Source organism: Rhodococcus daqingensis, from assembly GCF_042665615.1.
Classification (GTDB): Bacteria; Actinomycetota; Actinomycetes; order Mycobacteriales; family Mycobacteriaceae; genus Rhodococcus_G; species Rhodococcus_G daqingensis.
Window position 1 is genome coordinate 57,672 of the sequence record NZ_JBHTCS010000021.1, and the last position, 101,260, is coordinate 158,931.

Annotated in this window: 75 protein-coding genes, 1 rRNA gene and 2 pseudogenes (1 of these 78 running past the window's edge); 40 read left to right on the forward strand and 38 right to left on the reverse strand. The window is 69.7% G+C overall.

Going from position 1 to position 101,260, the window contains the following annotated elements; all coding sequences use genetic code 11:
* Positions 1–2,379: the 3' portion of a DEAD/DEAH box helicase gene (locus ACFQS9_RS17440; RefSeq protein ID WP_378406929.1), read on the forward strand. It extends 855 nt beyond the left edge of the window; only the last 2,379 of its 3,234 coding nucleotides appear in the window; the start codon falls outside the window, past its left edge; it ends in the stop codon at positions 2,377–2,379.
* On the opposite strand, the gene ACFQS9_RS17445 is transcribed toward ACFQS9_RS17440, so the two are convergent.
* A complete protein-coding gene (locus ACFQS9_RS17445) occupies positions 2,376–2,993 on the reverse strand; it encodes a TetR/AcrR family transcriptional regulator (RefSeq protein ID WP_378406931.1) in 618 nt (205 codons plus the stop codon). The genes ACFQS9_RS17440 and ACFQS9_RS17445 overlap by 4 nt on opposite strands.
* 62 nt (positions 2,994–3,055) lie before the next feature.
* Here ACFQS9_RS17445 and ACFQS9_RS17450 point away from each other — a divergent pair, with 62 nt between their 5' ends.
* Both ACFQS9_RS17450 and ACFQS9_RS17455 read left to right on the forward strand, forming a co-directional pair.
* Complete coding sequence (locus tag ACFQS9_RS17450) at positions 3,056–3,991, forward strand: SDR family oxidoreductase (protein ID WP_378406933.1); 936 nt, start codon at positions 3,056–3,058, stop codon at positions 3,989–3,991.
* A 65-nt stretch (positions 3,992–4,056) separates the two neighbouring features.
* Complete coding sequence (locus ACFQS9_RS17455) at positions 4,057–4,338, forward strand: GNAT family N-acetyltransferase (protein WP_378406935.1); 282 nt, start codon at positions 4,057–4,059, stop codon at positions 4,336–4,338.
* Positions 4,339–4,348: 10 nt separating this feature from the next.
* Here the strand turns inward: ACFQS9_RS17455 and ACFQS9_RS17460 are convergent, their stop codons facing one another.
* The 6 genes from ACFQS9_RS17460 to ACFQS9_RS17485 form a co-directional block, all read right to left on the reverse strand.
* A complete protein-coding gene (locus ACFQS9_RS17460; RefSeq protein ID WP_378406937.1) occupies positions 4,349–4,885 on the reverse strand; it encodes an LpqN/LpqT family lipoprotein in 537 nt (178 codons plus the stop codon).
* On the reverse strand, positions 4,875–5,735 hold the full coding sequence (locus ACFQS9_RS17465) for a hypothetical protein (RefSeq protein ID WP_378406939.1): 861 nt from the start codon (positions 5,733–5,735) through the stop codon (positions 4,875–4,877). The genes ACFQS9_RS17460 and ACFQS9_RS17465 overlap by 11 nt, the downstream gene beginning before the upstream one ends.
* A 165-nt stretch (positions 5,736–5,900) precedes the next feature.
* Positions 5,901–6,914, reverse strand: coding sequence for a hypothetical protein (locus tag ACFQS9_RS17470; RefSeq protein WP_378406941.1), 1,014 nt, complete (start codon positions 6,912–6,914; stop codon positions 5,901–5,903).
* Entirely contained in the window at positions 6,911–7,204 is a 294-nt protein-coding gene (locus ACFQS9_RS17475) for a hypothetical protein (protein ID WP_378406943.1), read from the reverse strand. Before ACFQS9_RS17475 ends, ACFQS9_RS17470 begins: the two co-directional genes overlap by 4 nt.
* Before the next feature lie 226 nt (positions 7,205–7,430).
* Positions 7,431–7,856, reverse strand: a complete 426-nt coding sequence (locus ACFQS9_RS17480; RefSeq protein WP_378406945.1) for a hypothetical protein — start codon at positions 7,854–7,856, stop codon at positions 7,431–7,433.
* A complete protein-coding gene (locus tag ACFQS9_RS17485; protein WP_378406947.1) occupies positions 7,849–8,838 on the reverse strand; it encodes a hypothetical protein in 990 nt (329 codons plus the stop codon). The genes ACFQS9_RS17480 and ACFQS9_RS17485 overlap by 8 nt, the downstream gene beginning before the upstream one ends.
* 280 nt (positions 8,839–9,118) lie before the next feature.
* On the opposite strand from ACFQS9_RS17485, the gene ACFQS9_RS17490 reads away from it, so the two are divergent.
* The 19 genes and pseudogenes from ACFQS9_RS17490 to ACFQS9_RS17575 all read left to right on the forward strand — a co-directional run bounded on the left by ACFQS9_RS17490 (position 9,119) and on the right by ACFQS9_RS17575 (position 40,382).
* Positions 9,119–10,306: a DUF6361 family protein gene (locus tag ACFQS9_RS17490; protein WP_378406949.1), complete on the forward strand. Its 1,188-nt coding sequence runs from the start codon at positions 9,119–9,121 to the stop codon at positions 10,304–10,306.
* Positions 10,306–11,265, forward strand: coding sequence for a hypothetical protein (locus tag ACFQS9_RS17495; protein WP_378406951.1), 960 nt, complete (start codon positions 10,306–10,308; stop codon positions 11,263–11,265). Before ACFQS9_RS17490 ends, ACFQS9_RS17495 begins: the two co-directional genes overlap by 1 nt.
* Before the next feature lie 212 nt (positions 11,266–11,477).
* Complete coding sequence (locus tag ACFQS9_RS17500) at positions 11,478–12,104, forward strand: hypothetical protein (protein WP_378406953.1); 627 nt, start codon at positions 11,478–11,480, stop codon at positions 12,102–12,104.
* Positions 12,101–15,271 carry a DEAD/DEAH box helicase gene (locus ACFQS9_RS17505; protein ID WP_378406955.1) on the forward strand — a complete coding sequence of 1,057 codons (3,171 nt, stop codon included), beginning with the start codon at positions 12,101–12,103 and terminating at the stop codon, positions 15,269–15,271. The genes ACFQS9_RS17500 and ACFQS9_RS17505 overlap by 4 nt, the downstream gene beginning before the upstream one ends.
* 213 nt (positions 15,272–15,484) lie before the next feature.
* Entirely contained in the window at positions 15,485–20,656 is a 5,172-nt protein-coding gene (locus ACFQS9_RS17510) for a DEAD/DEAH box helicase (RefSeq protein ID WP_378406957.1), read from the forward strand.
* Positions 20,653–23,523, forward strand: coding sequence for a helicase-related protein (locus ACFQS9_RS17515; protein WP_378406959.1), 2,871 nt, complete (start codon positions 20,653–20,655; stop codon positions 23,521–23,523). Before ACFQS9_RS17510 ends, ACFQS9_RS17515 begins: the two co-directional genes overlap by 4 nt.
* Positions 23,520–26,744, forward strand: a complete 3,225-nt coding sequence (locus tag ACFQS9_RS17520) for an Eco57I restriction-modification methylase domain-containing protein (RefSeq protein ID WP_378406961.1) — start codon at positions 23,520–23,522, stop codon at positions 26,742–26,744. The genes ACFQS9_RS17515 and ACFQS9_RS17520 overlap by 4 nt, the downstream gene beginning before the upstream one ends.
* Positions 26,725–27,567 carry a hypothetical protein gene (locus ACFQS9_RS17525; protein ID WP_378406963.1) on the forward strand — a complete coding sequence of 281 codons (843 nt, stop codon included), beginning with the start codon at positions 26,725–26,727 and terminating at the stop codon, positions 27,565–27,567. The genes ACFQS9_RS17520 and ACFQS9_RS17525 overlap by 20 nt, the downstream gene beginning before the upstream one ends.
* Positions 27,564–28,451, forward strand: coding sequence for a hypothetical protein (locus ACFQS9_RS17530; RefSeq protein ID WP_378406965.1), 888 nt, complete (start codon positions 27,564–27,566; stop codon positions 28,449–28,451). The genes ACFQS9_RS17525 and ACFQS9_RS17530 overlap by 4 nt, the downstream gene beginning before the upstream one ends.
* Positions 28,448–30,904, forward strand: coding sequence for an ATP-binding protein (locus tag ACFQS9_RS17535; RefSeq protein ID WP_378406967.1), 2,457 nt, complete (start codon positions 28,448–28,450; stop codon positions 30,902–30,904). The genes ACFQS9_RS17530 and ACFQS9_RS17535 overlap by 4 nt, the downstream gene beginning before the upstream one ends.
* Positions 30,905–30,907: 3 nt before the next feature.
* Entirely contained in the window at positions 30,908–31,294 is a 387-nt protein-coding gene (locus tag ACFQS9_RS17540) for a hypothetical protein (RefSeq protein WP_378406969.1), read from the forward strand.
* Positions 31,295–31,629: 335 nt separating this feature from the next.
* Positions 31,630–31,836, forward strand: coding sequence for a MerR family transcriptional regulator (locus tag ACFQS9_RS17545; RefSeq protein ID WP_378407073.1), 207 nt, complete (start codon positions 31,630–31,632; stop codon positions 31,834–31,836).
* Between the two features lie 83 nt (positions 31,837–31,919).
* Positions 31,920–32,915 (forward strand): DUF3039 domain-containing protein, encoded by a 996-nt coding sequence (locus tag ACFQS9_RS17550; protein WP_378406971.1) that lies wholly within the window; start codon positions 31,920–31,922, stop codon positions 32,913–32,915.
* Positions 32,916–33,711: 796 nt separating this feature from the next.
* Positions 33,712–34,104 carry a hypothetical protein gene (locus ACFQS9_RS17555; protein ID WP_378406973.1) on the forward strand — a complete coding sequence of 131 codons (393 nt, stop codon included), beginning with the start codon at positions 33,712–33,714 and terminating at the stop codon, positions 34,102–34,104.
* 88 nt (positions 34,105–34,192) lie between these two features.
* Positions 34,193–36,436: an McrB family protein gene (locus tag ACFQS9_RS17560; protein WP_378406975.1), complete on the forward strand. Its 2,244-nt coding sequence runs from the start codon at positions 34,193–34,195 to the stop codon at positions 36,434–36,436.
* On the forward strand, positions 36,433–37,725 hold the full coding sequence (locus ACFQS9_RS17565) for an McrC family protein (RefSeq protein WP_378406977.1): 1,293 nt from the start codon (positions 36,433–36,435) through the stop codon (positions 37,723–37,725). Before ACFQS9_RS17560 ends, ACFQS9_RS17565 begins: the two co-directional genes overlap by 4 nt.
* Before the next feature lie 142 nt (positions 37,726–37,867).
* Positions 37,868–38,218 (forward strand): annotated as a pseudogene (locus ACFQS9_RS26475) (ScoMcrA-related endonuclease).
* Positions 38,219–38,311: 93 nt separating this feature from the next.
* On the forward strand, positions 38,312–38,899 hold the full coding sequence (locus ACFQS9_RS17570) for a T3SS (YopN, CesT) and YbjN peptide-binding chaperone 1 (protein WP_378406979.1): 588 nt from the start codon (positions 38,312–38,314) through the stop codon (positions 38,897–38,899).
* A gap of 145 nt (positions 38,900–39,044) precedes the next feature.
* Positions 39,045–40,382 (forward strand): T3SS (YopN, CesT) and YbjN peptide-binding chaperone 1, encoded by a 1,338-nt coding sequence (locus tag ACFQS9_RS17575; protein ID WP_378406981.1) that lies wholly within the window; start codon positions 39,045–39,047, stop codon positions 40,380–40,382.
* A 16-nt stretch (positions 40,383–40,398) separates the two neighbouring features.
* Here the strand turns inward: ACFQS9_RS17575 and recD are convergent, their stop codons facing one another.
* Genes recD through recC form a run of 3 tightly spaced genes read right to left on the reverse strand, consistent with a single transcriptional unit; the run spans position 40,399 to position 48,784 of the window.
* Positions 40,399–42,249, reverse strand: coding sequence for an exodeoxyribonuclease V subunit alpha (gene recD / locus ACFQS9_RS17580; protein WP_378406983.1), 1,851 nt, complete (start codon positions 42,247–42,249; stop codon positions 40,399–40,401).
* Positions 42,246–45,524 (reverse strand): UvrD-helicase domain-containing protein, encoded by a 3,279-nt coding sequence (locus ACFQS9_RS17585; RefSeq protein WP_378406985.1) that lies wholly within the window; start codon positions 45,522–45,524, stop codon positions 42,246–42,248. The genes recD and ACFQS9_RS17585 overlap by 4 nt, the downstream gene beginning before the upstream one ends.
* On the reverse strand, positions 45,521–48,784 hold the full coding sequence (recC, locus tag ACFQS9_RS17590; RefSeq protein ID WP_378406987.1) for an exodeoxyribonuclease V subunit gamma: 3,264 nt from the start codon (positions 48,782–48,784) through the stop codon (positions 45,521–45,523). The genes ACFQS9_RS17585 and recC overlap by 4 nt, the downstream gene beginning before the upstream one ends.
* Positions 48,785–49,020: 236 nt before the next feature.
* Between recC and ACFQS9_RS17595 the strand changes: the two genes are divergently transcribed.
* The 4 genes from ACFQS9_RS17595 (at position 49,021) to ACFQS9_RS17610 (ending at position 58,597) form a co-directional block, all read left to right on the forward strand.
* Positions 49,021–52,299 (forward strand): protein kinase domain-containing protein, encoded by a 3,279-nt coding sequence (locus tag ACFQS9_RS17595; RefSeq protein ID WP_378406989.1) that lies wholly within the window; start codon positions 49,021–49,023, stop codon positions 52,297–52,299.
* A gap of 192 nt (positions 52,300–52,491) precedes the next feature.
* Positions 52,492–55,761, forward strand: a complete 3,270-nt coding sequence (locus ACFQS9_RS17600; protein WP_378406991.1) for a protein kinase domain-containing protein — start codon at positions 52,492–52,494, stop codon at positions 55,759–55,761.
* 138 nt (positions 55,762–55,899) lie between these two features.
* Positions 55,900–56,898: an MBL fold metallo-hydrolase gene (locus ACFQS9_RS17605; RefSeq protein WP_378406993.1), complete on the forward strand. Its 999-nt coding sequence runs from the start codon at positions 55,900–55,902 to the stop codon at positions 56,896–56,898.
* A gap of 160 nt (positions 56,899–57,058) precedes the next feature.
* Positions 57,059–58,597, forward strand: a complete 1,539-nt coding sequence (locus ACFQS9_RS17610) for an acyl-CoA synthetase (protein WP_378406995.1) — start codon at positions 57,059–57,061, stop codon at positions 58,595–58,597.
* A 16-nt stretch (positions 58,598–58,613) separates the two neighbouring features.
* Here ACFQS9_RS17610 and ACFQS9_RS17615 read toward each other — a convergent pair whose 3' ends face one another.
* The 8 genes from ACFQS9_RS17615 to ACFQS9_RS17650 form a co-directional block, all read right to left on the reverse strand.
* Positions 58,614–60,260, reverse strand: a complete 1,647-nt coding sequence (locus tag ACFQS9_RS17615) for a plasmid pRiA4b ORF-3 family protein (protein ID WP_378406997.1) — start codon at positions 60,258–60,260, stop codon at positions 58,614–58,616.
* Positions 60,238–60,498 carry a hypothetical protein gene (locus ACFQS9_RS17620; protein WP_378406999.1) on the reverse strand — a complete coding sequence of 87 codons (261 nt, stop codon included), beginning with the start codon at positions 60,496–60,498 and terminating at the stop codon, positions 60,238–60,240. The genes ACFQS9_RS17615 and ACFQS9_RS17620 overlap by 23 nt, the downstream gene beginning before the upstream one ends.
* Before the next feature lie 41 nt (positions 60,499–60,539).
* Positions 60,540–60,803, reverse strand: coding sequence for a hypothetical protein (locus ACFQS9_RS17625; protein WP_378407001.1), 264 nt, complete (start codon positions 60,801–60,803; stop codon positions 60,540–60,542).
* A 66-nt stretch (positions 60,804–60,869) separates the two neighbouring features.
* A complete protein-coding gene (locus ACFQS9_RS17630; protein ID WP_378407003.1) occupies positions 60,870–61,112 on the reverse strand; it encodes a hypothetical protein in 243 nt (80 codons plus the stop codon).
* A 2-nt stretch (positions 61,113–61,114) separates the two neighbouring features.
* On the reverse strand, positions 61,115–66,061 hold the full coding sequence (locus ACFQS9_RS17635; RefSeq protein ID WP_378407005.1) for a putative T7SS-secreted protein: 4,947 nt from the start codon (positions 66,059–66,061) through the stop codon (positions 61,115–61,117).
* A complete protein-coding gene (locus tag ACFQS9_RS17640) occupies positions 66,045–66,683 on the reverse strand; it encodes a hypothetical protein (RefSeq protein ID WP_378407007.1) in 639 nt (212 codons plus the stop codon). The genes ACFQS9_RS17635 and ACFQS9_RS17640 overlap by 17 nt, the downstream gene beginning before the upstream one ends.
* A complete protein-coding gene (locus ACFQS9_RS17645) occupies positions 66,680–67,051 on the reverse strand; it encodes an SseB family protein (RefSeq protein ID WP_378407009.1) in 372 nt (123 codons plus the stop codon). Before ACFQS9_RS17645 ends, ACFQS9_RS17640 begins: the two co-directional genes overlap by 4 nt.
* 129 nt (positions 67,052–67,180) lie before the next feature.
* A complete protein-coding gene (locus ACFQS9_RS17650) occupies positions 67,181–68,377 on the reverse strand; it encodes a PucR family transcriptional regulator (protein ID WP_378407011.1) in 1,197 nt (398 codons plus the stop codon).
* 177 nt (positions 68,378–68,554) lie between these two features.
* Here ACFQS9_RS17650 and ACFQS9_RS17655 point away from each other — a divergent pair, with 177 nt between their 5' ends.
* On the forward strand, positions 68,555–70,273 hold the full coding sequence (locus ACFQS9_RS17655; RefSeq protein WP_378407013.1) for an aldehyde dehydrogenase family protein: 1,719 nt from the start codon (positions 68,555–68,557) through the stop codon (positions 70,271–70,273).
* Positions 70,274–70,347: 74 nt separating this feature from the next.
* Positions 70,348–71,943, forward strand: coding sequence for a GMC family oxidoreductase (locus ACFQS9_RS17660; RefSeq protein WP_378407015.1), 1,596 nt, complete (start codon positions 70,348–70,350; stop codon positions 71,941–71,943).
* A 25-nt stretch (positions 71,944–71,968) separates the two neighbouring features.
* On the opposite strand, the gene ACFQS9_RS17665 is transcribed toward ACFQS9_RS17660, so the two are convergent.
* A complete protein-coding gene (locus ACFQS9_RS17665; protein ID WP_378407075.1) occupies positions 71,969–73,117 on the reverse strand; it encodes an acyl-CoA dehydrogenase family protein in 1,149 nt (382 codons plus the stop codon).
* 78 nt (positions 73,118–73,195) lie between these two features.
* On the opposite strand from ACFQS9_RS17665, the gene ACFQS9_RS17670 reads away from it, so the two are divergent.
* The 5 genes from ACFQS9_RS17670 (at position 73,196) to ACFQS9_RS17690 (ending at position 76,452) form a co-directional block, all read left to right on the forward strand.
* A complete protein-coding gene (locus ACFQS9_RS17670) occupies positions 73,196–73,624 on the forward strand; it encodes an SAV_915 family protein (RefSeq protein WP_378407017.1) in 429 nt (142 codons plus the stop codon).
* Between the two features lie 8 nt (positions 73,625–73,632).
* Positions 73,633–73,926 (forward strand): hypothetical protein, encoded by a 294-nt coding sequence (locus tag ACFQS9_RS17675; RefSeq protein ID WP_378407019.1) that lies wholly within the window; start codon positions 73,633–73,635, stop codon positions 73,924–73,926.
* A 188-nt stretch (positions 73,927–74,114) separates the two neighbouring features.
* Positions 74,115–75,062 carry a hypothetical protein gene (locus tag ACFQS9_RS17680; protein WP_378407021.1) on the forward strand — a complete coding sequence of 316 codons (948 nt, stop codon included), beginning with the start codon at positions 74,115–74,117 and terminating at the stop codon, positions 75,060–75,062.
* A 209-nt stretch (positions 75,063–75,271) separates the two neighbouring features.
* Complete coding sequence (locus tag ACFQS9_RS17685) at positions 75,272–75,715, forward strand: hypothetical protein (protein ID WP_378407023.1); 444 nt, start codon at positions 75,272–75,274, stop codon at positions 75,713–75,715.
* A gap of 155 nt (positions 75,716–75,870) precedes the next feature.
* A complete protein-coding gene (locus ACFQS9_RS17690; protein WP_378407025.1) occupies positions 75,871–76,452 on the forward strand; it encodes a TetR/AcrR family transcriptional regulator in 582 nt (193 codons plus the stop codon).
* A gap of 9 nt (positions 76,453–76,461) precedes the next feature.
* Here the strand turns inward: ACFQS9_RS17690 and ACFQS9_RS17695 are convergent, their stop codons facing one another.
* Entirely contained in the window at positions 76,462–78,504 is a 2,043-nt protein-coding gene (locus ACFQS9_RS17695; protein ID WP_378407077.1) for a CocE/NonD family hydrolase, read from the reverse strand.
* A 305-nt stretch (positions 78,505–78,809) separates the two neighbouring features.
* Between ACFQS9_RS17695 and ACFQS9_RS17700 the strand changes: the two genes are divergently transcribed.
* The gene (locus ACFQS9_RS17700) at positions 78,810–79,940 is read left to right on the forward strand and encodes an epoxide hydrolase family protein (protein ID WP_378407027.1); all 1,131 of its coding nucleotides are present in this window, start codon (positions 78,810–78,812) and stop codon (positions 79,938–79,940) included.
* An 8-nt stretch (positions 79,941–79,948) separates the two neighbouring features.
* Here the strand turns inward: ACFQS9_RS17700 and ACFQS9_RS17705 are convergent, their stop codons facing one another.
* The 9 genes and pseudogenes from ACFQS9_RS17705 to ACFQS9_RS17745 form a co-directional block, all read right to left on the reverse strand.
* Positions 79,949–80,392, reverse strand: a complete 444-nt coding sequence (locus ACFQS9_RS17705) for a MaoC/PaaZ C-terminal domain-containing protein (protein ID WP_378407028.1) — start codon at positions 80,390–80,392, stop codon at positions 79,949–79,951.
* Positions 80,393–80,468: 76 nt separating this feature from the next.
* A pseudogene (locus ACFQS9_RS17710) lies at positions 80,469–81,367 on the reverse strand (ABC transporter substrate-binding protein).
* 78 nt (positions 81,368–81,445) lie between these two features.
* Entirely contained in the window at positions 81,446–82,153 is a 708-nt protein-coding gene (locus ACFQS9_RS17715; RefSeq protein ID WP_378407030.1) for a class II aldolase/adducin family protein, read from the reverse strand.
* 26 nt (positions 82,154–82,179) lie between these two features.
* Positions 82,180–83,364, reverse strand: a complete 1,185-nt coding sequence (locus tag ACFQS9_RS17720; protein WP_378407032.1) for an LLM class flavin-dependent oxidoreductase — start codon at positions 83,362–83,364, stop codon at positions 82,180–82,182.
* Positions 83,361–84,461, reverse strand: coding sequence for an LLM class flavin-dependent oxidoreductase (locus ACFQS9_RS17725; protein ID WP_378407034.1), 1,101 nt, complete (start codon positions 84,459–84,461; stop codon positions 83,361–83,363). Before ACFQS9_RS17725 ends, ACFQS9_RS17720 begins: the two co-directional genes overlap by 4 nt.
* A complete protein-coding gene (locus tag ACFQS9_RS17730; protein WP_378407036.1) occupies positions 84,458–85,504 on the reverse strand; it encodes an ABC transporter substrate-binding protein in 1,047 nt (348 codons plus the stop codon). The genes ACFQS9_RS17725 and ACFQS9_RS17730 overlap by 4 nt, the downstream gene beginning before the upstream one ends.
* A 9-nt stretch (positions 85,505–85,513) precedes the next feature.
* The gene (locus tag ACFQS9_RS17735) at positions 85,514–86,314 is read right to left on the reverse strand and encodes an ABC transporter ATP-binding protein (RefSeq protein ID WP_378407038.1); all 801 of its coding nucleotides are present in this window, start codon (positions 86,312–86,314) and stop codon (positions 85,514–85,516) included.
* Positions 86,311–87,174, reverse strand: a complete 864-nt coding sequence (locus ACFQS9_RS17740; protein WP_378407040.1) for an ABC transporter permease — start codon at positions 87,172–87,174, stop codon at positions 86,311–86,313. Before ACFQS9_RS17740 ends, ACFQS9_RS17735 begins: the two co-directional genes overlap by 4 nt.
* Position 87,175: 1 nt before the next feature.
* Positions 87,176–88,246, reverse strand: a complete 1,071-nt coding sequence (locus tag ACFQS9_RS17745; protein WP_378407042.1) for an NrtA/SsuA/CpmA family ABC transporter substrate-binding protein — start codon at positions 88,244–88,246, stop codon at positions 87,176–87,178.
* 205 nt (positions 88,247–88,451) lie between these two features.
* On the opposite strand from ACFQS9_RS17745, the gene ACFQS9_RS17750 reads away from it, so the two are divergent.
* Entirely contained in the window at positions 88,452–89,219 is a 768-nt protein-coding gene (locus tag ACFQS9_RS17750; protein WP_378407044.1) for an IclR family transcriptional regulator, read from the forward strand.
* A gap of 12 nt (positions 89,220–89,231) precedes the next feature.
* Here ACFQS9_RS17750 and ACFQS9_RS17755 read toward each other — a convergent pair whose 3' ends face one another.
* Positions 89,232–90,335 carry a serine hydrolase domain-containing protein gene (locus ACFQS9_RS17755; protein ID WP_378407046.1) on the reverse strand — a complete coding sequence of 368 codons (1,104 nt, stop codon included), beginning with the start codon at positions 90,333–90,335 and terminating at the stop codon, positions 89,232–89,234.
* Positions 90,336–90,399: 64 nt separating this feature from the next.
* Between ACFQS9_RS17755 and ACFQS9_RS17760 the strand changes: the two genes are divergently transcribed.
* The 4 genes from ACFQS9_RS17760 to ACFQS9_RS17775 all read left to right on the forward strand — a co-directional run bounded on the left by ACFQS9_RS17760 (position 90,400) and on the right by ACFQS9_RS17775 (position 92,610).
* Complete coding sequence (locus ACFQS9_RS17760; protein ID WP_378407048.1) at positions 90,400–90,561, forward strand: hypothetical protein; 162 nt, start codon at positions 90,400–90,402, stop codon at positions 90,559–90,561.
* Positions 90,562–90,590: 29 nt separating this feature from the next.
* Positions 90,591–90,887, forward strand: a complete 297-nt coding sequence (locus ACFQS9_RS17765; RefSeq protein WP_378407050.1) for a DUF2470 domain-containing protein — start codon at positions 90,591–90,593, stop codon at positions 90,885–90,887.
* A 75-nt stretch (positions 90,888–90,962) separates the two neighbouring features.
* On the forward strand, positions 90,963–92,222 hold the full coding sequence (locus ACFQS9_RS17770; RefSeq protein ID WP_378407052.1) for an MFS transporter: 1,260 nt from the start codon (positions 90,963–90,965) through the stop codon (positions 92,220–92,222).
* A 49-nt stretch (positions 92,223–92,271) separates the two neighbouring features.
* The gene (locus ACFQS9_RS17775; protein ID WP_378407054.1) at positions 92,272–92,610 is read left to right on the forward strand and encodes a YciI family protein; all 339 of its coding nucleotides are present in this window, start codon (positions 92,272–92,274) and stop codon (positions 92,608–92,610) included.
* Positions 92,611–92,671: 61 nt separating this feature from the next.
* On the opposite strand, the gene ACFQS9_RS17780 is transcribed toward ACFQS9_RS17775, so the two are convergent.
* The 4 genes from ACFQS9_RS17780 to ACFQS9_RS17795 all read right to left on the reverse strand — a co-directional run bounded on the left by ACFQS9_RS17780 (position 92,672) and on the right by ACFQS9_RS17795 (position 96,486).
* Positions 92,672–93,106, reverse strand: a complete 435-nt coding sequence (locus tag ACFQS9_RS17780; RefSeq protein ID WP_378407056.1) for a hypothetical protein — start codon at positions 93,104–93,106, stop codon at positions 92,672–92,674.
* A 30-nt stretch (positions 93,107–93,136) separates the two neighbouring features.
* Entirely contained in the window at positions 93,137–94,702 is a 1,566-nt protein-coding gene (locus tag ACFQS9_RS17785; RefSeq protein WP_378407058.1) for a carboxylesterase/lipase family protein, read from the reverse strand.
* Between the two features lie 124 nt (positions 94,703–94,826).
* Entirely contained in the window at positions 94,827–95,603 is a 777-nt protein-coding gene (locus ACFQS9_RS17790; protein WP_378407060.1) for a hypothetical protein, read from the reverse strand.
* A 130-nt stretch (positions 95,604–95,733) separates the two neighbouring features.
* Positions 95,734–96,486 carry a VOC family protein gene (locus tag ACFQS9_RS17795; protein WP_378407062.1) on the reverse strand — a complete coding sequence of 251 codons (753 nt, stop codon included), beginning with the start codon at positions 96,484–96,486 and terminating at the stop codon, positions 95,734–95,736.
* 165 nt (positions 96,487–96,651) lie between these two features.
* On the opposite strand from ACFQS9_RS17795, the gene ACFQS9_RS17800 reads away from it, so the two are divergent.
* Positions 96,652–97,797: an alpha/beta hydrolase family protein gene (locus ACFQS9_RS17800; protein WP_378407064.1), complete on the forward strand. Its 1,146-nt coding sequence runs from the start codon at positions 96,652–96,654 to the stop codon at positions 97,795–97,797.
* 10 nt (positions 97,798–97,807) lie between these two features.
* On the opposite strand, the gene ACFQS9_RS17805 is transcribed toward ACFQS9_RS17800, so the two are convergent.
* The 4 genes from ACFQS9_RS17805 to rrf form a co-directional block, all read right to left on the reverse strand.
* Entirely contained in the window at positions 97,808–99,586 is a 1,779-nt protein-coding gene (locus tag ACFQS9_RS17805) for an AMP-dependent synthetase/ligase (protein ID WP_378407066.1), read from the reverse strand.
* Positions 99,579–100,043, reverse strand: coding sequence for a MarR family winged helix-turn-helix transcriptional regulator (locus ACFQS9_RS17810; protein ID WP_378407068.1), 465 nt, complete (start codon positions 100,041–100,043; stop codon positions 99,579–99,581). The genes ACFQS9_RS17805 and ACFQS9_RS17810 overlap by 8 nt, the downstream gene beginning before the upstream one ends.
* A gap of 71 nt (positions 100,044–100,114) precedes the next feature.
* Positions 100,115–100,930, reverse strand: a complete 816-nt coding sequence (locus tag ACFQS9_RS17815) for a GNAT family N-acetyltransferase (protein ID WP_378407069.1) — start codon at positions 100,928–100,930, stop codon at positions 100,115–100,117.
* A 96-nt stretch (positions 100,931–101,026) separates the two neighbouring features.
* Positions 101,027–101,143, reverse strand: a 5S ribosomal RNA gene (gene rrf, locus ACFQS9_RS17820).
* Between the last annotated feature and the right edge of the window lie 117 nt (positions 101,144–101,260).

Genomic DNA, 101,260 nt, shown 5'->3' on the forward strand with positions numbered 1-101,260 from the left:
GCGCACGGGGTGATCTACCTGCGACCCGACGACCCGCGCGCCCCCTCGCCCGCGCAGTGGCCGTTCCGGATCGCCCGGCTGTCCGGCACGGCGCCGCGCGCGATGCAGGAACTCGCGATCGCCGGCGCCTCGATCACCGTGCCCGCCGCCGACGCGGACCGGTTCGCGACCTCCTACTACCCGCGGCTGAGCCGGGCCGCGAGCGTCCGCTCCCCTAACGGCTCGTTCACCGCCCCGACGATCGAGGGTCCGACGCTGCTGCTGGACGTCGCGTACCAGGCGCGGCACCGGGCCCAGCTGCACTGGCGGTTCGGCTACGCCATCGGCGCCACCGACCACGAGGTGGAGCTGGCTCCGGGCCACGACGAGTCCTTCCGCGACGCGGCCGCGGAGCGGGCCCTGCTCGCCGGGCTGGACCTGCCGCTCGAGACGCACCGGCTGCTCGGCCCCGGCGGCGGGCTGCTGCCGCGGGTGAGCCTCGAGGGGCTCGACACCGCGCGGCTGACCACCGAGCTGCTGCCGCTGCTGCGCGGGCGCGATGACGTCGAGGTGCGGGTCGAGGGCACCGCCGCCGACTACCGCGACGCCGGCGACACCCTGAGCATCGGCGTCGGCACCGACGCCACCGACAGCGGCGACTGGTTCGACCTGTCGATCACGGTCCGCGTCGAGGACGCCCCCGTGCCGTTCCGGGACCTGTTCGCCGCGCTGACCGCGGGCCAGTCCCACCTGCTGCTGTCCGACGGCGCCTACCTCTCGCTGGACAAGCCGGAGCTGCAGCGGCTCAAGGACCTGATTGCCGAGGCCCGCGACCTGCACGAGCAGGACCCGAACGGGTTGCGGCTGAGCCGGTTCCAGGTGTCGCTGTGGGAGGAGTTCGCGGCGCTCGGGGTGGTCGAGCGGCAGGCCGCCCGGTGGCGCGAGCAGGTGCAGGGGCTGCTGGACGTGGCGGCGTCGTCCACCGTCGAGGCACCGGCCTCGCTGCGGGCGACGCTGCGGCCGTACCAGCTCGACGGGTTCCGCTGGCTGAACTTCCTGTGGAGCAACGGCCTCGGCGGCATCCTCGCCGACGACATGGGCCTCGGCAAGACAGTGCAGTCGCTGGCGCTGATCTGCCAGGCCCGGGAGGCGAATCCGTCCGATCCGCCGGTGCTGATCGTGGCGCCGACGTCGGTGGTCTCGAACTGGGCGTCGGAGGCGGCCCGCTTCGCCCCGCACCTGCGGGTGGTCGCGGTGACCGAGACGGCGGCGAAACGCGGTGCGCCGCTGGCCGAGTCGATCGCGGGGGCCGACGTGGTGGTCACCTCCTACACCCTGGCCCGGCTCGACGACGAGGAATACGCCGCGCTCCGCTGGTCGATGCTGCTGCTCGACGAGGCGCAGTTCGTCAAGAACCACCGGTCCAAGGCGTACCTGTGCATGCGCCGGATCGAGGCGCCGACGAAGATCGCGATCACCGGCACCCCGATGGAGAACAACCTGATGGAGCTGTGGTCGCTGCTGTCGATCACCGCGCCGGGGCTGTTCCCGAACCCGACCCGGTTCGCCGAGTACTACCGCACCCCGATCGAGAACGGCGGCGACGTCGAGCTGCTCGGCCGGCTGCGGCGGCGGATCAAGCCGCTGATCCTGCGCCGCACCAAGGAACAGGTGGCCTCCGACCTGCCCGCCAAGCAGGAGCAGGTGCTCGAGGTGGAGCTGTCGCCGCGGCACCGCAAGCTCTACGACACCCACCTGCAGCGCGAGCGCCAGAAGATCCTCGGGCTGGTCGAGGACGTGGACGCCAACCGGTTCACCATCCTGCAGTCGCTGACCCTGCTGCGCCGGCTGAGCCTGGACGCGTCGCTCATCGACGACCAGCACGCCTCGATCACGTCGGCGAAGATCGACGCGCTGCTCGAGCAGCTGGAGGATGTGATCGAGGGCGGGCACCGGGCGCTGGTGTTCAGCCAGTTCACCGGCTTCCTGGACCGGGTGCGCACGCGCCTGGAGGCCGAGGGCGTCGGCTACGCCTACCTCGACGGCAGCACCCGGGACCGCGCGAAGGTGTTGGGCGAGTTCAAGAACGGCGACGCGCCGGTGTTCCTGATCAGCCTCAAGGCGGGCGGGTTCGGGCTGAATCTGACCGAGGCCGACTACTGCTTCCTGCTCGACCCGTGGTGGAACCCGGCCAGCGAGGCGCAGGCCGTCGACCGCACCCACCGGATCGGGCAGACCCGGAACGTGATGGTGTACCGGCTGATCGCCAGGGACACCATCGAGGAGAAGGTGATGGCGCTGCAGGCCCGCAAGTCGGAGCTGTTCGCCAGCGTGGTGGACGAGGGCGGGGCGTTCAACGCGACGCTGTCCGCCGAGGACATCCGGGAGCTGTTCGGCTAGCGCCGGTTCGCGATGCCCGCGGCGGCCGCGAGCGCCTCGACCACCCAATCGTCGTAGTCCGTTGCGCTCCAGCCCCGTTCGTCGATGAGCAGGGCGTGGGTCTCGGGGCTCTGCAGTGCCAGCCCAACGTCGACGCAGCGGTCCACGTCGAGGCCGTCGACCTTGCCGGCGAGCGCGGTCATCAGGTGCCGCAGCACGGTCTCGTGGTGCTCGCAGGTGGTCTGCCACAGCTGCGCCACCTCCGGGTCCGCGCCCGCCGCCGCGCGGACCGCCAACAGCACCGGGGCCACCCGGTCCAGGATCAGCCTGGCCGCGTACACCTGGATGCGCAGCTGCGTCAGCGGGTCCGGCTCGGCAACGGCCTCGGCCACCCACGGCCGGTCCAGCGTGGCGATCGGCTCGTCGTCGCCCGCGATCGAGACGTCGAGCAGCGCGGCGAGCACGGTGCGCTTGTTCCCGAACACGAAGTAGACGGTCTGCACCGCGACGCCCGCCTCGGTCGCGATCGCCTTGATGGTGGTCGACGCGTAGCCGGCGGTGGTGAACAGGGTGCGCGCCGCGGTCAGGATCTTTCGCCGCGCCGGTGTCTTGTCGTCCGCGATTGGTGTTGCCACGAACTGAAGTGTAGATCTAGAGTTACGCACTAGAGCTTCACTCTAGCGATCTGGGAGACGACATGACCTCGGTACTGGTTCTCGGCGGATACGGCGCGGTCGGCGCGCACGTGGTCGAACGGCTGCGTGCAGACGGAGTCGACGCGCTCGCCGCGGGCCGCGATCCCGCGCGGGCCGACCGGGTGGTCGACCTGACCGATCCCCGCTCACTGGAGTCGGGGATCGACGGGGTGTCCGCGGTGGTGAACTGCTCCGGGTCCGAGGAGCCCGCGGTCGCGGCGGCGGTCGCCGGGCGCGGGATCCCGTTCGTCGACATCACCGCGACGTCCGAGTATGCGCGGGCGCTGGAGCGGGTGCAGGGCCCGGTGCTGCTCGGCGTGGGCATCGCGCCCGGCCTGAGCAGCCTGCTCGCCGCCGAGGCCGCGCGCACGGAAGGACCGGTGGACGTGCTGATCGGGCTCGGCGCCGGCGAGGCGCACGGCCCCGCGGCGACCGCCTGGACCTACGGGCTGCTGGGCAAGCGCTTCGATGACCCGGACGGCTCGCGGGTGCGGAACTACACCCGGCCCACGCGGTTCGACCTCCCGGCCGAGGCCGGTTACCCGCCGTTCCCGGCGCTGCGCACGGACTTCGCCGACCAGCACCGGCTGACCCAGGACCTCGGCGTCCCGGTCCGCAGCTACCTGCGACTGGACTCCCGCCTCGCGACCGTCGGCCTGGCCGCGCTGACCTGGACCCCGCGGATCGCGTCACTTATCCCGGCGGGCGGCATGCCCGGCGGCGACGGCTGGGTGATCGCCGCCCGCGGCGGCGACGGCCGGTCGTGGTGGGCGACGGGGCGCGCGCAGTCGCGGGCGACGGCGGCGGTCGCGGCGCGGGCGGTGCAGCGGGTTTTGGAGACCCCGATCACGTCGCCGACGTGGCTGCACGAGACGGCCACTCTGGACGACCTTCGCCCCGCCCTGGCGGACTCCGGAATAGCGCTCGGGACCGGATAGTTGACCCTGCTAGTACCCCGCATGGGTAACGTGCGAGGCATCCTCCGACGAAAGGACCCGTCACCGTGGCGCACCGCATCGAGCACAAGCCGGCCGAGAACCGCTTCGAGATCCACGTCGACGACGCACTCGCCGGGTACGCGGACTACACCGTGATCGGCGGCGTCCGGGACTTCGACCACACGGTCACCGATCCCGCGTTCCGCGGGCAGGGGCTGGCAGGCAAGCTGGTCGCGGCAGCGCTGGACGCGTCGCGGGCGGACGGGATCTCGATCGCGACGTCGTGCTCGTATGTGGAGAAGTTCGTGGAGCAGAATCCGGAGTACAAGGACCTGCTGGCGGCGTAGCGCGGCAGGTCTAACGCTGGGTTATCTCAAGCCCCAGGTTGAGGACGGCGACGTCGGTAGCGAGGTCGCCGTCCCGACTCGCCAGCGACGTGACGGTCAGTTGGGTGAGGTATTGCCCCTGCTTCCCGTCGGACACGACGTAGCGGGTCGTAGCATCCAGATTCCAGGGCTCGACCGCGTAAATGCCTCGGATAAACGCCGAGGGGCGACCGTGGAATTCGGCGGTCGACAGTTCCACGTCTTGCCATCCAGGCAGTCGCCGTGAATCGGCGAACGCCCGTGCCAGCACATCCCCCGGCTCGGCCGCGGCCGTGAGTCGTCCGTGCGTCAGCACCGCGTTCGGAGTGAATCCCTCCGTCGCGGCGCCCAGACATACCAGCACCTGAACTGCCCCAGAAACCTCCCCAACGGGTAGTTCGGACCACCCCGGCAGCACCGGGACCGAAACCGTCGACTCACCGTCATCCGATGGAACGCAGCCGATGCCATGCGCGGCGAGGTACTCCGCGATCGTCTGATCACCCGAATCATTGGCGTCAGAAACCACTTCGCAGGGCCCTTCTCGAACCCGACGACTTGGCGGAACGCGCCTCCCGGAACCGCACGCGCAGCGCCGGCGGGCGCAACAGCTCACGGGCATCGGGGCGCATGAGAATGTCGCGGCGGTCGGGGTTGTCCTTGAGGAACTGGAGCAGCGCAAGCAGGGTGTTGGGTTCGGCAACGAGGAGGTGGGCCAGGACCGTGACTTGATCGTCCGTGTCGAAGGCGAGCTGCTCGGCTTTGGTGCGCGTCGTGGTCGACCGGATCCTGATGATGGGATTGCGGACCTCGATGAGGCCGCCGACTATCTGCTCGTCCGGAATGAACTCGACGATGTCGTCCCACGGCAAGAAGACGTCGAACGTCTTGACGATGGGGCCGCGGTATCGCCGCGTGGTTCGCCGGATACCCGCTCGCGAGACGATCAAGACCGTTGATGCTCGGAACGCCACGAAGAACACGAACGCAGCCACCGAGATTCCGCCGCAAACCAAAAGGAACCGAGCCTCACCGACATCGTCGGGGTTGAGGAAGCTGGCGGTCGATTCGAGCCCGAACGACCATCCGATCGCGGTCACGAGCGTGAACGCCGCGACCAATCCGAGAACTATGAGCAGGGCAACCAGATACCGCCGCATCGGGATCCGGATACCGCACCCATCGCCTGTACCTACCCCGGTGACTCTGCGCGACAATCCGAAGTACCGAAATCCAGCCAAGCCCAACAGACCTATGGTGCCGACGCATGCCAGTACGAAGAAGCCCACCGCCAGCACGACAGTCTCTGTCTCGTGATCGCGCAATCCTTCCAACACGAGGAGTACGGCCAATACCGCGACCGGCGCAACGAAGCCCACCCCAACCAAGGGCGCAATTCGCAACGCATGCGGCCAAACACCGTGGATTCCCAACTCCGGTAACGTCGGGTCAACACCACTCGTACCCGCGGGGCGTTTAGCCATCCTTGCCTTTACCTCTCGACTTGTGGGGCCCCGCGCTCATGGCCGGCCACCCAAGACTTGTCAATCCCAGATCTTCTGAATCATCTTGGATACGCCGTATCCGGCGCCCGCACTGACGCCGGCCCCGACGACTAATCCAACAACCGTCCCCACTCCGGGTACCGCGGATCCCACCGCTGATCCCGCCAGTGCCGACGTGACCACCGGACCTACCGCCGACCCCGCCCACGCTCCAAGTGACAACCCAAACCCCGCACCGACACCTTCGGACACAACCGCCTTCGTCGGATCCATGCCACCGTCGATGTCGTTGACGACAGCTGGCACCGTGCCGACGACGGCCCAGAACGGCCCAAGACCTCGACCGATCGAGCGCGCCAGGTCGTCACCCGAGGTGGTGGCCGCGCCGACGAGTCCCGCCCCTGTTCCGTCTGCCACCAGACCGATCGAGGATGCGGCAACCGTTGCCGGCACGTCGGGCTTCCAGGTGAAGACGTCCTTCTTTTCCTCCACGACCTTGCCAGGCACCGCGGCGTCTCCGGCCCGCTGGAGTACGACCGTCGCGTCCTGAATCCGGCTCGATGCATCGGACGCGGCGGATTCCGCCTGCCGCAGCGCCCCGACCACCGCGATAGTCAGTTCCGCTGCCTCCTTCTTGATCCGAAGAGCCGCGATGTCGGCCATACCCGATGGGGCGAGCGCGAGCATCGCCAACAGTCCACTCGGATCGACCTCCCCGGTGTCGGCGACCCGGTATCCGCGGCTGTGCGCGCCTGCGACCACCGTGACCAGGTGGTCACGCGCCGACTCCACGATTCCCGCACCCACCCGGTACTCCTCCGCGACCGCGTCGAGGGCTCCGGACACGCCCCGCCCGAGTCGCTGTTCCTGCACGACGCGCCCGGCCGCTGCGGTGGCAGCGGTGCCGTGCCATGTTTCGGCGAGAGCGTCCTGTTCGGAGGTGAGACAGTCCACCTGAGCGTCAACCTTCGCTGCGACGGATTCGATGCCGTTGGCCGTAGCCCGAAGCGCATGGACGTTCCAGGACTTGACCTGCGAGACGGTCGGGCTCATGAGGGAACGTCCATCACGTGCAGCTTTGCGGTGAAGTCGGTCTCGGTGACGTCATAATTGTTCGCGGTGCCGTGCGCGATCTCAGAGATCGTCATAAGCCTCGAGCACACATTCCGAAGCGCCGCGGCTGTCACTTCGAATCCGTCCACACAGACGTCCGAGAACTGGGTACCTGGGAGCGCCTGCTGTGAATCCACGAACGGCGAGCTCACGTCGAGTCCCGCGATCGAATCGGATACTCCGGACACGGCATCCCCGAACTTGCGCAGCATCTCGGGATCAACCTTCAATGACATACGATTCCCCCAAATCGACTCCCCGGGTCGAATGCTAGCAGCGAGGCAATCGACTGCCGGCTGCCCAGCCATGTCGGAGCCACATCGCGATAGGCGTGATTGAACACGTCGGGCCGGCGGGCCAGGCCTCGGCTGAGTCACCCCGTCCGACACAAGACCTTCAACCAATCAGCCCACACTTACACCTCGCGAGTGACCGACCTCCGCGCGGGCCTCAGGCTCAGAGCTCCCAGACGTGGTTCGGGTCGTCGAGTGCGGCCCGAATCTGGCCAAGGTCCCCGATGTTCGCGAGCGGTGAGGTGCGTGCCATCTCGACGATGCCGGTGAGGACGCTGTTGACAATCTGCGAATCCCCCCGGTCGAGCGCGGTGTCCAGGCGACCAAACAGCTCGTCGAAGTTCGAGCGCCGCTCGGCGAACGACTGCTCGAAATACTGCTTGAGAACCGATTCCGCCGCTTTGATCTTCGCGACCTCGGTCGCCTCGTACGTCGCCAGCCTTGCCTGCTTCGTGTTCTCCACGGCGTGGACCTTCACGCAGTCCTGGACCGCGTCGACGATCTGTGACAGGGCCGCAAACCCGTCGAACGGCGTCACCACTCGAGGTGGCAGCACCTCGCCGACGTGCACCTTGTCCGGCTCAGCCATGTCCGTTTGCCTCCACCATCGGTCGGTACCTGATCGTCACCTTCGCGCTGCGCTCCGTCAACTCGCCCTCGTCGTCCACGAGCAGTACCGCGGCAACATCGGCGACCGCCTTGACGAGTTGGAGTCCTCGCTGCAACCGAGAGGTGTGAACGGCCGGATCGAACGGTTCCGATTCGAGTTCGTCGAGGGCTTCGACCGCCTTCGTCGTGAGTTGCTCAAGGAGGGCACTGATCTCGTCCGCCCGTGATGCCACCGCGCCGAGCCTGGTCTCCGTCTCGTCCAACTCTGCGATCGCGACAGCGATCTTGGCATCCGCTTCCTTGGCCTGGGTAAGGGCCTTCTTCCCCTGCCCTTTGACCACGGCTCCCCCGACGAGTAGTGCGGGTCCGATCGTGACAAAGTTCAGGGCGGCTGCACCAGCAGCCATCCCACCTCCACCCGCGGCCAGTGAACCGCCTCCGAGCCACGCCATCGTCGCATTGGTTGCCGCGGCACCCGACAGACCGGAGATCGCCGTTCCGGTACTGGCGACGCCGACTGTGCCGGCCGCGGCCGCGACGGCGGCGGAGGTTCCGGAGGCGACTACTGCCGACCCGGCCGCTCCTCCCAGCCAAGAGGCGAGGTCGACGGAGAGCTTCTGCGCGTCGGACACCCGAGTCTGGTCGAAGTCGACGCCGTCTGCGAGTAGCCGCTGGGATTCGCGTACCTGCTTCTCGTGGCGCTTCAGAAAGTCGATCATCCGGACGACCACGTCGGTGATCGCCCGCTTCTGCTGGCCACCGAGGTCTGCGATCCGATCATTAGTAGCGGAAACACAGGTCTCGATCTCCGCGTAACGGCGGTCGTAGCGACTGCGCGCCTCCGCGATCTGGCCCGCAGCCTTTTTCAGGTCGTAAGCACCCTTCCCGCCGAGCGCCACACCGCTGCCCCCAGTCAATGCTCCGACCGCGATGAGCGCGACAGGTATCAATGGCAAAACCATGGTCTCCCCTTCGTCTCCGTGATTGTGCCATCCGAGGGTGACATTATTCTCAGATCGGGCACGTCGACACGACTGTCTCCGAACCCGGGGCGCCGGAGCGCATACTCGGTGGGAGTTCCTGCACGACAACGGTGTCCGTCATCTGAATGACAGCCTGGCCGCGTGACCAACCCCCGGCTACGCGGCATTGATTTCCACCTGAAACGATCACCGTTGCCGGTCCGCACGACCGGGCCGAGTACCCCTCGCTATCCCCCGGAGACAAGGACCGCACAACTCGATGGTGTCCCACCTGGCCTGGCTGGACCACGACGAAACCCAACGCCGGCGCGTGATGCAGGCGATCGACCAGTTCCGGGACGAGGGCACCGTCGACGAGCTGGGGCTCGGCTCGATCCGCGACACCTTCTCGGCGCTGCTGCTGCCCGGCCTATCGACCCTGCACACCCGCGCCCGGTACCTGCTGTTCATCCCGTGGCTCGCGCAGGCGTCGGCCGCGGAGGCAAAGGATCCGCGTGGGCTCGCTTCCCTACTACGGGAGAAGGAGTTCCGACTCATCGAGTCCCTGGATCGTGGTGGCGAGACGCAGGGCCTGATCGGCCGGACCTCCAAACGCAGGCTCCAGCGCCTGCCGAGCGGCATGTTCTGGTCGGCCACCGCGCATTACGGGCTGCGCACCGACGGCCGGTCGATCGCGGCGACGCTGCGGCAGGCGTACGACGCGGCGAGGTTCGACCGCCGGACCGAGGCATCCGACGATCCCGGCGCCCGCCCCGACGCCGCTCCCACCGGGTTCGACCCGCGGCTTCCGCAGCCGCCCGAGGACCTGCTCACCGAAACCACCTTCGAGCTCTCTCCCTCCGAGGCTGAGTACCTGCGCGAACGCATGTGCACCACGCAGGCACGGTCGATGTTCCCGTGGCTGTTCCAGCACGGCGTCGACGCCGACGCCCCGTTCCTGTGGCAGCACCACGCCGCCGACGCGCTGAAGGGCCCGCTCGCCGGCACCATCGACCACGGCCGCCGCTTCTCGATCGCGATGGCCGGGGCGACGGTGCTCTACAACCTGACGCTGGCGCGCGCGAAGGACGACGACGAGCTCGTCGTCGGCTACACCGAGGCGTGGCAGGACTGGGTAACCGAGGTCCACACGACACGCGTACTCGACGGTTGGGACACCGCCGAGTTCTGGGAGCTGATGCACCGCACGGGCAAGATAACCCCGCCAACTGTCGGGTTCGTCGACGCCTGGATCGACGCGGCCGGCCACGAGACCGCGGCCCCGAGCGGGGGCGCGCAGAAGCTGGTGCGCGACCGGGAGGTTCAGCTCAAGGGCGCCCGCGCCCGCCTGGGCGGCAACATCGCGGGCGTCAACGCGTGGCGCGGCCAGTCGGGTGGGCAACTGACCTACAACTGGCCGGTCGCCGTCCGCATCCTGGGCGACGTGATCGCCGGACTGGAGAACTGATGCTCAGCCCCGACACCCGCGTCCTGCTCACCGACGCGTTGCAGCCACCCGCCGGGTACCGCGTGGACCGCGTTGTCACCACCACGTATTCGCTGGACCTGACGGCGCTGCTACTCGCGCCGCTGTCGTTCGCGGCGCGCTCCGGTGCAGATAATGTCGACGACGCGGACCCGATTGCGCTGCTCGAGTCGATCCGCCGCTACATCGGGTCGATGACGGTGTTCGCGCAGGCCGGCGGTCTGAAGCTGCCGGCCAGGTACCGCACCGTGCTGTCGTTCGCCGAGAACGCGGTCGTCGAGGTGCGGGCGCCGCAGCCGGGGCGATTGTTCCACCCGAAGATCTGGCTGCTGCGGTTCGTCAGCGAGGAGGACGGCGGCCACCTGCACCGCTTCCTGTGCTCGAGCCGGAATCTGACGTTCGATGCGTCCTGGGACACCCTGCTCGTCCTGGACGAGGAGCCCGAAGCCGAGGAGGTCGTCGACCCCACTCCGATCGCCAAGTTCGTCGCCACGCTGCCGGATCTCGCGACCACCCCGATGCCGGTCGCGCGGGCCGCCGCGGTCCGGGACCTGGCCCGCACCGTCCGCGGTGCGCGCTTCACGTGCCCGGCCCCGTTCACGTCGATGACGCTGCACCCGCTCGGCCTCACCGCCGGCGCGGCGCTGCCGATCCCGGATGCCGCGGATCGGGCGCTGGTGATCTCCCCGTTCTTCGACCCAGCGACCTCGCGGCGCTTCGCGGCGATCGCGCCGGGCGCCCGGATCGTCTCCCGTGCCGAGACATTCGATCGCACCGGGTCGGACGCCTTCGCCCGCGCGGAAACGTTCACCCTCCAATCGGTCGCGGACCGGCCCGGCGACGACGAGTCCGCCCCGGAGCCGGGCTCGGAGGTCGGCGGCGTCCCGTCCGGCTGCACGCCAAGACGTTCGCCTTCGACATCGGCAAGGAAACGCTGCTGATCACCGGGTCCGCGAACGCGACCAGCGCCGCGCTCGGCGGCAACGTCGAGTTCTCCGCCGCCCTCCGCGGGCCTGCCGCGAGTTGCGGCGTCGACGCGGTCTGGGAGAACGCTAAGGGCACAACGGGTCTCGCGCGGATCGTCGAGCCGTACACCATCACCACCGCCGACCCGGATGCCGACGCCGACGCCCTCGCGCGGGTGGAGAAGGACATGGCCGACTTCCGGGCCCTGCTCGCCGCCGCCGAACCGCAGCTGCACTTCACCCTCGACGGCGACACCGCGCTGTGCACGCTCCGAGTCCCCGACGATGTCGTCGGCGCGTTCGACGGGGAGGTCGCGGTCAGCCCCGTCTCCCTCAGCGGCGAGTACCGTCCCCTCGCCGTGGAGGTGAGCTGGCCGGGGGTCGCGGCCGCGAACGTGACCGCGTTCGTCGCCGTCCGCACCCGCCGCGACGGCGTCGAGCTGTTCGGCGTCGTGAAGGCGGCGCTGGTCGGCGACGTCGCCGGCCGGGACCGGCTGATCCTGCGCAGCCACATCGGCACCGCCCAGGATCTGACCCGCTGCCTGCTGTTCCTGCTCGGCGGCGAGCTCCATGCCCTCACCAGGGTGGAACGCGGACCGAACGGGGAACGCGCACCTGACCGCGGGTCGGTCGATGGCACCGTGCTGTTCGAGCCGTTGGTGCGCGCCGTGGTCGGTGATCGCGCCGCGCTGGACCGGGTCGACGCGCTGCTCCGCGATCTCGACGCCCCGTCCGATCTCATCGACGACGACCTGCGCGCCCTGCTGGACGCGGTACGACTCGCCCACGCCGCGGTGGCGGGAGGAGACAAGTGACCACCAAGCCCGACCTGGCCCGGACCCTCGCACCGCTCAAGGGATTCCAGCGCGACACCGTCGCGCACGTGACCAACCGGCTGTGGAAGGACCCGGACCCCACCACCCGGTTCCTGGTCGCGGACGAGGTCGGGCTCGGCAAGACCCTGGTCGGGCGCGGCGTGATCGCCGAGACGATCGAGCACCTCTGGGACCGGGAGGACCGCATCGACATCGTCTACATCTGCTCGAACTCTCAGATCGCTCGCCAGAACCTGAAGAAGCTGAAGCTCGATCACGTTGACGACTTCAAACATTCTGATCGGCTGACCTTGCTGATGGAGAACATCTCCGCGCTTCACGACCGCAAGGTCAACTACATCTCCTTCACGCCGGGCACGTCGTTCACGGTCGGCGAGACCGCCGGCAAGTCCGCCGAGCGAGTGCTGCTCTATCACCTGCTGCGGCGCGGCTGGGGCCGGCAGGAGATGACGTCGAAGGGCTGGCTGAAGTTCTTCCGCGGCAGCTCCGGTGCGGAGCGGTTCGAGGGCAAGATCAAGGCGTTCGACACGCACGCCATCACCGACGAGATCGCCGACGCGTTCATCGCGGACCTGAAGGCCGCGGACCCGATCGAGCCGGAGTTCGCCTGCCTCGAGGACGAGGTGTGGGACGTCGCCCACTCCCGGTTCGCCTACCTCAAGGGCGACGCGGACCGGCACCTGAGCCGCTACCGAAACCGGCTGATTGGCCGGATGCGGAACCTGGTAGCGCACGCCGCCATTCGCGCGCTCGAGCCGGACCTGATCATCCTCGACGAGTTCCACCGCTTCAAGACGCTCCTCGACGACGACAACGAGGAGGCAGAGCTTGCGAAGGCGCTGTTCAACCAGCCGACCGCGCGAGTTCTGCTGCTGTCGGCGACCCCGTTCAGTATGTACACGCTCCCCGACGAGCCGGAGGGCGCGGACCACTACGACGACTTCCTCGCCACCGTCCGCTTCCTGCTCGGCGGCCGCAACCTGCCCACGGAGGACGTCGACGCGCGGGTCGCCGCGTTGGGCCGCGACCTGGAGACGATGCGCCGCGCCGCTCTGCCCGGCGCCGACTCCCGCGAGGAGGGGCTCGGGGCCCGGGACCGGGTGCAGCACACGCTGACCCGGGTGATGTCGCGGGTCGAGCGGCTGGCGTCGACGCCGGACCGGGACGGCATGCTCACCGAGAAGCCGATGCCGGTGCCCGTCACCGCCGGCGACCTGCAGGCGTATGCGGGCGGGCAGCGGATCGCGGACGCAATCGGCCGCGACCGCGGCGGCCGGGACATCTTCGAGCTGTGGCGGTCGAGCCCGTACCTGTTCAACATCATGGAGACCTACCAGGTCAAGCAGGCCCTGAAGAAGGCGATCGACTCCCCGGATCCGGCCGTCCGAAAGCCGGTGCACGACGCAATCCGCACCGCCGACGGCCTCATCGACTGGTCGACCGTCGAGCAGTATCGCCCGCTTGGTGCGGGGAACGCGAAGATGCGGGCACTGGTCGCCGACACCGTCGATCGCGGCGCTTGGAAGCTCGCGTGGCTGCCACCGTCGCTGCCCTACTACCAGCCGGCCGGAGTATTCGCGGACGAGGCGCTGAGCACGTTCACGAAGCGGCTGGTGTTCTCCGCGTGGACGGTGGCGCCGAAAGCCATTGCCAGCGTGGTCAGTTATGAGGCCGAGCGGCGGGGGGTTAAGGAGTCGGGCCGCGCCGACAGGTACTCGGAACGGGCAACCCTCACCCAGCCGATCCGCCGTCCCCGGCACGACGGCACCAACCAGAACATGGCCCCCGAGGCCCTGTTCCAGCCGTCGATCGTGCTGGCGGAACTGTGCGACCCACTGACGCTAGCGCAGCGGGTCGGCGGTTCCCCGACCGCCGCCGAGCTGCGCGCCGTGGCGGAGGTCGCGGTGCGGGAGCGGTTCGAGGCGCTGTGCGCAGAGCGCGGAATCGCCCGGTCGTCGCGGTCGAAAGCGGACCCTTCCTGGTACTGGGCGGCGCCGCTGCTGTTGGACCGGCACGCGCACTCCGCTCGTCCGTTCCCGGTGGAGATCCCGGAGTACTTCGCTTCGGCGGAGGATCCGGACGAGCTGGACGTCGAGGCACTGGGAGGGTTTCCCGAGGATCTCGTCGAAACGGTCACCGAGCTCGGTCTCGCCGGTCCTGGAACGTGTGTCCTGCGGGCGCTCCGTCGTGCGACCGGCTCGGTTCGGCCGTTCTCAGACGACGAACTCTGGGACACCGCATTCGACGCGGCCAAGGACCTGCGGTCGATGTTCAACCAGGCCGAAATCGCCGCGGCTGTCCGGGTGTCGACGCCCGGCGACGCCTACTGGCGCTCCGTCCTCGACTACTGCCAGGCCGGAAACCTGCAGTCGATGCTCGACGAGTATTTCTCCCTCGGCGGCGTGGAACGCGACCACGACGGCAACGACCTGACGCCGCTGACCGAGAAGTTGGGCCGGGCACTGTCGGTGGGATTGGGCCGCGCGGAGATCGACGTCTTCGACACCGTCGGCGACGACGTGACCATCGACGGCTCGAACTCGATCCGGCACCACTTTGCGATGCGAATGGGTCACAAGGGGGCGACGGACGAGCGGCAGCAGGAGCGGGCCGGGGATGTACTGGCGGCCTACAACTCACCGTTCTGGCCGTTCGTGCTGGCGTCGACGTCGGTGGGTCAGGAGGGCCTGGACTTCCACACGTACAGTCACGCGATCGTGCACTGGAACCTGCCGGGGAATCCAGTGGACATGGAGCAGCGGGAGGGCCGCGTGCACCGCTTCCGTGGGCACGCGATCCGCCGCAACATCGCCGCCGAACATGGTGCTGCCGTTCTGGCCTCGGGCTGCGACGACCCGTGGTCGGCGATGTTCGCCGCCGCCGAGGCCGCCAAGTCCCCCAACGACACCGACCTGGTGCCGGACTGGGTGTACGCCCGGCCGGGCGGCGCGACGATCGAGCGGTACGTGCCGGCGATGCCGCTCAGCCGCGAGTCGGTACGGTACCAGCGCCTGCTGCGCACCGTCGGGGCCTACCGGCTGACGCTTGGGCAGCCCCGGCAGGAGGATCTAGTGCGGTATCTCAGTACCGGGGCGGCAGACGGGGAGGTGCTGCGGATCGACCTGGCACCGCCGGCACGAGGATGAACCTGTCTGGTGCTGGAATCATGGGAGGAGCCACGTCCAGCGCACCATTCGACCTCACGGCGCATGCCGTTCGAGGCCGAGAGTGAAGCCGAACAGGAGTCGTGAGCACATCGATGCCCTTGGTTTCCGCGACTCCACCTTGCACCTGCGACTGACCGTCAGCCCCTCCGACTACAGTTTGGTCGACGATTCCCTGCCGCTGAGGAGACCAGAGTGGACGCCTTCGAGATTCATCGACGGCTGATCAATGACTACCGGCAGTTCACCGAGGGTTTCGTCGACATCCGCGACGAACGGGTTGCCGCGGTGGTGTCGGACCAGAGCGCGAAGGGGTCGCAGTGGCCGGCGCCGTGGGTGGCGTTGAATCCGTCGTTCGCGTCGGGTGGGCGTATCGACGAACTCGTCTCGGCAGACCTACTGCATCCCGAGTGCGCAAGGATCTTTCGCTTCAAGGCCGATGACGCGGACGCCGGTCGCGAGTCCATCACGCTGCACAGGCACCAGCGTGACGCGGTGGAGATCGCACGATCGGGCGCGTCGTATGTGCTGACCACCGGCACCGGGTCGGGTAAGTCACTGGCGTACATCGTCCCGATCGTCGACCATGTGTTGCGGACCGGCACCGGGCGCGGGGTGCAGGCGATCGTGGTGTATCCGATGAACGCGCTGGCCAACAGCCAGGTGGAGGAGCTGAAGAAGTTCCTCGAACACGGCTATGGCGGCAGGCCGCCGGTGACGTTCAAGCGGTACACCGGCCAGGAGTCTCGCGAGGAGCGGGACGCGATCCTCGCCGATCCCCCCGACATCCTGCTCACCAACTACGTGATGCTCGAGCTGGTCCTTACCCGCCCGGACGAGCGGTCGTCCCTGGTGCGGGCGGCGCGTGGGCTCAAGTTCCTGGTCCTCGACGAGCTGCACACCTACCGCGGCCGACAGGGCGCGGATGTGGCGATGCTGGTGCGACGGGTTCGTGACGCCGCGGAGGCCGACGAAACCCTGCAGTGTGTCGGGACATCCGCGACGATGTCGAGTGGCGGCACAATCGCCGAACAGCAGACGGACGTCGCGGCGGTCGCGTCGACGATCTTCGGTACCGACATCCGTCCCGCGCACGTCGTCACCGAGACCCTGGTACGGGCAACAACCGATATCGCCCCCACCCCTACCACCCTCACGACCGCCGTCGACCGCCGCGGCGACGTCGAGTACGACGATCCCGCACTGCGCTCCGGTTACGCTGCGCTGCAATCGGATCCGCTGGCCGCCTGGATCGAGGATGCGTTCGGCCTGACCACCGAACCCGATTCGGAGCGGCTGGTGCGGCGCACCCCGTCCACCATCTCAGCGGCCGCACAGCGACTGGCTGAACTCACCGGACGTGACGAGCGCAGCGCGGACACCGCGATCCGGGCGACCCTGCTGGCCGGTTCACGCACGCGGCACCCAGAGACGGATCGACCGCTGTTCGCGTTCCGGCTGCACCAGTTCCTGTCCAAGGGCGGCTCGGTTTTCGCCACCGTCGAACCGGAGGCGACCCGCGCGGTCGAGACCGAGTTCCAGGTGGTGCTCGACCCGAGCCCCACGCACCCGGATCGGGAGCGGCGACTTTATCCGCTGGCGTTCTGCCGCGAGTGCGGGCAGGACTATCTGATGGTTCGCCGTGAGACCGGCGACCGCACGGTCACCTTCACAGCCCGCCACCAGTTACGACCGACGGACCGCGACGACGGTTACCTGTACATCTCCGCCGACCACCCATGGCCCACCGAACCGGTCGCGGAGGGACGACTGCCTGCGTCGTGGCTGGAAGTGACACCGCAGGGCAGCGCGGTGACGAAGACCCGCGCCAAGGATGTCCCACAACGGTTGCTCGTCGCGGCGGACGGCGCGGCAGTGGCGTCACGCGGCCCCGACCACGAGTTGCCCGGGCACACCCTCGCCGCGTGGATTCCGTCATCGCTGCGGTTCTGCCTGCGCTGCGGTGTCTCCTACGAGGCGCTGCGCAGCAGCGAATTCACCAAGCTGGTCACCCTCGACCGTGAGGGCCGCAGCAGCGCGATGACGGTCATCGCGTCCAGCCTGGTCCGCGCGCTGCGCGCGGCGCCGGAGTCCGACCTGTCCCCGAATGCCCGGAAGCTGCTCACCTTCGTCGACAACCGACAGGATGCCGCACTACAGGCCGGGCACCTCAACGACTACGTGCTCGTGGTGCAGGTGCGCACGGCGCTGTATCAGGCGCTCGTGGCGGCCGGTGACGACGGCCTCGATCCGTCCGACCTCGGCAAGGCCGTCACCGACCGGTTGGCAGTCGAGTTTCACGAGTACGCGCAGGTTCCCGACGCATTGGACGAGCGGCCGGTCCGCCGCGCCCTGCAGTCGGTGGTGGAGTATCGCACGCTGCGGGACCTGCAGCGCGGGTGGAGGGTGACGCTGCCCAACCTCGAGCAGAGCGGTCTGATGGTGGTCGAGTACCCGCTGGCGCGGGCACTGTCGGAGCGGACGGAGCTGTGGGACGAGGCGCACCCGATGTTCCGGCTGATCGATCCGGGTCAGCGGCAGGAGATCATCGAGGTGCTGCTCGACGAGTTCCGTCGGGTGCTGGCGATCGACGCGGAGGCGTTGACGATCGACTTCGTGAACGGCCTGCGCCGCCGCAGCCGCGAGCACCTCGACGGCCTGTGGGCGCTGTCGCCGACCGAACCGGATCCGATCATCGGTCTGGTCGTACCGGAGTCGGGCAGCAAGGGCGCACCGCGGTCCGTCCTCAACCTCACCGGGCGCGGCAACTTCGGCAAGTGGCTGCGCCAGATCTACAAGGACCGGGTGGCGCTGAGCACCACCGATGCCTCCGACATGATCGTCTCCCTGATCGACCTGCTCGCCGCCAAGGGCCTGATCACGAAGACGACCGACGGCCGGGCGAGCGGCTACCGACTCAAGGCGTCGACGATGCTGCTGCGGGCCGGTACCGGCGAGTTCGGTACCCGAGATCCGCTGCGCCGACGCTACGAGGCCGACACCCGTCCGCGTGTCGTGCCGCTGTTCCGGGACCTGTACCGCGACGTCGGCCAGGAGTTGGCGGGTCTGCAGGCGCTCGAGCACACCGCTCAGGTGCGGTCCGCGGTACGCGAGGAGCGCGAGAAGCGGTTCCGGTCCGGCGACCTGCCGCTGCTGTTCTGTTCCCCCACCATGGAATTGGGTGTCGACATCTCGTCACTCAACGCGGTCGCGATGCGCAACGTGCCGCCGACGCCGGCGAACTATGCGCAGCGCAGTGGCCGGGCGGGCCGATCGGGGCAGCCGGCGGTGGTGGTCACCTACTGCGCGTCGGGTAACAGCCACGACAGCTACTATTTCGAGCGGTCGAACCTGATGGTGTCCGGGCAGGTGATTCCGCCACGCCTGGACATCGCGAACGAGGACCTGGTCCGCTCGCACGTGCACGCGGTGTGGCTGGCGGAGGCGCTGGCCGCGACCGAGCAGGGTCTCGGTTCGTCTATCGCGGGGGTGCTCGACCTGACCGCCGACGGCTATCCGACCGAACCGCAGTTGATGGACGTGCTGCGTGACCCGCTGGCCCGGGCCCGGGCCGCCACCAGGTCCGCGGCCCTGCTCGGTCCGCTCGAGCCGGCGCTGGCCGAGGCTGCGTGGTGGGACGCGGCGTGGGCGGGGAAGGTGATCGACGAGGCGGCCGCGGAGTTCGACCGGGCGTTCAACCGGTGGCGCAGCCTGTACGAGACCGCGACCCGCGAACGGGATGCGGCATACGCGCAGTCCAGCGACTCGACCCGCACCCGCAAGGAGCGGGAGGAATCCGACCGCCGCTCCGGTGAGGCGCGGCAGCGAATCGAATTGCTGCTCAACCAGTCCGACGGGCACGGCCAATCGGACTTCTATACCTACCGCTACCTGGCATCGGAGGGCTTCCTGCCGGGTTACTCGTTCCCGCGGCTGCCGTTGGCCGCGTTCATCCCCGGCCAACGCGGCGGCGACGGCAGTTGGCTGCAGCGCGCCCGCTTCCTGGCCATCAGCGAGTTCGGCCCGGGCGCACTGATCTACCACGACGGCGCCCGCTACCAGGTGACCCGGGTCAGCCTGCCGCGCGGCAACGACGACGGCGGCGCCGAGGTGTTGCGGACGTCGGCGCGAGTATGTGACGGGTGCGGTTACCACCATCCGGTGCAGGCGGGCATCGACGTGTGCGAGTCGTGCGCCGCACCGTTGACCGGCGAGTGGAAGGAACTGCTGCAGCTGCAGTCGGTGATCACCCGGCGCCGCGAGCGGATCAGCGCCGACGAGGAGGAACGCAACCGGGTGGGATTCGAGCTCCGCACCACCTACCGTTTCCTGCCGCGGGGATCGAGCAGCGGCCGCTTCGATGCGAAGGTCGCGGCCGCGTCTGGGGGCGCATCGCTCGACATCCAGTACGGGGACGCCGCCGAGGTGCGGGTGACCAATCTGGGCCGGCGCAACCGCAAGTTCAAGGACATCCACGGCTTCTATCTTGACCTGGTCAAGGGGCGGTGGCTGTCGGAGAAGGACTATCGGTCCGACGACGCCGCCGATCCGGATGACGAGATGGAAGCCGGGTTCGACGACGTCACCCGCAAGGCGCAGGTCACCCCGTACGTGGAGGATCGCCGCAACATCGCGGTCCTGCGCTGGGCGCACGAGGTGTCCGATTCCGAAGCGGTCACGCTGCAGTACGCACTCGAACGCGGCATCGAGACCACGTTCGAACTCGAAGACTCGGAGCTGGCCAGTGAGCTGCTCCCCGACCCGGACGACCGCGGTCGACTGCTACTGATCGAGGCAGCCGAGGGCGGCGCCGGCGTCCTGCGCCGCCTGCAGTCCGAGCCGGACGCCGTCGCCCGCGCGGCCCGCCGGTCCCTCGAAATCATGCACGTCGATCCCGACACCGGCACGGACATCGACGGGGCATGTGTCCGCGGCTGTTACCGCTGCCTGCTCTCGTACGGCAACCAGCTCGACCACGAGTCGATCGATCGCCGCGCCGTCGTCCCGCTGCTACGCGAACTGGCCGCCGCGACGACCGTCCCGGCGATCGCCGCCACAAGCCGGGCATCGAACCCCACCGAGGCGCCGTCCGGACCCCGCGCCGCGGCGCTGTGGACGTTGCTGCACGACAACGATTTCCGCATCCCGGAGCGGGTGGACGTCGAGCACGACGGGGTCCGGATCGACATGGCATTCCCGACGCCGGGGATCCCGACCGCGGTCCTGGTCCACGAGCTGGGCGCCGACGTCCGCGATGCCGTCGCCCTGCAGTTCGGTGGCTGGAACGTGATCGAGATCCCCGTCGACGCGGACCTGCTCACTGTCGTCCATGCCCATCCCACCGTCTTCGGAGAGGCCGCCTCGTGACGTCGACTTCCACCGCCGCGCAGTTCGCGGTCGGTTCCCTTGTTCGTGCCCGCGGCCGGGACTGGGTGGTGCTGCCCGCCAGCGACGCCGAGATGCTGGTGCTGCGTCCGCTCGGCGGCGGCGAGGACGATGTCGCGGGTGTGCTGCCGGCGCTCGAGCCGGTGCAGGCGGCCACGTTCCCGCCTCCGGAGGCCGACGATCTCGGCAACGACCGCAGCGCCCGCCTGCTACGGGATGCGCTGCGGATCGGGTTCCGCTCCAGCGGTGGGCCGTTCCGATCGCTGGCGGGCCTGTCGGTGTCGCCGCGGCCGTACCAACTGGTGCCGCTACTGCTAGCGCTGCGACAGGAGACGGTGCGGCTGCTGATCGCCGACGACGTGGGTATCGGCAAGACGGTGGAGGCCGCATTGGTGGCGTCCGAGATGCTGGCGCAGGGGTCGGCGCAGCGGCTGGCGGTGCTGTGCCCGCCGAGCCTGGCCGAACAGTGGCGACGCGAACTGTCCGAGAAGTTCGGGATGGACGCGGAGCTGGTGCTGCCAGGCACGGTAACCCGTCTCGAGCGGGGACTCGAGTACGGGCAGTCGCTGTTCGAGCGGTACCCGGTGACGATCGTGTCCACCGACTTTATCAAGGCCGAGCGTCGCCGCAACGACTTCCTCCGGGGCGCACCGGATCTGGTGATCGTCGACGAGGCGCACGGGGTGGCGGCGGACGACACCGGTCGCGGTGGCGCGGGCCGCACCCAACGATACCGGCTGGTGCGCGACCTGGCCGACGATCCGCAGCGGCATCTGGTCCTGGTGAGCGCGACCCCGCACAGTGGCAACGAGGGCGCGTTCCGGAACCTGATCGGCCTGCTCGATCCGGCGCTGCACGACGCGAACCTGTCGTCGGAGGCCGGACGGCGACTGTTGGCCGAGTACATGGTGCAGCGCCGCCGCGCCGACATCCGCGGCTATCTGGGGCAGGAGACCAAGTTCCCGAAGGATCGCCGCACGCAGGAGGTGGCGTACCGGCTCACCCCGGAGCATCGGACGCTGTTCGACGATGTCCTCGCATACGTTCGTGGCCGGGTGCAGGACCGAACCGGTACCGTGCTCGAGCAGCGGGTCCGGTGGTGGTCGGCGCTATCGCTGCTGAGGGCAATGGCCTCCTCTCCTGCGGCGGCGGCCGCGACGTTGAGTACCCGGGCCGCCGCGGCCGAGGCGGAGACCGAGACTGCCGCGGACCGGCTCGGCGCATCCGAGGTCCTCGACCAGGTCGAGGACGACGCCGCCGAGGGCGGGGATGTGGTGCCCGGCGCCCTCTTGCACGAGAGCCAGGAGCGGCCCAGCGAACGTAGCCAACTGCGGACCTTCCGGGATCGCGCCCTCGCGCTCGAGAGCGACCACGCGCAGGATGCGAAGCTGGCGCTGCTGACCGCGCAGGTCCAGAAGCTGCTCAAGGACGGGTTCGACCCGATCGTGTTCTGCCGGTTCATCCCGACCGCGCACTACGTCGCCGCGCATCTGCGGGCGGCACTCAAGCGGGTCGAGGTGGAGATCGTCACCGGCGAGCTGCCGTCGGAGGAACGGGCGCAGCGGGTCGCCGCGCTGTCCGAGCGGGCGGTCGGTTCCCGAAAGGTGTTGGTGGCCACCGACTGCCTGTCGGAGGGCGTGAACCTGCAGGAGGATTTCCAGGCAGTCGTCCACTACGACCTGGCGTGGAACCCGACCCGACACGAGCAGCGGGAGGGCCGGGTGGACCGGTTCGGTCAGCCCGCCGAGGTGGTGCGGGCGCTGCTGCTATACGGCGAGGACAATGGTATCGACGGCATCATCCTGGACGTGTTGCTCCGCAAGCACGAGGCGATCCGCCGCGACCTCGGGATCAGCGTGCCGGTGCCGCCGCAGAGCGATCAGGTGCTCGCCGCGCTGCTCGAGGGTGTGCTGATGCGTGGGCAGCAGGGCGAGCAGCTCGAGCTCGGGTTCGGCCTCGAGGGCAAGGCCGACGAGTTGAGCGAGGAGTGGCGTAGCAGCGCCGAGAACGAGAGTCGCAGCCGAAGCCGCTTCGCGCAGAACACGATCCGCCCGGACGAGGTGCAGGAGGCGGTGGATGCGGCCCGCGTCAGCCTCGGCTCCCCCGACGACGTCGCTGGGTTCGTGCGGGCGGCGCTCGCCGATCTCGGCGCGACGGTGACAGCAGATGGCGACGGGTTCGCCGCCGACCTGGCACTGGCACCGGTGGGTCTGCGGGATGTGGTGCGCGTCCCCGGGGACGCGTTGCGGTTCGCCGCGGATCATCCCGCCCCGGCCGGTGTGGCGGTGTTGCAGCGCACCGATCGCGTGGTAGGTGCGCTCGCCGATTACGTGCTCAATTCGGCGCTCGATTCGCAGTTGCCGGCGGCGGCGCGGCCGGCGCGCCGCTGCGGCATCATCGTCAGCGCCGACATCACGACACCCACGGTGGCGCTGCTGGTGCGGTTCCGCACGCATCTGTCGATGCCGTCGCGGCGCGGCGAGGTGACGTCGGTGGCGGAGGAGGCGCGAGTGCTCGCGTTCACCGGCAGCCCGTCGAATCCGACGTGGCTCTCGCCCGACGAGGTGGACGTGGTGTTGAGCGCCCGCCCGTCTGCAAACGTGCCGATCGAGACCGCCACCAATGTGGTGGGCACGGTGCTGTCGACGTTGCCGCTGCTGGCGCCCGCACTCGATGAGCAGGCGGCCGCGGTCGCCGAGACACTGAGGCAGGCGCATGTGGCGGTGCGACGCACGGCCCGCGGCGACCGCGCCGGCAGCCTGGGGGTGCGGGGGCTGGCGGTGACCCCGCAGCTGCCGGTCGATGTTCTCGGGGTCTACATCTTCCGTGCGGCAGGAGGTCTGCGGTGAGTACCACGTTCCAGGGGGTCCGGATCGTCGGTGGCGTGGTGCCGCCGGCGCTGCTCGGCCGCATCCAGTCCGGTGAGGTGTCTGATCCCGCGAGCCTGTCCCCCGCCTCCTATCACCTGGTGGGCACTGAAACCCCGCGTGATGCGGCGTCACGGGCCTGGGCATACCTGCGCGGCGCGTGGTCCGCGTGGCGAGCCGAGGACGAATCCCGCACGCCGGGAACGGCCGGGACCGGCGCGGCCCGGGAGAAGTGGCTGCTGCCGCTGCTCCGGACCCTCGACTACGGGCAGGTACCGGCGATGCCCGCCGGGGAGACCGGCGACGGCGATCATCCGATCTCGCACCTGTGGGGGCACGTACCCGTCCATCTGCTCGGCCCGGGTGTGGACCTCGACCGCCGCAATCCGGGGGTGCGGGGCGCGGCGCGGGCACCGCAGGCGATGGTGCAGGAGTTCCTCAACATTCGCGACGACTACCTGTGGGCAATCGTCAGCAACGGCCTGCGACTGCGGCTGCTGCGGGATTCGACGGCACTCGCCGGGTCCGCCTACCTCGAGTTCGACCTCGAGGCGATCTTCGATGGTGAACTGTATGCGGAGTTCCTGCTGCTGTGGCAGCTGGTGCACGTGTCACGGCTCGAAAAGCGCGGCGGCCACGAAGCGCCGCCGGCGGATTGCTGGCTCGAGTCGTGGCGCGGCGAGGCCGTCGATGCCGGCACCCGTGCGTTGAACCTGCTGCGGGACGGCGTCGAGCACGCACTGGCGTCGTTGGGGTCCGGGATTGTCCGGCACCCGTCGAACCGGTGGCTGGTCAACGCGCTGCACTCGGGGGCGATCACCGACCGACAGTTCCACACGGCACTGCTGCGGACGGTGTACCGGCTGCTGTTCTGTTTCGTTGCGGAGGACCGGGATTCGCTGCTCGACCTGAAGTCCCCGCCGGATGCGGCGGCGCGCTACCGACGCTACTTCTCCACGGCCCGGCTGCGGCGGCTGAGCCGCTCACGGGCGGGTGGACCGCACCCGGACCTGTGGCAGTCGACGCGGCTGGTGCTGCGCGGGCTCGGCGGCGACGGTGTCGCACAGCTGGCGGTGCCCGCGCTGGGCGGCCTGTTCGACCCGTCGCCACGGGAGCCGAAGCTGACCGGACAGCCGTTCCCGGACCTGATCCTCGGCGCGGAGATCGCCAACACCGATTTCCTCACGGCAATCCGGGCGCTGGGCTGGGTATCGGTGCGTGGGCAGCGGATCCAGCCCGTGGACTACCGGCACCTGGGAGCCGAGGAGCTCGGCAGTGTGTACGAGTCGTTGCTGGAGCTGGTGCCGCGGGTGGATCTGGCCGAGCAAACGTTCACGCTCGAGCAGGTGGCCGGCAATGAGCGCAAGACCACGGGCTCGTACTACACCCCGCCGACGCTGGTGTCGGCACTGTTGGACACCGCACTGGACCCGCTGCTCGACGATGCCGTGAAGAACGCCGACGACGCCGAGAACGCCCAGCAGCGTCTGCTGGCGATCACGGTGTGCGACCCTGCGAGCGGGTCGGGTGGCTTCCTGGTCGCCGCCGCCCGCCGCATCGCGGCCCGGTTGGCGGCGGTGCGTTCCGGTGAGGACCAGCCGACCCCGGCAGACGTGCAGCACGCAATGCGGGACGTGGTGGGCAGGTGCATCTACGGCGTCGACATCAACGAGCTCGCAGCAGATCTGGCGAAGGTGTCGCTGTGGCTCGAAGCACTCGAACCCGGTAAGCCACTGGGCTTCCTGGATGCGCGGATCAAGGTCGGCAACGCACTGCTCGGCACCACCCCGGCGCTGCTGGCGGCGGGTGTCCCGGACGACGCGTTCAAGCCGCTCGAGGGCGACGACAAGGAGTACGCGAAGGCGATCAAGAAGCGCAACAAGTCCGAGGGCGGCGCATTCGCTGGCCAGGATGCACTGTTCCTCGGCGCCGCCGAGGATCCGGTGGAGAAGCTCGCCCGGCAGCGCCGCACACTGGTCGGCGCCCTCGACGACGTGGCCGGCGAACGTGCCCGAGCCCAGGCACTTCGCGATCTGGAATCCTCCGACGAGATGGTGGCCCGGCGTCGCCGCGCCGACGCGTGGGTGGCGGCGTTCGTGTGGCCACTGCACGAGGAGGCGCCGGAACCGCCGACGAACATGATGCTGCGCATGATGGAGGATGGCGCCGCGCCCGCGGCAACCCGCGCCGAGATTGACCGGCTCGCCCACGAGTACCGGTTCTTCCATTGGGATCTGGAGTTCCCGGAGATCTTCCACGACGACACCGTCACCGGCACGGGCCCGGATGGCTGGACTGGCGGTTTCTCGTGCATGCTGGGGAACCCGCCGTGGGAGCGGGTGAAACTGCAGGAACAGGAGTTCTTCGCTGCACGCGACGAGGACATCGCGAAGGCACCCAATGCGGCGGCCCGTCGCAAGATGATCGCGGCGCTCGCGTCGAGTGAGTCGGAAGGTGATCGGCGGTTGCACACCGAGTTCCTGGCCGCGCGCCGCCGTGCGGAGGGTGAGAGCGCCGTCCTGCGGACGTCCGGGCGGTACCCGCTCAACGGGCGCGGGGACGTCAACACCTACGCGGTGTTCGCGGAGCTGTTCCGCACGGTCACAGCCCCGAAGGGGAGGTCGGGCATCATCGTGCCGACCGGTATCGCCACCGATGCGACGACGCAGTACTTCATCAAGGATCTGATCGAGAAGCGGTCCCTGGCGGCGCTATACGACTTCGAGAATCGTGCCCCGATCTTCGAGGCCGTCGATTCGCGGTTTAAGTTCTGCCTGTTGACGGTGGCCGGCAGGGCCGAGAGAGAGGATGCGGCGACCTTCGCGTTCTTCCTGCACGATCCGCAGGCGATCGCCACCTCCGAGTTCGCGTTGACGCCGGAGGAGATCACGTTGCTGAACCCGAACACCGGCACCATCCCAATCTTCCGAACCCGCCGCGACGCCGAGATCACCCTCGGCATCTACCGCCGGGTGCCGGTGCTGGTCAACGAAAACGATCCCGTGAACGGCAACCCGTGGGGCGTGTCGTTCATGCGAATGTTCGACATGTCGAACGACTCGCACCTGTTCCACACCCGCGAAGAGCTCCAAGCCGACGGTTGGGTGCTGGACGGCAACATCTTCTACAGAGAGAGAGAGAGAGAGAGAGAGAGAGAGAGAGAGCTTCGGACGGATCGTCGAAGTGATGCTGCCGATGTATGAGGGTCGGATGGGTCATCAGTTCAACCATCGGTTCGCCTCGCTCGGCGATCCCGATCGGCAGACCACGGTCAACGAGCTCGAGTCGGCTGATTTTGTGGTGCAGCCGCAGTACTGGGTCAGTGAGGAGGAGACGTTGCGGCGGCTCGAGCGCCGCACTTGGGGTACAGAGTCCGCCCTACTCGGCCATCGCCGGGTGGCCCGTAACAATGATGAGCGGACGTGTATCGCTGGCCTGCTCCCGCGGGGTGCTACCTCGTATGGCTGGATCGTGTCGTCCGGCCCGTCCGCAATGGAACTGTGCATGCTCGAGGCCGCGTTCAACTCGTTCGCGTACGACTATTTGCTCCGCGGCAGCTTCTCCCAGCCGAGCATTCCGCAGTCAACTTCTGAGCAGGTGCCTGTGCCGACGATGCAGCTCATCGCGGACTCCCCCATCGTCGACGCGATGTGGATCCGTGACCGGGTACTCGAACTGAGCTACACCTCGAACGACATGTGTCCGCTGGCACAGGAATTGGGCGAGTCAGGACCCGCATTCGTCTGGAATGAGGAGCGCCGCAGCCTCATTCGAGCCGAACTTGATGCGGCCTTCCTCCACCTCTACGGGGTCACCCGAGAGGACGCCGACCACATCCTCGATTCTTTCCCCCTGGTGCGAGGCAAGGACGAGGCTCAGTTCGACGAGTTCCGCACCAAGCGCATCGTCCTAGATATCTTCGACGCCATGCAGCATGCCATCCACACCGGCGAGCCGTACCGGACGATCCTCGCCCCGGCACCCGGCCACGGCCCCCGTCACGAAATGCAGGAGGTAGCAACATGACCGAGACCGTCGAGCGGATGCTGCCGTTGTACGAGGCGAAGATGATTCATCAGTTCGATCACCGGTGGGCAACTTACGAGAACTCGACAACTCGAGAGTTGACCAGGTCCGAGAAGTCAGATGCCAATCAAGCGACCCAGCCTCGATACTGGGTCGACGCAGGTGAAGTGCGCGACACGCTCGATGAGAAGTGGAACCGTCCGTGGCTCTTCGGGTGGCGAGACATCACGCGTGCAACCGACGCGCGCACAGCAATCTGCTCTCCGTTCGGCCCGGTTGCAGCCCCCGACGGCACCCTTTTGATGCTGCCCCACGATGGGGCCGAGGACGCACTCATCCTGTCAGCGATCCTAAGCGCGTTCGCGTTCGATTTCACGGTTCGGCAGAAGGTTGGTGGCACACATCTCAAGTTCTTCACTATGCGACAGCTGCCGGTTATATCGCCGGAGCAACTGTCCACTGCTCCAACGTGGACAGGACTACGACCGCTACATGAGTGGATCGCGTCAAGGTCCTTCGAACTCACCTATACCGCCTGGGACATGCAGTCGTTCGCCGAGGATCTCGGCGATACGGGCGCCCCGTTCGTGTGGGATCCGGAGCGTCGATTCCTTCTGCGTGCGGAGCTCGATGCTGCATTCTTCCACCTGTACGGCGTGTCCCGCGAAGACGCCGACTACATTCTCGACACCTTCCCCATCGTCCGCCGCAAGGACGAGGAGGCCCACGGTGAGTACCGCACCAAGCGGGTGGTCCTGGAAATCTTCGACGCCATGCAGCACGCCGCTGACACCGGCACCGCCTACGACCCGATCCTCACCCCCGAACCTGGAAAGGGACTACGCCATCCGATGAGGGAGTCTTCTGACCGGGCTGAGGCGTGACCGTGCAACCCACGACAATCAACGAGTTCTCACTCCGCGAGCTGGTCACCGACCTCGAGGCCGAACACGTCGGCGCAAAGTCGCAAGATGTCGCCGCGTGGGATCTTCTGGTCAACCTTGCCAAGACCCTGGCCGCTGACTCCGACGACGACACCCTCGTCCGCGGGCGACGCTGGATGCTGACGAGGCTATCGGCCCACGGATTTCGGGGCGCTGTCGAGCCCGTAGCCGTCAACTTCGACGCCCACCCGAGCCTCACAGTGCTACACGGCGAGAACGGATCCGGGAAGTCAAGCTTGGCCGAAGCGGTCCGGGTCGCGTTGACCGGCACCGTGGGTGTCGCCGCCTTCGGAGTGGAGCAGAAGGACGGCCTCTGGAATTCGAACGACCACCGCAGTCGCGGAATACCGAGTTCAGAGATCGTCGTCAACCTCGTCGACGATCACGACCCCCGCTGTCGCCTCACAATCACAGCGCGGGTACACGACACCGGGGTTGAACGCACGGCGGTGCTGACCGACAACGGCACCGTCACGCCCCTCGCGTCGGATGCGCCCGAATGGTCCGCCTGGGGGCATGCAGTTCTGGCAAACCCACCGGTGCTCGCGTACGCCGAACTGTTCAACGAGCTTCGAACAGGAAAGGAACTGCACACCTGGTTGACGCGTTGTCTGAGCATCGACGTCGCAACCAAACTCTTCGACACCGCAGTCACCAATGCCCAGACTGAAGCCAAGTCCGCCCATGACCGCATCAAGTACGCCCGGCAACAGGCACAGGCGAGCGTCGAATCTGCCGATGCCGCCGCGATCGCCGACGAGGTTGGCAACGTCACGGCCATCACGTGGGACGAGTTCTACGAAGAGGACGAGCGGGACGCGTGGATCGCACGACACGACCTGCAGAAGCGGGTGCGTCAGCACGTGGAGCTTCCAGCCGATCAACTGGAACAGCTGATGGCATGGGCCCAGGAGTTCAAAGGCCGTCTATCCGACTTCAACAGCTCGGCCGCAAGTGAACTCACGCCGGCCGTGATTGCACAACTGATTCATCTCGATCAGGCCCTCGCTGGTAAGCAAGCTCACGATGTCTGCCCTGTGTGCGGTACCCCCGGGAAGGAGTGGCAGAAGCACCTGCACGCACGCATGCCCGACTTCGATGCGACCCGGATCGCGACTGAGGCGCTGCGACGCCACTGCCGACTGCGGACGACAAGACTCGTTGACCCGATGCGTCGCGTGATAGCCACGCTTCCTGCGACCTCCGAAAGCGGTTCGGTACGAGACACCGCCGCGGCGCTGACCGACGAGATCGCGGCCATCAGTGCGGATGAACTCGACCAGCGCCTACTCCTCGCACTCACCGAGTGGAGCGACTGGGTTGCCACCGACGCGGCGGCAGAGCTGATCACGACCGCCATCAACTCTGCGGATCGTCGCCATCAATGGCTGTGCGAACGTTGGGATGCAGTCGAACCCTATCTCGATGTCTGGAATCGGGATCGTGCCGACGCAGCGATTGCCGTTTCGTGGAACACCGCCCGGAACCGCTGGAACAAGCACTTGAACGGGCTCCGAACCGCCCGCAGCCAAACCTTCTCCGACCTCGTCGCACCAAAGGTCGCGGCGCTTCTCGCCGATGTCGGGCTCAAGGTGGACTCACTGGAGGTCCTCAAGGGTAAGTCGACACTCGAAATCGTTGACAGCGCAGGCCTACCTGTCGATCTCAGTCACCTCAGTGCAGGCCAGCGAAACGCGTTGATTCTAGGTCCGGTCCTCGTCGCAGCCGAAGGTGGTCTGTTCGGATTCTGCATTCTCGACGACCCTGTCCACGCCTTCGACGAATTCCGTGTCGACCAGTTGGCGGCAACCATGACGTCAATCGCCGGGAATCAAGCGCTCGTCATCACCACGCACGACGGACGGTTCGTCGAGTACCTACGAGTGCACGCACCGTCCGCGTTCACCGTCTTCCACACGCACCGGACGGGTAACGGGCAGATCGTCCTCGACCCCGCGGACAGCCCATGGCTGACCGTGCTCACACACGCCGACCGCCTTCACAAGATGGGAACGAAGGCCGGACTGTCCGACGCTGGAGTCCGTGATATCGAGTCCCTTCTCCGGATGGCCGCCGATGCGGTACTCGAGGCACTCTTCCTCCGCCTCAACAGCCCCCAACCGGCCCCCGATCGACTCGCTGCGCGCAGCGAGTTCGACGACGCGATGACAACGAAGGATCGGATCAAGTACTTTCGCCGAATTCTCCCAACCACGGCCCCTGCACGCGGAGACTTCGACCGTGCATGCCACGTCATCACGAAGGACGGGTACCTCGACAGGTGGAGCGACGCGACCCACAGCACTCCCGGAGCAGGCTCACCCGGAGACCTCCCCGACCAACTTATTGCCGCCAGAAAGTTCTGCGATGCCATCGACAAGGTGGGCCGCTGACAGATGGATGCAATTGAAATCCGCACCGAAGCTCTGAGCGTCAGGCGGGAGATCGAAACGATCAGTCGCGACCTGTGGTCGACTTTCATCACTACTCCAAAGACACGCCACACCGCCGTCAAGATCCGACTCACTCTGGTTGCAGCCAGGATCGAGCCGGGGCTACAGCGGGCCGCAATGGCGGCTGCACAACGAGTCGCCGAGGTGTACTCCGAGACCTCAGACGTGCTTCACGGCCGCACTCGCAGCGTCTTGTTCACCACGTATCGGGTCGCCGATTGGCGGCGTGACCTTGAGCGATTGCACGCCTTCCTGCCGGGATCCTCAATACCTACGGCCACGGCAGGCGACAGACAGGACGAGCACCTCGACACCGACGTCACGCCATGACGCGGGCTCGCGTGCGCGCAAGACCGCTTTGCACGCACGCAAGTGATGACGTAATGTCAGATGCGTCAGTTACGACAGTTGTGCCACTTAACTGACAACAACGGCGCTAGGCGCACACCAGGGGAGCAAGCATGTCTGCCATTCAAGAAGTTGCGGCGCAGTCCGTCGATCCCGCCGACGTCGCGGCACTCCGCGCGTTCGCCGCCGGCCTCGACTCATCCGAGCTCCGTGACCTACTCCTCGGACTGGCCTCTTCCGTCGAAGACGGTGCCGACGTTGCCCTCCTCCCCCAGGACCAGGAACTGACGCCCCAGCAGGTTGCAGACCGTTTGAAGATGAGCCGCACCCACCTGTGCAGCCTGCTCGATCGCGGCGTGCTGCCGTCGCACCGTGTCGGCAGCCACCGCCGCATCCTGTTCAGCGATGTGATCGCGTTCGAACGACAGCGGCAGCACGATCGCCGCGAACTCGCCGAACAGTTCGCGCACGCTGACGCACACCGCGCCGGCGCGATCGACGAACTCATGGCAGACCTCCCGTAACCCCTGTCAACCCCGAGAGTGTCCGCCTCACTTGACATCATGGTCGGATGAGCCACGACCGCCGAGCGCGCCCCACGCTTCGTATGCTGCGAGACGATCTCGTCGACGGCTGGGACGATCCCGCTTGCCAGCGACGGATCGCAGCCGCGAACTGGGACGCGCTACATCCCCTCGCAGAACTGGCTCATCCGGTCATCGCCAAGGCCGCAGAACTGTACGGCAGCGACCCGGACAACGATCCCACACCACAGCCGATCGCCTCGGCGTCCGATCCGCGACTCCTCAAATTCCGGCTCGGGCAATGGCGGGCCGCGATCTGGTCGGACCCCGACACCGGTGTGCGGTGGTTGTGCGCCGCCGGCCTCGCCAAGGGTGGTCACCGCGACCGCGACGACTTCTACGAACAGATCGCCGACCGCGTTCAGCGAGGTCACGGCAGCGATCTACTTCCCACCGAACACGACCGTGTCCTTCTCCGACGCGAGACCGCCACCTGGCTCCTCACCGAGTGGGAACTCCACATCCAGAGCGACGTCGCCTACTGTCTCGTCGACCTCGCCGAAACCAGCGTCGCGTCATTTCGGATCCGGCATCCCACACGGAACACAGATCTGGCCTTCGTGACGGTGAAGCTGACAGTCGACGCGCCCCACATGGAGGAGTTTCAGGTCGACATCGACTGGCGGAGTAATCATCAGGGAAGTCACCTCGGCATCGTGTTGGTCCGCCGGGTGCTCACCTCCATAGCCCCATCGGCGCAGGAATGGGATGTGCACCGCTGGTCCTACTCGCAGATCGTCGAGTATGGCCACCGCGCACGGCGTGTGGCCGAGCTTCACCATACTGCGAGCACACAGGAACTGCTTGCCCACGATCCCGGTTCCGTCAGCCACTACGTCCACACACTGCACATCGCGAGGAGCAGTGTCGAGGGCGGAGCGATCCGCGCGCTGTGCGGCGTCTTCTTCGTCGTCACCCAGGACCGCGCCGACAAGGACGTATGTCCAGCCTGTCAGGAACAGATCGCCATGACCGGACCAGGCAACGGCGACCCGGACGCACGACGGACCCCTCGATGACGCCCGCTACTCCCCACCGGCTGTCGTCAGGGCAGGCTGCCCTGACGGTCCTCCTCGACCCATACTCGCGGCTCGCACTCGGGATAACCCCCTCGAAGTCCAGAAGCTGATGTACTTTCTGCAGGTTCTCGGCGAACCCCTCCACTTGACCTACGCGTAGAACCTGTACGGCCCGTACGCAGACAGCCTGCGGCATGTCCTCCACGCCGTCGAGGCCCACTACCTCACCGGATCCGGTGACGGCAGCGCGCGAATCCGACCCCATCCGCATCCTGCCCGGCGCAACCGGCGCCGCCGAGCCTGTCCTCGCCGGTCACCCGGAGACCGTCGCACGTATCGACCGGGTCATGTGGATTATCGACGGATTCGAGTGCTCGTACGGCATGGAACTGCTCGCCACTGTCCACTGGATGGCCACCGAGGACCCGGCGCCTCGGCGGACTGGCATCGGGCCATCGAGCTCGTCCACCAGTGGACTCCCCGCAAGAAGCGGATGTTCACCGAAGACCACATCCGGGTCGCCTGGACCGCACTCCACGAGCGAGGTCTCCTTGCATCACCGGTCTGAGCGACCGGGCACCAATCGAGACAACACCGCCGCGCGCGAAACGATCCGCACCACCTGCCCGATGACATGAGCGTGACGACTCGACGCTCCCTCGCGACCATCGCCCTTCTGTTCGCAGCAATCACGGCGTGCGCGAGTCCCGACGAGGCCCAGCCCATCAGCACCCCGACAACCGTGTCGTCAACTACGGCAGCATCGACCACAACCACGACGACGCCATCGGTCGCCTTGACCATCGACACCACGACGGCGGTCGCGCCGGCACCGGAGCCTGAACCGATCGTCGAAGCCACCCCGGAACCCGTCGCGGCACCGTACATCGTGTCCTGCAATCCGGGCGGCCTCGGCCCAATCGAAACGCACTGGTCCGACGGGACCGTCACCGGCTACTCCGACTACTGCCAGGCCGAACACGACCAGGTGTTGCGCGCCGAGATCGAGGCCAACACGCCGGCCTGCGACGGCACCGTGTGCCGCTATCCGTCCGGCGCCACCGTCCCCGACAACCGGTCCACCGCAACAGTCAAGAAGCCATCGCCTTGGGTGCAAGGTCAGATCGACTGGCAGAACTGCATCGAGGCCGGCAATACCCAGGAGTACTGCCGAGCCACCCTGAACTGACCCGGACACGGGACGCCTCCGCACGGGCGCAACCGCTACCGGATACGGTCGAGGCGCCTACCGACTCTGCCTCACGAGAGCGAGACCCATGACCGACGTCCAGCCGCGCGGAACTGGCGGATACCCCGAGATCGAGACGGCCGCATGGACGATCCTGGGTGCCGGGCTCCGTGGGGAACCATCCGCACTCGATCCCTCCGTACGTACCTGGACGAGTGCCTCTGCGGCGGAGATTCTGCGGCGTGTCCAGGACAATCCCGACGTCAGCGACAACACCTTCCTCGCCAAACTCGAGCGCCAACTCGACGGCGCCCCCCGCGCAACCACGCTGCTCGCCGCCGAACTGATCTACCTGCAGTGCGGCCCGCTGTGGAACCTCAAGGCCAACACCAAACGGAACCTGGTCAACACCGTGCTGTCGTGGGCCGACCCGCCGCTGGTGCTCCCGGATGCCCTCGACGCCGCCCTCGATGAGGGCTACGTCTTCAACGGATCCCAGGGTTTCACCTCCGGGCGTCGGCACCAGTTCAACTGGTTGTGCCGCCTTGTCGATGCCTGGGCGTCGTCGCCACAGGCGGCTCGCACTGCTGCTCTAAACGACCCGTGGGAGTTCGGGCGAGCATTGCGACGCACGCCCAAGGACTCCACCGGAATCCGCTACTCGCTGCAGTATCTCGCCTGGCCCGGCTTCTACGAGCACATCGTCTCCAAGGCGCACAAGCGCGCAATCCGCGACACCTTCGCCCACGCCATCGACGGCCCGACCGGCAACGACGAGGAGTCGATCGACCGGGATCTGCACGCAATCAGGGCCGACCTCGACACCGACCCGGCCGACCACCTCGACTGGTATGCCAGCCCCTACCTCGAGCAGTGGCAGCCCACATCCGACGACGCACAGCGCGCGTGGCTGGTCCGCCCCGGCACCGACGGCGGCGCGACCCTCGTCAAGCGGTGGGATGCTGAAGGATTCGTCTCCCTGGCCGCGACGTATCTCGGACCGGTCGCGGCCGGATCGACGCACGCGCAGGTGCGCGCCGCCGTCGACTCCGGCTACCAGAATGCCGACTACCAGCGGCGCGGAGAACTCACCTCCGACTACCACGCATTCCTGAACAGGATGAAGCCCGGCGACCTCGTCGTCACCCGCATCGACGACATCCTCCACGTCGGCACCATCCTCGGTGAGCCTGAAACCGTCGGCGATCCCGGCGCTCGGCTACGCCGCACCGCGCAATGGTCCGCCGACCCCGTCCCGGCGTCCGACCTCGTCGCGCCGCTGCCGACGCTGCTCGAGCAGCAGGGCGGCGTCGTCGACCTCACCGACGCGATCGACTCGATCGCCGCCTACCTCGGTGGCTCGGACGCCAACGAGGACGACGAACAGACACCACCGCCTCCTCCGCCAATTCCCCCTGCCCCGATCCGATTCCCACCGGCCAGTGACGGTCTTGTCCGCCGGACCCACATGGATCGCGGATCCCTGCAGGAATTCCTGGACCTCCTCGAATCCCGGCGGCAGATCGTCCTCTACGGCCCGCCCGGAACCGGGAAGACGTTTCTCGCCCGCGCGCTCGCCGACCATATCGTCGGCGCGGACGGCGCCAGCCGGCGCCAGCTCGTACAGTTCCATCCGTCGTACGCGTACGAGGACTTCTTCGAGGGATTCCGCCCCGACCCCGACAATGCCGGTTTCGTCCTGCAGGCGGGGCCACTTCGGCGGATCGCCAGCCAGGCCACCGCACCGGAGAACTCTGGCGACGCGTACGTGCTCATCATCGACGAGATGAACCGTGCGAATCTCGCAAAGGTATTCGGCGAGCTGTACTTTCTGCTCGAGTATCGCGGCGAGTACGTACAGCCGCAGTACTCCCCCGACACGCCTTTCCGACTGCCGCCGAACCTTTACATCGTCGGTACCATGAACACCTCCGATCGCTCGATCGCGTTGATGGACGCGGCGATTCGTCGACGGTTCGCATTCGTCGAACTGCACCCCGACGAGTCCCCGGTACGCGAAGTACTCGACAACTACCTCGTGGCGAACGGCAAGGACCGCCACCTCGCACGCCTGCTCGCAGAACTGAACTCCCGTATTGACGACACCGACCGCGACCTGCGGATCGGCCCGTCCTACCTGATGAAGTCGGACGCGGAGACCGACGCCGGACTCGAACGCATCTGGCGGTACGACCTGCTGCCGCTGCTCGAGGAGCACCACTACGGCCGCGCGAGCCGCACCGAGATCCGACGCCGATTCGGGTTGGACGCTGTGCGTCGCGCCCTCGAGCCGGATTCGTCACCAGACACCGAACCCGACGATCAGGCGTGAGCGTCCACGTCGTCCTCGACGAACTCGACACCGCGGGCCGCACCGTCAACCTCGATGCTGCGACGGCGACCGTCCTGGCGGGTACCGGGCTCGTCGAGGTGAGGCCCGTCGGCGCCGCCCGATGGACGCTGCTGCCTCGCAAGCGTGTCGGCGCGGTGCGCGTCGACGATCTACAGGTCCAGGTGAACCCAAAAGACCGGGTGGGGCTGACACGACTGCTGTTCCTGCTCGGCTACGCCTCCGATCCCGGGTTCCTCGACCCTGGATACGAGGACGTCGAGGCCGAGGAGCACCCCGACCTGTGGGCAGTGCTCGCAGAGTCACTCGCCCGGCTCACCGAACGGGCGCTGCTGCACGGGGTCCTGCAGGGCTACCGGACCGTCGACGAGGCTGCCCGCACAGTTCGTGGCCGTATCCGCATCGGTGACCAGCTGGCTCGCCGGCCCGGCCTGATCCTTCCGCTCGAGGTGACCTACGACGAGTACACGGTCGACACCGCCGAGAACCGCATCCTGCGGACCGCGCTGCGCCGGATGCTGGCAGTACCGGGGCTGAATGATCCGACCCGTGCCCGCCTCGCACACCTCGACGGCCGACTCGATGGTGCTGACGTGATCCGACGCGGCGTCCCGATCCCTCACTGGCAACCCTCCCGCCTGAATACGCGCTACCAACCGGCGCTACGCCTCGCAGAAGTGATCCTTCGCAACTGTTCGGCCGAGGCAGGACCAGGCGACACCCACGTCGCCGCGTTCGTCGTCGAAATGTGGAAGGTGTTCGAGGATTTCGTCACCGTCGCTCTTCGCGAATCGCTCACGCGAAACTACCCGGGCCACACGGAATCCCAGTACGTCAGCTACCTCGACATGCCCGTCGCCGGCGATTCTGTCGTGCGCCTCGAAACCGATGTCGTGCATCTGGTCGACAGCAAGCCTCGACTGATCTTCGATGCCAAGTACAAGGTGGCATCTCGCGGAGGGCGATACCCCAACGCCGACCACTACCAGATGCTCGCCTACTGCACTGCACTGAACCTGCAGATGGCCTGGCTCGTATATGCCGGAGGTGCGAGCAGGCCGACACCGCGTCGAATCGTTAACACCTCTGTCACCGTTGTCGAATATCCGCTCGACCTCAGGTTGCAGCCCTCAAAGCTACTCGCTCAGATCGAGCTTCTCGCTGAGACTGCATGGCTTTCGTATGCGGATGGCCCACATGTACCCGTCGTGCAGGATCAGCTGCCCGCCCTCCCCGTCGAATCGCACGAACACGGCCATCCCCCAATCTGAGCACCGCGCCGTTCGCCGAGCGGGCCTGTACCCGCTCGATGAGCCGGTCCACCAGTCGCGGCGCAGTCTTCCACGGCAAAGCGGCGCCATCATTGTTCATGCCCTGCTCGGCAACGATTTCCCCTTGAACTGATCCACGGTAATGGTGACCAATCGTGCCCTGCCTCACCCGGCACCAGGAATACCACGCGATACGCGTGCCGGTCATGAACCTGCACGACGTGGCAAAGAAGTAGTCCTGGAAGCGATCGCCGAGTACGACAGTCTGGGCAAACAAGAACTCCTCGAGCGTAACCGCTTCGCACCCGCCCGTATCTACCGCAAAATCCACGGCCGCCGCCGGTAGGACTCGAAGGCCATCGTCGGAGTCGCGCACGGCTTCGCCACTGGCACCTTCTGGACCTCGGCCGACTTCTCCGGCGGACGCGCGACGGTGTGGCGAACGTTGGCCTGTTTGGGCTTCGAGGTGGAGATCGACGACTTGCCGTCCTGAGTGTCATTGGGCAGTCGGCTGCTCGGTAACCCCCGGTCACTCCCCCGCGCTACCGTGGACCCGCACACATCCCCGCGCAGGACAGAGGAAACCATGAGCGACCACGACACTACCGACGACCAGCCGCTGCGGATCGACGGCGCACTCGCCGTGGTCACCGAGCAGCACGACCAGCTGCACGCCCTGTGCGTGCGCACCCTGGCCGAGCTGCTGGGCTCCGAGCCGGACACCGACGAGGACGGCGATATCGCGATCCCCGTGCACGGCTTCGCGGTGTACGTGACGGTCGCGGACGATGGACCGCAGCTGCACGTGTGGTCCTCGATCGTCACCGGCATCACCGACCGCGCGCAGGCCACCACCCAGCTGGTCGCGCTGTCGGAGGAGTGGCCGCGGCTGCGCTTCTCGCTGAGCGAGGAGCACCTGCTGGTCTCGACGCTCGTCGACGCGGACCCGTTCACGCCGCAGCACCTGATCAACCTGATCGACGAGATTCACGACCTCACCCACGACCTCGACGACGACTTCGCCGCCCAGTTCGGCGGCACCCTCGACTGCGACGCCGACGACGACAGCTACGCAGGCGACTGCGGTGGCGGGGGCTGCGGCGGCGACTGCGCGTGTGGGGACTCCGGTGAGCATGTCGAGGGCGACCTCGGCATCACCCCGGCCGCCAACTAGCCGAACCCGACGGGAGCAGGCGTTCGGCGACATCGCCGCACGTCTGCTCCGCCGCGTCCTGAGCCAGAATGTCGGGCGCTCGCGTTACCCTGCTTGCCGACGGTCGGGAGCGCGGCCGTAGCGCGCTGCAGATGGGACCACACCGTTGCCCGACCTCGAAAAGTTCGACCAGGCCGTCGAACTGGCGTGGCGTGAGTTTCGCGGCACCCTCGCCGACCACATCGGCACGATGCGCGGCGAGGACATCCTAGTGGTCGAGCTCGCGGAGGAACCGGGCGTCGGCGGCTACCTGCCGTGCGTGCAGTTCCTGGCCTGGGCCGAGGACCTGGTGCGCTGCGAGGTGCCCTCCAACGCCTTCCTCGACCCCCGCTTCGCGTTGTCGGCCGCCGACGAGGCGCTGCTGATCGAGCTGGGCTGGCAGCACCCCACCTGCGCGCCCGACGACGATCCCGGCGACGGCTCACCGGCCTACTTCCTCGACCGCACCGTGCGGTGGTCCGACCAGCTGGCGTCGATGGCCGTAGCTGCCTTCCGCGACGTGTGGAGCGTGCCGCACCCGAGCTTCCTGCGGGCCGAGGCCATCGGCAGCCGGGCCGGCCATCTCGCCGGGCCCACGGTGCGGGACTGGCTCGCCTCGGACGTCGATCCGATGCTGGCCGTCGCCCCGCGCGACCCGGATCACCTGCGCGATCTCGTCGAGGCCGCCCTCACCGATCTGCTCGGCGACCAGCCGCAGGTCGACAGCGACGGCGACTTCGTCCTGACCATCGAGGGGCACGCGGTGTTCGTGATCCCGCACGCCACCGAACCCGTCATCCGGCTGTGGGTGCCGCTGCTCTACCGGATCGGTGGCCGGACCCGGGCCGCCGAGACGGTCGCCGACCTCACCGCACGCTGGTCACACCTGCGGTTCGTGCTCCGCGAGGACCGCCTCAACGCGGTGGTCGAGGTCCCCGGATTCCCCTTCGTGCCACGACATCTGACCGATCTGCTGGACCGGATCACCGCCTTCCTCGCGACCGTGGACCGGGCGTTCGCCGGACGCTTCGACGCCGTCGGCTATCGCACCACGCCCTCGCCCGCCGCGGACCACGAATGCGTACCGGACGTGCCGCCGTCGCTGATGGCGGTGATGCAGCTGGTGCTCTTCGGGGAGGGGGACCTCGACGCCGAGACGGCCGCCGACGTCTGTGAACGCGACCGCACCTCCATCCTCGAGTACATGCGGATCAGCGCGGAACGCGCGGCGGAGTGGCGTGGCTCGCTGGAGAAGGCCCGCGCCGAGGCGGACCCGGACGAGATCGCGCTGTGCGAGGGCGAGGCCGCGGCCTGGACCGACACGCTGGCCGCGCTCAGCGGAGCCCTGCGGGTCGTCAGCTTCTCCCGGCCCGGACTGCTCTCCCCCGAGCCCGCGCAGCCCCCGCTGCAGTTGGAGCTGTTCGAGGACACGAACGAGCTCACCCTGTTCGACGACCCCCGCTGAGCCCGGACCCGCGAGGCTAGCCCCGCCGCAACCCGCTCGCCCGCAACACCCGCCGCCGCACCCCTGCCCGCACCGACGCCTCGTCCCCGACGATCCGCACGTGCCCGCGCGCCCGGGTAATGGCCGTGTACAACAACTCCCGCGTCAACAGCGACGACTCCTCGCCGGGCAGCACCACGGACACCGTGTCGTACTGGCTGCCCTGGCTGCGGTGGATCGTCATCGCGTACACCGTCTGCACGGCGGACAGCCGGCTCGGGTGCAGCAGCAGCGGCTCCTCGCCGCGGGCGAAGGCGGCCACCAACTCGCCGTCCCCGCGGTCCACCACCACGCCGGTGTCGCCGTTGTAGATCCGCACCTCGTGATCGTTCGCGGTCACCAGCAGCGGCTGCCCGACGTACCAACGGTCCGGATCGAGCCGGGTCCCGGTCGCCGCGCCGATCCACTCCATCGACGACCGCGCCCACCACGCCGCGCCGAACGGGCCCTCGCGATGCGCGCACAGCAGCCGGTGCGACTCCGATGCCCGCAGCGCCGCCACCGCGTCGCCAACAGAGGCCGCCTCGGTCACAGCCGCGGCACCGGACACCACGTCCAAGCGCAGCGCAGCCAGATCGTCCGGCGCGACGAAGGACACGTCCTCCGCCCCGGACCGAAGTATCGCCATCACCGCGTCCTCGTCGCCGTCACGCACCGCGACCGCCAGCCGGGCGATCTCACCGCCGAACCGGCGCCCGCGGCTGAGCCGAACCACGCCGCCGCGCAACCGGTCCCGCTCCCCCACGCTGAGCGCGGCCTCCTCCGGATCGTCGGCCGCGTCCAGGTCCGCGCCCACCACCCGCGCCAGCACCGGGTTCTCCGTCCCGGTCACCGGCCGCGCCACCAGGTCGGCCAGCACCGCGCCCGCGTCCACCGACGTCAGCTGGTCCGGGTCCCCCACCAGCACCAGCCGGGAGTCCGGGCGCAGCGCCTCGAGCAGCCGGCACATCATCGTCAGCGACACCATCGACGTCTCGTCGACCACCACCACGTCGTAGGGCAGGTGGTTGCCGGCGTTGTAGCGGTACCGGCTCGCGCCCACCCGCTGCCAGCCGAGCATCCGGTGCAGCGTCATCGCCGTAAGCCCGGCGGGGAGCTTTACCTCCTCTGCCTGCTCGCGCACCGCCTCCTGCAGCCGCGCGGCCGCCTTGCCGGTGGGCGCGGCGAGTCCGATCCGCAGCCCGTCCCCGTGCTCGGCGGCCAGCAGCGCCAGCACCCGCGCCACCGTGTGCGTCTTGCCGGTGCCGGGTCCGCCGGCGATCACCGCCGTCCGGTGCGTGGCGGCCACCGCCGCGGCGATCCGCTGCCGGTCCGGGGCGGCCGCACCGCCGAACAGCTCCGTCAGCCCCGCCCGCAGCCGGTCCTCGTCCACCGCGGGATGGCCGAGCGCGCGCTCGTCGAGCACCCGCCGGATGGTCTGCTCCTGCCGAAAGTACTTCTCCAGGTACAGCAGCCCGCCGTCGTCGGTGTCGACCAGCCGCAGCGGGCGCAGCGGACCGGACTCCCCGCCGATCACCAGCGGGCTGCGGCGCAGCGCCGCCAGCACGTCCGCGTCCTCGGGCCACGGCAGCGCCTCCAGGTCCACGCCCTCCGCGGCCGCGGACTCGTCGACGGTGATCTCCCGGATCCTGCCCAGGTCCAGGCACACCGAGCCGGAGCGCACCGCCCGCACCGCGAGCGCCGTCGCCAGCAGCGCCTCCTCGGCGGCCTCCCCACCGAGCGCGCCGAGCCGCAGCGCGACGTGCACGTCCGCGGCGGCGAGCACCCCGGCCTCGTTGAACACCCGCAGCGCGCCCTTGCCGCGCTGCGCCACCTGCACCTCGGTCACGGCGTCACCTCGATTCCGGCCAGCAGATCCGACAGCTCGGTCACCAGGGCGGCGGGCGGCGCCCAGTCGAAGACGCCCGCGCCGGCCGGGCTGTCCGAGCCCGCCATGCCGCGCACGAACAGGTACTGCACCCCGCCCAGGTGGGTGGCCGGGTCGTAGCCGGGCAGCCGCCACCGCAGGTAGCGGTGCAGCGCAACCGAATACAGCAGCGCCTGCAGCGGGTAGTGGGCGCGCATCATCTCCGCGGCCATCGTCTCGGCGGTGAAGTCGGCGGTGGTGAGGTCGCCCGGCGCGAGCCGGTTCGTCTTGTAGTCCACCACCACGAAGCGGGGTCCGGGCAGCCGCAGCACCGCGTCGATGCTGCCGGTGAGGTAGCCGCGCAGCGGCGCCGCACCGAGGGTCTCGAACAGCGCCGCGTAGTCCGCGAGGGGGTCGTCGGCGGGCAGGTGCCGGCGCAGCAGCGGCGCGACCCCCGCGAGGGTCACCTCCGCGTCGGGGTCCTCGCCGCCGGCGAGCGGCAGCTCGAAGTCCAGCTCCGGCAACCGGTCCGACGGCGGGATCGACGCCAGCGTGTGGCCACCACCCAACGGCGTGTGCAGCACCGGCAGCAGCGCGGCGGCGAGCGCGTCCGGGTCCACGCCCGAGTACCCGGCGGCCACCGTCTCGCGGCAGCACCGCACCAGCTCGGCCTCCAGGTCCGCGGCGGCGGTGTCGACCTCCTCGAGGACCGCGTGCACCAAGGTGCCGAACGCGGCCCCGGCGGGCAGCCCGTTCATCGGCGACGGCAGGCCCACCGCGGCGGTGGGCGAGACCAGCGGCGGCTCGTCCGGCTCGTCCGGCTCGGGTTCCTCCGCCTCGCTGCCCACGCTGGGCGGGGCGTCGTGCGCGTGCGCGGTCAGGGCCGAGTACGAGGTGCGCCGCCAGGCGGCGTCGAGGTCGCGGTCGAAGCGCGCCGCGGCCAGCTCCCCCACCTCCTCCTGCGGCGGCGTCCACTCCGGCACCACGATCGGGTCGGCACCGACCGCCTCCACCCGCACCAGCTCGGAGTCAACCGCCCACGCCGAGAGCCGCTGCGCGACATCCGGATCGGCGGGCACCCGCTCCTGGGCCGGGACCTCCAGCTCGCCCGGCCGCCGGGCCAGCAGCATCCGGTGCAGCGGCGCGGCCCTGGTCGAGAAGGCGGGCGCCCACCAGAGCACCAGCTGGCACATGGCCCGGGTCAGCGCGACGTACAGCAGCCGCAGCTCCTCGCCGGCCTCCTCGTCGTCGTGCCGCTTCTTGCGTTCGTTGTAGCCGGGGCCCTCGGGCCCGCCGACGTCGAGGATGCGGCGGCCGTCCGCGTCGTGCAGCAGCAGCTTGTCGGGCTTCGGGTTCTTCGCCGCGTCCCACGCGTACGGCAGGTACACCAGCGGATACTCGAGGCCCTTGGTGGCGTGCACGGTGGCGATCTGCACGGCCGCGGCGTCGCTGTCGAGGCGGCGGCTGCGGTCGACGCCGCCGACCGCGGGGTCGCGCATCCGGTCGGTGAGCCAGCGGGTGAGCGCGGTGAGCCCGAGGGACTCGGCGACCGCGGCCTCGTTGAGCAGCTGCGCGACGTGCCGCAGGTCGGTCAGGCGCCGCTCGCCCGCGGCCCGCGACAGCATCCGGGCCTCGAGCCCGCTCCACGCAGCGAGCCGCTCGAACAGCGCCGCGAAACCGGACTGCGCGAACACCGCCGACAGGTCCCGCAGCCGCCCGCCGATCTCCGCGACCGCATCGTCGCCCGCGCCGTCGAGCTCGGCGGCGGTGCGCCCGAGCAGCGGGGTGAGCGCCGCCAGCCGCACCCGGTCCGAGCGGTGCGGCTGCTCGATGGCCTGCAGCACCCACAGCCAGTCGCGCGCGGCCGGGGTGAGGAACACGCTGAGCCCGCCGACGGTGACCGCGGGCACCCCGGCCCGGTCCAACGCGTCGTGCACCAGGGCGACCTGCGCGTTGGTGCGCACCAGCACCGCGATGTCGCCGGGCTCGACGGGCCGCGGCCCGCCGCCCAGGTCCACCGTCTGACCGCCGCCCAGCAGCCCCGCGATGTCCGCGGCCAGGTCCGCCGCGACCCGCCCGCGCAGCGGCCCGACCGCGGGAAAGCCGGTCTTGCCCAACGGTCCCGCGCCCGCGCGCGGCAGGTGCCGCAGCCGCAGCGGCACCGCCCCGCCGATCCGCGACCCCGTCTTCGCGGCGTCGACGGGGTGTACCACGATCTGGGGGTGGCCGAGCGCGGCGCCGCCGTGCAGGTGCGCGAGCGCGTCCAGCAGCGGGCCGTCGCTGCGCCAGTTGGTGGTGAGCTCCTGGTGGCTGTGGGCGGCGCCGACCGCGTCCAGGTAGGCCAGCACCTCCGCGCCGCGGAACGCGTAGATGGCCTGCTTGGGGTCGCCGACGAGGATCAGCGTCGACTGCCCGTGGAAGGCGCTGCGCAGGATCCCCCACTGCAGCGGGTCGGTGTCCTGGAACTCGTCGACCAGCACCACCGAGTAGCGGTCCCGGACCCGGCGGCAGGCGGCGGGGCCGTGCACGGGGTCGGTGAGCACGCCGTGCAGCAGGGCGGGCAGGTCGTCGAAGTCGCGCAGGCCGACCGCGCGCTTGCGGCGGCGCGCCTCGGCCCGCACGGCGGCGGCGAACGCGGCCGCGTCGCCGGCGGGGGTCCCCTCCGCGTCGTCGGGCGCGAGCTGCGCCTGCGGGTCGAAGATGGCCGCCCGCGCGGCCTTTCGCGCCTCGCCCGGGGTCAGCGAGGGCGACCCACCGCGCCCGAAGGTGCTCAGGTAGAGGTCGCCGATCACCTCCGCGTTGAGGTCGGTGGCCTCCTCGACCAACACCGCGTCGGGGTCGCGTTCCCCGGCCATGCCGAGGCCGTCGAGCATGCGCTGGCAGAAGCTGTGGGTGGTGGCGATGGTGGCGGCGTCGAAGTCCGACAGGGCCTGCAGCAGGCGGCGACGGCGCAGCGCCACGGTGTCGGGGTCGGCGTCGGCGAGGTGCGCGACGAGCGGGTCCCGGCTGTTCGACGGGTCGGCGAGCCCGGCCGCGGCGGAGGCGAAGCGCTCCCGGGTGCGTTCGCGGAGTTCCTTCGTCGCGGCCCGGCTGAAGGTGACGAGCAGCAGGCTCGCCGGGTCCACCCCGGCCTCGGCGACGAAGCGCGCGGCCAGGCCGACGATGGCGTAGGTCTTGCCGGTGCCCGCGCTCGCCTCGAGCACGGTGGTGCCCTTCGGCAGCGGGCCGAGCAGGTCGAACGCGGTGCGCCCGGTCACGGTTCTCCCAACGTCTCGGCCGCCAGCAGCGGGTCCCACAGCTCGCGGGCGATCGCCCCGAAGGCGCTGCCCTCCACCGGGTCCGGCGCTTCGGTGAGCACGGACAGCGCGGGCGCGGCGCCGTACACGTAGCCGAGGTGCCGGTCGGTGGCGTCGCCGAAGGTGCCGCCCCACTCCTTGCCCGCGGCCTCCATCGCCATCTCGACGGAGGCGCCGCCGGAGCGGCGTTCCGCGTAGGCCGCCGACGCACCGGTCGCCATCGGCGGCGGGGCCTGCAGGCCCCGGTCGCGCAGCTCGACGAGGCGAACCAGCTGGGCCAGCGCATCCTCGGGCGCGGTGAGGGTGGACTGCCAGGTGGGGCGGCGGTACTGGCCGCGGCCGGTGGTCACCGCCCGCCAGGGGGTGTCGCGCGGCCCGGCCGACGCGGCGACCGCCAGCAGCTGCGCCCACGCCGTCAGCCGGTGCTTCGGCGCCAGCCGCGAGAACGTGGTCCGCGCGATCACCGTGCCGTGCACGCCGCCGACTGTGCCGGTGAGCCGCCGACCGGACCCGAGATCGACGTCCACGTCGATCGTGTCCGCGCGGCCGGGCTGGCGTCCGGCTGCGGCGAGGGACCGCACCGTCGCCTCGATCTCGCCGAGCGCGCCCTCCCCCAATCCGAACGGCGGCAGAGTGCCTCGGCGCCACTCGGCGGCCCGGAAGTCCGCGACGCCCTCCGCGAAGTCCCGGCCGTCGGCGAGCAGCGTCGCGAGCATCCGTTCGCCGATGTCCCACTTCGACAGCGGGTCCAGCTCCAGGTCCAGCGCGTCGGCGACGTCCTCATCCAGCTCGGGCACCCGCAGCCCGAGCCGCTGCCGCAGGAACGCCTGGGTGGGGTGGACGAGGAACGCGACGAGCTCGGCGAGGTCGACGTCGCCCGGGGCCCTCGGCGGCAGCGGCTCCGCGAGGAAGGCCGCCTCCGGCTCGGGCGGGCGCTGCGCGGCCCGCGCCCCGGCCAGCGCCGCAGCGTCGAAGCTGAACGGTCCCTCGGGCCGGAAGTTGCGGGCGTCGAACGGCTGCAACGGATGCCGGGTCAGCGTCGCGTCCGGGCGGCCCGCCATGGTGTCGAGGACGTCGCACAGTTCGCTGAGCGGGATCGCGGGCGGCCGCCGGGAGCCGCTGACCGGGTCGGCGCCCGTGTAGAACAGCACCAGCTTCTCGCTCGCGGACATCACCGCGTCGAGCAGCAGCTGACGGTCCTCGCTGCGCGGATCCCGTTCCCCCGGCAGCGGTGTCCGCGCGAGCACGTCGTCGCCGTCGACGCCCGCGCCGCGCGGGAAGACCTCGTCGTCGAGCCCGAGCAGCACCACCACCCGGTGCGGCACCGAGCGCATCGGCACCATCGTGCACACCGTCAGCTCGCCGGTGCGGAAGTTGGCGCGGGTCGGCCGCCCGGCCAGCCGCGCGCGGAGCATCGCGCGCACGTCGGCCAGCCGCAGCTCGCGGTCGTCGCCGTGTTCGACGGCGGCGGCCAGCTCGCGCTGCGCCTGTCCCAGCTGCCAGGCGTCGCGCTCGCGCACGTCGACGAGCAGGTCCAGGGCCCGGGCCAGCCCCGCCGACCACCGGCCGGTCGGCTGCGGGCCGCGCAGCCCGCGCAGGGAGACGTCGAGCCGGTCGACGAACTCGGCGAGCCGGCCGGTGAGGTCGATGTCGTTGCTGTCGACGTCGTCGAGCGGCAGCGCCAGCGCGAGCCACTGGCCGTCGGAGCCGTCCGCGGCGGCGCCGAGCAGGATGCGGTCCAGCGCCGACCGAACGGTGTTCTGCGGGAAGTCGCCGAGCCCGAAGTCGGTGCGCTGCATGGGCCCGATCCCCCACCGCGCCCCGGCGGCGGTGGTCCACTCGCGCAGCCGCTCGAGGTCGTCGTCGGTGAACCGGAAGCGGCGGCGGACGGGTTCGGCGGCGGCGAGGTCGAGCACCTGGCTGGCGGTGACACGGCCGTCGGCCAGCCCGAGCAGCGTCGCGACGACGGCGAGCACCGGATTGGTTTGGTGCAGTGCGCGATCGGCGAGGCGCACCCGCAGCCGGGTTCCGGGGTGCCCCACCGATTCCTGACCGAACGCGGCCCGCACCAGCGGCGCGTAGGTTTCCACGTCCGGGCACATGACCAGGACGTCGCGCGGCTCGAGCGTCGGATCGCCGGAGAACAGGTGCAGCAGTGTCTCGCGCAGCACCTCCACCTGCCGGGCCGGGCCGTGACAGGAATGCACCTGCACGCTGCCGTCGGCCGCGGCCCCGACGTTGGGCGCGCGGTCGGCGGCGATGTCGGCCTGCAGCAGGCCGAGCAGGGTGTCCGGGGCCGGGGCGGCGCGGTGGTGCGCGTGCTCGATGCCGGGGCGACTGAGCCGGGCCTGCAGCTCGCGGACGTCGCGGGCGAGGCCGGCCAGCAGCGGGTGCGTGACGGCGAGCGCGCCGTCGTCGTCGGCGCGGGTCGCCGCGGGCGCGCGATCGGCCAGCTCCGCCCACATGCCGGGGCTGGGGTGCGGAACCCACAGGTGCACATCGCGATTCGCGGCGATCGCGGACAACACGTCGATCTGGGCGGTGGTGAGCCGGGTGGGCCCGAACACCGAGATCCGGTCCGGCAGGTCGAGCAGACCCGGCTCGGCGACCAGCCGGGTGCAGGCAACGACCAGCCGCTCGGCCGGGCTGGGGGTGCCGATGCGCTCGCGCAGCCGCCGCCACAGCTCCGCCTGCCACAGCAGGTCGTCGTCGAGCGGGCCGCCGGCGCCGTCGGTGTCGCGTCCCTCCGACCAGTCCACCAGCATCGCCGGGCGCTGCGCACCGTAGCTGCGGAACAGCTCCGTCAGGTGCGCGGCGGTGCTGTACCGGCGTCCGCTGCGGTGGTCGTCGGCGCCGCGGCCGAGGTGTCGCGCCAGCACGGACGCCCACGGCTCGTCGAGGACGTCGTCGATGACGCCGAGCAGCGTCCACAGCAGGCGCGCCGGGTTCCACGGGTCCTCGTCCGCGGTCATCCCGGTCGCCGCCGCGACGGCCTCGTCCACCAACCGGGTCGGCGACGGGAACTCGATGTTCGCCGCAACCCCGTCGCCATTGACCGCGCCGAGGGTGGCCGACAGCCGCTGGGTGAGCCAGCGCTCGACGCCCTTGGCGGGGACCGCGATCACCTCACGGGCGAACGGGTCGGCCAGCGGGTGCTTCAGGACATCGGCGAGCCCGGCCGCCAGGGTGTCGGAGCGTTCGGCGCGGTGCAGCGTCAGCACGTACTCCCCCTCGGTTCGGACTCCGCGATGGTCGGCTCAGGCTTATCACAGCGCACCGACTAGCCGGGGTGGGCGCGCGCGATCGCTGGTAGACCGCCCCGGGCGGGTGGCACTATGGAGTTCCGGAGCGAGGCCACCTCTCGCGGGCGACCACGTCGCTCCCGGGATCCGTCCGTGAGGTGAGTGCCGTGCCGAATCGTCGAGGACGCCACACACCCGGCAGAGCGGCATGACCGATGGCCGGCGACGATCCGTTCCAGACTCAGCGCGGTGTGACCCCGTCGGTGACCTCGGCGCTGGATGCCGTCGGGCTCACCGACGCGACCGAGATCGGCCGCGGCGGCTTCGGCGTCGTCTACCGCTGCCGGGAGGCGACCCTGGACCGCACCGTGGCGGTGAAGGTGCTCACGGCCACGCTCGACGAGGAGAATCTCGCCCGGTTCGTCCGGGAGCAGCGGGCGATGGGCCGGCTCACCGGGCACCCGAACATCGTCAACGTCCTGCGGGTCGGCACCACCGAGAGCGGCCTGCCCTACCTGGTGATGCCCTATCACCCGCGGCGTTCGCTCGACGAGCGCATCCTCGATCACGGCCCCCTGCCGCTCGAGCAGGCACTGCAACTGGGCGTGAAGCTGGCCGGCGCGGTGGAGTCCGCGCACCGTCTCGGCATCCTGCATCGCGACATCAAGCCGGCGAACGTCATCCTCACCGACTACGACGAGCCGGCGCTGTCCGACTTCGGCATCGCGCACATCTCCGACGGAGCCGAGACCTCCGCCGGCACGTTCACCGCCACCCCCGCCTTCACCGCGCCCGAGGTCCTGGAGGGTGGCCCGCCCAGTGCCGCCGCGGACGTGTACGGGCTCGGCGCGACGTTGTTCTGTGCCCTCACCGGCCACGCGGCCTTCGAACGCCGCACCGGCGAACCGGTCGTCGCGCAGTTCCTGCGCATCACCTCGCAGCCCGTTCCGGACCTGCGCGAGCACGACGTTCCCCACGACGTGGCCGCCACCATCGAGGCCGCCATGTCCGCGGACCCGGGCGCCCGCGGCACCGCCGAACAGATCGGCGACGTGCTGCGCGAGATCCAGTTCCGCCACGGCTTTCCGGTCGACGAGATGGCCCTGAAGTCCGTAGCCGATCCGAAGCGCGGCAAGCGCGGCAAGCGTGGCCCGTCGACGAGCGGCAAGCGCCCGCCGACCGGACCCTCGACGCGGGGCCGGAAGGGGAATCTGCCCGCGGAGCTGACCAGTTTCGTCAACCGACGCAACGAACTGGCCGAAGCGAGGGAGCTGCTGTCGTCCTCCCGGCTGGTGACGCTCACCGGCATCGGTGGCGTCGGAAAGACGCGCCTCGCGCTGCGGATCGCGACGAGCACCCAGCGTTCCTTCGGTGACGGGGCGTGGCTGGTCGAGCTGTCCGACCTCCAGGACGAGGCGCTCGTGGTCGACGTGGCGGCGGCCGCCCTCGGGCTGCGGTCCGTCTCGCATCAGCCGCTGCGGACGGTGCTCGCGGAGTTTCTCGAGCCCCGCCAGATCCTGATGGTGCTCGACAACTGCGAGCAGGTGATCGGCGCGGCGGCGGACCTGGCCGGGACGCTGCTCCAACGCTGCCCCGAGCTGCGCATCGTCGCCACCAGCCGGGAGTCACTCGGCATCGGCGGGGAGGCGACACTCCGGGTTCCGCCGCTCAGCTCACCTGCCCCCGACCGCCGACTCGACCTGGCGGGCCTGCCCAGTTACGACGCGGTGACGCTGTTCGCCGAACGCGCCGCCGCGGTCCTGCCTGGATTCGAGCTCACCGAGGAGAACATGGCCTCGGTGGCCGGGATCTGCCATCGGCTCGAGGGGTTGCCGCTGCCGATCGAACTGGCGGTCGGTCGATTGCCCGCACTGTCACCCGAGCAGATCCTGGACCGGCTCACCGATCGCTACACCGTCCTGACCCGCGGCAGCCGCACGGCCCCGACCCGGCAGCAGACCCTCCGGCTGTGCATCGACTGGAGCCACGAGTTGTGCACACCCGAGGAACAGCAGTTGTGGGCCCGACTGTCCGTGTTCGCCGGCAGCTTCGACCTCACCGCGCTGGAACAGGTCTGCGGCGACGGCCTGACGCCCGGCGCTCTGCTCGACCTGGTCGCGTCCCTGGTGGAAAAGTCGATCCTGGTTCACGAGGAATCGGCGACCGCGGGGCGCTACGGGCTCCTGGACACCATCCGCGAGTACGGGCTCGAGAAGCTCGCGGAGTCCGGCGAGTACGCGCATATGCGGCGACGCCACCGGGACTGGTACGAGCGCCTGGCGCTGAGGGCGGAAGCCGACTGGGTGGGCCCCCGACAGCTGGACTGGATCGCCCGCCTGAAACTCGATCAGCAGAATTTTCGGGTGGCATTGGATGCCAGCATGGCGCAGCCGGGCGACGCGGCGGTCGGTCTGCGCATCACGGCCGCGCTGTTCCCGTTCTGGCTTGCCAGCGGACAGCTCAACGAAGGCGCCCACTGGACCGAACGAATGCTGTCCGTCGAGGGCGTTCCGCGCGGCACGGCGTGGGTGAGAGCGGTCAGCCTCGGCGCGGTGCTCAACGGGTTCCGCGGCGCCGTGGGCACCGGCGCCGAATGGGCCGGATGGGCGCGCGCGGCAGCGGCGGACACCGACGACCCGGTCGCAGCCGCGACCGTTGACTATGCCGACGGCCTTCTCGCATTGACAGCCAATGATATACCCACCGCTGCAGCACATTTCGATGCAGCCCTGGAGGGGTGTCCGCCCGATGACGACCTCCTGCGGCTCGCCGTGCTGATGGGCGTCGAGGCGACCCGCGGGCTACTCGGACAGTCGGCGGGGGCGGCCGACTGCCTCGAACGGATGCTGGACATCACCGAGCCGCGCGGCGAGATCGTGTTCCGGGCGTGGGCCCTGCAGACGCTGGGGTTGACGGTGTGGTCGACCGATCCGCCGCGGGCGATCGCGCTGCTGGAACAGGCGTTGCGGCTGTCCCGGTCCTTCGATGATGCGTACGGCTCGTCGCTGTGTCTCGACGGCCTGGCCTGGACCGCCGCGGCCGACGGCGAGCACACCAGGTCCGCGGTGTTGCTCGGCTCCGCGCAGGCCATGCGGCAGATGGGCGGCGTGCAGGACATCGCGCTCCCGAGCTGGCGCGCCCACCACGACGAATGCGAGCGACGGACCCGCCGGGCGCTCGGGCCGAAGTCGTACGAGGAGAGCTACCGGCGGGGAGCGTCCGCGAGCCTCGGGGAGGCCGTCGCGTACGCACTGGGCGAATCGCCCGAGGAGCAGCCGCGGCCGCGGACCACCGCGGACAAGGTCACCCTGACCCGGCGCGAGCTGCAGGTGGCCGGCCTCGTCGCCGAGGGGCTGACCAACAGCGCCATCGCCGCCAGGCTGGTGATCTCGCAACGGACCGCCGAGGGCCACGTCCAGCGCACGCTCGCCAAGCTCGGATTCACCTCGCGGGCGCAGCTCGCCGCCTGGATGGTCGAACAGGACCAGGGCTGAGACCACGATCGATCGTGAACCGACTTCCCGGCTGGAGCGCGTGCGATCGCTGGTAGAGCGCCCCGCGCGGGTGGCACTATGGAGTTCCGGAGCCAGGCCGGCTCTCGCGGTCGGCCTCGTCCGCTCCCGGGATCCGCCCGTGAGGTGAGTGCCGTGCCGCATTGTCGAGAACGCGACAGATCGGCGTGACCGATGGCCGGTGACGATCCGTTCGCGACTCAGCGCGGTGTGCCCCCATCGGTGGCATCGGAGCTGGCTGCCGCCGGGTTCACCGATGCCACCGAGATCGGGCGAGGCGGCTTCGGCGTCGTCTACCGCTGCACGGAGGCGACCCTGGACCGCACGGTGGCCGTGAAGGTGCTCACCGCCGACCTCGACGAGGAGAATCTGACGCGCTTCGTCCGGGAGCAGCGGGCGATGGGACGGCTCACCGGCCATCCCAACATCGTCAACGTGCTGCGGGTCGGCACCACCGAGAGCGGCCTGCCCTACCTGGTGATGCCGTATCACGCGCAGCGTTCGCTCGATGTGCGCATCCGCGACCAGGGCCCCCTGTCGCTCGAGCAGACGCTGCAACTGGGTGTGAAGCTGGCCGGCGCGGTGGAGTCCGCGCACCGTCTCGGCATCCTGCATCGCGACGTCAAGCCGGCGAACGTCATCCTCACCGACTACGGCGAGTCGGCGCTGTCCGACTTCGGCATCGCACACCTGCCCGACGGGTTCGAGACCGCCATCGGCACGTTCACCGCCACCCCGGCGTTCACCGCGCCCGAGGTCCTGGGCGGTGGCCCGCCCAGTGCCGCCGCGGACGTCTACGCCCTCGGCGCCACGGTGTTCTGCGCCCTCACCGGTCACGCGCCGTTCGAACGCCGGAGCGGCGAGCAGGTCGTCGCGCAGTTCGTGCGCATCACCTCGCAGCCCGTTCCGGACCTGCGCGAGCACGACGTTCCCGACGACGTGGCCGCCGCCATCGAGCGCGCCATGTCTGCGGATCCGGACGCCCGCCCCACGGCCGCGCAGCTCGGCGACGAACTGCGTGAGATCCAGTTCCGCCACGGTCTCCCGGTCGACGAGATGGCACTGCACTCCGCGGCCGTCCCGAAGCGCGGCGATCGTCGTCCGTCGACCAGTGGCGGGCTCCCACCAACCGGGCCCTCTACGCGGGGCCGGAGGGGAAACCTGCCCGCGGAGCTGACCAGTTTCGTCAACCGTCGCAGTGAACTGACCGAGGCGAAGGAAATGCTGTCGTCCGCCCGGCTGGTGACGCTCACCGGCATCGGTGGCGTCGGGAAGACCCGCCTCGCGCTGCGGATCGCGACGAGCTCCCAGCGCGCCTTCCGCGACGGGGCGTGGCTGGTCGAGTTGGCCGACCTCCGCGACGAGTCGCTGGTGGCCGGCGTGGTGGCGGCCGCACTCGGACTGCAGTCCTTCTCTCGCGAGCCGCTGCCGACGGTCCTCGCGGAGTTCCTCGAGCCGCGCCAGATCCTGATGGTTCTCGACAACTGCGAGCAGGTGATCGGCGCGATCGCGGAACTCGCCGAGACACTGCTCCAACGCTGCCCCGAGCTGCGCATCGTGGCCACCAGCCGGGAAGCCCTCGGCATCGGCGGGGAGGCGACGCTCCGGGTTCCACCGCTCAGCGCGCCCGCCCCCGACCCTCAGCTCGACCTGGGGGCACTGCCCAGCTATGACGCGGTCACCTTGTTCACCGAACGCGCCGTCTCGGTCGTTCCTGGATTCGCGCTCACCGAGGACAACATGGCCGCCGTGGCCGGGATCTGCCACCGGCTCGAGGGATTGCCGCTGCCGATCGAACTGGCGGCGGGTCGATTGCCTGCCCTGTCACCCGAAGAGATCCTGCAACGACTCACCGACCGCTTCACGCTCCTGACCCATGGCAGACGCACCGCCCCGACGCGGCAGCAGACCCTCCGGCTGTCCGTCGACTGGAGCCACGAGTTGTGCACGCCCCAGGAACAACAGCTGTGGGCTCGCCTGTCCGTGTTCGCGGGCAGCTTCGAGCTCACCGCCGTGGAACAGGTCTGCGGCGCCGGCCTGACGCCGGGCGCGCTGCTAGACCTGGTCGCGTCGCTGGTGGCGAAGTCGATCCTGATTCACGAGGAATCGGCCACGGCGGGGCGGTACGGGCTCCTGGACACCATCCGCGAGTACGGCCTCGAGAAGCTGGCGGAATCCGGCGAATACGCGCAGATGCGGCGGCGCCACCGGGACTGGTACGAGCGTCTGGCGCTGAAGGCGGAAGCCGACTGGATCGGACCCCACCAGCTGGACTGGATCGCCCGCCTGAAACTGGATCAGCAGAACTTCCGTGAGGCATTGGAGGCCTGCATGGCGGAGCCGAGCGAGGTGGCGGTCGGCATGCGCATCACGGCCGCCCTGTTCCCGTTCTGGCTTGCGAGCGGACAGATCAACGAGGGCGCCCGCTGGACCGAACGAATGCTGACCGTCGAGGGGGTTCCGCGCGGCACTGACTGGGTGCGCGCCGTGAGCCTCGGCGCCGCGCTCAACGCCTTTCGGAGCGACATCGCGACCGGCACTGAATGGATCGGATGGGCGCGCGCGGCGGCGGAGACGAGCGACCCGGACGCCGCCGCGACCGCGCTGTACGCCGCAGGCGTTCTGGCGTTGGGTTCCAATGATGTGTCCACGGCAGCAAGTCATTTCGACGCCGTCCTGGAGGTGTGTCCGCCCGACGCCCACCTCCTGCGGGTGATCACCCTGACCGGCGCCGAGGTGGCCAGCGGGCTGCTCGGGCAGCCGGCGAGGGCGGCCGACTACCTCCAGCAGGTGCTGGACATCACCGAACCGCGCGGCGAGCTCGTGTTCCGGGCGTGGGCCGTGCGGACGCTCGGGTTGGCGGTGTGGGCGACCGAACCGGAGAGGGCGATCGCGCTGCTGGAACAGGCATTGCGGCTGTCCCGGTCCGTCGACAATTCGTTCGGCTCCGCTCCGAGCCTCGAGGGCCTGGCCTGGATCGCTGCGGCCGAGGATGACTACGCGAGGTCCGCGGTGCTGCTGGGCTGCGCGCAGGCCATGCGGGAGACGGGGGGCCTGCCGGAGATCGCACTCCCGGGCTTGCGCGCACAGCACGACGAGTGTGAGCGACGGACCCGCCGGGCACTCGGGCAGAAGTCGTATGACGCGAGCTACCGGAAGGGCGTGTCCGCGAGTTTCGGGGAGGCCGTCGCGTACGCCCTGGCCGAGTCCCCCGAGCCGCCTCGGCCACGGGGTGCCACGGGCAAGACCAAGACCACCCTGACCCGACGCGAGCTGCAGGTCGCCGACCTCGTCGCCGAGGGGCTGACCAACAGCGCCATCGCCGCCAAGCTCGTGATCTCGCAACGGACCGCCGAGGGACACGTCGAGCACATTCTCGCCAAGCTGGGATTCACCTCGCGGGCACAGGTCGCCGTCTGGATGGTCGATCACCACCGAGGCTGAACCACGGTCGATGTCAGCCGCGGAGCGCCGGTCGGGCCGTCCCGCCGCCCGGGACCCGGGTATGGACCGGCGAGACGACGTCCGGTAATGATGAGGACAAATGTTTTGAAACCAATTTCACTAGTGACGAGGTAACCCATGCTCGACGCGGCAGCCATCGGCGATGGCATCTTCCAGATTCCCGTGCCCATGTCCCACAACCCCCTGGGCGCCACGCTCGTCTATGCGATGGAGTCCCCCGGCGGCCTGATCCTGGTCGACGCCGGCTGGGGCGACGACGAGGCCTGGGCGGGACTGAACGCGGGCCTCGAGTCGATCGGCCACTCGGTCGCGGCGGTGGAGGGCGTGGTGCTCACCCATTTCCACCCCGACCACACCGGCCTTTGCGGGCGTATTCGCGACGCGTCCGGCGCGTGGATCGCCATGCACGAGTCCGACCACGAGATGTTCGGGAAGATGTCCTCCGCCCGCGACGCCGAGTGGCTGGACTACCAGACCACCAACATGGTGCGGGCGGGCGCCGCGCCGGAGGACCTCGAGGCGTTCCGGCGGGCGGCGGGATCCGACGCGCCGGTGGGCCCCGAGTCCGCGCCGGACCGGGTGCTCGCCGACGACGAGATCGTCGCGCTCACCGGCCGCGGCCTGCGCGTGGTGTTCACGCCCGGCCACACCCCCGGCCACGTCTGCTTCTACCTCGACGACGCCGACGTGATGTTCACCGGCGACCACGTGCTGCAGAAGACCACCCCGCACGTCGGCAACTTCGTCTACCCGCTCGAGGAGCGCGACGCGCTCGCGGAGTTCCTGGACTCGCTGCGCCGCGTGCAGTCGATGGACATCACCCGCGGACTCGGCGCGCACGGCATCCCGATCGACGACGTCGCGGGCCGCGCGGGCGAACTGATCGAGCACCACGAGGAGCGGCTCGAGCACCTGCTCGACGCTTTCGGCGATGACCGGATCACCGTCTGGGAGGTGGCCCAGCGGATGAAGTGGTACCGCCCGTGGACGGACTTCCACCCGATGGCCAAGGGGATGGCGCTGTCCGAGGCGGCCGCGCACCTGCGGCACCTCGTCGCGCGCGAGCAGGTCGCGCAGGTGCCGGGCACCGAGCCGGCGGTGTTCGCGCGGCGGTAGGCGCTCCGCGCCCGTGAGTCCTTCTGGCCCCGTGGCGGACCCGAAGGACTCACGGGCGGCGGACCACCTCAGCGGCGCGACAGACCGGTGATTCGGGCCACATTCGGCGCGAAAAAGCAACCCCTACCGCGATAGTTGGACGTCCGATAACCTGACGTCCATGAGTCAGGATCCGCGCACCAACACCGTCGACGGAGTGCTCCGCCGCTCGGCCGCCAAGTTCCCCGATCGCACCGCGCTGACCTTCGACGGTCGCAGCCGGACCTACCGCGACCTCGACGACGCGGTCACCCGCGCGGCCGGTCACCTGCTGGCGCTCGGGTTACGGCCCGGCGACCGGGTGGCCGCGTACGGCACCAACTCCGACGCGTACGTCATCGGCTTCCTCGCGTGTGCCCGTGCGGGCCTGGTGCACGTGCCGGTGAACTACGCCCTCAAGGGCGAGGAACTGACCTACCTGGTGTCGCAGTCCGGGGCGCGGGCCGTGTTGGTCGACCCGGCCCTGCGCGACACCCTCGACTCGGTGCGCGAAAACCTCGCCGTCGAGCACGTGCTGCCGCTGCGCGACGCGGACGGCTCGCTGCTCGAGCTCAGCGGCACCGGCGAGGTGCCGGCGCTGGAGCCGCGGGCCGCCTCCACCGACCTGGTGCAGCTGCTCTACACCTCGGGCACCACCTCGAAGCCCAAGGGCGCCATGATGACTCACGGCGCGCTCGTGCACGAGTACGTCTCGTCGGTGATCGCACTCGGCCTGGCCGCCGACGACAACCCGCTGGTCTGCATGCCGCTCTACCACTCCGCGGGCATGCACGTGTTCACGCTCCCCTATCTGTCGGTGGGCGCGACAGTGAACCTGATGGCGGCGCCGGACATCCCGGAGATCCTGCGACGGATCGAGGCCGAGAAGATCGGCTCGCTATTCCTCGCGCCCACCGTGTGGGTGCCGCTGGCGAACCACCCGGACCTCGAGACCCGCGACCTGTCGTCGCTGACGAAGGCGCAGTACGGCGCGTCGATCATGCCGGTGACCGTGCTCAACCGCCTGCGCGAGCGCTACCCGGACCTCGGCTTCTACAACTGCTTCGGGCAGTCGGAAATCGGCCCGCTCGCCACGGTGCTGCAGCCCGAGGAGCACGAGGCCCGGCCGTCGTCGTGCGGGCGCGCGGTGTTCTTCGTCGAGACCCGGGTGGTCGACGCCGAGGGCAACGACGTGCCCGACGGCGAGTCCGGCGAGGTGCTGTACCGGTCGCCGCAGCTGTGCCAGGGCTACTGGGAGAACCCGGAGGCGACGGCGGAGGCGTTCCGCGACGGCTGGTTCCACTCCGGCGACCTGGTCACCCGCGACGCCGAGGGCTTCATCACCGTCGTCGACCGCATCAAGGACGTCATCAACACCGGCGGCATACTGGTCGCCTCCCGCGAGGTAGAGGACGCCGTCTACACCCACCCGGCGGTCGCCGAGGTCGCGGTCATCGGCACCCCGGACGAGAAGTGGATCGAGGCGATCACCGCCGTCGTGGTGCTGCGCGAGGACCACGACCCGGTGACGGCCGAGGCCCTGATCGGGCACGTGAAGGAGCGGATCGCGCCGTTCAAGGTGCCGAAGAACATCCAGTTCGTCGATGCGTTGCCGCGGAACCAGAGCGGGAAGCTGCTCAAGCGGGAGTTGCGGACAGTGCAGCAGGATTCGCGAGCCTGACGGACGGCGTCGCCTGCTACATCGACAGCGCCATCCGCGCGAAGACGCGAGCCCACGCGGGATCCGCGGGCGCGTCCGGCTGCCCGTAATTGTCGACCAAGGCCCCGATCGTTCTGAGGAATTGGCGGGTCGGGTCGGCTGCCCATCCCGCGTCGGACGCGCTGAGTGGGGTGCCGTCGCTGTTACGCCAGCCCAGGACGGTCAACGCCTCGACCATCACCGCGCGGCGCTCGTTGCTCGAGGCGCCGGCCGCGACGGTGAGCAGCAGGATTCGTCCGGCCTCCTGCTCGACGCGCTCCTTGCCGAGCGGAAGTGTGGTCACCACGTGCGCCCACAGGTCGCCGTCACTGCGCAACATCCGCACGCCCAGCTTGGTGAGGAGCAGCCTGCCCTTGAGCTTCCGGGTCAACCCGAACGCCCGACCGGCCTCACGCAGGAACTGGACCTGCGGGTTGTCCACCTCACGCGTGCTGGTCCCGATCCGGTTCCCACCCCAGTCGAGTTCGTTGCGCGCCGCCTCGACGTCGGCGGGCGGGAGGTATCCCGACGCGGTCAGCGTGATGCCGTCGGGACCGATTCGATGCAGCAACCATCGCAGGTGCGCAAGCGCGCTCGCCTGCACGTGGTCGAAATCCGGGCCAACCCCACCCTGGAGTTCGGCCCGCGAGATCAGCGAATACAACAGCGGCGCAGCCCGATACGGAACCCGAGTCAACAGCTCGGCAAGCTGCGAATCGAATACCGGCGGGTTTCGCCGAAGCGCATCGCGCCTGCGCAGCGCCGCGTTCGCAGCGTCGAGGTCGAAGGCCTCAGGCGCGAAGTCTGGTCCGGCCCACTCCCGCAGCTCTTCGTGCTCCGGGTGCATCGGATCGTCGAGCACCTCCAGAAGGTGTTCGTAACCGCGCACTCCTCCGCAGTCTTCGGGCGGACAGGAGCGCTCACCGGCCAGGCAAGCGACCGCGCCGGGCGCCGCATCCTCGGCGATCGCCTCGAGGATGATGGTGTGCTCCCACCCGTCCCCGAAGTCGTACACGTACCGCAGCGTGTCCCCGGGCTCAGCCAGCGCCTCGTCGAGCCGAATGTCCTCCTCGCAGAAGTCGTCGCCCTCTTCCACGAAACTGTCCTCGATACTCGACCGCATCGCGTACGTTTCACGACCCCCTGGACGCTGCGGGTTCACGCGTACCCACTCGTGCAAGTGACAGTCACCCCAGCCCATTGCTGCCTGGAGCAAGGGATGTAGTTCATCGAGCCGCAGATTCGAAGGGACCACGATGCGCCGCCAGATGGCGGGGGTGACGCCCGCGAGGTCTATCCGTAGCTGGTAGCCCGCCACATCCCGCCGACGCCTCGAGCTGTCCGAACGTGAGGTCGCGTGGTCCGCCAGATCGTCGATCTCGTCGATGAATGCGCGCAGCTCCTCGGGTGAGGTGGGCACCGCCCGAAGGTGCGAGGGTCTACGCATGTCGGGGCCTCCCATGCCGTAAAGGTAGGGCATGGACTGCTCCGCCCGTGGAGAAGGCGAGGACCGACCATTGTCGAGCAGCAGGGCGCCTTCGCGGAATTCCGGGTGCGCGAGGACGGCGATCATTTCGCGACCGTCGAGCTCCAGTACCGGGTCACGGCTGACCGTTCGAAAATCACCGCGTGCGACCACTGCCATGACGTGGCCACCGCTCGACGTATCTTTGAGTGAAGAGTCCGAGCATGAACATGCACGCAACCTTCTCGGAGTCGAAGCTCACGTCGTCCCACCGTGAACCGCGTTCCGAGAAGTACACGACCCACTTGTCACCGTCGCGAACCAAGCAGAACCTGTCATCGGCGTCGTGCCCAATTGCGTAGTCGCGCTCGCCGAAGCCGAGATCGTCGAGGTAGATCCGCAAGAGCTGCACCGACATCCGCACGTTCAATCCCCTAGCTCGAAGCAGTCGGACGTTGGCTAGACCGGTGTGCCCCGGTTCCGACCCGGCTGCACGATGAGCAGGTCGTCCCGCTCGTGGCGCCTGCACTCAGCCACAAACGCGGAGGCTTCGGCCGGGACGGACAGGAAACGGGCATAGGTTTCCCGGTCGATCTCGTAGTACTCCTCGTAATCGACCAGCCCGTTGCTCACCGGCAGTGAAACGTAGCACCGGCCCGCATCCAGCTCGATTCCGATCGAGAACCTCGCGTCCCGCGAGAAATACGTACGGTGAAATCTCATTGGCTGCTCGCATTTTCCCCTGACACGCCACAGAAAGAGACTTTGAGGTCCCAAGTGAGGCGCACGCTACTCGTGTCCAGCAAGCACTTCTCGCAACTGATCGATCGTAATTTGGGTCGATCGGTCTGGATCTAGCTCATCCTCTATGTCAACCGTCCTGTCGCTGCCGTTGATTGTCACGTTGAACACATCAAACGTCAGTTCGCGCACCGTGCCGGGTCCGATCTGGGCCAACAGATCTAGGAGTAGCTTTCGCGTGTACTCGTCACACTCGATGTCGAAAAACTCGTCAACGATGCTTCTATCCATGGTCACCCCTTCGGAAACGCCGTCTTGATCCACCCATCTCGGACAATCACCTCCATGCTATTGACCGGATCTCCACTTCTCGCAGTACCAATCGGACGATCGAATTCGTAACTGACACGAACTCCATTGCCCTGCATGTTGAGATCCCCGTGGGCCAGAACTTGGTTCACCATTGTCCGGATATCACTGACACTTGTTCCGGGCAAAAACCTACCGACACCTTCGAAACCCGAATCCGGGCCGTGGCGATACATCACATGCTCGATCGTAGACATGAGACCGCCATGCCGATATGTGTCGGCTCCCCGGTGCGCCCAACCCGAACCTCTTGGAAGTGCGTCCTGTGTCCTGTCGGTTGTTGATTCGTCGCAGGCCCTCGGCACCAACCCCAACGGATCGGTCCACCCCGTCGGATTATGCGGGTACGCACTCGGATTCGCCGCCGGTGCAAGCCCCAGCGGATCCTGCGTGACGTACCGGGCGGTGGCCGGGTCGTAGTAGCGGTGCAGGTTGTAGTGCAGGCCGGTCTCGTCGTCGTGGTACTGGCCGGGGAACCGCAGCGGCGTGGACACACCATCCCAACTCGTCCGGCCCCACAGGTCGGCGGTGGCGGACCCGGTGACATCGGCTGCGTCCGGGTCGATCAGTTCCACCGGGGTGCCGACGAGATCGGTGACGATCGCATAGAACTCGGCGTCCACCTCGCCTTGGCGCGACGCCTGGGTCAGCGGGGTGAAGGTGCCGGGGCGGTAGTTCCAGGTGGTGACCGCCTCGCCGCGCCGCTCCTCCACGAGCTGCGTGCCGTCCCAGGTGTATCGCATGGACTCGAGCACCGCGCCGTCGTCGCCTAGCCGCGACTTGGTGATTCGGCGACCGAGCGCGTCGTAGGTATACCGCCAGCGTTGGCCGTCCGGGGTGATCACCTCGACCAGTTGGTCGAAGGCGTTGTAGCTGTATTGCCAGGTGTCCGATTTCCGCGACAACCGGGTGGTGGTCTTGCGGATCAGCCGGCCGGCCGCGTCGTACCGGTAGCGGGTGCGGCCGTCCCGGACCAGCAGGTTGCCGCGGCACTCGCGCCGGTCCCAATCCTGCCCGGCGGGCCGCGCGGCGGTAATGTTGCCGAGGCCGTCGTAGGCGTAACCCTCTGCCGCGGAACCGTTCTCGGCGACGGCGGTCACCCGACCGACCGGGTCGAGCGTGTAGTCACGGCGCAGCGTCGCGTCCGGTCGCACGATGGTGTGGTCGGCGAGGTAGCCGTCCGACCGGTAGCCGTAGGCGTCCTCCCGGAGCACCGTGGGGGTCGTCGCCGGCCCCGGGCCGAGGCCCAGGTTCAGCGCCGACGCCGGGCGCGCGATCACCGACTGGGCGGCGAGCTGCCCCCGCGCCGTGTGGGTGTGCTCGACCGCCAGCTCGCCGACCCGCCAGCCGGTCACCGCGCCGCGCGCGTCGTGGGTGAAGTCGAGCCGGTGCCCGCCGGTGGTCAGCGCCGCCAGCCGCCCGGCCGGGTCCCAGCGCCAGGTGGTGTCGCCGCCACCGGGCGAGACCCGTCGGGTCCGCCGCCCCGCGAGGTCGTGCTCGAAGCGCAGGGCCACCTCGTCGTCCACCGTCTGCAGCGCCAGCGCGCCAGTCGCGGTGTACTCGAAATCGACGGTGTGGGTGGAGGTCTCGCCGGTTCCCGACTCGCCCCTTGTCACCCGGCCGGACAGGTCATGCCCGAACCGGAGGTACTCCCCCGTGTCCGCCCGCACGCCGGTGAGCCGGCCGAGGACGTCGTAGGTGTTGGCGCGGGTGACCCCGGTCGGCGTCGTCACCGTCGCCACCCGACCCATCGCGTCGTGGGTGTAGGCGGTGCTGGCGCCGGTGAAGTCGGTCTCCGACACCAGCCGCCCCGCGCGGTCGTAGCGGTAGCTCCAGGTGTCGCCGAGCGGATTGGTGACGGCGGTCAGACGGCGTTCGGTGTCCCAGGCGTAGCGGGTCACGGACCCGTCGGGGTCGGTCCGCGCGGACAGCAGGTCGAAGTCGCCGTACTCGTAGACGGTGCGCGCGCCGCCGGCGTCGGTGTGGGCGAGCAGGTTTCCCTCGCCGTCGTACTCCCACGACTCCTCGGCGCCATCGGGGTGGAGTCGACCGGTCATCCGTCCGTCCGCCGACCAGCGGTAGCCGGTGGTGGCGCCGGTCGGGTCGGTGACGGCGACCGGTCGCCCGAACCCGTCCCGCTCGATGCGCGTGACGGCGCCGTTCGGGTCGGTGACGGCGGCCGGCAGCCCGGCGTCGTCGCAGTCAATGAACGTGGTCGCTCCGGTCGGGTCGTTGACCCTCGCGAGCGACCCGCTCGGGTGATAGCCGTATCCGGTCCGGGCACCCGCCTCGTCGACGACGGCGATCAGGTTGCCGTCGCCGTCCCACTCCCGGCGGCTGGTGGAGCCGTCCGGGTTGTGCACCGCGGCGGGTCGTTTTGGCGCGGCGTACTCGATCGACAGCACGGCGCCGTCCGGTCGGGTGATCCGGGCGACGTCGCCGTCGGGCGTGTACAGATACGCGGTGGTCGCGCCGTCGGGCGTGCGCACCCGCAGCGGTTCGCGGCGGGCGTTGTAGTCGGTGTGGACGTGCGCCCCTGCCGGGTCGACGAGGTCTCGCAGCCGCAGGTCGGCGTCGAAGCCGTGCGTGGTGGCGGCGCCGGTCGAGTCCGTCACGACGGTCATCCGGCCCGCGCCGTCCGGGGTGTCGGTGTACTCGAACCGCGAGTCGAGGATCCCGGCGGTGCCGTTCTGGAGGACGACTCGCCCCTCGCCGTCGTAACTGTTGACCATCCGGTTGCCGTTGCTGTCCGTCCAGGTCAGCATGCGACCGTCGGCGTCGTAGCCGTAGCGGGTGGTGCCGCCGTCGCCCTTGGTGACGGCGACGAGATGCCCAGCCTCGTAGGCGAATCGGCGCATCACTGTCGCGGCGTCGCCGTCGACGACGGACAGCGTGGTGACCCGGCCGCCCGTGGTCTCGATCAGTACGCGGTAGCCCCCGGAGTGGGTGATCTCGGTGGGTGCGCCGTCCGGTCCGTAGCGGAACAGGATGCGGTTGTGGTGCCCGTCGGTGATCGCGCTGATCGCGAAGTTGCCCAGCGCGGAATCCAGCCCGCCCATCTCCGACCTGGGGGCAAAGTGCCAGGTGAGGTCGCGGTCGGGATCGTGCACCCGGTAGCCACCGGTCTCGGTCCGGGTCAACGGCCAGCGCTGCCCCGACGCGGGCAGCGCCTCGGCGCCGACCTCGGGGTGCGGATAGCTGAGCATCACGCCGTCCTCGGCGAGGAAGGCGACGCCCGACTCCTCGACCACGATCCGCAGGTCCAGCGTCGCCGACCAGCTCGGCCCGAACCACCGCCCGAACCGGAAATTGGATCGGTGCCGTCGCCCGAGGATCAGCGGCAGCACGCCGGGCAGCGTGAGATCGGTTTCGGGGAGCAGGAATTCGCCGGTCGCGACGTCGACGGGGTCGCGGCCCTCGCAGTTCTGGTCGCTGGTGCGGTCGCTGTCCACGCCCGCCTCATCGGCCGCCTGGTGGGCGCCGCGGTCGGCGTCCGCGAGGTCGTGTGGGGCCTGGTTGGGCTGGTCGTCGCCGTCGGGCGCGCCGGGGGTGTCGACGGACGGCGACGGTGCATCCTCAACCCCGGCCGGCCTGGTCTCGACCTCGGACATCGCCCCGTCCAGGCGAGGCGCCTCGGCGACCTGGCCGGGCGCATCGAGCCGCGGCGCCTCGGGCGTCGGCACGTGCATGCCCGCGTCCGCGACCGTGTCGGCCAGCCGGGCGGGCCCGGCGAAGTCCCCCGCGGCGTCGACCATCCGCTCGACCGAGCGGGCCGCCGCGACGCCGCCGCCGGCCCCCGCGGTCGCGGCAGTCAGGATCGCGTCGCCGGTGAGGCTGCCCGCGAACTCGAAGGGATTGTCCATCGCGTCGTCGACCATCGAAGACACCACGGCCCCGGGATCGGCCGCCGCGACGAACAGCCCGGTGGCCAGGTCCGACATCGCCGCCCCGTACTCGGCGGGGTGCGTCAGGTTGTACTGATCCGCGGGATTGACCTGGCGGATAAATTGCGCGATGCCGCTGAGCCCGGTGAGCAGGCCCGAGCCGAAGTTCGTCTTGGCGACCTCCAGCGCGTCGGTGGCGTCCGCGAGGTTGGCGACCATGCGCTCGGTGAACGGCGGCTCGGTGGGCGCGCTCGCGGTGGCCTGCGCCAGCGCGCCTGCAACCTGCCCGGCGACGCCGTCGCGCTCGATCCGGGCGCCGCGCAGCATCTCCCGGGCCGCGTCCTTCATCGCGCTCCAGCTGTCGACGAGTTGCGTGCCGGCCTGCGCATCGGCGCCGAGCGCGGCGTAGGCGGTCTTCTTCGCCAGCTCCTCCCGCTCGGCCTGCTTCCACATCTCGACGGCCTGCGCCGCGCGGGCCTGCGCCGCCTCGACGGTGTAGCTCCACGAGGTCAGGCTCCGCCCGGCGGCGCTCATCGCGTCTGCGGCCTCGTGCCACAGCCCCGGCTGCCTGTCGTACACGGCGTTGAATCCGTCTGCGGCCGTTCCGGTCCAGCCGGCGGCATCGATCGTGCGCAGCGCGTCGCCCGTGGAGCCGATCCTGCCGGCCAGCTCCTTGAGGGTGCCGGTGGCGTCGGCGATGGCCGCGGGTTCGCCGCGGATCAGCTCCTTCGGCTGCTCGGTCTGGCCGAGCTCGAGCTCGTCAACGGCGCCGCCGGTCAGGCTCGCGACCTGATCGCCGAGATCGGTCAGCGCGTCGGCGACCCCGTCGGCGCCGAGGCGACGGGCCACACCGGAGGCGGCGTCGAGGCCGGAATCGGCTGCCTGGCCGAGGCTTTCGATGCCCGACTCGACGGCGTCCTCGACGAACTCGCCCGCGCTGTCGATCGCCCCGGTGGCGTCGTCCCAGGTGTCACTGAGCCAGCTCACCGGTTGCCCCTCCCCCCGAGGTCATCTCGGCCGCGAGCTCGGCGGCCCCGGTGTTCCACCCTCGGTCCGCATCCACCCCGAGGGCGCCGGCGAGCTGCGGCGACACGTTCGCGAACGCCTGCGGTGCAACCTCTTCGACCACCTCGTTGTTGGCTCGGATCGTCTGCGCCGCCTCCGCGAAGGACTCCGCGCTGTAGTCCGGATTGAGGACGTGGTTGACGGCGTTGTCCGCGAGGGTGTCCTCCCAGCTTCGCTCCGCGATCTCCTCGCCGCTCAGGTGCGGGTTGCCCACCGCATGGGTCCACATGGTCTTGAAGGTGTCCGAGACCTTCTGCTCCATCTCGTGGTACATGCCCGCGTCCAGCTCGAGGACCCGGGCGATCTCGTTCGCCGACTGCACCAGGTTCCGGACGCCCCAGGACCAGCGCTCGGCGAACTCCTCGAGCGCGGACTGCACCTCCTGCCTGCCCGCCTCCATCGGCGAGAGCGCCAGCAGCGAGAAGCCCCGCCCGACCGCGGCAGTCTCGCCGATCCCGAGCCCCTCCAGCGATCCGGTGATCGCGGTGATGCCCTGCGCGGCCTGGACCAGAATCTGCGGGTCGACGCCGAGTTCGTCGCTCACGATCGGGCCTCGGCGGGCGGGAATGCGATGGGCGACGCCCCGGCGATGTCGACGACAACGCCCGTCGGGCGCGGCAGCCCCGTCACGAGTTCATCGACGATCCGGCTACCGAACAGCGCGCGGAACCCACGACCGTCGGAGTCCCCGCGGGCGGCGAGGTAGCGGGCGAACTCGCCCTCGCTGGTGAACGCGCAGACCCAGTCCAGCCCCCCGAACGTACTGGTGAGCATCCGGTCGTCGTCCGTGACCGGCATCAGCAGCACCGACGACCGCAGCGCCTCGGTCAGCGCCCTGGGTTGGCCGAACCCCTGATAGAACGCGTCGATCTCGGCCAGCAACTCACCGCAGCCGCCGTCCACCGCCCCCATCAAATCCCCCCGGATCGACTATCACTCCCCCGGACGCCGCAGGTGCCGGGCGGACCGGCCTGGGCGTCGCTCCGCCAACAATAGCGGCCGCGGTGGCCGCCGCCGATCGCGAAGGGCGTGACCCCGCGCTCACTCCCGCCCGGCGCCGAGGAGCCGGTGGGCACACAGCCCCACGTACAGCTCGGCGGCGTGCACCGGGTCGGAGAAGTCCCGGCCTGTCAGGTCCTGGATCCGGCGCAGTCGGTAGAGCACGGTGTTGCGGTGATAGTGCAGCTTCGCGGCCGCGGCCGTCGTGGATCCGCGGGCGGCGAACCAGGCCTCGAGGGTGGTCAGCAGGTTGTGCTGTTCGTCGGCGGGCAGGGCCAGCAGCGGCCCGAGGACCTGCCGGGCGGCGAGCTGTCCGGCGTCGGGCTGGCGGATCACCAGCAGCGGCACCGGAACCGAGTCGTAGCGCGTCGCGACGCCGGCGCCGTCGAGCGCGCAGCGGCGGGACTGCCGGGCCTGTTCCACCGCCTCGCCGATGCCTCCCGGCCGGCCGAAGCCCCGGCTCACCCCGACCGGGCCCGCGCCGATCTCGCCGAGCGCCGCCTCCAGGGCCGACTCGAGGGCCGACTCGGACGATGCCCACAGCAGGCCGATGCGGCCGTCGACCTCGGTGTCCCACACCGATTCGATGCCGACCCCGCGCAGCCCGGATCGCAGTACGTCCGCCGACGGGCAGGACGCGGAATCCCCGACGGACACCACCAGAAAGGCGCCCCGCTCGGGGATCCGGAACGCGCGCACCGCGTCCGCGACGCCCGCCGGGTTGAGAGCGTGGTTCGCGAACAACGTTCGGACCAGCCGCCTGCTCGCCTCGGCGTCCTCCCGGGCACGGGTGTCGGCCGCCTCCCGATAGGCGTCGGCCGCCGCGTCCGAGTAGACGTCGACCAGCGCCCAGACCTGCGCTGCCATGTCCAGCAACCACTGGCTGGCGTGCCCGTCCGAACGCGCCGTGAGCTCCTCCCAGATCAACCGCCCGCCGAGCCGGAAGGCGTGCAGCAGCGCGGCCAGCGACACGCCCTGTTCGGCCTTCATCCGCCCGGCCGCGCGGGCCGACTCCAGCCGGACCGGTGCCGTGCCGTCGAGGTTCGCGAGCATCGACGCCAGGTTGTCCCGGCACGCCGACCGCAACTGCTCCGGCGTCAACAGCGAGGCGTCGGCGTAGTCCTGCTCGGCGGAGACGATACGAGCGACCAGCTCGTCGGCGAGCCCGTCCACCGAGTCGCGCAGGTCGTGCAACAGGTCGGTGCGCGTGGTCGGCGCGATGTCGGGGATGACGGCCATCGGACCAGGGTAGCCGCCCCGGGGTGATCCACGCCATAGGAGTTTGTGCGACCGCACAAAGCGGCCGCCCACATCGACGCTCCCCGCCTATGGCGCGCAGCCCCCGATGCGACGAGGATCACAGGAGGAGATCCGACGAGTCCGACCAGCCGGCCTCGAATCGAACGGAGTGACACAGTGTCCGATCACGACCCCGCCAGCACCCACCCCGCCATCGACGAAGCGCTCGCCGACCTCGTCGAGGGAGAGAAGGCCTGGGCGGGCCTGTCCCTGGGCGAACGCCGACGACTGCTCGAGCGGGTCGGCGAGCTCACGGTGCGACACGCGGCCGACTGGGTGGCGGCGGCGGTCGAGATCAAGCGACTCGACCCCGACTCGCCCCTGGTCGGCGAGGAGTGGATGTCCGGGCCGTACTCGATGGCCACGGCCACGACCGCGCTGTCCGCCAGCCTCGCGAGGCTCGAATCGGGCACCAGCCCGCTGGCCGGGGCGACCTTCGGCACCGCCCCCGGCGGCCGCACCACCGTGCGGGCGCTGCCGATGAACGTCTTCGACAAGCTGCTGTTGAGCGGGTTCAGCGCCGACGTCTGGCTGCAGCCGGGCATCGATCGTGCGACGGCACAGCGCGAGGCGGGCCTCGCCCAGCTCGATCCGACCCGCACGCAGGGCATCGGGGTGGTCCTGGGCGCAGGCAACATCACCTCGATCGCCCCGCTCGACACGCTGTACGAGCTGTTCGCGCACAACCGCGTCGTCGCCCTCAAGCTCAACCCGATCATGGACCGGATGCTGCCGGTCTTCACCAAGGTTCTCGAGCCGTTCATCGCGGCAGGTGTCGTCCGGTTGCTGACCGGCGGAGCGGAGGTCGGCACGTACCTGACCCGGCACCGGCTGGTCGACCACGTGCACATGACCGGCAGCGCGCTCACCCACGACGCGATCGTCTTCGGCACCGGCGAGGACGGCGCGCGCCGCAAGGCCGCGGGCGAGCCGGTCCTCGACAAGGGCATGACCAGCGAGCTGGGCGGCGTGTCGCCGACCATCGTGCTGCCCGGCAAATGGAGCCGCGCCGACATCGAGTTCCAGGCCGAGCACATCGCGACGCAGCGCCTGCACAACGGCGGCTACAACTGCATCGCGTCACAGGTGGTCGTGTTGTCCTCGCAGTGGCCGCAGCGCGACGAGTTCGTCGCGGCGTTGCGCGCCGCCGTCGACCGCGCCCCGGCCCGCCCCGCCTACTACCCGGGCAGCGACGACCGGGTCGCCTCGGCCGCGCGGACGTACCCGAAGGCCGAGCGCCTGGGCGAGCAGGGTGGCCGGGTACTGGTGTCCGGACTGCGGCCCGACGAGTTCACCCCGCTGCTGCAGACCGAGTACTTCGGGCCGGTGCTGGGCGTGATCGAACTGCCGGACGAGGGAACGGATTTCGCGACCCGGGCGGCCGAGGTGGTCAACGACCAGTTCGTCGGCACGCTCGGGGTGAACATCATCGCCGAGCCCGGCACCATCGACGCGATGGGTGATCGGTTCGACGCGCTGCTCGAGTCCCTGCGGTACGGGACCATCGCCGTGAACGCGTGGACCGGGGTCGGGTTCCTCACCGCCGCGGCGACCTGGGGCGCGTTCCCCGGCCACACCCTCAGCGATGTGCAGAGCGGGATCGGCGTCGTCCACAACGCCCTGCTGATCGACCGGCCGGAGCGCACCGTGGTGCGCGGCCCGTTCCGTCCGTCCCCCCGTTCGCTGCTGCACCGGGAGTGGTCGATCTCGCCGAAGCCGCCGTGGTTCGTCACCAACAAGACCGCGGCGGGCACCGGGCGCCTGCTGACCGCATTCGCGGGCAAGCCGTCCTGGACGCGACTCCCGGCGATCTTCGCGTCCGCGCTGCGCGGCTGATCTCGGCGCGCGGTGAACCACCGCGCACCGAGAACCACTTCCCCCCAACTCTTCTCGATGTGGAGATCGAACACATGACCCAGGAATCGTCAGCGGCCGACTACGTCATCGTCGGCGCCGGATCGGCCGGAGCGGCGCTGGCCGGTCGGCTCAGCAACGACCCTCGCAACGAGGTCGTCCTCCTCGAGGCGGGGCCGAGGGACAAGGACAAGTTCATCCACATCCCCGCGGCCTTCTCCAAGCTGTTCCGCAGCGAGGTCGACTGGGACTACCTCACCGAGCCGCAGCCCGGGCTCGGGGGCCGGAGCATCTACTGGCCCCGCGGGAAGATGCTCGGCGGCTCGTCGTCGATGAACGCCATGATGTGGGTGCGGGGCTTCGCCGCCGATTACGACGAATGGGCCGAACTCGCCGGCGACTCCTGGTCCTTCGCCAACGTGGTGGAGTACTTCCGCAGGTTCGAGAACGTCGAGGACGCCTCCGCCGCCGACGATGCGGGCACCACCGGTCCGATCTCGGTGAGCCATCAGCGCAGCCCGCGCCCGCTCACCGCGGCGTTCCTCGAGGCGGCACGCCAGACCGGCTTCCCGGTGGAACGCGCGAACACCGCTGCACCCGAGGGCTTCTCGCAGACGATGGTCACCCAGAAGCGCGGGGCCCGATGGAGCACGGCCGACGCCTACCTCGCGCCGGCGCGCAAGCGAGCCAACCTGACCGTGCTCACCGAGGCCGCGGCGACACGGGTGCTGTTCGAGGGGTCGGCGGCCGTCGGGGTCGAGTACGTGCAGGGCGGTGTGCGCCGCACGGTCCGCGCCCGCAAGGAGGTGGTGCTCGCCGGCGGCGCGATCAACACCCCGCAGCTGCTGATGCTGTCCGGGATCGGGGACGAGCAGCACCTGCGCGAGCACGGCATCGCCGTGCGGCACCATCTCCCCGAGGTGGGCCGGAACCTGACCGATCACCTGGTCTCGATGCTCGGCTACCGCGTCGAATCGGACTCGCTCTTCGCCGCCGAGAAGCTTCCCGAGCTCGTCAACTACCTGGTGCGGCGCCGCGGCATGCTCACCTCGAACGTCGCCGAGGCGTACGGATTCACGCGTAGCCGCGAGGACCTCGCGCTGCCCGACCTGGAACTGATCTTCGGCCCCGCCCCGTTCTTCGACGAGGGCCTCGTGCCCGCCACCGAGCACGCCGCGGTGATCGGGACGATCCTGCTCAAGCCGGAGAGCCGCGGCGAGATCTCGCTCCGGTCGGCGAACCACGAGGACAAGCCGATCATCGATCCCCGCTATCTCAGCGACAGCGGCGGCGTCGACCGCCGCGCGATGCTCGAGGGCCTGCGGGTGTGCGAGGCGCTCGCCTCCGCCCCGGCGCTGAAGTCCCGTCTCGGCGAGATGATCCGACCCGCCGTGGCCTCCCCGACGCCCGTCGAGGACGTGCTGGCGACCGCGCTCGAGCGCACCTCGCACACCCTCTACCACCCCACCGGGACCTGCCGGATGGGCAAGGACGCGGCGAGCGTCGTCGATCCCGAGCTGCGGGTGCGCGGGGTGGACCGGCTGCGCGTGGCGGACGCGTCGATCATGCCGACCATCATCCGCGGCCACACCCACGCGCCGTGCGTGCTGATCGGCGAGAAGGCGGCCGACCTGATCGGACGGTCGAACTGACCGCCCGGCACCAACGCGCGGGCGCTTACAACGATTTCGCGATGATCCCCTTCATCACCTCGTTGGCGCCCGCGTAGATCCGCTGGACGCGGGCGTCCTCGTACATGCGGGCGATCAGGTACTCACGCATGTAGCCGTAGCCGCCGTGTACCTGGACGCAGCGGTCGATCACCTCGCACTGCTTGTCGGTGAGCCAGTACTTGACCATCGCCGCCTCGGACGGGTCCAGCTCGCCGCGCAGGTGCGCCTGGATGCAGTGGTCGAGGAACACCTCGCAGGTGCGCGCGATGGTCTGGCACTCGGCCAGCTCGAAGGCGGTGTTCTGGAACTCGAAGAGGCTGTGCCCGAACGCCTGCCGCGACTTCGTGTACGCGACGGTGTCCTGCACCGCCCGATTCATCGCGCCCGACGCCTGCGCGCCGATGATCAGGCGCTCCTGCACCAGCTGCGCCATCAGCTGACCGAAGCCCTGCCCCTCGGCGTCGCCGAGCAGGTTCGACACCGGCACCCGCACGTCGGTGAACGAGAGCTCGGAGGTGTCGGCGCCGTGCTGACCCACCTTGTCCAGCACCCGCCCGACGGCGAATCCGGGGCAGTCGCGCAGGTCCACGATCAGCAGGGACACGCCCTTGGCGCCCGCCTTCGGGTCGGTCTTGACGGCCAGCACGATCACGTCGGCGGAGGCACCGTTGGTGATGAACGTCTTCGAGCCGTTGACGATGTAGTCGTCGCCGTCGCGGACGGCGGTCGTCTTGATCGCCTTGAGGTCCGAGCCGGCCCCGGGCTCGGTCATGCCGATGGCGGCGAGGATCTCGCCGGTCGCCATCCCCGGCAGCCACGCCTTCTTCTGTTCCTCGGTGCCGTACTCGGCGATGTAGTGCGGGACGATGCCGCTGTGCACGGAGATCCCGAAGGCGAGATCGCCGGCGTAGCCCTGGGCCTCGAAGACGGCGAGGTCGTGCGCGAAGGTGCCGCCACCGCCGCCGTACTCCTCGGGGATAGAGCAGCACAGCAGCCCCAGCTCGCCTGCCTTGAGCCACACGTCGCGGTCGATGCGGTGCTGGGCGTCCCACTTCTCGTTGTGCGCGACCACCTCCCGCTCGAAGAATCCGGCCGCGAGCTCGGAGAGGGCACGGACCTCGTCGTCGTGCCAGGTGGGGAGGTACTTCTTCACGACGTCGACCGCCTTCTCGGGTGCCGGGACGCCGGCCGCGTCTGTCAGCCGGTCGCTGCTGGTGCCCATGCTAACGACGTGCACCGGCGCGATGCGGAACGCCCTGGTCTACCATCGAACGGATCAGATCCGGGGGGGCTGAAGATGGTCGAGCACGCTCATTTCGGCGCGGACATATTGTTTGTCCCGACGCCTCCGCGCGACGCATCCGGTCAGGTCCAACTCGAGCTTCGCACCTTGCCGGACGGCCGTCTGGCGCTGCCGGTCTACACGTCGATCCCGAGTCTCGTGCGCTGCTGCGGACCGTTCCAGCACTGGAGTGCCCTCGACGGCAGTGGATTCGACGGGGTGAAGGCTGCAACCGGATTCGACGTGGCACTGGTGGATGCCAGCATCCCCAACGAACACCGACAGCGACCACCGGAGCCTGTGCAGGCAGACGATACGGCGCTGCCCGACTCGTGGCTCGAGTCGGCGTCGGCGTGGGGTGACGGGAATCTGCGATGAGTTCACCAATGGAGGTCGACGACCTCTCCCCCGCCGCTCGCTCACTGGCCCTGGGCGCGAACGGGCTTCAGGAGTTGGCTGCGCAGGCGCCCCAGCTACCGAATGCGGGCGCATCCACAGCATTCGTCGGTGACGTCTTGACGGCCTTGGCGGAAGCGATGGCAACGGCTGCCGCAGTCGAGTCGAGCGCAGCCGACACTGTCCACGCCAACGTCTCGTCCTACGCAGAGTCGGACACGAATACCGGCCAGGCACTCGACAAGGTCGGGCAAGCAGTACCCAGCAAGGGTGGAGATCGCTGATGCCGATCTATGTTGCCGTCGATGCGGATCCACAATCGTGCACCGCCTGTGTCGATGCGCTGAACGCGATCGCGAACGGGACCGACGAGGAGGCGCGGACCCTCCTCGATGCACATTCGTCCTCCCAGTCGAACTGGCGGGGCGACGCGGGCAATGCTTTCCGAGACCGGATCACTGCGTTGGAGCGGGTGACCGGCGACCTCGCTGACCGGGCGCGCGACACCGCCAGGGCACTACAACAATTTGTCGATGCCATCGTCACGGCCAAGGAGCGAATGGTGCAGGCAGCCGCCATCGCCCTCGAGGCCGGGCTGTATGCCGGACCCAACCCATGTGACCCTCTGTGGATCGGCGATCCGAAACGCGTGGTCTCGGTGGGACCCGTCAGCCCCGCCGATGACGCCGCCTTCGCGAAACAGCAAGCCGCGTACGCCGAGTCCCTCGCGATGGCGGGCGAGGGACGAAGGCTCGAGATGCAGGCACACGTGGCACTTCGCGAAGCCATGCTGGAAAAGCGGTCGGCATTCACCGCCTTCAAGGGCGAGTTCCTCGATGAAGCACCCTGGCTCGGGGCAGGACTCGCGACCGGCTACGTGCAGGCCATGGTCGCCAAGCAAGCGCCGTGGGACGACTTCGCCCGGACGATGACCGCACAGTCGGACCGATTTCGGACGATCGCTGCCGAACCACTCCCGGATTCGCTGCGCCGATCCGCGATGAACGCCGCCGAACGATTCGGACTGGGCGCCGACGACGCGGTGCGTGCTGCCGCGAACACGCCTTACAACAGGATGCTTCCCGGAGGGGCGGGGCATCCGTTGTGGGAGAGGATCTCGGCGCCTGTCGTTTCCAATGGCGGAACGTCGATGCTGTCGAAGGTCGGATCGAAATTACCGATTGCCGGTGTGGTGTTGACGGGGTGGCAGACGGCAGACGAGGTGATGGGCGCCGAGGACAGGGGCGACGCAGCGCTGGCCGTGGGTAAGAACGTCGCCGGCTTCGCCGCGGGAACTGTAGCCACAGAACTGATGATGGCGAGTGTGGCGGGTGGGCCCGCAACTGTCGCGGTCGTCGTAGGCGGTGTCTTCATCGGTTGGGGTGTCAGCGAGGCCATCGAATGGGCCGGAGGAGAGTGATGGGACGCCATGGCCAGTTTTCGGTGAACCCGCTGAAACACCCATCCCCGATTCCCGATCCCTCGACGGGGCTTCCCCGGCCACCACGGGCGCCCCGCGAATGGAACGGTCACAACCCCACCCCTGTCGACCGCGAGCCGCGAAACCCACTGCCCGGCCCAGACGATCTCGGAAAGCGCCTCGAATGGAACCAACACTCGAGGCGGGACATGCGGGTTGCGGATCTGGGCATCATCGCCCTGTTCGCAGGTTTCGCGACCTGGCGTACCGGTGGCCTGGTCTGGATGACGTGGTGGTGGTCTTGGCTCGTGCTCGGACTGTGGCTTGCCCATGGTTGGTGGTTCTCCCGCCACGGCAACTGGCTGGCCGCCGGCGCGGTGTGGGTTCAACAGGACAAGAACTGGGTCAACACCTACGAGCTAACCAAAATCAGGTTCACAGTCAGCGGGCTGAATCGCGTGCTCAAGTTGACCGATTCGTCGGGCCGCAACATCTACGGCCTCGTGATCCGCGACGTGCAATCCAATCAACCGATGTGGGACCTCGTCTACAACGGCATCCTCCATTCGGTCGCATCGGGAGACTGCGACATCTCGGACAAGGCGCGTTCGGTCCTCAAGGTGCCCGCCGACCTGGGCAGGCCCCCGACCTAGGACCACCCGGGCTGACGACACCGTTCCCCGAAACCGCAGCACGTTCTACTGCTCCCGTGACCTGATGGCGGCCCCACCCGCGGGCTGGTGAGCGGGCCGAGCCCGGTGGCGACCCCTTTGCCCGAGTACGCCCACTTCCAGTAGTGTCTGGACATGTGTCTAGTGAAGCTAAGTTCGAATCCACTCGCCGGCGCCTGACCGAACAGCAGGCCGAGACCGTCGACAAGCTGACCACGGCCGCGGTCGCCGTGCTCCGTGAGCAGGGATTCTCGGGCCTCACCGTTCGCCTGGTAGCGACGGAGGCGGGCGTCGCGGCCGCCACCGCGTACACGTACTTCTCCTCGAAGAGCCACCTCGTGGCGGAAGTGTTCTGGCGGCGCCTGGCCGCGGTCCCGCGGGAGGTCCCCACCGACCTCGATCCCGTCGCCCGGGTCAGCCGGGTCCTGCGCGACGTCGCGCTGCTGGTCTCCGACGAGCCCGCCCTGGCCGCGGCGGCGACCACCGCGATCCTGGGCGACGACCCCGACGTCGAACACCTGCGGCTGCGCATCGGCAAGGACATCCGCGCGCGCCTCGTCGCGGCCCTCGGTCCCGGTCACGATCCGGACGTGCTCGAAGCCCTCGAGATCGCGTGGTCCGGGGCGCTCGTCCGGGCCGGCATGGGCTACGAGTCCTACGTCCAGATCGCCGACCGCCTCGAGACCACCGCCAAGCTGATCATGGCGGGGCAGAAGTAGCGCCGCCCGCTACCAGGCCTTCGCCCCGACCAGCGGCAGGTTGACGAAGCTGGGCCGGTCCGCCGACAGCTGCACGTGCTGCGGCCTGTTCTGGCCGTCGGCCCTCATCGGCCCCAGCGGCAGGTACCGGGGCACGCTGGCGGCGTAGATGTCCACCCGCAGTCGATGGCCCGGCTCGAGCACCGCGTCGGTGGGCACGAGGTTGATGTCGACGGGCGTCACCTGGCCCGGGATGACGGGCCTGCGCGCGGACACCGTCAGCTTGTGATGCGGCTCGGCGTAGTCCCCGTTCGCCGACCTCTGGCTCTGCGCCTCGTCCACCTCGCGTAACGACGCGGTCAGCGCGCCGTTGGTGAGCGTGGTCGAGGTGCCATCGGGCGCAACGTCGTTGAGGGTGACCGCCCAGAAGCCGTCGGGTGCATCGAGAACCGTCTCCAGATGCAGGTTCACCGGGCCGGACAGTTCCGTCGGCTCCGCGACCGGCGCGCTCGTGAACGCGAGCCCCTCGGCCTCCTGGATCCGGGAGTCCTTGCTGCACACCGAGCCGAGGATCACGGTCATACCCGCGGTCCCCTGCGCGCCGTCGCGGGAGCAGAACCCGCGCAGCCCGGGCGCGGCCGTCAGTCGCGCGGAGCTCTGCGGGGTGCCGGCCACGAGGCTGCCGTCGCGGGCCGCGTGGCCCGCGGTACCGCTCGGCGCGTCCGACAGGTACATCCGCTGGTACTCGACACCCGCCCGGGGGAACTGGTCGGTCGTCGTCCAGCCATTGCCCTGCTGGAACAGCGTGACCGGGCCGTAACGGTCGATGCCGTTGTCGATTCCCTTGAGCCACTTGTCGAACCAGGCTCGCTCGAGGACGTCGAGCCGCGGCGGCGCGCCGTCGTCGCCGAATCCGCCACCGAAGGTGACGTGATAGTTGTCGCTCATGATCAGCTGCTTCTGACCGGCGGGCAGGGGAATCGCGTTGTAGACGCGGGGCTCGCTGTTGGCGAAGATGTCGTGCCAGGCGCCGTAGAGCATGGTGGGCACGGCGATGTTCTCCACCCTCGCCTTGCGCTCCTCATAGAAGGCGCCGTCCTGCGCGACGCGCAGCGTGGTCGGATCCAGGTCGTTCACACTCGGGGCCGTCATCACCTCGCTGAGCTCGGCGATCAGCGTCAGGGGGTCGCGGAGCCGGTCCTGCAGCCACTGCTGATCGAACCGCCCCTGCGCGAGGGATTGCACGTCGGGGATGAGCTTGGTCCCGTTGACGAGCGCGAGCCACAGCGGCATGAAGCCGATGCCGAGCCCGCCACCGGTGCCGACGATGTCGCGAATCAGGTCGTTGCCCGGCTCGGTCGGGAAGATCGCCTTCAGCGCGGGCGGCTGGTACCCGGCGGCCTGCAGGGAGTTGATCCCGGAATAGGACACGCCCGCCATGCCCACCTTGCCGTTCGACCACGGCTGCTTGCTCAACCAGTCGATGATCTCGACGGAATCGCGCTGCTCGCGCGGGCCGAGGGTCTGCCACTGCCCCTGCGAGAACCCGGTGCCGCGCGCGTCGACGACGACCTGGGTGTAGCCGCTGCGGACGAGATCCCGGTTCACGGTGAACACGCGTATCCCGCCGCCGGTGAGCACCTTCGCGGTCTCGCCGACCCCGTCCAGCGGGGTGCCGGCGAGGTCGTAGGAGTTCACCAGGTCGACCAGCGTGTCCTCGAGCCCGGGCACGGTCAGCATGGAATCGACCACGTTGCTGACCAGCTTGGTGTACGGCGTCACGTTCAGGATCGACGGCATCTTGGTGTCGATCGGCTTGCCCGAGGCATCGGCCGGGCGGTAGATGTTGCCCTTGAGCACGGTTCCGTCGCTCATGGTGATCGGCACGTCCCAGTCGATCGCGACGACCGGGTATTCGGGCGGGGCATCCGCGGTGGCCAGCCACTTCGCGCCGTCCGCTCCCCCGGTCGGGTCGGCGGTCGCGGCGCCTCCGGGCGTGAGCGCGAGGCCGATCGTCAGCGCACCGGACAGGGCCAGCGCTCCCGCCCGCGACAGCGACCCACGATCCGACATCCTGGCGCGCATGACCACTCGAACCCCCGTGGATCTCCGGTGACGCTGGATCGCCCAGGTGGCCGACGTCACAAAAACCTACTGGATAGTAACCATGCGGTCACCCGCCGTCAATACCGAACTCAACCACGGTTGCGCTTCACTGCGATCCCACACATCTGTTGCACGACAAGGCAATTCGATCCCCACGGTGCCCAGACCACCGCCCGATGCCCGGCCCCGGACGCGGCAACCCAAGACCATTGGCGCAACCAACGAATTCTGTTATCGTTGGCGACACCAACAATCACCCCTCGGAGGTTGCCATGCCCGCCACGACCATCCGTCCGTACCGGATCGACATCCCGCAGGCCGCGCTGGACGACCTGCGCGACCGGCTGGCCCGGACCCGCTGGCCCGACGAGCTCGACGACGCCGGCTGGGACTACGGCATCCCGCTCGGACGGATGCGGGAGCTCGCCGACCACTGGCGCGACGGGTACGACTGGCGCGCGCACGAGGCCGTCCTCAACCGCCACCCGCAGTTCGTCACGGAGATCGACGGCGCCACCGTGCATTTCCTGCACGTTCGCTCCCCCGAGCCGGACGCGACGCCGCTGATCCTCACCCACGGCTGGCCGGGCTCGTTCATCGAGTTCCTCGACGTCATCGGCCCGCTGTCCGACCCGCGCGCGTACGGCGGCGACCCCGCGGACGCGTTCCACCTGGTGATCCCGTCGATCCCGGGCTTCGGACCGTCCGGCCCGACCCGCGACCGCGGCTGGGACACCGCCCGCGTCGCCCGCGCCTTCGCCGAGCTGATGAGCCTGCTGGGATACGAGCGGTACGGGGCGCAGGGCGGCGACTGGGGGTCGGGCGTCTCCCGGCTGCTCGCGGTCGCGGCGCCCGAGAGCGTGATCGGCGTGCACGTCAACTACCTGCCGCACGGTCCGGCCCCGACCGACGGTCTGTCCGACGACGACGCCGCCCGGGTGGAGGTCATCCGGGACTTCCTCGCCAACACCCCCGGCTACATGCGGATGCAGGCCACCCGACCGCAGACCGTCGCCTACTCCCTCTCCGACTCACCGACCGGGCAGCTGGCCTGGATCGCCGACAAGGTCCGGGAGTGGACGGACCCGGCGTACCCGCTGCCGGACGACACGCTGCTGACGAACGTGTCGCTGCACTGGTTCTTCGGCACCGCCGGATCCTCCGCGCGGCTGACCTTCGAGTCCGGTGGACCGGGCAGCGGCGGACCGACGGGGGCGGCGCCGCTCGGGATGGCGGTCTTCGCGCACGACATCGTCCGGCCGGTGCGCAGCATCTCGGAGAAGGCGCACCCGACCCTCGTGCACTGGAGCGAGTTCGAGGAGGGCGGGCACTTCGCCGCGATGGAGGTGCCGGAGCTGCTGGTGGGCGACGTGCGGGCGTTCTTCCGTGGCCTTCGCGGATAGGAGCGGCGTCAGGGCCGGCGGTGCAGGTAGATCTCGGTGAGCAGGCTGAAGACCGTCCGGCCCTGCGCGTCCGCCAGCTGGCCGGTCGTGGTCACCAGCCCCCGGCCGCGCTCGTCCAGCGCGACATCGTCGATCACCAACAACCCGGTCAGCACCTCGCCCGGACGCACGGGACGCAGGAACCGGACGTCCCGCAGCCCGCGCGCGCCGATCACGCTCCAGCGGCGATAGGCCCCGTCCACCGCGAGCCGTTGGAAGATCGCGATCGTGTGCACACCGCTGGCGATCAGTCCGCCGAAGTAGCCGTGCTCGGCCGCCTCCGCCTCGAGGTGAAAGTCCTGCGGATCCCATGCGGTCGAGAAGTCCACCATCTCGGACTCGCTCACGGTGTGCGAGCCCAGATCGATGACGTCGCCGACCATCAGGTCCTCGGCGTACTTCACCTCGTCCATGAGGTCCATCGTGCCAGGACACCGCCCCGAAGGAGGCGCTTCGCGCCTGTGCGCGGTTGACGAGTCCAGGGACTCGTCAACCGCGCACGGGCAGCGAAGCCGCCTCACCGATCCACGGCACCACCGCGGCACGCACGTCGACCGGCCCCGGCAGCAACCCGTTGGCGGCCAGCAACTCCCCCGCACGCTGCTGCTCGTCCAGGAACGCCGCGCTGACCGGGTTCAGGCCGAACGGGCGGCTGCGCAGCGCGCGCTCCCAGCGGTCCAGGTCGGCGCGGTCGCCGCGGGCGAGGGCGTCGTCGACGAAGTACGTGCGGCCTCGCGCGGGTTGGCCTCGATCCACGCGTCGGACTCCTGCAGCGCGGCGATGACGGCCTCGAGCGCCTCGCGATTGTTCTCCGCGAAGTCCCGCCGGGTGAACCACAGCGACGGGTGGCTGAACAGCGATTCGGTGTCCACGAGCGTTCGCAGCTCGTGGGTGGTCTCGAGCGCCTCGAGACCCGGGTAGGCCCCGACCCACGCGTCGAGGTCGCCGCGCAGCAGCGCCTCGGCGCCGTCGTTCACACCGGTGTCGACCGGCTCGACGTCGGACCAGGTCAGCCCGGCCTGCTCCAGAGCGAACAACAGCAGCGTGGTCTGCCAGGAGCCGTGCGCGATACCCACCCGCTTGCCTCGCAGGTCGGCCGCGGTCTCGATGCCCGAGCCGGCGAGCGTCACCAGGCGGCCGTTTTCGACACGGGGCCCGGAGATACCGATGTACACCACGTCGTGGCCCTTCGCGAGGGCGGTCAGCGGCGGGGTGAAGCCGGTACCGATGACGTCGTAGCCGCCCTCGGTGAACAGCCAGTCGGAATGCAGGCTCGGCAGGCCGGTCTTGGGATCCACCGCCTCCGGTTCCGGAAGGGCGCGCAGGTCAACCCATTCCACATCGGGCAGCGTCCGCTCGAGGATGCCGCGGTGACGCAGGACGAACAGGGAGGGGCAGGCGCTTCGCGCTCGTGCGCGGTTGACGAGTGTGGGGACTCGTCAACCGCGCACGGGCGGCGAAGCCGCCTAGACGAGGCCGCGCTCGCGGGCCCGCTCCAGCAGGCCGCTGCGGGACCACTGGGCGACGAGGTTGGTCTTGTCGAATTCGACGGTGCCGCCGACGGACTCGCCGATGGCCTGGTACTGGGCGCCCTCCTCGAGCAGCACCACGAACTTGGCCAGCTCGAGCAGGCCGGCGCGGCCGATCACGTTGACGCCGCCGTTGGCCTCGAAGATCGCGACCAGGTCGGGGTCACGGACCAGCTCGCCGAGGATGAAGTCGCCCGCGCCGATGCTGCGGTCGATGTGCGGCGGGATCTCGCGGGACAGGGTCAGCCGCTGTGAGGCCGCGTATCGGATCGGCAGGCTCTTGTGGGTCTGTGCGAAGCCGCCCAGCCACGGGGTGTGCACGTGCACGACCGAGGTGATCTCCGGGTGCTCCCGAAACACCTTGGCGTAGCCGGTGACGAAGCCGGCGGAGCCGCGGCCGGAGAGCACCTCGCCGTCGAAGGTGGCGACGACGGGCTCGATGGTGCGATCGTCGGCCCACGGTCCGGGCTCGTTGAGGGCGACGGCGATCTCCTCGCCGGGCACCCGCTCGACGAAGTTGACGGTGCCGTTGGCGGAGACGGTGCCGGTCTCCCGGAAGACGCGGAACGCCTTCTCCGCGTCGCGGGTGGCGCTCGCGACGAACGCGGTGACGGTCTCGGAGACGCGGGATTCGGTGGTGGTCATGAGTTTCTCCTTAGATTTGCGGGTTGTCAGGTGAGGATGCGTGCGTGGTTGTCGAGTCCCTGGACTCGCGAAGCGCGCACGGGCGGCGGAGCCGCCTGCAGCAGCGGGAGGACCTCCTCGCCGACGCGGTAGGCCTCCTCGAGATGCGGGTTGCCCGCGAGGATGAAGGCGTCGACGCCGAGTGCGCGCAGCTCGTCGAGCCGCTGAGCGACCTGCTCGTAGCTGCCGACCAGGCCGAAGGCCGGACCGCCGCGGATCAGGCTGAACCCGGCCCAGACGTTCGGCTGCACCTCGAGATCGCGGTAGCCGGTGATGGTCTCGGGCACCCAGCCCTTGATCCGGGCCGCGCCGACCGAGTCGCCCTGGGCGGCCCGGTTCGCGGCGTCGCGGTCGACGAACGCCCAGCCCTTTTCCACCTCCGCCCAGGCGGCCTCCTCGGTGTGCCGGGCGACGACGTCGATCCGGACCGCGAACTTCGGTGTCCGCCCGAGCTTCTCGGCGTGCGCGCGGACGCCGTCGAACTTGGCCCGCAGGTCGCCGAACGGCTCGAGCCAGGACAGGTAGTAGTTGCTGTGCCGCCCGGCGGCGCCGACCGCGGCGGCCGAGGAACCGGAGAAGTAGACCTCCGGGAAGGGCTGGCCGGCGAGCCCCGGCGGCAGCGCGGCCCCCGCCGTCCGGAAGAACCGGCCGTCGTGGTCGTAGGGCTCGCCGTCCCACACGCCGCGGAGCACGTCGAGGAACTCGCTGGTGCGCGCGTACCGGTCGTCGTGGTTCACCTTGTCGCCCCACCACAGCTGCGCCGGTCCCCCGCCGCCGCTGATGATGTTGTAGACGAGGCGTCCGCCGGTGGCCCGCTGCAGGCTCGCCGACATCCGCGCCGCCTGCACGGGATGCAGGAACCCGGGCTGGAAGGCGACCATGAACCGGTAGGTGGTGGTCTCGCGGGCCAGCGCCGACGCCACCGCCCACGGGTCCTCGGTGACCGGGAACGACGGCAGCAGCCCGCCGAGGAACCCGGCCGACTCCGACGCCTTGGCCACCGCCGCCATGTGATCGATGTAGCCGTAGCCGTCGAGTTCGCCGCCGCGGATCGCGGGCGCGATGTTGCCGGGGCCGTGCCCGTTCGCCTCCCCGCGGTTGTAGCGGCGCGGGGTCCGCAGCGACGCGTGGTCGCCCTCCATCCCGATGCGCCAGTAGAAGTCGATGCTCATGCGGTGGCCTCCTGACCAGCCAGGGTGCGTCCGGCCGGATCGACCAGGTGCAGCAGGTGTTCGCCGGCGCGGTGCAGTTCCTCGATGTGCGGGCGGGCGTCGAGGACGATGCTGTCGACGCCGGCGTCGACGTACTCCGAAAGGCGCTGCGCCACCTGCTCGTAGCTGCCGACGAGCCCGATCGGCTGCTCGTAGCCGAGCTCGGTGAAGCCCGCCCAGCGCCCGCCGCCGAGGTCCAGCGAACGCGCGCCGACGCCGTCGGAATGGACCTCCTGCCACTGCCGTTCGGCCCGCGCCCAGGCCTCGCCCTCGCTCTCGCGGGCGATGATCGGCAGCTCCAGCCCGGCCCGGACCGTGCGGCCCCGCGCCTTCGACCGGCGCCGCAGTTCGGCCACGGATGCCGCGATCCCGTCGACGGTCTCGGTGAACAGGTGCACGTCGCCGTGCCGCGCGGACAGCTCCAGCGCCTGCTCCGAGTCCCCGGACAGGTACACCGTCGGGAACGGCAGCCCGGACAGGATGCCGCGGAACCCGCCGTCGACGACGTCGAAGTACTCGCCGTCGAAGTCGAACCCCGTGCCGTTGAATCCGGCTCCGGCGACCGGGGTCTCGTTCCACACACCCCGCGCGACGGTGAGGAACTCCGCCGCCCGGGTGAAGCGGTCCATCCCGGTGACCCGGTCCCCGCGGGCGCGGGCGTCGGCCGCATCGGTCTCCACCCGCAACCGCCAGGACAGCCGGCCCCTGGAGAGCCGCTGCAGCGTCGCGGACACCTTCGCCGCGTACACGGGGGTGCCGAAGGACGGGTGGAACTCGACGATCACCCGGGAGTGCCGGGTGTCGCGCAGCGCACCGCCGCCGACGATCCACGACTCCTCGCCGAGCGGGTCGTAGGGCGCAAGCACCCCGTCGAGCCCGGACAGTTCGGCCGCGAGCACCACCTGGGCGAGGTCGTCGAAGGGCCCGAAGTTGCCGGGGCGCGGGTCCGTCGCGACGGTGGGCACCTGCGGTCCGCCGAACCCGCCTCGGTTGCGCGAGCCCGGGGACGCGTGCCTGCCGTCCCCTCGCGAGGGCAGCCGCCACAGGAACTCGGTCATGACGGCACCTTTCCGGCGGCCAGCAGCTCGAGCGCCTGCTCCAAGGGCTCGCGGGCCACCCAGGATTCGAGGTCGAAATCGGCGGCGAGGAAGCCGTGCGTGTAGAGGAACTGCTTCTGGATCCCGATCAGCTCGACGCGCTCGTCCGAGAGCGACGGGTGCAGGTCCAGGTGGAAGCCCTCCTTGTAGGCGGCGGCCACGCCCTCCGGGCCGGACAGGGTTTCGCGGGCGAGCACGTCGCGGACGCGGTCCAGGTTGCCTGCCGCCCAGTCGGCGGCGCGCAGGCTCTGCGCGAGGAAGCCGACCACCAGATCGGGCCGGGACTCGAGCAGCTCGGCGTGCACTGTGATGGGGCGCGGGGTGCCGTTGTTGACGCGCAGCCGCTTCGCGTCGGTGTCGTCGAGGTCCACCGCGACCCGCAGGCCGTGCTCGCGGGCCACCTCCTGGGCACGGGCGCCCTTGACGTAGACGGCGTCCACCTCGCCGCGCAGCAGCTCGTCGACACCCCAGGTCGTGGAGTGCCGTTGGTCCCGAACGGCGCTGCGCACCTGCGGGTTCCGCTCGACCTCCACCTCGACCGCGGTCACGTCGGCGAGGGTGAGGCCGGCCAGGCGCAGCGCGTTCGCGAAGCCGTGCAGGGCCATGGCGCGCGGGAAGCTGCGCGCCTGGTCCTGCGCCCAGGCCGGGATCCCGATCCGCAGGCCCGCCAGGTCGGCGGCACCCGCGACCGTCGAGTCCGGTCCGACGAGGATGGCCTGCGATTCGTCGATCCAGGTCAACCCGATCAGCCGGGTCGGCGAGCCCTGCGCGTGGGCCGCGATCGCGGGCACGTTGCCGCCCTCGCGGACCAGGCCGAGCAGCTGGTGGTCGAAGTGGCGGACGGCCAGATCCGGGCCGGCGTCCTGCAGGACACCCAGGCTCACGCCCGCCTCGGCCGCGGCCTCCCCCAGCCAGCCGAGGCTGTGGGCGAGGCCGCTCGCGGTGGGCACGGGGCAACGGGTGTACCAGAGGGTGTCGAGGGCGGTGTCGACTGCTGCGGTCATCTCGGACTCCTAAGTGGTGGTGGGGGAAGCGGTGCGGCCGACACCGAGCTCGGTGAGGAACGCGGCGCGGTAGCGGAGGGACTCGGGGTCGGTGCGGTCGCGGGGCCGGGCGAGGTCGATGTCGACGTCCACGGCGAACCGGCCCTCGTTGAGGATCAGCACCCGATCGGCCAGGCGCACGGCCTCGTCGACGTCGTGCGTGACCAGCAGCACCGCGGGGCGGTGCCGGGCCACCAGGTCGCCGACCAGGTCCTGCATCTGCAGCCGGGTCAGCGCGTCCAGCGCGGCGAACGGCTCGTCGAGCAGCAGCAGCTCGGGCTCGCGGACCAGCGCCCTGGCCAGCGCGACCCGCTGGGCCTCGCCGCCGGACAGAGTGGCCGGCCACTGCCGCGCCTTGGCCTCCAGGTTCACCTCGGCCAGCGAGCGGGCCGCGCGGTCCCGGTTCTGCGCGGTCCGGCGCTGTCCGACGGTGACGTTGGCCAGCACCCGCTTGGACGGGATCAGCCGCGGCTCCTGGTAGACGGTGGTGCGCTGGCCCGGTACCAGAATCTTTCCGGCGTCGGGCCTTTCGAGCCCGGTGAGCAGCCGCAGCAGGGTCGTCTTGCCGGTGCCGCTCGGGCCGAGCAGCACCACGAACTCGCCGCGGTGGATCTCCAGGTCCACGCCGTCGAGCACGGTCTTGTCCCCGAACGCCTTCCGGACCCCGCGCAGCGAGACCGCGACGGGCTCGCCCGCCCGCCGGTCGCGGGCCGCGGTCGCGGTGCGTTCCCGGACCGCCAGCGGCGGCAACGCGGTGTCGTGGGCGCTCATCGGACCGCCACCTGTCCGCGCCAGGGCATCGCGAACTTCTCGATGATCCGGACGACGCCGTCGAAGATCAGGCCGAGCACCGCGTAGAGCACCACGCACAGCACCATGTAGTCGGTGCGGTTGTACTCCTGCGCCAACGTGACCAGATAGCCGATGCCCTCGCGGGTGCCGACCTGTTCGGCCGCGATCAGTCCGGTGATGCTGATGGACAAGCAGATTCGCAGCGCCATCAGCACCCCGGGCAGCGCGGCCGGCAGGATCGCGCCGAGCACGAGCCGCCATCCCCGCAGCCCGAAGCTCTGGGCGGCCTCGACCATCTTGCGGTCCACGTTGCGGACGCCCAGGTAGGTGTAGGCGTACATCGGCCCGACGGTGGCCACCGCGATGAGCAGCACCTTGAAGGTCTCGTCGATGCCGAACCAGGCGATGAACAGCGGGACCAGCGCCAGGAACGGGATGGCCCGGTTGATCTGCATCGTGGAGTCGATGAGTTCCTCACCGAGACTGGACAGCCCGGAGAGCACGCCCAACGCCAGGCCGATGAGGACGCCGAAGAACACCCCGACCGCGGCCCGCTTGAAGGAGGCGACGGAGAAGTCGACCAGCTGCCCGGTCTGGTAGAGCTCGGTGAAGGCGCTCCACACCTTCGGCGGTCCGGCGAGGATCTCCTCGGGGATCGCGCCGGTGGCCGAGCCGATCCACCAGGCCGCGACGATCAGCGCGGGCACCAGGAAGCGCAGTGGGATCGACACCCAGGCCGGCCGGGCGCGGCCGGCGCGGTACCGCGGCTCCTCGAGCTGCAGGGTGGCGGGCCGCGCGCCGCGTTCCTCCCGCGTCCTCGGCGGGGTCAGCAGCGCCATGTCAGTTCCCGGACTTCGTCGGGGCCGACTGGACCTGGGCGGCGCCGTTCACCTTGGACTGCAGCGGGTAGAAGACGTCCGCGGCGGTGAGCGCGCGGGTGGTCACCCCGTTCTGGAAGAACAGGTCGGCGACCTCCTGCAGGTCGGCCTCGTCGGCGGCGGTCGGGTAGTGCGGAACCGAGGCCCGGCGGCCGAGGTCGAGCGCCCGCGCCAGCCGATCCCCGGACAGCGCCCGGGGGCCCGCCATCTCGAAGACGTTCTGGTAGTCCTCCGGGTTGCTGCGCTGCCGCTCGGTCAGCGCCTGCAGGGTCTCGAGGTACTTCGCCGCGACGTCGGGGCGCTCCTCGAGGACCGCGGTGCGGAAGGCGACGATGGTGTTGTCCTTGGAGTCGATGCTCGCCTCGGTGGCGATCTCGACCACGCCGTCGCGGGCCTTGGCCTCCTGGTACGGGTCGTTGAACGACGCCCACGCGTCCACCTGGCCGGTGGAGAACGCCGACGCCGCGTCGGCCTGCTGCAACGGCACCCGCTCGACCTGGTCGAACGGGATGTTGGCCTGACGCAACGCCTTGAGGGTGATGTATTCGCCCTTGCCCGCGGGGTTCACCGCGATGCGCTTGCCGACCAGGTCCTTGACCTCCTTCACCCCCGAGTCCGGCGAGGCGACGATGCCGCTCTGGTCCTGGTCGACCGGGTCCGCGACGGCGATGATCCGGACACCGACGTCTTTGGACAGCGCGCCGACGACCGGGCTGTAGGCGCCACCCGAGACGTCGAGCTGACCGGCATTGAACAACTTGAGGTTCGAGCTGAACCCGGGGGTGGAATTGACCCACTCGACCTTCGCGCCGAGCGGGGCGAGAGCCTCGTCGAAGGTGCCATCCCGCTTGCCGACCGCGAGCGGTCCTGCGTTGCCCGGGTCGGTCACCTTGAGCACGAAGGTGGGCTCGGCTCCGCCCGCGGCGGCGTCCGCGGAACCGTCGGAGTCCGATCCGCAGGCGGCAACCAGGGCGACGACGGGGAGAAGCGCGAGCGCGAGGCGCGCTCGGGGAAGTCGGCGGTTGCGGGACATCGGGGGCTCCTGTTCGAGAGGCTGATCGATCTACGCCCCGAAAACTAGGCCAGCTAAACCCCACTGGATAGGTATAGTTTTCTGCTGATTGGAAGTCTTGACAGGAGTCCGCAATCGGCATTCGGCTATTTCACGTCATTCAGACCCGCCCGCATTCCGAATAATGGAAAGCGTTCCAACCAGACGCGCGTGTTAGCGTCGCGACGTGGAGACCCCCTCAGCACCCACCCCCTCGGCGACCGGCTCGGTGCAGACCGTCGCCCGCGCCCTGTCGGTGCTCGGCTGCTTCCGCGGCGGCGACGAGCTCGGGGTGTCCGAGGTGGCCCGCCTGCAGGGCCTCGCGGTCAGCACCACGCACCGCCTGCTCACCGCGCTCGTCGACGCCGGCTTCCTGGACAAGGACGCGGAGTCGAGCCGGTACCGCCTCGGCGGCGCGCTCGCGGAGTACGGCCAGATCGCCTACCGGCAGCACCGCATCTACCTCGCCGAGCCACACCTCGAACAGCTCGCCACCACCACCGGGGCGAGCGCGTCGATCGCGACGCGGTACGGCAACGACGCCGTGCTGCTCGGCACCAGCCGATGGCGGGAGGCCGACGGCCACCAGCTGCAGGGTGTCCGGCTGCCGCTGCACGCCAGCGCGCTGGGCAAAGCGCTGCTGGCCTGGTCCCAGGTCACCGACGACGAACTGAGCCGGCTGCCCTACGAAACGGGTACGGCGCGTTCGGTTCCCGGCCCGGAGGAGCTCGGCAAGGAGCTGGCCGTCACCCGCGAGCGGGGCTACGCGTTCAACGACGAGGAGCTGTCCCCCGGGTACCGGACGATCGGCGTCCCCGTCATCGCTCCCGGCGGCCTCGCCCGGTTCGCGCTGGGCCTGCGGGGGCCGACCGAGTTGATGATCCCCGAACGGGTGCCGTTCTTCGTGGAGCTGGCCAGGGTGACCGCCCGCGACATCGCCTCCGTCATGCGCTGACGCGCAGCCGCATCAGCAGAGGGCGTTGCTGAGCAGGGCGAGGGTGTCGACCTCCTGTGGGGGCGCCTGGGTGACGGTGATCGCCGCGGCCCGGCCGTCCTCGGTCGCGCCGGTGAGCGTGTGGAAGCCCGGGATGTCCCCGGAGTGCCCCCAGAACACCTTGCCGCACGACAGCTTTGCCGACATCAACCCGAGCCCGTAGGACATCCCGGGCTGGTCCATCGGCACGGTATCGGTCATCGCACCCCAGGACGCCTGCGAGACGATCCGGCCGTCGACCAGTGCCCGCAGAAAGGCGGTCAGGTCCGCCCCGCTCGAGATCATCGCGCCCGCGGCCCACGGACCGGACGGCTCCGTCGCCGTCACCTCGACGACCTTGTCCCCGTCCGCCTCGTAGCCCGACGGGTGCCGTCCACGGATCTGCTTCTCCCCGGTTCCGGGCAGATAGGTGTCGGTCAGCTGCAGCGGTCCGGTGATCCGGCGCTCGAGCTCGTCCTCGACCGTGTTCCCCGTGACCTTCTCGACCAGCAACCCGTTCACGAGGTAGTTGGTGTTCGTGTACTTCATCCGCTCCCCCGCGGGGAACTGCGCGGGATGGACCAGCGCCATGCCGAGCAGGTCCTGGCGGGTGAACTGTTCGCCGCTACCGAAATAGGTCTGGGTGATGCGTGGGTCATCGGAGTACTCGGGCAGGCCGCTGGTGTGCTGGAGCAGCTGCCGGACCGTGATCGCACCGGGGTCGACGCCCTCCCCGGTGAGCACCCCGGGCAGATAACGGCCGATCGAGGCGTCGAGCTCGATCCTCCCCTCGTCGACCAATTGCATCACCATCGCGGCCACGAATGTCTTGGTGACGCTGCCGATCCGGACCTGCGCGCCGTCCGGGATCGGCTCCGCGGTGGTCCGATTGCCGACCCCGCTGCGCAACTCCACCGTCTCGCCGGGCACCGAGAGCGTGGCGACCGCGCCGCCGACGGTCGAGCGGACCAGTCCGTCCAGGTCCGCCTGTACCGTCGCACGGTTCGGAAAGCTGTTGATCACCACGGGATCCGACTCCACCGAACACCCGGCGAGCAGAAGGACCGAGACACCGACCGCGACCGCGACAGACTTCATGTCCCGACCCTAGAACGCGAGAACCGTTCGGCGCATCGGGATTTACCCTGATCTCGCCGTCGACATGCTCGCGCTGCCGCCCCTGGTCGGGGTCAGCATCGGGGTCTCCGGGCAGCCGATCCCCGCCGTCTCCCCCGCCTTCTACGCCGGCATCATCGGCACCACGGTGCTGCTGGGACTGCTCGCCATCGCGATCCCGACCCGGACCGCGATGCGCCGGGGCTGAGCGCGACCGCGGCGACCTAGGCTCGGGGCATGACGACCTTCGACGCCGCCGTGATCGCCGCGGTCACCGGCCACATGAACGGCGACCACGCCGCCGACAACCTGCTCATCGTGCGGGCCTTCGCCGAGCCGTCCGCGACCGCCGCCCGGATGACCGGGCTGGACGCGGCGGCCGGCGAATGGGTCGCCGAGGTGGAGGGCGCCGAGCGGTCGGTCCGGGTGCCGTGGCTGGGCCCGGTCACCGACCGCGCCTCGATCCGCACCGAGGTGGTGGCCCTCTACCGGGAGGCGTGCCTCCGGCTCGGGGTGGAGCCGGCCCCGCACTGAACAAATTCGCTCGCGCGGCCGCCGCGGGGACGCTAGCGTCGGGACATGTCTCCTCCATCCTGAAAGAACCCCGACATGACTGCGACGACGGCCACGGCCGCACGCCGGTACACGCCCCTGGTCCTGATCAACCTCGCAACGTTGCTCTCGGCGACCGGCAACGGCATCACCGTCGTCGCACTGCCATGGCTGGTCCTGCAGCAGACCGGCCGGGCCACCGACGCCGCGATCGTCGCGGGCGCCGCCACCCTGCCGCTGTTGCTCTCGAGCCTCTTCTCCGGCACGGTGGTCGATCGGTTCGGCCGCCGCCGCACGTCGCTGGTCTCGGATTTCCTGTCCGCCGTGTCGGTGGCGCTGATCCCGGTGATGTCCGCGACGGTCGGGCTGTCGGTGGCCGTCATCGCGCTGCTCGCCGCCCTCGGCGCGGCCTTCGACCCGGCGGGCATCTCCGCCCGCGAATCCATGCTGCCCGCCGCGACGAAGGACGCCCGCTGGTCGCTGGACCGGGTGAACAGCCTGTACGAGGCCAACTACAACGTCGCGTACCTGATCGGCCCCGGCGTCGGCGGCGTGCTGATCGCCACGGTGGGGGCGGTGAACACACTGTGGGTGACCTCCGCCTGCTTCGCCCTCTCGATCGTCACCATCGCCTTCCTCCGGCTCGAGGGCGCGGGCACACCCGACCGCGAGACCCGGCCGGAATCGATGTGGAGCGGCACGCTCGAGGGCCTGAAGTTCGTGTGGCACAACCGGTTGCTGCGCACGCTCGCCCTGGTCGACATGGCGATCGTCGCGCTGTACATGCCCGTGGAGAGCGTGCTCTTCCCGGTCTACTTCACCGAACGCGGCGAGCCCGCGCAGCTCGGCTGGGTGTTGATGGCGATGAGCATCGGCGGCGTGATCGGCGCCCTGACCTACGGCGCGCTCGCCGCCCGCGTCCGGCGCCGGACCCTGATGTTGCTGGCGGTGACCGCGCTCGGCGGCTGCATGGTCGGCATGGCGTTCCTGCCTGCACTGTGGGTGACGCTCACGCTGGCGCTGCTCGTGGGCCTGGTGTTCGGGCCCGTCGGCCCGATCGCGAACTACGCGATGCAGACCCGCAGCCCCGAGCACATGCGCGGCCGCGTCGTCGGTGTCATGACCTCGACCGCGTACGCCGCGGGCCCGCTCGGCTACCTGCTGGCCGGCCCGCTGATCGACGCGGTGGGCCTGCGGACCACCTTCTTCGCGTTGTCCATCCCGGTCCTGGTGATCGCCGCGGTCTGCTTCGCGCTGCCCGCTTTGCGCGATCTGGACGCACCGGTCGTCGATCCGGTCGACACTCGAACGCGATAGGGGCGAGGCGCCGGCAACCGGGTCGGCCGCGACGTCGAGGAGGACCACCATGACGCAGTACCTGCTCAGTGTCTATCAGCCCGACGGGCCGGTGCCCGCGCCGGAGATCCTGGAGGGGATCGTCGAGGACATCGACGCCCTCAACCAGGAACTCAAGGCGGCGGGGGCCTGGGTGTTCGCCGGCGGCCTGCACCCGCCGGAGACCGCGACGGTCCTGCGGCCGAAGGGCGGCGAGGTGCTCCGCAGCGACGGCCCGTTCGCCGAGGCGCCGGAGCATCTCGGCGGGTTCACGATCATCGAGGCGCCGGACCTCGACGCCGCGCTCGACTGGGGACGCAAGCTGGCCGCGGCGACGACCCTGCCCATCGAGGTCCGCCCCTTCCAGTGATGCGCTGCGCGCGGTGGAGTGGTTAGGGAGCATCGGGACCCCGTAACCGCACCACTGCGCGTCAGCGCGTCACGATCAGCAGGAAGCCGCCGCCGCCCGGCTCGATCTTGGTGTCCAGCGTCAGCTCGGGCGCGAGCCGGGAGAGCCGGTCCAGCAGCCAGGCGGACGCGTCCTCGGCGTCGGACTTCGAGGGGCAGCGCGCGACGGCGACCCGGCCCGGCTTGCGGGTGAGCTGCTCGACCACACCGATGATCGGCGCCGGATCGATCACGAACAGCGCATCCGACCACGGCACCACCGGCTTGATCGCGCCCTTCTTGGTGTTGCAGGCGCGGTGCGCGAGTCGCTCCGGGCCGCCCTTGCCCTTCTTGGCGGTGTTGATGCTGTCGATGCTCGGACCCCGCGGGTCGTTCACCGACATGTGCGGGTCGACCGGTTCGTCGCACAACCAGCAGCGCCACGATTCCCGTTCGCCGACCTCATCCAGCTTGCTCATGCGTATGACGCTACAGAGCGCCGGCTCCGGTCACCGGAACCCCATCACCTTGTCGCCCCACGCGGCGCGCAGGTCCCTGTCCGGATCGCTCGCGAGGGTGTCGGTCTTGTCGATGAGCAGCGTCGCCCTGGTGTCCTCGCGGTACGGCGCCCAGTGCTTGGACGCGTCGAGCGCCGCGGGCACGCCGTGCTGTGCGAAGGCCAGCCACCGCCGCTGCACCCGGCCGGACACCTCCGTCGCGGCCTTGCGACCGCCGAGCCAGAACGTCGGGTCGTGGTTGAGCGTGCCGAAATTGCCGAACACATAGGGCAATTCGGTGGCATGACCGGCACCGACGCGAGCGGCCCACAGCATCGGGGTGGCGTGGTCGAAGCGGTACACCCACGTGGGCGAGTGCTTGCTGTGTGCGTCCGCGATCCACAGGCACGGCATCCGGAAGGCCGCGTCCCGCGACACCGCGAGGGCGCCGCTGGTCTTCGACCAGTCCGGGTAGGCGGAGATGATCTCCGCGACGCGGATCGCCGGCAGCTTCGGGTGGTCGGCGGCGATCGCGGTGAACATCTGGTTCACGGTGTCCGCGGTGACGGGCATGATCGGCGACCGGGTGAGCCGGAAGATCGACGCCTCGTCCTTGTTGGTGCCGATGATCAGCGGGATGCGGTGCGCGAAACCCTTCTGGAACGCGGAGACCGGGTACCGCGGCACCAGGTCGCCGTCGACGACGGGGGCCATCGACAGCGTGCCCGGCACCGTGGTGGTCACCTCGTCGAGCAGCACGTCGCCCGCCGCGGTCAGCTTCTCGATCGGCAGCTCGCACAGCCTGCCCGCCTCGTCCTCGCTCACCCCGACGATCTCCAGGTAGCGCCTGGCCACGGTCGCCGCCCGCTCAGCGCCGTAAACCGATGTGGCGGGCGCGCTCTGCACGATGGCCTTGTGGAACAGCCCCTCCGCTCGAGGCGAGGTCATCAGCGTCGTGATGGACCCGGCGCCGGAGGACTCACCGAAGGCGGTGACGTTGTCCGGGTCCCCGCCGAACGCCGCGATGCAGTCGCGCACCCATTCGAAGGCGGCGATCTGGTCGCGCAGCCCGATGTTGGTCTCGAACGGCTGCTCGTCGGTCGAGAAGGCCGACAGGTCGAGGAACCCGAGGACGCCGGTCCGATAGTTGACCGTGACCACGACGACGTCGCCCACCTCGGCCAGCCGCCTGCCGTCGTACACGCTCTGCGAGGACGAGCCGACGCAGTAGGCGCCGCCGTGGATCCAGACCATCACCGGGCGCGGCGTTCCGTCCGGGTGCGGAGCCCACACGTTGAGCGAGAGGCAATCCTCGTCCGCCACCGCGCCCGGCTCCATCGGCACCTGGACCGTCTTGGCCTGCGGGGCGATCGGGCCGAAGTCCCGGCAGTCGCGTTCGCCGTCCCACGGGGACGGCGGCACCGCCGACCGGAACCGCCTCGCCGCGCCCGCGCGGGCGTACGGGATGCCCTTCCATGCGTACACCCCGCCGGCCGCGTAGCCGCGTGCGTCGCCGTCCCTGGTGGAGACGGTCAGTGTCTCGGCCGGGTTCGAGGTCACGTCCAGTCCGGTGTGCACGGCAGCCTCCTCGCGACGGGATCCCAGCCAACGTACCAAGGACGTGCGACCACCTGCGGGACCGCGCAGCGCGTCCGGTTCCGGCGGCGACCCCGCCGAGCGTGCACCTGCCGGGTGAGGAGTGCTAGCCGGCGCGGCGGGAGCCCAGGGGCGCGCGTTCGGCGTCCTCGATCTGCCAGAACGTCCACCCGTCCCGGGACTCGACGTCCCCGCTGATGTGGCCGGTGACGGCGTTGGCCGCGGTGGTGGGATCGTCGAAGCGACGGCCCTCCATCGGCCCGCGGGTGATCTCGAGCCTGCCCGTCCGCTCGTCGTACATGCCGACGAGCCGGTAGCCCTCGAAGTCCGCGACGACCCGGACCCGCTCGTCGACGACCTCCTCGACGACCGCCGCCTTCCTCGTGGCGCGGGCGATCGGCACCGGCGACGGTCGGCTCGGCTCGGGCGCGGCGCCGGCCGGCGTGCGGCTGGGGTCCTTGATCTGGGACAACCCGAGGAGGTCCCACCGCGCCCGGCCGTGCGCCACCCGCTCGACGGCGATCGAGTGGCTGCCGGTCCTGGTCCGCCCCGGGACCTCCCGCACCCACAGGTCCACCTCGCTGTCGATGTCAGCGGCGACCTCCTCGGACGGGACCACGAAGTACTCCTCGGGGGAGGTGGCCAGGTCGACGAACACCCAGAACTGGGATCCGGTGTCATCGGTCTCCAGCGCGCCGTCCTGCTTGCGCGCCTGCCAGTCGCCGTCGAGCTTGGTTCGCACCCGCACCACGCAGCTGTCGTCGCCGACGCCCCACACCTGAACCGGGTTGCGCCGCGAGTGGGTGAGCCGGACCGCGCGGCCGCCGCGCTGGACGACCTCCGAGATGAATGCCTGAATGCCCAGGCTGGCAGTGTTCTCCATGGTGTCCGTCCGTGCCGCTCAGCCCGTGCAAATGTGAGAGCAGTGGGGCGACGGGCGACGCGGACACGACTCGGTCTCTGACCTCCACCTTACGGGCATGTGGGCGCGTGGTGGCCCACAGCACGTGAGATCACCGTTCTTGCAGGACCGAGAGGATGTTGCCGGCCGGATCGGTGAACCACGCGATGTAGGGTCCGCCGCCCCGGAAGATGCCCCGCTCGTCGGACTCCATCCCCGGGTACCGATCGAAGGTGACGCCACGCTCGCGCAGCGTGTCGACCGCCGCCTCGATGTCGTCGACCGGGAAGTTCAGGATGGTGTACGTCGCCGGGGTGTGGTTCTCCTTCGGGTACACCAGCACCGTCTTGTCCCCGCCGACGTGCAGCGAGAGCAGCCCGTACTCCTCGGTCACCGTCAGGCCGAGTACGTCACGGTAGAACGCCGTGGCCGCCTCGATGTCGTCGACGGCGAAGCCGCTGTACGGCGCCGAGTTCAGCGTCGTCGACGGCGTGACCACCCGGGCGGCCACGTATCGCGCTCCGAGTTCGATGATCTGGAAGTAGTTCCCGTCCGGGTCGATCAGCGTCCCGAACAGCATGCCCTCGGAACGTTCCTCGAGCCGGACGAGCCAGTCGGCCCCCATCTCGTCCAGCCGGGCCGCGACCGATCTCGCATCGTCGACGTGGAAGTTGAGGATGGTGCGGCCGGGTTCGGGGTTCTCGGCCGCGATGTCGTCGCGCCGGTCGAACAGCAGGCTGACGCCCCCGAAGCGGACGTCGCCGTCCGGAGTCGGTGTCGCGCCGAACGCCCTGCAGTACCAGTCTCGAAGCCGATCGGGGTCCGGGCTCGCGAGCAGGATGGAGCCGAGGTCGGGAACGGTCATGTGTCCTCCCGGGTGCGGGTGCCGCTCTCGACACTGCCCCTGCCCGCGGGCCCACGCAAGGGTCGCCCGCGACCGGGCGGCAGAAACGTAGCTCCCCCACCGGCGGACACCGGCAACTACCGTGGCTCGGGAACTCCGCACGGACCGACAGATGGACGACACCCAGTGAAGCGCACGCGCACCTTCCCCCTGGCCCCGCTGCTCGCGGCAGCCGTTGCGTTCGGCACGGTCGCGGCCGGATCCCCCGCGTCGGCGGATCCGATCCTGCCGACCCCCGACGCCGCCGTCGGCGTGACCGCCCTGAGCCTCGTCGACCGCGATCGAGAGGACCCGTGGGCGCCGGGTACGCGCCGCGAACTGGCCGTGACGGTCACCTACCCCGCCGCGGCGACGACCGGACGGGTACGCGCCCCGTACCTCCCGGGCACCGGACTCCCGACGAACGGCCATCTCGACGCGCCCGTCGCCGCGAGCGGGAAGCGCTCGCTGCCGGTGGTGCTCTTCTCCCCCGGGTTCTACATGCCCCGCACGCTCTCGACCGGCACCGCAGAGCACCTCGCGAGCCGCGGGTACGTGGTGATCAGCATCGATCACACCGGGGACGCCCTCGCCACCGTCTTCCCCGACGGTCGGGTCGTGCCGCAGCGGATGACCGATTCGTACTCCGAGGCCACCCTGCGCAAGGCCGCCGACACCCGGGTCGCCGATGCGAAGTTCGTGATCGACGTCGTCGAATCGCTCGCCCGCGGCGACGACAATGCCACGCAGACGCCTCTCCCCGACGGCCTGGCCGACGCCGTCGACCCGACCCGGATCGGCATGTTCGGCCATTCGATGGGCGGCGCGACCACCGCCGAGGTGCTGCGCACCGAACCCCGACTCGACGCCGGGGTGAACCTCGACGGCGCCCTCTTCTACGGCACCGCGCCGAGTCCGATCGTCACCGAGGGTGCGTCCGGCCCGCTGTTGAGCATCATCAGTTCGCTGCACGCCGACAGCCCCGAGGGCCGGGAACGCTTCTGGGACCAGTACTTCCGCACGGACCGGGGGTGGAGCCGCGTCTACGCGATCGCCGACACCGGGCACGCCAGCTTCACCGACGCCGAGCACTTCGTCCCGCAGAGCGTGCCCGACCTGCCCGCCTTCGAGATCCCCGGCGGCCTGAGTCTCGGCACCGCTCCGCGGCAGGAGGTCACCAGGACGATCGACGGCCTCGTCACCGCGATGTTCGATCGCCACCTGAGGGATCGGGACGAGCAGGTACTGGAGAATCCGACCCCGCAGTACCCGCTCATCCGCGAGATCCGCTAGCCGAGTTCGGTCAGCCGTACAGCGCGGCGATCTCGTCGGCGAATCGCTCGGTCACCACATTTCGCTTGATCTTCAGCGTGGCGGTCATCTCACCGTCCGCCTCGGTGAGATCGCGGTGGAGGATCGTGAACTTCTTGATCGCCTCGGAGTGCGAGACCGTGCTGTTCGCGTCGTCGACCACCTGCTGCAGCGCGGCGCGCAGGTCCCGGTCCTCGCTCAGGTCCGCGACGGACGCCGAGGCCGGCTTGCCGTTCTCGGTCTTCCACAGCGCGAACACGTCCGGGTCGACGGTGAGCAGCGCGCCGATGAAGGGGCGAGCGTCCCCGACGACCACGGCCTGCGAGATCAGGGCGTGCGAGCGCATCCGATCCTCGAGCGGGCCCGGGGAGACGTTCTTGCCGCCGGCCGTGATGAGCAGGTCCTTCTTGCGCCCGGTGATGGTGAGGAAGCCGTCCTCGTCGAGTTCGCCGAGGTCGCCGGTCCGCAGCCAGCCCTCGTCGAAGGTGTCGGCGGTGGCCTGTTCGTTGTGCCAGTACCCGCCGAACACCACACCGCCCCGCAGCTCGATCTCACCGTCGGCCGCGAGGCGAACGCTGTTGCCGCCCAACGGCCGTCCGACGGTACCCATCTTGTGCGCGCCCGGGATGTTGACGCAGTGCGCCGCGGTGGTCTCGGTGAGTCCGTAACCCTCGTAGATCGGCACGCCGACGCCACGGAAGAAGTGCCCGAGGCTGGGCATCAGCGCGCCACCGCCGGAGATGGCCCACCAGCACTCGCCGCCGAGTGCCGCCCGGAGCTTCGAGTAGACGAGCCGGTCCGCGACCCAGTGCTGGGCGCGGAGCACCGGAGACGGTCCGCCCGCATCGAGCGCCTCGCTGTACCGGACGGCGGTCGTCTCGGCGAAGCCGAAGATCGCCTTCTTGACGGCGCCGCCCTGCGCGGCGCTGTGTGCGGCCGAGTCCCGGACCTTCTCGAAGACCCGCGGTACCCCGAGGATCGTGTGCGGCTTGAACCGGGCGAACTGCCCGACGACGGTGCTGAAGTTCGACCAATGCGCCTGCGCCCCACCGGCTTCGAACATCGCGAGGGACACTGCACGGGCCAGCACATGGGCGAGCGGCAGGAAGGTGAGCATCCGGTTGCCGGGCTTGGCCACCTCGCCGACACTGGCGCTGAGGATGCCGCGAACCTCGGACAGGAAGTTGCGGTGGGTCAGGATGCAACCCTTCGGTCTGCCCGTGGTGCCGGAGGTGTACACCAGCGACGCCAGGTCATCGGCCCGGATCGCCGCCACCCGGTCGTGCACCTCGGCATCGTCGAGATGGGCGCCCGCCGCAATCAGCGCACCCACCGCATTGTCGTCGATCTGGCGGACACTCAGTCCGGAGCCCTCGAATGCCGAGGCGTGCCGATCGGTTTCGACGATCGCCGTCACCGCCCCGGAATCCTCGGCGATCCACCGGATCTGGTCTGCAGAGGAAGAGTCGTAGATGGGCACCGACGCGGCGCCCGCCGCCCAGATCGCGAAGTCGAACAGTGACCATTCGAACCGGGTGGCCGACAGCAGGATCACCCGATCCCCTCGAGCCACACCGCCCGCGATCAGGCCCTTCGCGACGCCGATCACCATTTCCGCGAACTCCGCCGCTGTGACGTCGACCCACTCGCCACCGACGGGCCGGCTGAACAGCACCCGCTGGGGCGCTTCCTGCGCCTGGCGGTAGACCGACCGGACGATGGCGTCGTCGCCTGCGACGGTGAACTGGGCGTTGGTGGTGTACTCACGCACGGGGGTCTGCTCCGATGCTCTGGGCGGTGTCATGGTCGGCGGTGCTGGTGCGGAACCTGTGCAGCATGCGGGCGAGGTCGTCGATGTCCGCGGCCGACCAGTCCCGGACCCGGTCCCCCACCTCGTCGCGGCGGCGCCGGTCCGCGTCCCCGAGGACGTCACGACCCGGGCCGGTGAGGCTGAGCGGGTGACCACTGCGGATCGGTCCGGACTCGGCCTGGACCCACCCGGCGTCGACGCATCCGCGCAGCTGCCGCGACACCGTCGACCGGTGCACCCCGAACGCATCGGAGATCTCGGTCGCCCGGCATCCCGGGTTGCGCGCGATATAGGAGAGCACCGAATGCTGGGCGAAGGTGGGCAGCCCCTCGGCGGGACGCTCCCCCGTCATCAGCTGGCGGACCAGGTGCACGAGCTCCTCGTGTACGCGGCCGACGGCGACAGATCGTTGTTGCACAACGCAACTATAAACCCGTCCCCCCACAGGTCCCGCCCGGGGTCGCACCCACCCGACGGATCAGTGCGTGCTCAGGCACCCGACCGAGGACGCTGGTGAGCGCCGTCCAGCGCGTACTCGGTGTACGTACCGACGGGGGTGAACCCGATCCGCTGGTACACCGGGGCGCCCTCCGCGGAGGCCTGCAACACCACGCATTCCGCCCCCGCCACCCTGGCCCGGTCGACTGTCGCGAGAGTGACCGCGGTCCCGTAGCCTCGCCTCCGATGCGCCTCGAGGGTGACCACACCGTAGAGGCCGGCAACACCCGCCGCCAGATGAATCTCCGCGCCCGCCACGGCTTCACCGCCGTGGTAGCCGACGACGAAGGCGCTGGCACACTCGGCCTGCAGGATGGCGGTCGCTGCCGCGTCGAAGAACCGCGTCACCGCGGGCGAGGGTGGTGTCCAGTTCCTGGCCATCAGCTCCGCATAGTCGCGCAACTGCGCGGGAATCGTGGCGGTCACGATGGTGAAGTCCGGCCGCAGGGCAGGCAGCGGGACGTCCGATACCGGCGCGGTCATTGCCAGCTCTGTCTCCGAGGGCCGGAGGCCATGCTCCCGCAGCAGCTCTCCCAGATTCGAGGGCGCCGAGGTCGGAGCCACCCACCACGAGAACGGCCGGCCCGCGCCACAGACCGATGCCACGATCTCCTCGATCCGGGCAGGCGCGTTGTGCTCTGCCAGCCGAGCCCGACAGACGAGGTTGAAGGTGTCGTCGTCCAGTCCGCTGTCGGCGATGAGGATGTCACCGGGATCAAGCACTCTCGCGCCGTCGACCTTCGGGTGCAGATGCGACGCGTGCGACGCGAGATTGAGTTCCATCGCTTCCAGCAGATCGTCGCCCACACGACGATCCTAGTGAACCGATTGTGGTCCAGATATGCGAAATGCCTCGCATTGCAGTCTCTTTCAAGACTGCAATGCGAGGCATTCGCAATGTATGTTCGGCGGTGTCCTACTCTCCCACACCCTGTCGAGTGCAGTACCATCGGCGCTGGAGGGCTTAGCTTCCGGGTTCGGAATGGGGCCGGGCGTTTCCCCTCCGCTATGGCCGCCGTAACTCTATGAAACTGTCACACATTCAGTTTCCCCCGCCCGAATCATCAACCCTGAAGGGGTGTGATGTTGGGGGTGAATGGTATCTGTGTGTTGTTTCAGATACCGCACAGTGGACGC

What these genes read in the sequence shown, in the direction of transcription:
- ACFQS9_RS17450 (WP_378406933.1), top strand. Translation starts at nt 3,056, where the DNA reads ATGACCTCGGTACTGGTTCTCGGCGGATACGGCGCGGTCGGCGCGCAC.
- ACFQS9_RS17470 (WP_378406941.1), bottom strand. Translation starts at nt 6,914, where the DNA reads ATGAGCCCGACCGTCTCGCAGGTCAAGTCCTGGAACGTCCATGCGCTT.
- ACFQS9_RS17480 (WP_378406945.1), bottom strand. Translation starts at nt 7,856, where the DNA reads ATGGCTGAGCCGGACAAGGTGCACGTCGGCGAGGTGCTGCCACCTCGA.
- ACFQS9_RS17485 (WP_378406947.1), bottom strand. Translation starts at nt 8,838, where the DNA reads ATGGTTTTGCCATTGATACCTGTCGCGCTCATCGCGGTCGGAGCATTG.
- ACFQS9_RS17490 (WP_378406949.1), top strand. Translation starts at nt 9,119, where the DNA reads ATGGTGTCCCACCTGGCCTGGCTGGACCACGACGAAACCCAACGCCGG.
- ACFQS9_RS17495 (WP_378406951.1), top strand. Translation starts at nt 10,306, where the DNA reads ATGCTCAGCCCCGACACCCGCGTCCTGCTCACCGACGCGTTGCAGCCA.
- ACFQS9_RS17500 (WP_378406953.1), top strand. Translation starts at nt 11,478, where the DNA reads ATGGCCGACTTCCGGGCCCTGCTCGCCGCCGCCGAACCGCAGCTGCAC.
- ACFQS9_RS17530 (WP_378406965.1), top strand. Translation starts at nt 27,564, where the DNA reads ATGACCGAGACCGTCGAGCGGATGCTGCCGTTGTACGAGGCGAAGATG.
- ACFQS9_RS17540 (WP_378406969.1), top strand. Translation starts at nt 30,908, where the DNA reads ATGGATGCAATTGAAATCCGCACCGAAGCTCTGAGCGTCAGGCGGGAG.
- ACFQS9_RS17545 (WP_378407073.1), top strand. Translation starts at nt 31,630, where the DNA reads ATGAGCCGCACCCACCTGTGCAGCCTGCTCGATCGCGGCGTGCTGCCG.
- ACFQS9_RS17550 (WP_378406971.1), top strand. Translation starts at nt 31,920, where the DNA reads ATGCTGCGAGACGATCTCGTCGACGGCTGGGACGATCCCGCTTGCCAG.
- ACFQS9_RS17560 (WP_378406975.1), top strand. Translation starts at nt 34,193, where the DNA reads ATGACCGACGTCCAGCCGCGCGGAACTGGCGGATACCCCGAGATCGAG.
- ACFQS9_RS17570 (WP_378406979.1), top strand. Translation starts at nt 38,312, where the DNA reads ATGAGCGACCACGACACTACCGACGACCAGCCGCTGCGGATCGACGGC.
- ACFQS9_RS17595 (WP_378406989.1), top strand. Translation starts at nt 49,021, where the DNA reads ATGGCCGGCGACGATCCGTTCCAGACTCAGCGCGGTGTGACCCCGTCG.
- ACFQS9_RS17600 (WP_378406991.1), top strand. Translation starts at nt 52,492, where the DNA reads ATGGCCGGTGACGATCCGTTCGCGACTCAGCGCGGTGTGCCCCCATCG.
- ACFQS9_RS17605 (WP_378406993.1), top strand. Translation starts at nt 55,900, where the DNA reads ATGCTCGACGCGGCAGCCATCGGCGATGGCATCTTCCAGATTCCCGTG.
- ACFQS9_RS17610 (WP_378406995.1), top strand. Translation starts at nt 57,059, where the DNA reads ATGAGTCAGGATCCGCGCACCAACACCGTCGACGGAGTGCTCCGCCGC.
- ACFQS9_RS17615 (WP_378406997.1), bottom strand. Translation starts at nt 60,260, where the DNA reads ATGGCAGTGGTCGCACGCGGTGATTTTCGAACGGTCAGCCGTGACCCG.
- ACFQS9_RS17620 (WP_378406999.1), bottom strand. Translation starts at nt 60,498, where the DNA reads ATGTCGGTGCAGCTCTTGCGGATCTACCTCGACGATCTCGGCTTCGGC.
- ACFQS9_RS17625 (WP_378407001.1), bottom strand. Translation starts at nt 60,803, where the DNA reads ATGAGATTTCACCGTACGTATTTCTCGCGGGACGCGAGGTTCTCGATC.
- ACFQS9_RS17630 (WP_378407003.1), bottom strand. Translation starts at nt 61,112, where the DNA reads ATGGATAGAAGCATCGTTGACGAGTTTTTCGACATCGAGTGTGACGAG.
- ACFQS9_RS17645 (WP_378407009.1), bottom strand. Translation starts at nt 67,051, where the DNA reads ATGGGGGCGGTGGACGGCGGCTGCGGTGAGTTGCTGGCCGAGATCGAC.
- ACFQS9_RS17650 (WP_378407011.1), bottom strand. Translation starts at nt 68,377, where the DNA reads ATGGCCGTCATCCCCGACATCGCGCCGACCACGCGCACCGACCTGTTG.
- ACFQS9_RS17660 (WP_378407015.1), top strand. Translation starts at nt 70,348, where the DNA reads ATGACCCAGGAATCGTCAGCGGCCGACTACGTCATCGTCGGCGCCGGA.
- ACFQS9_RS17675 (WP_378407019.1), top strand. Translation starts at nt 73,633, where the DNA reads ATGGAGGTCGACGACCTCTCCCCCGCCGCTCGCTCACTGGCCCTGGGC.
- ACFQS9_RS17685 (WP_378407023.1), top strand. Translation starts at nt 75,272, where the DNA reads ATGCGGGTTGCGGATCTGGGCATCATCGCCCTGTTCGCAGGTTTCGCG.
- ACFQS9_RS17695 (WP_378407077.1), bottom strand. Translation starts at nt 78,504, where the DNA reads ATGTCGGATCGTGGGTCGCTGTCGCGGGCGGGAGCGCTGGCCCTGTCC.
- ACFQS9_RS17700 (WP_378407027.1), top strand. Translation starts at nt 78,810, where the DNA reads ATGCCCGCCACGACCATCCGTCCGTACCGGATCGACATCCCGCAGGCC.
- ACFQS9_RS17705 (WP_378407028.1), bottom strand. Translation starts at nt 80,392, where the DNA reads ATGGACGAGGTGAAGTACGCCGAGGACCTGATGGTCGGCGACGTCATC.
- ACFQS9_RS17715 (WP_378407030.1), bottom strand. Translation starts at nt 82,153, where the DNA reads ATGACCACCACCGAATCCCGCGTCTCCGAGACCGTCACCGCGTTCGTC.
- ACFQS9_RS17720 (WP_378407032.1), bottom strand. Translation starts at nt 83,364, where the DNA reads ATGAGCATCGACTTCTACTGGCGCATCGGGATGGAGGGCGACCACGCG.
- ACFQS9_RS17725 (WP_378407034.1), bottom strand. Translation starts at nt 84,461, where the DNA reads ATGACCGAGTTCCTGTGGCGGCTGCCCTCGCGAGGGGACGGCAGGCAC.
- ACFQS9_RS17730 (WP_378407036.1), bottom strand. Translation starts at nt 85,504, where the DNA reads ATGACCGCAGCAGTCGACACCGCCCTCGACACCCTCTGGTACACCCGT.
- ACFQS9_RS17735 (WP_378407038.1), bottom strand. Translation starts at nt 86,314, where the DNA reads ATGAGCGCCCACGACACCGCGTTGCCGCCGCTGGCGGTCCGGGAACGC.
- ACFQS9_RS17740 (WP_378407040.1), bottom strand. Translation starts at nt 87,174, where the DNA reads ATGGCGCTGCTGACCCCGCCGAGGACGCGGGAGGAACGCGGCGCGCGG.
- ACFQS9_RS17745 (WP_378407042.1), bottom strand. Translation starts at nt 88,246, where the DNA reads ATGTCCCGCAACCGCCGACTTCCCCGAGCGCGCCTCGCGCTCGCGCTT.
- ACFQS9_RS17755 (WP_378407046.1), bottom strand. Translation starts at nt 90,335, where the DNA reads ATGAAGTCTGTCGCGGTCGCGGTCGGTGTCTCGGTCCTTCTGCTCGCC.
- ACFQS9_RS17760 (WP_378407048.1), top strand. Translation starts at nt 90,400, where the DNA reads ATGCTCGCGCTGCCGCCCCTGGTCGGGGTCAGCATCGGGGTCTCCGGG.
- ACFQS9_RS17765 (WP_378407050.1), top strand. Translation starts at nt 90,591, where the DNA reads ATGACGACCTTCGACGCCGCCGTGATCGCCGCGGTCACCGGCCACATG.
- ACFQS9_RS17770 (WP_378407052.1), top strand. Translation starts at nt 90,963, where the DNA reads ATGACTGCGACGACGGCCACGGCCGCACGCCGGTACACGCCCCTGGTC.
- ACFQS9_RS17775 (WP_378407054.1), top strand. Translation starts at nt 92,272, where the DNA reads ATGACGCAGTACCTGCTCAGTGTCTATCAGCCCGACGGGCCGGTGCCC.
- ACFQS9_RS17780 (WP_378407056.1), bottom strand. Translation starts at nt 93,106, where the DNA reads ATGAGCAAGCTGGATGAGGTCGGCGAACGGGAATCGTGGCGCTGCTGG.
- ACFQS9_RS17790 (WP_378407060.1), bottom strand. Translation starts at nt 95,603, where the DNA reads ATGGAGAACACTGCCAGCCTGGGCATTCAGGCATTCATCTCGGAGGTC.
- ACFQS9_RS17795 (WP_378407062.1), bottom strand. Translation starts at nt 96,486, where the DNA reads ATGACCGTTCCCGACCTCGGCTCCATCCTGCTCGCGAGCCCGGACCCC.